Annotated in this window: 93 protein-coding genes, 2 tRNA genes and 1 riboswitch (2 of these 96 only partly in view); of the genes, 27 read left to right on the forward strand and 68 right to left on the reverse strand. The window is 53.8% G+C overall.

Features of this window, described 5'->3' with window-relative positions; translation table 11 throughout:
* Window positions 1-1,492, reverse strand: the 5' portion of a protein-coding gene (locus NST23_RS20590) for a sensor histidine kinase (RefSeq protein WP_122963880.1). Its footprint begins 236 nt before the window's first position; the window shows 1,492 of its 1,728 coding nt (coding positions 1-1,492); its start codon is at window positions 1,490-1,492; its stop codon lies beyond the left edge, outside the window.
* Between the two features lie 202 nt (window positions 1,493-1,694).
* On the reverse strand, window positions 1,695-2,786 hold the full coding sequence (gene hppD, locus NST23_RS20595) for a 4-hydroxyphenylpyruvate dioxygenase (RefSeq protein ID WP_122963879.1): 1,092 nt from the start codon (window positions 2,784-2,786) through the stop codon (window positions 1,695-1,697).
* A gap of 219 nt (window positions 2,787-3,005) precedes the next feature.
* Here hppD and NST23_RS20600 point away from each other — a divergent pair, with 219 nt between their 5' ends.
* Window positions 3,006-3,692: a class I SAM-dependent methyltransferase gene (locus tag NST23_RS20600; protein ID WP_280648717.1), complete on the forward strand. Its 687-nt coding sequence runs from the start codon at window positions 3,006-3,008 to the stop codon at window positions 3,690-3,692.
* Between the two features lie 62 nt (window positions 3,693-3,754).
* Here NST23_RS20600 and NST23_RS20605 read toward each other — a convergent pair whose 3' ends face one another.
* The 3 genes from NST23_RS20605 to NST23_RS20615 form a co-directional block, all read right to left on the reverse strand.
* Entirely contained in the window at window positions 3,755-5,176 is a 1,422-nt protein-coding gene (locus NST23_RS20605; protein ID WP_122963877.1) for a hypothetical protein, read from the reverse strand.
* Window positions 5,177-5,507: 331 nt separating this feature from the next.
* Window positions 5,508-6,461 (reverse strand): methyl-accepting chemotaxis protein, encoded by a 954-nt coding sequence (locus NST23_RS20610; RefSeq protein ID WP_122963876.1) that lies wholly within the window; start codon window positions 6,459-6,461, stop codon window positions 5,508-5,510.
* 24 nt (window positions 6,462-6,485) lie between these two features.
* Window positions 6,486-7,241 (reverse strand): hypothetical protein, encoded by a 756-nt coding sequence (locus NST23_RS20615; RefSeq protein WP_122963875.1) that lies wholly within the window; start codon window positions 7,239-7,241, stop codon window positions 6,486-6,488.
* A gap of 86 nt (window positions 7,242-7,327) precedes the next feature.
* Here NST23_RS20615 and NST23_RS20620 point away from each other — a divergent pair, with 86 nt between their 5' ends.
* Complete coding sequence (locus NST23_RS20620; RefSeq protein WP_328139832.1) at window positions 7,328-8,746, forward strand: RsmB/NOP family class I SAM-dependent RNA methyltransferase; 1,419 nt, start codon at window positions 7,328-7,330, stop codon at window positions 8,744-8,746.
* Window positions 8,747-8,989: 243 nt separating this feature from the next.
* Here NST23_RS20620 and NST23_RS20625 read toward each other — a convergent pair whose 3' ends face one another.
* From NST23_RS20625 to NST23_RS20700, 16 genes are all read right to left on the reverse strand, one after another.
* Complete coding sequence (locus NST23_RS20625; protein WP_242774845.1) at window positions 8,990-9,769, reverse strand: PD-(D/E)XK nuclease domain-containing protein; 780 nt, start codon at window positions 9,767-9,769, stop codon at window positions 8,990-8,992.
* 38 nt (window positions 9,770-9,807) lie between these two features.
* The gene (locus NST23_RS20630; RefSeq protein ID WP_242774844.1) at window positions 9,808-11,010 is read right to left on the reverse strand and encodes an ATP-binding protein; all 1,203 of its coding nucleotides are present in this window, start codon (window positions 11,008-11,010) and stop codon (window positions 9,808-9,810) included.
* 365 nt (window positions 11,011-11,375) lie between these two features.
* Window positions 11,376-11,624 (reverse strand): hypothetical protein, encoded by a 249-nt coding sequence (locus NST23_RS20635; protein WP_217365125.1) that lies wholly within the window; start codon window positions 11,622-11,624, stop codon window positions 11,376-11,378.
* A gap of 207 nt (window positions 11,625-11,831) precedes the next feature.
* On the reverse strand, window positions 11,832-13,478 hold the full coding sequence (locus tag NST23_RS20640; protein ID WP_173596821.1) for a peptide ABC transporter substrate-binding protein: 1,647 nt from the start codon (window positions 13,476-13,478) through the stop codon (window positions 11,832-11,834).
* A gap of 30 nt (window positions 13,479-13,508) precedes the next feature.
* Complete coding sequence (locus NST23_RS20645) at window positions 13,509-14,462, reverse strand: ABC transporter ATP-binding protein (RefSeq protein WP_173596820.1); 954 nt, start codon at window positions 14,460-14,462, stop codon at window positions 13,509-13,511.
* Window positions 14,455-15,477: an ABC transporter ATP-binding protein gene (locus NST23_RS20650; protein ID WP_122963870.1), complete on the reverse strand. Its 1,023-nt coding sequence runs from the start codon at window positions 15,475-15,477 to the stop codon at window positions 14,455-14,457. Before NST23_RS20650 ends, NST23_RS20645 begins: the two co-directional genes overlap by 8 nt.
* A 14-nt stretch (window positions 15,478-15,491) precedes the next feature.
* Window positions 15,492-16,442: an ABC transporter permease gene (locus NST23_RS20655; protein WP_217022349.1), complete on the reverse strand. Its 951-nt coding sequence runs from the start codon at window positions 16,440-16,442 to the stop codon at window positions 15,492-15,494.
* Between the two features lie 4 nt (window positions 16,443-16,446).
* Window positions 16,447-17,379, reverse strand: coding sequence for an ABC transporter permease (locus NST23_RS20660; RefSeq protein WP_122963868.1), 933 nt, complete (start codon window positions 17,377-17,379; stop codon window positions 16,447-16,449).
* Window positions 17,380-17,622: 243 nt separating this feature from the next.
* Window positions 17,623-19,101: a DEAD/DEAH box helicase gene (locus NST23_RS20665; protein WP_122963867.1), complete on the reverse strand. Its 1,479-nt coding sequence runs from the start codon at window positions 19,099-19,101 to the stop codon at window positions 17,623-17,625.
* A 206-nt stretch (window positions 19,102-19,307) separates the two neighbouring features.
* Complete coding sequence (locus NST23_RS20670; RefSeq protein WP_122963866.1) at window positions 19,308-20,381, reverse strand: M42 family metallopeptidase; 1,074 nt, start codon at window positions 20,379-20,381, stop codon at window positions 19,308-19,310.
* Window positions 20,382-20,479: 98 nt separating this feature from the next.
* Window positions 20,480-21,781, reverse strand: a complete 1,302-nt coding sequence (locus NST23_RS20675; RefSeq protein ID WP_274874175.1) for an MFS transporter — start codon at window positions 21,779-21,781, stop codon at window positions 20,480-20,482.
* A gap of 66 nt (window positions 21,782-21,847) precedes the next feature.
* Window positions 21,848-22,450 carry a TetR/AcrR family transcriptional regulator gene (locus NST23_RS20680; protein WP_217022351.1) on the reverse strand — a complete coding sequence of 201 codons (603 nt, stop codon included), beginning with the start codon at window positions 22,448-22,450 and terminating at the stop codon, window positions 21,848-21,850.
* Window positions 22,451-22,570: 120 nt separating this feature from the next.
* Window positions 22,571-24,007: a dipeptidase PepV gene (gene pepV / locus NST23_RS20685; RefSeq protein ID WP_122963863.1), complete on the reverse strand. Its 1,437-nt coding sequence runs from the start codon at window positions 24,005-24,007 to the stop codon at window positions 22,571-22,573.
* On the reverse strand, window positions 23,994-24,725 hold the full coding sequence (locus tag NST23_RS20690) for a GTP pyrophosphokinase (protein ID WP_122963862.1): 732 nt from the start codon (window positions 24,723-24,725) through the stop codon (window positions 23,994-23,996). Before NST23_RS20690 ends, pepV begins: the two co-directional genes overlap by 14 nt.
* Before the next feature lie 135 nt (window positions 24,726-24,860).
* A complete protein-coding gene (locus NST23_RS20695) occupies window positions 24,861-26,933 on the reverse strand; it encodes a methyl-accepting chemotaxis protein (RefSeq protein ID WP_122963861.1) in 2,073 nt (690 codons plus the stop codon).
* A 109-nt stretch (window positions 26,934-27,042) separates the two neighbouring features.
* Window positions 27,043-27,516, reverse strand: a complete 474-nt coding sequence (locus NST23_RS20700; RefSeq protein ID WP_340964497.1) for an N-acetyltransferase — start codon at window positions 27,514-27,516, stop codon at window positions 27,043-27,045.
* Window positions 27,517-27,713: 197 nt separating this feature from the next.
* On the opposite strand from NST23_RS20700, the gene NST23_RS20705 reads away from it, so the two are divergent.
* Window positions 27,714-28,307 carry a TetR/AcrR family transcriptional regulator gene (locus tag NST23_RS20705; protein WP_063227964.1) on the forward strand — a complete coding sequence of 198 codons (594 nt, stop codon included), beginning with the start codon at window positions 27,714-27,716 and terminating at the stop codon, window positions 28,305-28,307.
* Between the two features lie 38 nt (window positions 28,308-28,345).
* Here the strand turns inward: NST23_RS20705 and NST23_RS20710 are convergent, their stop codons facing one another.
* On the reverse strand, window positions 28,346-30,037 hold the full coding sequence (locus tag NST23_RS20710; RefSeq protein WP_370641081.1) for a peptide ABC transporter substrate-binding protein: 1,692 nt from the start codon (window positions 30,035-30,037) through the stop codon (window positions 28,346-28,348).
* 3 nt (window positions 30,038-30,040) lie between these two features.
* A complete protein-coding gene (locus tag NST23_RS20715) occupies window positions 30,041-30,214 on the reverse strand; it encodes a hypothetical protein (RefSeq protein ID WP_167470274.1) in 174 nt (57 codons plus the stop codon).
* Window positions 30,215-30,291: 77 nt separating this feature from the next.
* Between NST23_RS20715 and NST23_RS20720 the strand changes: the two genes are divergently transcribed.
* From NST23_RS20720 to NST23_RS20730, 3 genes are read left to right on the forward strand one after another with little or no spacing between them, the layout of a single operon-like run.
* Window positions 30,292-30,546 (forward strand): hypothetical protein, encoded by a 255-nt coding sequence (locus NST23_RS20720; protein WP_170205899.1) that lies wholly within the window; start codon window positions 30,292-30,294, stop codon window positions 30,544-30,546.
* The gene (locus NST23_RS20725) at window positions 30,531-33,023 is read left to right on the forward strand and encodes a U32 family peptidase (protein ID WP_173596813.1); all 2,493 of its coding nucleotides are present in this window, start codon (window positions 30,531-30,533) and stop codon (window positions 33,021-33,023) included. Before NST23_RS20720 ends, NST23_RS20725 begins: the two co-directional genes overlap by 16 nt.
* Before the next feature lie 31 nt (window positions 33,024-33,054).
* Window positions 33,055-33,285: a DUF1128 domain-containing protein gene (locus NST23_RS20730; protein ID WP_063227962.1), complete on the forward strand. Its 231-nt coding sequence runs from the start codon at window positions 33,055-33,057 to the stop codon at window positions 33,283-33,285.
* A gap of 105 nt (window positions 33,286-33,390) precedes the next feature.
* Here NST23_RS20730 and NST23_RS20735 read toward each other — a convergent pair whose 3' ends face one another.
* Both NST23_RS20735 and fabF read right to left on the reverse strand, forming a co-directional pair.
* A complete protein-coding gene (locus tag NST23_RS20735; RefSeq protein ID WP_122963857.1) occupies window positions 33,391-34,887 on the reverse strand; it encodes a DHA2 family efflux MFS transporter permease subunit in 1,497 nt (498 codons plus the stop codon).
* 883 nt (window positions 34,888-35,770) lie between these two features.
* Window positions 35,771-37,009 (reverse strand): beta-ketoacyl-ACP synthase II, encoded by a 1,239-nt coding sequence (gene fabF, locus NST23_RS20740; protein WP_173596812.1) that lies wholly within the window; start codon window positions 37,007-37,009, stop codon window positions 35,771-35,773.
* A 128-nt stretch (window positions 37,010-37,137) separates the two neighbouring features.
* Between fabF and NST23_RS20745 the strand changes: the two genes are divergently transcribed.
* Window positions 37,138-38,001, forward strand: a complete 864-nt coding sequence (locus NST23_RS20745) for a helix-turn-helix transcriptional regulator (protein ID WP_242774830.1) — start codon at window positions 37,138-37,140, stop codon at window positions 37,999-38,001.
* A gap of 182 nt (window positions 38,002-38,183) precedes the next feature.
* Here NST23_RS20745 and cimA read toward each other — a convergent pair whose 3' ends face one another.
* The 7 genes from cimA to NST23_RS20780 form a co-directional block, all read right to left on the reverse strand.
* Window positions 38,184-39,806 (reverse strand): citramalate synthase, encoded by a 1,623-nt coding sequence (gene cimA, locus NST23_RS20750; RefSeq protein WP_173596810.1) that lies wholly within the window; start codon window positions 39,804-39,806, stop codon window positions 38,184-38,186.
* A gap of 118 nt (window positions 39,807-39,924) precedes the next feature.
* Window positions 39,925-40,764: an alpha/beta hydrolase gene (locus NST23_RS20755; RefSeq protein ID WP_122963853.1), complete on the reverse strand. Its 840-nt coding sequence runs from the start codon at window positions 40,762-40,764 to the stop codon at window positions 39,925-39,927.
* A 132-nt stretch (window positions 40,765-40,896) separates the two neighbouring features.
* Window positions 40,897-42,009, reverse strand: coding sequence for a YheC/YheD family endospore coat-associated protein (locus NST23_RS20760; RefSeq protein WP_173596809.1), 1,113 nt, complete (start codon window positions 42,007-42,009; stop codon window positions 40,897-40,899).
* Window positions 42,010-42,150: 141 nt separating this feature from the next.
* Window positions 42,151-43,344: a M20 metallopeptidase family protein gene (locus NST23_RS20765; protein WP_122963851.1), complete on the reverse strand. Its 1,194-nt coding sequence runs from the start codon at window positions 43,342-43,344 to the stop codon at window positions 42,151-42,153.
* A gap of 81 nt (window positions 43,345-43,425) precedes the next feature.
* Window positions 43,426-44,424, reverse strand: coding sequence for a PHP domain-containing protein (locus tag NST23_RS20770; RefSeq protein ID WP_173596906.1), 999 nt, complete (start codon window positions 44,422-44,424; stop codon window positions 43,426-43,428).
* Between the two features lie 236 nt (window positions 44,425-44,660).
* The gene (locus NST23_RS20775) at window positions 44,661-45,137 is read right to left on the reverse strand and encodes a dihydrofolate reductase (RefSeq protein WP_122963850.1); all 477 of its coding nucleotides are present in this window, start codon (window positions 45,135-45,137) and stop codon (window positions 44,661-44,663) included.
* Window positions 45,134-45,928 carry a thymidylate synthase gene (locus tag NST23_RS20780; protein ID WP_281868110.1) on the reverse strand — a complete coding sequence of 265 codons (795 nt, stop codon included), beginning with the start codon at window positions 45,926-45,928 and terminating at the stop codon, window positions 45,134-45,136. Before NST23_RS20780 ends, NST23_RS20775 begins: the two co-directional genes overlap by 4 nt.
* Before the next feature lie 166 nt (window positions 45,929-46,094).
* Here NST23_RS20780 and pdxR (NST23_RS20785) point away from each other — a divergent pair, with 166 nt between their 5' ends.
* Window positions 46,095-47,528, forward strand: coding sequence for a MocR-like pyridoxine biosynthesis transcription factor PdxR (gene pdxR / locus NST23_RS20785; protein ID WP_122963848.1), 1,434 nt, complete (start codon window positions 46,095-46,097; stop codon window positions 47,526-47,528).
* Between the two features lie 88 nt (window positions 47,529-47,616).
* Window positions 47,617-47,814 (forward strand): hypothetical protein, encoded by a 198-nt coding sequence (locus NST23_RS20790; RefSeq protein ID WP_063227951.1) that lies wholly within the window; start codon window positions 47,617-47,619, stop codon window positions 47,812-47,814.
* Between the two features lie 147 nt (window positions 47,815-47,961).
* Here the strand turns inward: NST23_RS20790 and NST23_RS20795 are convergent, their stop codons facing one another.
* Window positions 47,962-48,165: a cold-shock protein gene (locus NST23_RS20795; protein WP_063227950.1), complete on the reverse strand. Its 204-nt coding sequence runs from the start codon at window positions 48,163-48,165 to the stop codon at window positions 47,962-47,964.
* 131 nt (window positions 48,166-48,296) lie between these two features.
* On the opposite strand from NST23_RS20795, the gene NST23_RS20800 reads away from it, so the two are divergent.
* Together NST23_RS20800 and putP are read left to right on the forward strand one after the other, a co-directional pair.
* Window positions 48,297-48,755, forward strand: a complete 459-nt coding sequence (locus tag NST23_RS20800) for a hypothetical protein (protein WP_122963847.1) — start codon at window positions 48,297-48,299, stop codon at window positions 48,753-48,755.
* 189 nt (window positions 48,756-48,944) lie between these two features.
* Window positions 48,945-50,408: a sodium/proline symporter PutP gene (gene putP, locus NST23_RS20805; protein WP_167470273.1), complete on the forward strand. Its 1,464-nt coding sequence runs from the start codon at window positions 48,945-48,947 to the stop codon at window positions 50,406-50,408.
* A 141-nt stretch (window positions 50,409-50,549) separates the two neighbouring features.
* On the opposite strand, the gene pdxR (NST23_RS20810) is transcribed toward putP, so the two are convergent.
* Window positions 50,550-51,971, reverse strand: coding sequence for a MocR-like pyridoxine biosynthesis transcription factor PdxR (pdxR, locus tag NST23_RS20810; protein WP_242774824.1), 1,422 nt, complete (start codon window positions 51,969-51,971; stop codon window positions 50,550-50,552).
* 114 nt (window positions 51,972-52,085) lie between these two features.
* On the opposite strand from pdxR (NST23_RS20810), the gene NST23_RS20815 reads away from it, so the two are divergent.
* The gene (locus tag NST23_RS20815; RefSeq protein WP_173596803.1) at window positions 52,086-52,664 is read left to right on the forward strand and encodes a GNAT family N-acetyltransferase; all 579 of its coding nucleotides are present in this window, start codon (window positions 52,086-52,088) and stop codon (window positions 52,662-52,664) included.
* A gap of 141 nt (window positions 52,665-52,805) precedes the next feature.
* Here the strand turns inward: NST23_RS20815 and NST23_RS20820 are convergent, their stop codons facing one another.
* Together NST23_RS20820 and NST23_RS20825 are read right to left on the reverse strand one after the other, a co-directional pair.
* Window positions 52,806-54,773, reverse strand: coding sequence for a dynamin family protein (locus NST23_RS20820; RefSeq protein WP_217022353.1), 1,968 nt, complete (start codon window positions 54,771-54,773; stop codon window positions 52,806-52,808).
* Window positions 54,770-56,419: a dynamin family protein gene (locus NST23_RS20825; RefSeq protein ID WP_445662494.1), complete on the reverse strand. Its 1,650-nt coding sequence runs from the start codon at window positions 56,417-56,419 to the stop codon at window positions 54,770-54,772. The genes NST23_RS20820 and NST23_RS20825 overlap by 4 nt, the downstream gene beginning before the upstream one ends.
* Window positions 56,420-56,616: 197 nt before the next feature.
* On the opposite strand from NST23_RS20825, the gene NST23_RS20830 reads away from it, so the two are divergent.
* From NST23_RS20830 to NST23_RS20845, 4 genes are read left to right on the forward strand one after another with little or no spacing between them, the layout of a single operon-like run.
* Window positions 56,617-58,191 carry a spore germination protein gene (locus NST23_RS20830; protein ID WP_122963841.1) on the forward strand — a complete coding sequence of 525 codons (1,575 nt, stop codon included), beginning with the start codon at window positions 56,617-56,619 and terminating at the stop codon, window positions 58,189-58,191.
* The gene (locus NST23_RS20835; RefSeq protein ID WP_173596801.1) at window positions 58,188-59,294 is read left to right on the forward strand and encodes a GerAB/ArcD/ProY family transporter; all 1,107 of its coding nucleotides are present in this window, start codon (window positions 58,188-58,190) and stop codon (window positions 59,292-59,294) included. The genes NST23_RS20830 and NST23_RS20835 overlap by 4 nt, the downstream gene beginning before the upstream one ends.
* Window positions 59,287-60,519 (forward strand): Ger(x)C family spore germination protein, encoded by a 1,233-nt coding sequence (locus tag NST23_RS20840; RefSeq protein ID WP_122963839.1) that lies wholly within the window; start codon window positions 59,287-59,289, stop codon window positions 60,517-60,519. The genes NST23_RS20835 and NST23_RS20840 overlap by 8 nt, the downstream gene beginning before the upstream one ends.
* 5 nt (window positions 60,520-60,524) lie before the next feature.
* The gene (locus NST23_RS20845) at window positions 60,525-60,677 is read left to right on the forward strand and encodes a hypothetical protein (protein WP_170205903.1); all 153 of its coding nucleotides are present in this window, start codon (window positions 60,525-60,527) and stop codon (window positions 60,675-60,677) included.
* A gap of 92 nt (window positions 60,678-60,769) precedes the next feature.
* Here NST23_RS20845 and NST23_RS20850 read toward each other — a convergent pair whose 3' ends face one another.
* From NST23_RS20850 to NST23_RS20870, 5 genes are all read right to left on the reverse strand, one after another.
* Window positions 60,770-61,291 carry a type 1 glutamine amidotransferase domain-containing protein gene (locus tag NST23_RS20850; protein ID WP_122963838.1) on the reverse strand — a complete coding sequence of 174 codons (522 nt, stop codon included), beginning with the start codon at window positions 61,289-61,291 and terminating at the stop codon, window positions 60,770-60,772.
* A gap of 337 nt (window positions 61,292-61,628) precedes the next feature.
* A tRNA-Leu gene (locus NST23_RS20855) sits at window positions 61,629-61,711 on the reverse strand.
* A 16-nt stretch (window positions 61,712-61,727) separates the two neighbouring features.
* A tRNA-Pro gene (locus NST23_RS20860) sits at window positions 61,728-61,804 on the reverse strand.
* An 88-nt stretch (window positions 61,805-61,892) separates the two neighbouring features.
* Window positions 61,893-62,246 (reverse strand): sigma factor, encoded by a 354-nt coding sequence (locus tag NST23_RS20865; protein WP_229049728.1) that lies wholly within the window; start codon window positions 62,244-62,246, stop codon window positions 61,893-61,895.
* A gap of 77 nt (window positions 62,247-62,323) precedes the next feature.
* Window positions 62,324-62,881 carry a hypothetical protein gene (locus NST23_RS20870; RefSeq protein WP_340964499.1) on the reverse strand — a complete coding sequence of 186 codons (558 nt, stop codon included), beginning with the start codon at window positions 62,879-62,881 and terminating at the stop codon, window positions 62,324-62,326.
* Between the two features lie 138 nt (window positions 62,882-63,019).
* On the opposite strand from NST23_RS20870, the gene NST23_RS20875 reads away from it, so the two are divergent.
* The 3 genes from NST23_RS20875 to NST23_RS20885 all read left to right on the forward strand — a co-directional run bounded on the left by NST23_RS20875 (window position 63,020) and on the right by NST23_RS20885 (window position 65,745).
* Window positions 63,020-63,244: a hypothetical protein gene (locus tag NST23_RS20875; RefSeq protein WP_063227938.1), complete on the forward strand. Its 225-nt coding sequence runs from the start codon at window positions 63,020-63,022 to the stop codon at window positions 63,242-63,244.
* 172 nt (window positions 63,245-63,416) lie between these two features.
* The gene (gene fosB, locus NST23_RS20880; RefSeq protein WP_173596905.1) at window positions 63,417-63,842 is read left to right on the forward strand and encodes a metallothiol transferase FosB; all 426 of its coding nucleotides are present in this window, start codon (window positions 63,417-63,419) and stop codon (window positions 63,840-63,842) included.
* A 169-nt stretch (window positions 63,843-64,011) separates the two neighbouring features.
* Window positions 64,012-65,745, forward strand: a complete 1,734-nt coding sequence (locus NST23_RS20885) for a protoglobin domain-containing protein (RefSeq protein WP_173599082.1) — start codon at window positions 64,012-64,014, stop codon at window positions 65,743-65,745.
* On the opposite strand, the gene NST23_RS20890 is transcribed toward NST23_RS20885, so the two are convergent.
* The 5 genes from NST23_RS20890 to NST23_RS20910 form a co-directional block, all read right to left on the reverse strand.
* Window positions 65,735-66,769 (reverse strand): hypothetical protein, encoded by a 1,035-nt coding sequence (locus tag NST23_RS20890; protein WP_173596798.1) that lies wholly within the window; start codon window positions 66,767-66,769, stop codon window positions 65,735-65,737. The two genes, NST23_RS20885 and NST23_RS20890, sit on opposite strands and share 11 nt — an antisense overlap.
* Window positions 66,770-66,956: 187 nt before the next feature.
* Window positions 66,957-68,264 (reverse strand): nucleobase:cation symporter-2 family protein, encoded by a 1,308-nt coding sequence (locus NST23_RS20895; RefSeq protein ID WP_122963835.1) that lies wholly within the window; start codon window positions 68,262-68,264, stop codon window positions 66,957-66,959.
* Window positions 68,265-68,297: 33 nt separating this feature from the next.
* Window positions 68,298-68,888 carry a xanthine phosphoribosyltransferase gene (locus NST23_RS20900; RefSeq protein ID WP_173596797.1) on the reverse strand — a complete coding sequence of 197 codons (591 nt, stop codon included), beginning with the start codon at window positions 68,886-68,888 and terminating at the stop codon, window positions 68,298-68,300.
* Between the two features lie 258 nt (window positions 68,889-69,146).
* Window positions 69,147-69,248: riboswitch (purine riboswitch) on the reverse strand.
* Window positions 69,249-69,387: 139 nt separating this feature from the next.
* Window positions 69,388-70,473, reverse strand: coding sequence for a ribosome small subunit-dependent GTPase A (gene rsgA, locus NST23_RS20905; RefSeq protein WP_173599913.1), 1,086 nt, complete (start codon window positions 70,471-70,473; stop codon window positions 69,388-69,390).
* Window positions 70,474-70,682: 209 nt separating this feature from the next.
* Window positions 70,683-70,829 (reverse strand): hypothetical protein, encoded by a 147-nt coding sequence (locus NST23_RS20910; RefSeq protein WP_281868108.1) that lies wholly within the window; start codon window positions 70,827-70,829, stop codon window positions 70,683-70,685.
* Window positions 70,830-71,525: 696 nt separating this feature from the next.
* Here NST23_RS20910 and NST23_RS28495 point away from each other — a divergent pair.
* Window positions 71,526-71,864 carry a golvesin C-terminal-like domain-containing protein gene (locus NST23_RS28495; protein ID WP_441299847.1) on the forward strand — a complete coding sequence of 113 codons (339 nt, stop codon included), beginning with the start codon at window positions 71,526-71,528 and terminating at the stop codon, window positions 71,862-71,864.
* A gap of 23 nt (window positions 71,865-71,887) precedes the next feature.
* Entirely contained in the window at window positions 71,888-72,673 is a 786-nt protein-coding gene (locus tag NST23_RS20915; RefSeq protein ID WP_122963831.1) for a hypothetical protein, read from the forward strand.
* A 453-nt stretch (window positions 72,674-73,126) separates the two neighbouring features.
* Here NST23_RS20915 and NST23_RS20920 read toward each other — a convergent pair whose 3' ends face one another.
* The 8 genes from NST23_RS20920 to NST23_RS20955 all read right to left on the reverse strand — a co-directional run bounded on the left by NST23_RS20920 (window position 73,127) and on the right by NST23_RS20955 (window position 81,741).
* Window positions 73,127-74,368 (reverse strand): MFS transporter, encoded by a 1,242-nt coding sequence (locus NST23_RS20920; RefSeq protein WP_217022355.1) that lies wholly within the window; start codon window positions 74,366-74,368, stop codon window positions 73,127-73,129.
* A 305-nt stretch (window positions 74,369-74,673) separates the two neighbouring features.
* Window positions 74,674-75,309 (reverse strand): YcnI family copper-binding membrane protein, encoded by a 636-nt coding sequence (locus NST23_RS20925; protein WP_340964501.1) that lies wholly within the window; start codon window positions 75,307-75,309, stop codon window positions 74,674-74,676.
* Window positions 75,306-76,781, reverse strand: coding sequence for a copper resistance CopC/CopD family protein (locus NST23_RS20930; RefSeq protein ID WP_340964503.1), 1,476 nt, complete (start codon window positions 76,779-76,781; stop codon window positions 75,306-75,308). Before NST23_RS20930 ends, NST23_RS20925 begins: the two co-directional genes overlap by 4 nt.
* Before the next feature lie 92 nt (window positions 76,782-76,873).
* Window positions 76,874-77,929 carry a polyamine ABC transporter substrate-binding protein gene (locus tag NST23_RS20935; RefSeq protein ID WP_173596794.1) on the reverse strand — a complete coding sequence of 352 codons (1,056 nt, stop codon included), beginning with the start codon at window positions 77,927-77,929 and terminating at the stop codon, window positions 76,874-76,876.
* Window positions 77,930-77,974: 45 nt separating this feature from the next.
* Window positions 77,975-78,772 carry an ABC transporter permease gene (locus NST23_RS20940; protein ID WP_122963827.1) on the reverse strand — a complete coding sequence of 266 codons (798 nt, stop codon included), beginning with the start codon at window positions 78,770-78,772 and terminating at the stop codon, window positions 77,975-77,977.
* The gene (locus NST23_RS20945) at window positions 78,769-79,572 is read right to left on the reverse strand and encodes an ABC transporter permease (RefSeq protein ID WP_063228172.1); all 804 of its coding nucleotides are present in this window, start codon (window positions 79,570-79,572) and stop codon (window positions 78,769-78,771) included. Before NST23_RS20945 ends, NST23_RS20940 begins: the two co-directional genes overlap by 4 nt.
* 44 nt (window positions 79,573-79,616) lie before the next feature.
* Window positions 79,617-80,603 carry an ABC transporter ATP-binding protein gene (locus NST23_RS20950; RefSeq protein WP_122963826.1) on the reverse strand — a complete coding sequence of 329 codons (987 nt, stop codon included), beginning with the start codon at window positions 80,601-80,603 and terminating at the stop codon, window positions 79,617-79,619.
* 190 nt (window positions 80,604-80,793) lie between these two features.
* Window positions 80,794-81,741, reverse strand: a complete 948-nt coding sequence (locus NST23_RS20955; protein ID WP_340964506.1) for a DMT family transporter — start codon at window positions 81,739-81,741, stop codon at window positions 80,794-80,796.
* A gap of 133 nt (window positions 81,742-81,874) precedes the next feature.
* Here NST23_RS20955 and NST23_RS20960 point away from each other — a divergent pair, with 133 nt between their 5' ends.
* The 3 genes from NST23_RS20960 (at window position 81,875) to NST23_RS20970 (ending at window position 84,381) form a co-directional block, all read left to right on the forward strand.
* Entirely contained in the window at window positions 81,875-83,224 is a 1,350-nt protein-coding gene (locus tag NST23_RS20960; protein ID WP_122963824.1) for an aminotransferase-like domain-containing protein, read from the forward strand.
* 153 nt (window positions 83,225-83,377) lie between these two features.
* The gene (locus NST23_RS20965; protein WP_122963823.1) at window positions 83,378-83,974 is read left to right on the forward strand and encodes a YqaA family protein; all 597 of its coding nucleotides are present in this window, start codon (window positions 83,378-83,380) and stop codon (window positions 83,972-83,974) included.
* A gap of 47 nt (window positions 83,975-84,021) precedes the next feature.
* On the forward strand, window positions 84,022-84,381 hold the full coding sequence (locus NST23_RS20970; protein ID WP_340964510.1) for an SH3 domain-containing protein: 360 nt from the start codon (window positions 84,022-84,024) through the stop codon (window positions 84,379-84,381).
* 93 nt (window positions 84,382-84,474) lie between these two features.
* Here NST23_RS20970 and NST23_RS20975 read toward each other — a convergent pair whose 3' ends face one another.
* Entirely contained in the window at window positions 84,475-86,619 is a 2,145-nt protein-coding gene (locus NST23_RS20975) for an ATP-dependent Clp protease ATP-binding subunit (RefSeq protein ID WP_340964513.1), read from the reverse strand.
* A 253-nt stretch (window positions 86,620-86,872) separates the two neighbouring features.
* Here NST23_RS20975 and NST23_RS20980 point away from each other — a divergent pair, with 253 nt between their 5' ends.
* On the forward strand, window positions 86,873-87,424 hold the full coding sequence (locus tag NST23_RS20980; protein WP_122963820.1) for a PadR family transcriptional regulator: 552 nt from the start codon (window positions 86,873-86,875) through the stop codon (window positions 87,422-87,424).
* A gap of 100 nt (window positions 87,425-87,524) precedes the next feature.
* Here the strand turns inward: NST23_RS20980 and rbsK are convergent, their stop codons facing one another.
* From rbsK to NST23_RS21015, 7 genes are all read right to left on the reverse strand, one after another.
* The gene (gene rbsK, locus NST23_RS20985) at window positions 87,525-88,427 is read right to left on the reverse strand and encodes a ribokinase (RefSeq protein WP_340964515.1); all 903 of its coding nucleotides are present in this window, start codon (window positions 88,425-88,427) and stop codon (window positions 87,525-87,527) included.
* 26 nt (window positions 88,428-88,453) lie between these two features.
* On the reverse strand, window positions 88,454-89,251 hold the full coding sequence (locus NST23_RS20990; RefSeq protein ID WP_242774801.1) for an energy-coupling factor ABC transporter ATP-binding protein: 798 nt from the start codon (window positions 89,249-89,251) through the stop codon (window positions 88,454-88,456).
* Window positions 89,248-90,114, reverse strand: a complete 867-nt coding sequence (locus tag NST23_RS20995) for an energy-coupling factor ABC transporter ATP-binding protein (RefSeq protein WP_122963817.1) — start codon at window positions 90,112-90,114, stop codon at window positions 89,248-89,250. Before NST23_RS20995 ends, NST23_RS20990 begins: the two co-directional genes overlap by 4 nt.
* Window positions 90,111-90,866, reverse strand: coding sequence for an energy-coupling factor transporter transmembrane component T (locus tag NST23_RS21000; protein ID WP_122963816.1), 756 nt, complete (start codon window positions 90,864-90,866; stop codon window positions 90,111-90,113). Before NST23_RS21000 ends, NST23_RS20995 begins: the two co-directional genes overlap by 4 nt.
* Before the next feature lie 91 nt (window positions 90,867-90,957).
* Entirely contained in the window at window positions 90,958-91,548 is a 591-nt protein-coding gene (locus NST23_RS21005) for an ECF transporter S component (RefSeq protein WP_122963815.1), read from the reverse strand.
* A gap of 29 nt (window positions 91,549-91,577) precedes the next feature.
* Window positions 91,578-92,525: a nucleoside hydrolase gene (locus tag NST23_RS21010; protein ID WP_122963814.1), complete on the reverse strand. Its 948-nt coding sequence runs from the start codon at window positions 92,523-92,525 to the stop codon at window positions 91,578-91,580.
* A 36-nt stretch (window positions 92,526-92,561) separates the two neighbouring features.
* The gene (locus NST23_RS21015; RefSeq protein ID WP_173596789.1) at window positions 92,562-93,566 is read right to left on the reverse strand and encodes a LacI family DNA-binding transcriptional regulator; all 1,005 of its coding nucleotides are present in this window, start codon (window positions 93,564-93,566) and stop codon (window positions 92,562-92,564) included.
* 244 nt (window positions 93,567-93,810) lie between these two features.
* Between NST23_RS21015 and NST23_RS21020 the strand changes: the two genes are divergently transcribed.
* Window positions 93,811-94,752: a DMT family transporter gene (locus tag NST23_RS21020; protein WP_173596788.1), complete on the forward strand. Its 942-nt coding sequence runs from the start codon at window positions 93,811-93,813 to the stop codon at window positions 94,750-94,752.
* A gap of 119 nt (window positions 94,753-94,871) precedes the next feature.
* Window positions 94,872-95,552 carry a deoxyribonuclease V gene (gene nfi, locus NST23_RS21025; protein WP_122963811.1) on the forward strand — a complete coding sequence of 227 codons (681 nt, stop codon included), beginning with the start codon at window positions 94,872-94,874 and terminating at the stop codon, window positions 95,550-95,552.
* Window positions 95,553-95,645: 93 nt separating this feature from the next.
* On the opposite strand, the gene NST23_RS21030 is transcribed toward nfi, so the two are convergent.
* The 6 genes from NST23_RS21030 to NST23_RS21055 all read right to left on the reverse strand — a co-directional run.
* Entirely contained in the window at window positions 95,646-96,299 is a 654-nt protein-coding gene (locus NST23_RS21030; RefSeq protein ID WP_173596787.1) for an immunity protein Imm33 domain-containing protein, read from the reverse strand.
* A gap of 284 nt (window positions 96,300-96,583) precedes the next feature.
* Window positions 96,584-102,103 carry a non-ribosomal peptide synthetase gene (locus NST23_RS21035; RefSeq protein WP_173596786.1) on the reverse strand — a complete coding sequence of 1,840 codons (5,520 nt, stop codon included), beginning with the start codon at window positions 102,101-102,103 and terminating at the stop codon, window positions 96,584-96,586.
* Between the two features lie 12 nt (window positions 102,104-102,115).
* Complete coding sequence (locus tag NST23_RS21040) at window positions 102,116-104,458, reverse strand: bifunctional Gfo/Idh/MocA family oxidoreductase/class I SAM-dependent methyltransferase (RefSeq protein WP_173596785.1); 2,343 nt, start codon at window positions 104,456-104,458, stop codon at window positions 102,116-102,118.
* The gene (locus NST23_RS21045; RefSeq protein ID WP_173596784.1) at window positions 104,455-105,585 is read right to left on the reverse strand and encodes a saccharopine dehydrogenase NADP-binding domain-containing protein; all 1,131 of its coding nucleotides are present in this window, start codon (window positions 105,583-105,585) and stop codon (window positions 104,455-104,457) included. Before NST23_RS21045 ends, NST23_RS21040 begins: the two co-directional genes overlap by 4 nt.
* A 151-nt stretch (window positions 105,586-105,736) precedes the next feature.
* Complete coding sequence (locus tag NST23_RS21050; RefSeq protein ID WP_173596783.1) at window positions 105,737-114,817, reverse strand: non-ribosomal peptide synthetase; 9,081 nt, start codon at window positions 114,815-114,817, stop codon at window positions 105,737-105,739.
* 31 nt (window positions 114,818-114,848) lie between these two features.
* Window positions 114,849-115,343: the 3' end of a salicylate synthase gene (locus NST23_RS21055; RefSeq protein WP_173596782.1), read on the reverse strand. It continues 2,502 nt past the right edge of the window; only the last 495 of its 2,997 coding nucleotides appear in the window; the start codon falls outside the window, past its right edge; its stop codon occupies window positions 114,849-114,851.

A 115,343-nucleotide genomic window follows, 5' to 3' on the forward strand; every position in this document is an offset into this window, starting at 1 on the left:
CCGTCAGTTCGAGCGTATCCGGCTGAATTTTTCGCGCCCGGATTTGAACGGTCCCGCCCTCGCGCTTGGGCAGCAGCCCGTGCTTAACCGCATTTTCCACCAGCGGCTGCAAAATCAGTCCGGGCACTGTATAGCGTTCCACCCCGTCCTCGATGTCGTATTCGACGTGCAGCTTTTCGCCAAAGCGCGCCCGTTCAATCGCCAAGTACGCTTCAATATGCTCCAGCTCCCCCGCAAGGCTGACATAGCCGCTGGAATCGTGCAGGTTGCGGCGAAAATACTCGCCGAGATGGATCAGCAGCTCGCGAGCCTGCTCGGGCCGGAAGCGGATAAACGAGACAATCGTGTTGAGCGCATTGAACAAAAAGTGCGGGTTGATTTGCGCGTGCAGCGCTTTGATCTCGGCGTCTGCCAGCAGCCGCGACTGCTTTTCCAGCTCGGCCAGCTCCAGCTGGGTAGAAATCAGGTTGCCCAGTCCGCGCACCAGCTCCAAATCGACTGCCGACAGCATGCGAGAGCGATCCTGATACAGCTTGAGCACGCCCGCAACCTCCTGTCTGCGCATCAACGGGACGATAATCGCATAGCGCAGCGAACAGTTCGACTCCTTGCAACCGATCTCTTCTTTTGTCCGGGCGATCATCAGCATTTTTCTTTCCAGCACTTCCTTGGTCGCCTTCGTCGTGATGCCTTCTCCCACCACATGATGCGACGAGCCTGCCCCTACATGGGCAAGCACGCAGCGTGTATCGGTGATCGCGACAGCGGCCACTCTCGTCGTGCGCAAAATTTCCTCTGCTACTTTTCGCGCGGATTCGTAGGTCAATCCTTCCCGCAAATAGGAAAGCGTCTTGTCCGCTACCCGCATCGTTCTTTGCGCTTGAAGCGCCCCGATCCGGTCTTCTTCTTTTTTCGCCAGGTCAATAATGATGATCAAAATGGCGATGCCGAACGAGTTGACCACAGACATCGGAACACTGATCGACTGCACGAGGGCAAGCGCATCCCCGTACGGCTTGGCGACGAGCAAAATGATGCCCATCTGCATCCACTCCGCCAAAAACCCGACGACGAGCGCCGTTGTCCAGCCGATCTCCTGATTGCGGTTGCGCCGAAACTGATAAATCCATCCGGCCATTACGCCTTCGCTGATCGTCGAAATCGTGCAGGCCAAATCCGTAAAGCCTCCCAGCGAGTAGCGGTGAATGCCGGCAACCAGCCCTGTCATCAGCCCTACCCCTGGCCCTGCCAGCAGTCCGGCTACCACCGTGCCGATCACGCGGGAATTGGCGATCGCGTCCTGATACCAGATCCCGTTGTACGTCCCGAGAATCGAGATCGCGGAAAAAATCACGACCATCACGGCTTTTTCCCGCCAGGTCGCCTGCTGGTTCAAAATGCTGCGGAAAGCCCGCACGCGCGTAAACAACAAAGCGACTACGATCAGAACTGCTGTACGCTCCGCCAGTGGAATCATCAAAAATACATCCATCTGCTCACCCTCTTCGCTCGCGTCAGGACGGGGCCACCTCCGGCTCGTCCGCCTTTGCTCCATTATCTACAGCGGGCAAAGATGCGGTCAAGACAATTGTCAGAGTAGGCTGATTAAGCAGAATAAAAGAACGAGACACAAACAAAGCCATCCATCGTGCTTTTGGGCACAACAGATGGCTTTTCTTGGGCGATGGAACGTATTACAGGTTGCCCCTGCGCTCTTGCTCGCGCTCCAATGCCTCGAACAGCGCCTTGAAGTTGCCGTTGCCGAAGCCGCGCGCTCCTTTGCGCTGAATCACTTCGATAAACAAAGTCGGGCGGTCGACGATTGGCTTGCTGAACAGTTGCAGCAGGTAGCCTTCATCGTCTCTGTCCACCAGGACGCCCAGTTTTTTCAGCGCCTCGATATCTTCGTCGATCTCGCCTACACGCTCCTTCAAATCCTCGTAGTACGTGTCTGGCACGGTGAGGAAGTCTACGCCATTATCGCGCAGCTTGGAGACGGTTTCGATGATATCGTTGGTCAACACGGCAATGTGCTGTACGCCTGGTCCTTGGTAGAACTCAAGAAATTCCTGGATTTGCGATTTGCGGCGTCCTTCTGCCGGCTCGTTAATCGGGAACTTGATTCGTCCCGTACCGCTTTGCATCACTTTGGACATCAAAGCCGAATACTCGGTGGAAATGTCGTCCTCGCTGAAATTTTGCACAGCGGTGAATCCCATGACCCGCTGATAATAGCCAACCCACTCGTCCATCACTTCCACGTTTCCGACGATGTGGTCGATTCCGATCAGCCCGGTGCTTTCTCCTGTGACCGGAGCCTGATAAGCGACATAGCCCGGCAGGAATGGACCGTTGTAATTTTTCCGTTCAATAAAAGAGTGCACGTTTTCGCCGTATGTTCCGATTACCGCTTTTTTCACCGTACCAAATTCATCGGTGTACTCGGTTGGCTCCATGATCGGGATCGCACCGCGCGAGACGGCTTCGCGGTAGGCTTGCTCACAGTCGTCCACCCGGAGGGCAACGTCTTTGACGCCGTCTCCATGCTTTTTCGCAAAATCGGCGATGGGGCTGTCAGGCGTCAGAGCGCCACTGATGACAAAAGTCATGTGCTTTTGCTTGAGTACATAGGAAACTTTTTCGCGCGAGCCTGTTTCCAGCCCGGCGTACGCTACTGCTTCAAAGCCGAACGCTTTTATAAAATAATGCATGGCCTGCTTAGCGTTCCCTACATAAAATTCCAAATAGTCCCAGTCCTGAATCGGGAAAAAATCGGTATTGCTCATTGCCTACCCCTCCGCTTTCCTTCTTTTTCAATAATTATTACTTTTTGGTTTATTGGGATTATTTTGTCGTTATATTGAGATTACATTGGAAGCGCTTCCTCGTGCAAGAACACGGAACAACGCGAAAACGCTCAAACGCTTTCACCAATTAAAGTACGCAATTGAGCGCCCGCTTGGTACAATAAAGCCAGTTCACACTTTCATTAGGAGGTGGAAGAGTTGTCAGGTCAATGGAGCAAAGAAGCTGCCAGACAATGGGATGAGTTTGCCGCCGACTGGCACAAAAGAAGCGAGCAGATGTGGGAAAAAGGAAGCCGCAGCACGATTCTCCCGTTTTTACAGCGACATGTGTCGGCAGAACAAGGGCCGATTCTGGATGCAGGCTGCGGAGATGGCTACGCAAGCTGCAAGCTGGCCGAGTACGGATATCAGGTCCAAGGGGTCGACATTGCCGGGGAAATGATTCGTCTCGCCCAAAGCAGGCAAACCGCTTTCCCGGAAAATGTCCGCTTCCAGACAGCAGATATCAGCAAGCTTCCCTTTGCAGACGGCACGTTTGCAGCAGTCATGTCCATCAATGTCGTCGAATTTGCGCCCGCTCCCTTGCAAGCTTTGCTGGAGCTGCATCGCGTCCTCGCTCCAGGCGGGATTCTCATCCTCGGTATTTTAGGCCCGACAGCAGGCCCGCGCGCCCATAGCTATCGGCGGCTGTACGAAGAAAATACGATTCAAAATACGATGATGCCGTGGGAAGCCAAGCAGCTTGCGGCCGAAAACGGCTTTGTGCTGCTTGCGGAGGAGCCTGTGTACAAGGAAGGCATTACTCCGGATATCGTCGGGCGCTTGAGCGTGGAGCTGCGAGAAGCTGTCAGTTTTCTGACTTTGTTTGCCCTTCAGAAGCAATAGGCAGGATTCCATAGCAAAAGGCTGCGGGAGCTAACTCTCCTACAGCCTTTTTTTGCCGTGTCTTACTGGGAATACGCGATGTTGTTTTTTTGCATCCATACTTGCTTGCTCGCGATCAGCTGAGCGATGGTTGGTTCCTCCATGCCATGAAGCTGTTGATACAAGCGCTGGGTTTCTACCAAGTCGTTGTAAGTCAAAGTCGGATAGTCCCTCCTTCCGAAAGTTCCGTTCGGGAAGTAGGCATAGTGCAAGTCGCCGTTGGGAAGAATCCATTTGCTTCCCAGGTTAATGACCCCTGTCAGCATGACATCAGCCAAATCTTTGTCTGTCGGATTGCCGAATTGCTGGTAGCTGCTGTACAAGTAATTGATTTCCGCCAGCTGATGGTTGAGCGACACATGTGTCTGAATGCCAGGCTTGGCCGGATGGGCATAATCGGCCACGAGCCAGCCTTCCGTTACGCCTGCTGCGGAATAATGATGTTCAGCCGCGTATTTATGGAAATACGCGCTATATTTTTGCGCCGCCTGGCAAAATTGTTCTTCGTTGTATTTCTGGCAGCCCCGCAGCATCAATTCGGCTGCCCCTGTGTTAAACCGCGTGTCAAAAAAGCCTTCGGGAATCCCGTAATCGTCGCTCAGCCATTGGGAAAGAGGCAGCGTCTTCCAATCTCCCTCCGGCTCCTGCTGCAGCATGCTCGCCTTCAACATGACGTATGCCATGTTTTCTCCCGCTCTGGCACCGCCCGTGTACAAAAAGGAGCGCAATACATAATTTTCTGGAATCCGCCAATAAGAAGTATCCGAAGTCGGTACATAGGTGGACGGACTTTTATAGTAATAGCCGTCCTGCAACCATTTCGCATTTTGCGAAACATCGAGTGCGAGCCAAATTTTGTCATAATGTTTCTCGCCCCACGGCACGAGCGGTTCCCTGGAGTCAAGCGCCCACATCTCGCTTGTATACCCCGCCCTGATCGGCAGCTTGATTTCCAGCTCGACCCCTTTTGCCTTCTGTTTGACTTCAACTGGCAGGGCAAGCTCGATATGTTCCTGTATCGTGCCCTGGCCTAAGTGGGCATATACTGTCGGCATTCCCAGCCAAATATACCGCCCTTCTGTTTCCACGAATCCGGCAGCCAATGGCAGCTCTTTTACCTGATCGAGCGAAACGGATTGCCAATATGGCTGTTTATCCTCCGTGTAGGCTCGATAGCGAAACAGCATGTTCTGGCTGTTGCCCTGGATCGGAACGGTAATCACGTGCGGCTGCTTATCTTGCTTGCCCGTGATCTGCTGGCTCCAATACACTTCGCCCTCGCCGAAGACAAACTCCCGCGTGGAAAGAGTACCGCCATTTACTTTGCTCGTTGTTGCTTTTTCAGCAGGCTTTTGCCAAAACTGCGCCGTAGCCGAACCGTAAAGAAACGAAGATACGGCAATCGTCACCATCAATAGAGTCAAGAAGCTCAATTTTTTAACCATCTCATCCTCCTGTTTGAAAAAAACTCCTCCATTTCATACTTGCGAATCAAACATTTCTTGTATCAGCTTGAAAATGATACCATCTAACGCGAAAGCACTCCCACGATGTCGCGTCGCACAGACTCAACAACAGCCGTCCTGAGCAACTCGATCAAGTTTCGACTGGCGCTTACCCCATTCCCGCAAGCCAGCGCCCAACCATATCCGCCTATCACGAATGGCTGCCAAGCTGGATCGGCTCGGCGTACACTGCCAGGTGTTTTTTTCCATAAAAAAAATCCCTCACCTTTAAAGACTGTGGTGAGGGACTTTTCGTTTCTAAAAAAATGAATTAGGACAATACTTTTTTGAGTTCCTTCAAACTTGCCTGCAAAAGATGATCGACCACACCCGCTTCTTTGACGTGCCCGATCAAATCGTCGTTCAAGCCGTCCAGCAAGTCCCGCGCTTCATTGACCTGGCCGGAAACCTCATCGGCAAAGCGTTTTTGCTGCTGGATGATCTGCATCACGCCTGCCACTTCGCCGTTGACTTCGTGGAAAGCACGCGCGATGCCCTCCATTTTCTCCGATGCTTCCTTGCTGATGGACAGTCCGCTTTTGATCGCGTTGCCGCTCTTCTCGCTGTTGGCGAGCGCTTCCTTCGTCTCTTCCTGGATTTTGCCAATCAAATCAGCGATCGTCTTGGTCGAATTGGCCGTCATTTCCGCCAGCTTGCGCACCTCGTCCGCTACTACGGCAAAGCCGCGGCCTTGTTCACCCGCACGCGCCGCCTCGATGGCTGCGTTGAGCGCGAGCAAATTCGTCTGGTTGGCGATGTCGCTAATCACTTTAACGATGCTGGTAATTTCCGAAGAACGTTCTTCGAGACGGCTCATGGAGCGGGATGTGTTCGTCGATTCCTTTTCCAGCTGGCTCATGACATCTACGACTTCTGTCATCGCCTTTTTGCCCGCATCGGAACGCTCTACGGACTCTTTGCAGATAGCCGTCAACCGCTCGCCACGAATGGAGAGCTGGTTGGCGGATTCATCGTCTTTTTCGTTGATGGCCTGAATTTTTTCTACGACGTTTTTCATTTGTGTCGCCAGACGGGCAAGCCCATCATGCTGAGCATTTACTTCATTGTGCTGCGAAATGATGGCGCCCATCTGCTCGTATAACCCGCGAAGTTCCTTTTTCCACGTGTCTGCCTGGTGTGCTGCGCTCTCTTTTGTCACGGTTGTCACTGCTGCCGCTGCTGCTGTTTCTTTTTCCGCAAGTCCTTTGTCCTTTTTCCAAAACATCCGCTTTCCCTCTCCTTTTTCGCTTTACATGTCTTTTCGCCGAGAGTACGCGCGGGATTCGGTGATCCCGGGGTGCTGCTTGGCGAGACTCAGCAAATTCTCCAAGAAATAGTAATGTCCCTCCAACAACTCCACGTCTTTGCGCTCAAATTGCTTGACCTGCAAATACTGTTGCATTTCCAGGGCATAGCGCTCCAATCTATCGTGAAAATCGTTGGCTCGAAGCATCTGATCCACTTCTGGATATTCTGTTTTTAACCGGCTGATTTCGCTGTACACTTTGCCGCCCTCCAAAATCATCTGGTAGGCCGTGCGCTCCAGCGAAGCAGCCGTAGCTGCCTCCTGCTCCTCACGCTCCTCGCGCAAAGCGGACAAGTACGTGATAAAATGGTAGACAGTCAAAAACAAAGGCCCTAAAAATAGAATGATCCCTGCCTTGTACACATGCTGATTGGACAAGTTGCTGATGAGCAGGAACAGGTGAAACAAGATCGCCCCCAACCATACATAGATGATGATCTGGTGATTGATCTTCCCTGCCTTTTGATGGCGGGAAAAGGCAAAGGTAAGCCCGAGCAGGTAAAAGGCGAGCAAAGTAAAGCTGGCCGAAAACAAAGCCATCTCCATATCCACAAGCCAATCTGCATCGGCGGGAATTTCGATGAAGAATTCAAAAGCGAGCACCAGCAGTGAGAAAAGCAACCCCATGATCCAAAACCGGCTGACTTCCGAGTCGTTCCTCCGCCGGGAGCGGTAGCGTTCTGCACGGGATCCCTTCATAAAAGCTCTCACCTCATTTTCTATGATTCGCCATGATTCTAGCTTTTCCTTTTACTTGCGGCCAAAATCTGACAACGGAGGCATTTATGACACAAAATCTACCCGGACTCTTCACAGAACGTATGAAAAGCCTGCTGAACCAGGAGTTCGCAGCGTTCCTCGCATCCTACGACCAACCTGTTACGCACGGATTGCGGGTCAATCCGCTCAAAGTCGCGCGCGAGCAGTTTCTGTCCCGCTCGCCTTTTGCTTTGGAGCCGGTATCCTGGTGTGTGAACGGGTTTCGCTACCAAGACCAGGAGCGTCCCGGAAAACATCCGTATCACGCCGCTGGGTTGTATTACTTGCAAGAGCCAAGCGCGATGTCTGCGGCCGAAGCGCTGGACGCCCAGCCAGGGGAGCGCATTCTCGACCTGTGCGCCGCTCCGGGAGGCAAGTCGACGCAGCTCGCTGCGGGCCTGAACGGTCAGGGCTTGCTCGTTGCCAACGAAATCCATCCGGTTCGCGTCAAGGCTTTGGCGGAAAACCTGGAGCGCTGCGGCGTCAAAAATGCGGTTGTGACCAACGAGACACCGGAAAAATTGCAAGAGCGCTTCCCGCAGTTTTTCGACAAGATTCTCGTGGACGCACCGTGCTCGGGCGAAGGCATGTTCCGCAAGCTGCCGGAAGCCATCGAAGACTGGTCGCCCGACAAAGTGACAGAATGCCACCTCATGCAGCAAGACATTCTCGACGCTGCCAGTGCCATGCTCAAGCCCGGGGGAACGCTGGTCTACTCGACGTGCACGTTCGCGCCGCTGGAAAATGAGCAGTCTCTCGTCGATTTCCTGACCCGTCACCCGGAATTTACGGTCGTGGAGCTGCCTGAGCCAGGATGGTTTGCACCGGGGCAACCCGACTGGGCCAATCCTCGCTGCGAGCCGCTCGGCAAGACAGCGCGCTTGTGGCCGCACCTTTTGCAAGGGGAAGGTCATTACCTCGCCAAGCTGCAAAAAAGCCGCGATGCCGACTCCAGCGAGCTACCAGAAAAGCGCAAGGACAAACGCGCGGCAAAAGCCAAAACCGCTCCCGCCGGACGCAAGGAAGCGCTCTTGGCCTGGCGCGCCTTTGCCGAGGAAGCGATGCCCGAGCTTCTCGCCGAGTTTGCGGACGAGTCCGCATTTCTTTTGTTTGGCGAACAGCTTTACTACTCGCCGCTGCCTGGCTTTGATTGGGACAAGCTGAAGGTCGCACGCGTCGGACTCCACCTCGGCACCGTGAAAAAAAATCGGCTGGAGCCAGCCCATGCGCTCGCGCTCGCCAGCACACCCGCACAGGCAGCCCGCGTAGCCTCCTACGCTTCGGACGATCCGCAAGTCGTGCGCTATTTGAAAGGCGAAGCCCTCGCAAGAGACGGAGCAAACGGCTGGACACTTGTCACCGTCGACGGCTTTTCGCTCGGCTGGGGCAAACAGTCCGAGGGGCAGTTGAAAAATCATTATCCGAAAGGACTGCGGTGGCTGTAGCCAGCACTGTCATCATTACACTGGCACAATCAAGTCTGAATCTTGATTACACAAAAAATGACCACCCTTATGCATGCAGAGCACGGGCAGTCATTTGCTGCAACCTATTGAACCGAACCTTTCGGAAACGACCGTCTTCATGTACTGAGGCCAAGCTGCGTGCACAGCTCTGGCCTCTTTTTAATTTGTCCACACACCGTCTTTGTACTGCGAAAGAGTGCGTAAACACGCTGGAGGATCTTTTTAAATAGTAATGGGCTGGATAACAACCGTTTCGATTTGCTTTTCGTGTGTATCCAGCGATTTCCTATATGTGTTGCAGAAAGCATCGACATTTGCTATTACTCCATGCTTATCGTAAATAAAGAAGTAAATGTACTTTTCTTGATAATGAAAAGCATCCGATCCGATTTGCTCGGTTAGCTCACGTTCTTGCATCGATGGCCGGGAGCATTTGACTTCGATAACCGTTTCGTATGCATCAAAAAAAATATCATAGCGATAACTTTTATATCCACCATCCCCGTAGATTTCAACTCTTGCATCAGGGAAAATCGGGCGGATTAATGAATAAAGCATACGTTGCACATCGTACTCATTCCCGAGAACAATCTTCTGTAAGTCCGCTTTTGTCAATGTCCCTCTGCCATGCACAGGCTTTTGATACATTTCCTGAATATGCTTATAAAAATTGGCAAGGATTCTCCGAATAATGATGTGAAAATGCTCCACGTCAATTTCATCTCGGGTTCCATTAGGTTCGAATAAACCTTTATTTATATCACGAATCAAGCTTTCAAGATAAGATACTCCAAGTAGATGGGAATCCCTCTTCATTGACCCAAAGACGCTTATTGCAAAAGACTGTCCGATTGTCTGATCAGAAAATAAGCGTTCTAAACCTCTGGCGGTGGTCGTTTTCCAAGAAGAAAATTGTTCCTCCAGAGTTAATTTCCGCCCTTCGTCTATCAGCTCTTGTATTGCTCTAATGGCATCAGCTTTACTTTGAATTAACTTAGTCAAGATGATCCCCCTCTTGAATAAACCTGTGCTTGCTACGTTCAGTTAAGCCTTCCCCAGCGCAAATAGAAAAGGAAAAGAGGCTCTAGTATATAAACCTCGTCGTCTTTATATTCAAATACTTGATACATTGGTTCACTGGTTTGCATGATTGACTGTACTTGACCAATTGTCGTTTTGATTTTTAATCGATCCGGTTTATCTGTATCACTTACCAATGCATCCATTCTTCTTTTCATTTCATCGATAAAAAAACTTACCTTCGGCGGATCAACACTTAATGCCTTTAAAAGCAATTCGTAAATATCAACTTGATTACCACTGTTAATGGTGTACGTTTTCCGCTTTTGTCCTCTCGGATTGGGGCCATTTTTGAGCTTTCTAGCAACTTCTCTGTAAGAAAGAAGGTTCAAAGAAGTCATCTCATATGCTTTTTTCAGCATGGATGAATCGAGTTTGGGGTTATCTTTGTTGTCTATATCAAGTAACAGGGAGAGATTTAGGCAAATGGATTGCATGAGCTGTGGTGAAGACAAACTTTCTTGCGCCATGTTATTCGCTAAAGCAGAATTTATATTTAGCCCAAGTTTACCAAATCCAGTTACGGCGATTTCTCGCAATTCCTTCGTATTCCAAGGTTCAATATTGATCAAATTCAATCTACCGCTCAAATCTGAGTTTTTTCTAATCGCGTCATCAGATCGATGGGGTAAGGAAATGACCACTGTCTTAAAATATTTGCGTATGGCGTCTTTTAGCTGATAAGCTATTTCCATTTGCATATTTGGGGAAGCGTAATGAAAATCATCTAAAACCAGCACCCAATCATTTTCGAGAAAATATTGAATGACTTTGTCTTTATTTGAATGATACTTTTCTGTTATTGAAGATGCTACACCCTCTCTAGTACCAGCGATCCCCTGTCCTTGTATCGTCCTTTGCTCAGTTTGGTCACTCTCAAGTGGCAATCCAACTCTTTTTGCAATTGTTACCCAAAAGTCTTCGGATTCCTTGAAATCACTTCCTGAAAAATCCTTCATTTTATCAATACCTATTACTTTTTCACACAATACGGTTTTACCCGTCTTCGAAGGACCGACAATTGAGGTAAGAAAGCCAACTGTGTTTAAAGATTGGTTTAATCGAAATTCATAGGAAATATCAAATTCGGACGATTGCCGAGAAATATACGTATATTTAGGGAAAGCACCCGGAATAAATACTTCATTTGCTTTTAATTTCATGTAATCACCCCTGAATTATCTAAAATATTCCATTATATGAGTGTAAATTATTCCCTCCTCCTAATTATAAACCTTAAACTTTGTTAATTAAACACAAATGACATCCTTTTCAAGCAAATACCCCTAAAAGTAACTAAAAGTCATCTTAAACCATATGAAATTATACCGTATGTAACCTGAGCAAAATAAAAAACAGCCCATTTCCGAGGGCATGTGGAGGCAAGCACGATTGACATTCATATGAGATACTTACTGGCATGCTCTTACAAGCTGCTGGACACCATTTGCTTTCAGCACAATAAAGCCCGCACGCTCACATGCTTTTACGCATGTTGCCGCGTGCGGGCTTTTCGCCCATCTCCGGTTCAGTCAAAACGCCGTCCTCTGCGCGACTGATTGTCCACGACGGTCAGGGAGCCATTTTTGATGTAGCGCAATATTTTTGAGACGGAGATGCCCGTCGCGTTGGCAATTTGCATCGCATTCGAATTGGGATAACTCCGCACGTAATTGCGAATCATCCGATAGTCTTCCATTTCGTTTTGACCACAGACGTGACAGCTATATTCGTTCGGATTCATTTTGCTTCCGCATTTGAAACACGTATCCATCATCACTCGTTCTCCTCACGCCCTCTACGATCCATTGCTTTCTCGCACACGGTTCTATCTACCTATATATTACCCTCATTCTACTAGGAGGAAAACACTATTTCACAACATTGCCTTATCTCTGCTTGTCTGTTCCATAGGAAAAAGGAGCCTCCCTGACTTGAGAGGCTCCCCTTGTTTTCTTGCGTGTCCCGGGCCAGCGGGCACGATTTATTCGGCTACCTTTTTCGCCTGGCGGAAATCCGGCTCCCGCGTTACGCTGTACTGGATTCCTTCGATTTTTTTGCTGTTCAAGTAGTTTTGTGTATAGAAGTAGACCGGAATGATCGGCAATTCTGCCATCAATACATCTTCTGCTTCATGCAAAAGCTTGTTGCGTTTTTCCTGATCCTGCTCCACTCTCGCCTGTTCGATCAGCTGGTCGTACTTCGCATTTTCCCATTTGGTGAAGTTGCTGGAGCTTTTGCTTGTGTACAGTTCCAGCACAGCCAGCGGGTCCAGATACGATCCGGTCCAGCCCATGCGCGCGATCTGGAAGTTCATTTGTTTGTACGTATCGATGTAGGTCTTCCACTCCTGATGCTCCAGCTTGATTTCTACGCCCAGGTTTTTGCGGAACATTTCTTGCAGAGCTTCTGCTACTTTTTTATGCGTCTCTCCTGTGCTGTATTTCAACGTAACGGCAGGGAGCGTCGACCAGCCTTGCTCCTTCATGCCTTCTTCCAGCAGCTTTTTCGCTTCGGCTGGATCGTTGCTGTAATAAGGCGCTACTTCATCGCGGAAGTCTTTGCCGGATGGCGTGGTCACGCCGTAAGCGACGTAGCCGTAGGCCGCTTTCTGATCGCCTTTGGTGATGTTATTGGTGATCGCCTCGCGGTCAATTGCCATTGTGAATGCCCGTCTGATTTTCGCGTTGTTGAACGGCTCTGCGGAAGTGTTGAACGTGTATGTATACACGCCAAAGTCAGCGACTGCCTTGTACTCATCCTTGCCTTTTTCCTGTTCGATCACATCGGTTGGCAACGTATCGATCAGATCAAGCTTGCCTGTCTTGTACATTTGATAAGCGGTCGTGGCATCGTTGACCATTTTAAAATGCACGGTTTCCATCGTCACGGCATCTTTTTCCCAATACTGGTCGTTTTTCGCCAGCGTCAGTTCGTTGTTGTGCTCCCAGGCGCCAACTTTGTATGCGCCGTTTGTCACGATGCTTTTCGCTTCTCCTGCCCAGTTTTTGTCCGCTTGCACGACTTTCGGGTTCACAGGCAAGTACGGGCGGCCAATCGCCACTTTCGGGAAGAAACTTGCCGGATTTTTCAGGCCGACGACGAGCGTATATTCATCCGGCGTCGAGATTTTCACCTTGTCCAGCGGGCCTTTTCCTGTGTTGTACTCCTCGGCGCCTTCGATGTAGTACAGGGCAGAAGGCTCATATGCCGCTGTTTGCGGGTCCAGTACCCGCTTCCAGGCAAATTCGAAATCTTTGGCGGTCAACGCATCGCCGTTGGACCATTTCAAGCCTTTGCGAATGTGAAAAGTGTACGTCTTTCCGTCCGGGGAAATCTCGATTTTTTCGGCTGCGCCTTCCACCAGTTCTCCCTTGTCGTTATAGCGATACAGCCCTTCGTACAGATGGTCGATCACCCAGTACGAAGTCGAGTCGGAAGCGAACGCCGGGTCGAGCGTGTACGGCTCTCCTTTGAGGTTGGCGGTCACTTCTTGCTTGATGGCGGCCGCTTGCGTAGTCGTTTGGCCTGTCTTTGTATCCGAAGCTGCTGGCGTGTCCTTACTGCACGCGGCCAACCCTGGAACAACCAGCATCAGCAAAGCAGCAGCGGTAAGTAGTTTCTTTTTCATGTCTCTCTCCTCCGTATGTTTCTCTCTCAATTACTCGTATAAAAAGCAGGCTACCCAGTGCTTGGCCTCCACCTCCCTCCAGGTTGGCGCGATTTGTTTGCAAATGCCCATAGCCTGCGGGCATCTCGTCTGAAACGGGCAGCCTGTTGGCGGATTGATCGGGCTTGGCGGTTCGCCGATGACAATGCGTTCGCGTTCTGCACGATGCTTCGGATGAGATACCGGCATCGTAGACAGCAGCACTTGCGTATACGGATGCAGCGGCTTGGCAAAAAGGTCATCGCTTTCAGCCAGCTCCATCATGCGGCCCAAATACATCACGCCGATCCGGTCGCTGATGTATTTGACCATAGCCAGATCGTGGGCGATGAACAAATACGTCAGTTGGCTTTCCGCTTGCAAATCGGCCAGCAAATTCACCACTTGCGCCTGAATCGAGACGTCCAGGGCGGAAATCGGCTCATCCGCCACGATGAAGCTGGGCTGCACAGCGAGCGCCCGGGCAATTCCGATCCGCTGCCGCTGTCCGCCGCTAAATTCGTGCGGATACCGCTTCGCATGGTCCGGGTGCAAGCCGACTTTTTCCAGCAACTGGTGCACCCGCTCCGCTTTCTCGCGGCCTTTTGCCAAGCCGTGGGCCTCGATTCCTTCCGCGATGATCTCGCCTACTCGCAAGCGCGGATTGAGCGAAGATTGCGGGTCTTGAAAAATGAGCTGCATCTGGCGATTGATCTCGCGCTTTTGCCTGCCGCGTGCCGTAGCCAGATCGGTTCCCGCAAAGCTGACCGAGCCGCTCGTCGGCGGGTACAGGCCGACTATGGTCCGGCCGAGCGTCGACTTGCCGCTGCCGCTCTCGCCGACCAGTCCGAGCGTCTCCCCTTTGCGGATCGAAAACGAGATGTCGTCTACGGACTTGACCTGTCTGCCGTTGCCGATCGAATAATATTTGCGCAGTTCGTTTACCTGTACCAATATGTCAGACATGCTGCTCCCTCCCTGCACTCACCAGTTCCTCCACGCGGTGCGCACGCCGATCGTGCAGCCAGCATTTGGCCTGATGCTGCGCTGAAAACGCCGTGCTTTTCGGCATGTACTGCGCGCACACTTCCATCGCGTGATCGCATCTGGCGGCAAACGGGCAGCCCGCAGGCGGCGCAAACAGATCGGGCGGTGCGCCCTGGATCGGAATGAGCCGTTCCTCGCTCGGCTGATCCAGGCGCGGCACCGATTGCAGCAGCCCTTTTGTGTACGGATGCTGCGGGTTGTCGAATATTTCCTCTACTGGCCCTTGCTCGACGATGATCCCGGCGTACATGACCGCCATCTGATCGGCCACTTCCGCCACTACGCCCAAGTCGTGCGTGATCATGATGATCGACGTGCCTTTTGTGCGTTGCAAATCATTCAATAGAGCCAAAATCTGCGCCTGGATCGTCACGTCCAGAGCGGTCGTCGGCTCATCCGCAATGATCAGCTCAGGGTCGCAGGCCAAGGCTATGGCGATCACGATCCGCTGTCTCATCCCCCCGCTGCATTCGTGAGGATACTGCTCGTACCGTCGGGCAGGCTCCGGGATGCCGACCGCCGCCAGCAGCTCGATCGCCTTTTCGCGCGCCTGCTTTTTGGCCAGCTTTTGATGCTTGATCAGCACTTCCGCGATTTGCGTCCCGATCTTCATCGTCGGATTCAGCGAAGTCATCGGGTCTTGAAAAATCATGCCAATTTGTGCTCCGCGCACTTGTTGCAACTCTTTTTTCCCGAGACAGGACAGCTCTCTGCCCTGCAAACGGACGCTCCCTTTCTTCACGCGGCCCCGCGGCGCTTTCACCATGCCCAAAATCGCCCGCGCCGTCACACTTTTGCCGCAGCCGCTCTCCCCGACAATCGCCAGTGTCTCGCCTGGCCGCACGGCGAAGCTCACGCCGCGAACCGCCTGGATTTCCCCGCCATAAGCTCGGAAGGAGACATGCAAATCTTCCACTTCCAGCACATTCGTCATCTGTCGTTCCTCCTTCAAGCTTTGCCGCCCCTCGGGTTGAAGGCGTCCTGCAATCCGTCTCCGATCGCGTTAAAAGCAAACATCGTCAAGGAAATCATGACCCCCGGAAAAAACAGCCTCCACCATTGCCCGCTCAAAATCACGGCTAACCCATCGTTTGCCATCGTGCCCCAGCTCGCGGTCGGAGCCTGCACGCCCAAGCCGAGAAAGCTGAGGAATGATTCGGCAAAAATGGCCTGCGGGATCGTAAAGGTCAAGTTGACGATAATAATCCCGGCGACGTTCGGAATCAGGTGCCGCCAAATGATTTTCGCGTGCGGCGTTCCCAGCTTTTCCGCCGCCAGCACGTACTCCTGGCCTTTTACCTGCAAAATTTGCCCGCGTACCAGCCGAGCCATCCCGACCCAGCCCGTGATCGACAACGCCGTAATAATCGTGGCCAGTCCAGGCTCCATAATGACCATCAGCAAAATCACGACCAACAGATACGGGATTCCGTACAAGATCTCGACCAGCCTCATCAGGAAATTGTCAATGCGATCGCCCCATTTGCCGCGACCCGCCATGTAACCCGACAACCCGCCGACCACTACGCCGATAACCAAGTCGATCAGGGCGGCAACGACTCCGATGAACAGGGAGATTCGCCCTCCCTCCCAGGTGCGCACCCACATGTCGCGGCCGAGGTCGTCCGTTCCAAACCAATGCTCGGCTGACAGCGGCAAATTGCCCGAGACGAGAGATTGCTCGCTGGCGGAGTAAGGAAGCATGCCCGGCCCAAAAGCGGACAAGATCACGATTGCCCCGAGCAAACAAAAGCCCAGAACCGCCAGCTTGTTGCGAAAAATTTTCCGGATGCTTTCCAGGCCGTAGCTCGCACTCGGCCGCATGGCGTTGTGACTGTCGAACCGGCTGCGATCAAGCGGGCGAAAAAGTTCATCTGGCACATGTGATACTTCTGCCATCGCGCTATTCCCCTCCATTGGCTAATTTGATTCGCGGATCGACGAATCGGTACAAAATATCGGTGACAAACAAGGTCAAAATCAGGACGGCACTGTAAAAGACAGAAGTTCCGAGAATAACCGGATAATCGCGATTGAAAATACTTTCCACGAAATATTTGCCGATGCCCGGGATCGCGAAAATCTTTTCGACGACAAATGTGCCCGTAATCAGGTTGGCAAACAGCGGGCCGATAAACGTAATGACCGGAAGAATCGCATTGCGGATACCGTGGCGGAACACGATGTGAAAAGTCGAAAGCCCTTTTGCCTCCGCCGTGCTCATGTAGTCCTGGTCAAACACCTCGATCATGCTGGTGCGGACAAAGCGGGCAATAATCGCCAGCGGCCCGATCGCCAGCGCAACGGAAGGGAGCACGGAGTATTCCCAGCCATCCCAGGACGCTACCGGAAGCAGCTCCCACTTCACCGCAAAATACTTGATGAGTAAAGGAGCCAGGATGAAGCTCGGAACCGAGATGCCGAGGATGGCAAAAAACATCGCCGCATAATCCATCAGGCGGTTGTGAAACAGAGCTGCAACGACTCCGAGCGCGATGCCCCCGGTCAGGGCGATCACCAGCGACTGCAAACCGAGTACGGCTGACGCTGGAAAGCCGCTTTGAATCAACGTCGTGACGTCCTGCGACTTTTGTTGAATCGAAGGGCCGAGATCGAGATGAATCAGTCCATTCATATACTGGACATACTGCTCAATCAGCGGTTTATCGAGGTGGTATCGCTCCCGCATGTTCTGCACCACCTCTTCCGGCAGCATGCGCGCTTCCGTCGCGAACGGATCACCGGGAATCAGGTGCATGATGACAAACGTCAATGTGGCGATGAGCCATAACGTTATGACCATCGACAGCGACCGCTTGAGCATGTATTTCCACATAATCGCTTCCTCCCCACTACAACTAATCAGATAAAAATAATATGATTTAAATTGCGAACTTAGGTTAGAGTCTAATCGATAAAAAGATTTTATTCAACATTATTCCGATATGTTTTATCAGAATTAATATTTTTGCACTTTTGTTTTATGGTTCAAATAATTCCAACAATAACTCGCCATCGGACACACGCGAAAAAGGCCCAGCTCGCACGAAGCGAATCTGGACCTTTTCTTATGCTTGCATTACCCTCTGGACTTGCCCGAATCTTGACGGAACGGTCTTGCCCCTTTGGCAGAGCGGTTTGCTCCGCCTTTTCCCGCTTTTTTGGCATCTGCCGGCTTTGCCGATTTCCCTGCTTTTCTGGCAGCAATCGCTTCTGCCTTTTTGCGGTTTTTCTCATACTGCGTCTGAAGCTCGCCCAGCTCGCGCGCCAGCTTTTTCTTGTAGCCTGGCTTTACTTTCGCTTTTTTCTTCAAAGCTTCGCGCACTGGAGCGAACTCTTTGTCTTTTTCCTTTTGCTGTTCTTTCGCCTGTTGGGCGCGCAGCTCGATGAAGTGGGCCTCACGCTCCTGCGCACGTTCGCGACGGCCTGCATCCAGATGGCGGCCTGGCTCCAGAATGCGCTCTTCAATCGACGCCTTCGTCGCTTTGGCAAAGCGGCCCATCAAGTTTTTCTGGCGCGGGGAAATGAGCGAGATCGCTTTTCCGCTCTGTCCCGCACGTCCTGTACGGCCTACGCGGTGAATGTAGCTGTCGACGTCGTTGGGCAAATCGTAGTTGATGACATGCGTGATGCCTTCGACGTCCAGCCCGCGCGCCGCGATATCGGTGGCAACCAGGTACTGGAAGCGCATCTCGCGGAACTGTCTCATCAGCTGCTCGCGCTTGCTTTGCGACAAATCTCCGTACAGCGCTTGCGCGGACAGTCCGTTTTCCTGCAAACGAGCCGTGAGTTGCTGCACGCGGACTTGCGTGTTCGCGAACACAATCGTCAAAAACGGCTGTTCCTGCTCCACGACATCGACGAGCGCATCTGTTTTGTCACTTTGGTTGACGACGTAGTAAAATTGCTCGATTTTCTCTACGGTCTTTTGCTTGCCCTCGATTTTAAGATGCGGCGGCTGCTTCATGAAGCGATGAGCGAGCCGCTTGACCAAATCGGGCATGGTTGCGGAGAAGAGCAGCACTTGACGCTGCGATGGCGTGTGGACGATCACTTGCTCGACATCCTCCAAAAAGCCCATCTCCATCATCTTGTCCGCTTCGTCCAAGACAAGCGTGGAAATCCGTCCGAAATGCAGCGAACCGCGCTTCATGTGATCGAGTACGCGGCCTGGCGTCCCGACGACCACATGTACCGTCGCTTTCAGCTTGCTCAGCTGTTTGTCAATATCCGCTCCGCCGTGCAAAGACAGTACATTCACATCGAGGTGCTTGCCCAGCTTCTCTACTTCTTTGGCGATCTGAATGGACAGCTCGCGCGTCGGGGTCAAAATCAGCGCTTGAATGTCGCGCTTTCCTTCCTCCAGACGGTTCAGGATCGGCAGCATGAACGCTGCTGTTTTTCCGGTTCCGGTCTGCGCTTGTCCAATCACATCTTTCCCTTCCAGAATCAGCGGAATCGCTTCCTCCTGGATCGGCGTCGGTTCTTTATAATACAGGTCTTGAATCCCTTGCATCAGCTCCGGTCGAAAGCCAAAAGACGCAAACGATTTTGCCATCATATCCACTTCCTTTCACATCACACGCGGTCCCGTTCTGTACACCCTTGGCTGCATGGACAGCGGGTGTGAATCATCCCAGGCAGGTTGTACCCTTGCGAAATCCTATCCTACCTATACTATAGGAGTCGCTTGAAAAATACAACCAAACCATTCGACACGCCTTCGCTTTTTGCCGTGGTCAGGAAGGTGATTTCTGCTGGAAATTAGTCGATCAATCGCGCTACCGTATCATGATCGAGCTTTTTGATCACCGCCGTCAACAGCTCGGCAGCCTGTTCAAAATCTTTTTTGGACATGATCGAATTATGGCTGTGGATGTACCTGGTGGCAAAACCGACGACCAAGGACGGGCAGCCGACACCGCTCGTATGGAACTTGTCGGCGTCCGTTCCCCCGCCTGCCATCGCATCGACTTGCACGTGGATTCCCAGCTCCTCCGCCGTATCCATGACGAGATCGCGCAGTCCGGTATGCGGAATCATCGTCGCGTCGTAGAGGAAAATCAGCGGGCCGTCGCCCATATTGCACGTGAACGGATGCGACTCGCTTCCCGGCGTATCGTAGGCGACCCCTACATCCAGGGCAAAGGCAATGTCTGGCTGCACCAAATGGGCGACCGTACCTGCTCCGCGAGAGCCGACCTCTTCCTGCACGGTTGCCCCGGCGTATACGACATTGGGGTGTTCCTCTGTTTGCAAACGCTTGAGAACCTCAATCGCGAGCGCGCACCCTGCCCGATTGTCCAGCGCTTTGGCTACCCACAACTCTCCGTCGCGCATCGTCGTAAACTCGCTTGCCGGAACAGCCCAATCGCCGGGGCGGACGCCCATCGCTTTCGCCTCTTCCTCGTTTTTAGCCCCGATGTCGATGTACAAATCTTTGAGCTTCATCACTTTTTCCCGCTCCTCTTTTTCCAGAGAGTGCGGCGGTTTCGAGCCGATGATCCCCACGTATTCGCCTTTTCGCGTCTTGACCTTCACTCGCTGCGAGAGCAAATTGTGCGGCCACCAGCCGCCAAGCTGCATGAAGCGCAAGTAGCCTTTTGGCGTAATCTGCGTAATCATGAAGCCGATTTCGTCGAGGTGTCCCGCCAGCAAAATTTTCGGGCCGCCCGCATCCCCCGTTTTCGCACCGAGAACTCCGCCCAGCCGATCTTTTACGAGCTGCTCGCTAAGCGGCGCCAAATGCTCCTCCATCTTTTTTCTCACTTCGCGCTCGTGTCCGGGAACGCCGTCCACCTCTGTCAGTTCCTTGATCAATTTGGTGATGTCATCCATCAGAAAAATTCCTCCTATTGGAAAATCAATTTTTTCTTTATTCTTTTTCGCGACAGCCCAGCTAATTCCCTTGAACGCTAGACAGAGAGAAAGCAAGCTCAGGCTCCGGTCTGGATCGGGGCGGCAGAAGTCTCGGGTTCTTGCGCAAGCCGTTTGGTGATAACTGCGAACATGCCCACGCTGACAGCTCCCATGCAGGCAAATCCGGCACTGAGAAGCAGCGGCGGCACCCAGGCGCTGATGAGAATAAACACGCCGGCGCTGCTGACTCCCACGATGTTGAGCAAGGAATAAACCGCCATGTACGTGCTTCGCGCATCATCTGGCACCATGTTCGCCAGCATCGTTTGCTTTGTAGGGATGTGCATCAACTCGCCGATCGTCGCTACGAGCATCGCAAACAGCAACAGCCATGGCGAGGCGCTGTAGCTGATCACGGTGTAGCCGCTGAAAAAAAGCACGAGACCCCACAGCAAGCTGGCGCGCTCCTTGACCTTTTTCATCAGCAGGGAGACGAGTCCGGTCAGGCATACAACCAGGAGCGTATTCTCCGATCTCAGTATCCCCAGCATGTTCATTCCGTCTACCTGAAAGGCGAGAAACGGCAGGAGCGCTTGCGGTTCCGCCAGCTCCTTCACCAGGCGAATCCCGATGGCGTTCGTCAATTGTTCTTCCACCGAGATGATCAGCAAGCTTGCCAGAGCGAACCTCATGAACCATTTTTGGCGAAAAACGCTCGCGTACGCCGTCAGCATCCGACTGAACTTCCGCCCTTCGCCGCCTCTTGTCTGCGCTTCCTTTTTGCCGGGCTGGCTTTGGCTTTTCGGCACATACGTCTCGCCAATGTACAAAATCGTGATGAGCAAAGAAATAGCCGTGCTGCAAGCGACTCCGGCAAACAGCCAAAAGTGATGCTCCTTGAACAAAAAAGCTCCGATCATGCCGCCAGCCGCACCCGCGAGATTGTTGAGCCAGTACAAAGCCGTAAAGATCGCGCGCCGATTGTCGGGACGGCTGACATCGATAATCAACGCCTGGTAAACAGGTCCCGCCGCGCCTGTGCACAGTTGAATGAACACAAACAAGCCAAACGTCACATACGGCAGCTGATACCCCGGCGCATTTACCCAGGCAACCGCACTAAAACCTGCAAAAATAACCGCTTCACATGTGACGATCACTTTTTTCCGGCCGATCCGGTCCGCTGCATATCCCCCGGCAAACGTCCCGAGAATGCTCGCCGCCATGACCCCGATGAACATCATTCCGGTGACGGCTGTGCCCAGTTGGCTGGAGAAAAAGACGATCAAGTACGGCACAACAGACATCACCGCCAGATTCGTCCAAAATTGCAGGACCATCCGAATGCGAATCGTTCGGTCAAACGCGAAAATGCCCACGCGCGATTCCTCCTTTTTACGATTGATCAATCAATCATTTATTGGTCATAAAAAGAGCGAACACGGTTAGTCGGTCTTCGCTCCAAAAAGCTGCATGGCAAACGGCACAAATTGTTCCCACATCTGGCTGTCTGGCGAGTCGATGAGATTCACCCGCAGGCCGATCAAAAAGCTGGTGTAGGCAGTCGCAGCGTACTTGGCATCCTGGATTTGCAGCTCGCCCCGCTCCTGGCCGTTTTTCACAAGCTCGCCGATTTTCGCCCGAAACGTATTGTGAAAAGCGTCCAGCTCGGCAAACGCTTCGGCAAAGCGGTTGTGATAGCCGATGACCTGCACGACCAGCCGCAAGTACGGGCCGAAGCTCGAAAAGATTTTGATATGCTTTGCCACCATGTTCCAAAGCTCTTGCGTCGGCTGCTTGGCGTTCGGATCAAAGTCGAGCAGCTTAGGTGCGTACACTTGCAACGGCTCCACGACTGCCGCGAAAAAGAGCTGGTCTTTGTTTTCAAAATACGTAAACACACTGCCAAAGCTGACGCCTGACGCCTTCGCTACTTTCGCAATCGTCGTATCGTTATAGCCGTGCTCGGCAAACATCAGAGTGGCTTGCTCCAATATCGTCTCGCGCTTCTGTTTCATTTTTTGGACTTGCGAATCGGACAGGGCCATGCAAACACGTCTCCTCATGGATGATTACTCAATCAATCGTACTTCCAAAGTATAAACCGCGCTCCCACAAATTGTAAAGGGGATGCAGCCAATCGCCGCATCCCCGGATTATCCTGTCGATTATTTTGCCAGCTCGTAAATCGCCTGAGCGTAGATCGCTGTCGCCTTGACCAGATCGTCGACCAAAATGTACTCATCGCGCTGATGGGCACTGTCCGGGCGTCCCGGGAACAGCGGGCCAAACGCTACGCCCACATCCAGGGAGCGGCCGTAAGTGGCACCTCCAATGGCGATAATGCCTGCCTCTTCCCCTGTCTGTTCCGTGTACACCTTTTGCAGGGTAGTGACCAGCGGGTGATTCGGGTCGACGCGGTGCGGAGTCAGGTGCTCCACGACTTGCAAGTCAAAAGCAGCCGCAGCGAATCGGTCTGCGAGAGTCGTCGACCACTTCTCGAACGAGATCGAGTGCGGATAGCGAATGTTCAAGCGGAACAGCGCGTCTCCTTCCGCTTCATACTCCAGCACGCCCGTGTTCAATGTGAGCGCGCCCATCTCCTCGTCGTCATGGGCGATGCCGATCGCTTGTCCGTCATGCTGCTTGTGCAAGTAGCAATCTGCTGCGGCAACGTACACAGCCGCACGCGCGTCCAATGTCAGTGTGTGCAGGAAGTGGAGCAGCTCGGTACCTGCGTTGACCCCTTTTTTCGGGTCCATGCCGTGGACAGAGACGCCTTCCATATGCAGCACGACCAAGCTGTCTTTTGCTTCCGCCTGCCCCTTCAAACCTGTTTGCTCCAAGTGCTTCTCGTAACGCTCCACAATCGCCTGACTGTCCAGTCCCTGTGGCGCCAGCTTCGCTGTTCCTTTGTCCGGCACCATGTTCATGCGCAGGCCGGATTGGAAGGACACGAGCTTGGCGTCTGCCTGCTCGACAGCCGAAGCGCCGAGCTTTTGGAACGCTTCATACGATTGGGACAGCGTCAAGTCAGTCAAACCTTTTTCGGCATAGATCAGCGGAAAATCGGCGTCAGGCGTGAAGCCCATCGTCGGCATTTCTTCCGTTTCAAAATACGTTTTCACGCATTGCCAGCTGGACTCTTCGTCCGTCCCGAAAATGAAGCGGACGCGCTTGGAAAGAGGCAGTCCCAGTCCGAGCACCACTTTGGCTGCAAAAATCGCCGCCATGGTCGGCCCCTTGTCGTCAATCGCTCCGCGCGCGACCAGCTTCCCGTCTACGATTTCGGCGGCGTATGGCGGAGTGCTCCAGCCATCCCCTTCCGGTACGACATCGACGTGGCTCAAAATGCCGACCAGCTCTTCCCCTTGCCCGAACTCGGCGTGAGCGGCATACCCGCGAACATCCTTGGTCGTCATTCCGGCTTGCTTGCATACGTCCAGGGCAAAATCCAGCGCTTCGCGAATGCCTTTGCCAAAAGGCGCTCCTTCGCCAGCCGTAGCAGGGTCGAGCACGCTTTTGATCCGCAAAAAGTCCTGCGTCGTCGCGATCAGCTCATCCTTGAGTTTATTCGTTTCTTCCAGCCAATTAATGGTCGTCATTTTCGTTTTCTTTCCTTTCGTGTGCGCTGCTTTCCATCATTCCAGCGTCAATGTCCAGGTCCAGCTCCACCAGCGAGAGCAGCGATTCCATCGGCACTTCCTTTTTCGTGAACTCGGCCTGTGCTTCCTTGATCTCGTCGCGGATGTTGTTCATCTCGCTGTCCAGCTTGTACGAAGCTTTGGCGGCCTCAAACAGCCGCTGGCGAATGTTCGACGGAATGATTCCTTCGTATTTGTAATTCAGCGAGTGTTCAATCGTCGCCCAAAAGTTCATTCCGAGTGTACGAATTTGGATTTCCACCGGGATCGTCACTTGTCCGCCCGCCATCATGATCGGGTATTCGACCGCCAGGTGATAGCCGCGATAACCGCTTTCTTTTGGCGTGGACACGTAGTCTTTTTCCAAATAGACGCGCATGTCGCCGCGCTTGCGGATCATCTCCACCACCGCGGGAATGTCGTCGATAAACTGACAGATGACGCGCACGCCCGCGATGTCCCTGATCTCCCAGCATATATTTTCATCAATCGGAAATTGCAGGCGGTTTGCTTTGTTGTAGATGCTCGGAATCGATTTGACCCGGCCCACGGCGAACTCGATAGGCGAATGCTCCTTGCGCTTGCGCAGCTCGTTGCGGATATTTTTAATTTTGACTTTGATCTCTTCTACAGCTTGCTCGAACGGCAGCAAATAAAGTTCCCAATCTAGTTTGTGCACGCTTACGTCCCTCCGGCCCGAAACTCTCCATCGTCCTTATCATTCAACATTTTGTGTGAGATATCCTTCCAAAATGCAAAAAGAGCCGGGAAAACGAACATTTCCCGGCAACGTTATGCGATTTTCCCCGCCTGGTTACTTGAGGACAAATGCGGCCAGCGAGCCGCGCAAATCGTCGGCCAGCTTCGCCAGCTGATCGGCAGATTGGGCGATCAGTTCCATCGCTGCGCTTTGCTCCTCCACCGCAGCAGAGATGCTTTGCACGCCTGCCGTAGCTTGTACGGAAGCAGCCGAAACTTCTTTGGCGACGACGACGACTTGCTGCGCATCCGGGGCCATCCGCGCGAAGGCGTCGCTGACCCGCCGGATTTCCTCCGACACGCGCAAAATGTTTTGCTCGATATGCTGGAACATTTCCCCCGACTGGCGGGCAGTTTTCATGCCGTGCGCCGTCGTCTCTGCTCCCTCGGCCATTTTTGCCACCGCGATCGCCGTGTCGTTTTGTACGTCATTGATCATGCGCACGATTTGCTGCGCAGCCTCGTTCGTGCCCTCGGACAGCTTGCGGACTTCTCCGGCGACGACTGCAAAGCCTTTGCCGTGCTCTCCGGCACGCGCTGCCTCGATCGCCGCATTCAAAGCCAGCAAGTTCGTCTGTCTGGCAATTTCCGTAATGACCGCAATGATCCGCGATATATCTTGCGAGCGCTGCTCCAGGACGTGGATCACAGAAGTGGCAGCTTCTACCGAGCGGTTGATTTCCTCCATGCTGAGAATGACCGCAGTCACTGCTTCCCTGCCTTCCTCTGCGTGCTGCTTCATCTCGGTCGAGGACAGCGTGACTTGCTGCACATTTTGCGTGACCCCCGCTACGTCATTCGTCAAGTCCACGGCCAGATTCAGCGTTTGCCCCATTTTCTCCATCTGGTTCTCACTCGAAGCTGCCACCTGATCGACCACCTGCACAATTTGCTGGCTCGATGCGGCAATCTCGTTCGTGTTCCCGTGAATTTCCCGCACGGCGTGTGCCACAGATGCTGCCGCTTGTCCGACTTGCAAAAGAATGCCTTGCAGTTGCTTCTGCATCGCCGACAGCGAACGGGCAAGCTCGCCCAGCTCGTCTTTGCGCTTCAAAAGTTTGCTTGGAAACGAGGTCGTGAAGTCGCCTTTTCCGATCCGTTCTGCGGCCAGGAGCATTCCGCTGAAAGAACGGCGCAGCCAGCCTGCCGTGTAGAGCGAAATCGCCACGATGAGCAAGAGCACCGCCCCGTTGAAAACGACCATCGCCGTTTGAATCCGGCTTGGCCCCGCCAAAATTTCCGTCATGTCCATCTCGGCGAGAATGACCCATGTATGCTTCGCTACTTTGATCTGGTCATAGGAAACGAGAACGGGCTGTCCGCGATAATCGACACTCTCCTGCGTCCCTGAAAACCCTTCGGACTGGAAAGCCTGCCCGATGATCGGCGTGTCTACGACCTGCTTGAGAATCGTCTCCTCGCCGCTTCCCAACTGCGAACGCATCAGCTTGTCCGGCCCGACGAGATAAATTTTTCCGGTTTCGCCCAAGCCCTCTCTCTGGTTCAAGAGGCGGGAGATGTAATCGAGCGGCACTTCGACCGCGAGCTGCCCCATCATATAGCCTTTTTCGTAAATCGGAGCCGCAATGTAGACACCTGGCACATTGCCTGACGGTTCATACCTGCCCAGATCAGACACCTCGGCGCTCTGTCCCTTCACGACCTGCTGAACAGTCTTGCCCAATACGGAGCTTGCATGCGGGCCTGTCAGCAAATTGGTGCCAAAATCCGCTTGCGGCTTTGTCTCGTACACGATCTCGCCTGTTTCACTGAGCAAAAAGGCGTTGGAAAACCCGTAGCGCGCGACTTCCATCTTCAACTCTTTGGCGTAGGACAGCTCTGCCTCTTTGTAGGCGGCAGACTCCCTGCCTCCTTGCCACAACTCGGAAAAGACAGAAACGGCAGAGATTACTGTTCCGGAGGCCGCCAGCGTATCGACGTTTTTCGTGCGCTCCCGCAAGTAATTCTCCACCTGCTCCTTGTTGCTGATTCGCAACGCTTCCAGCTTGGCTGCACTGCCATTCAGCAATTCCTGTTTCGTCTCTTGGTAAGCAAACACTCCTGCCGCGGTCAATGGTACGATACTCGCGACCAGGAGCACGATCAGTACGCGCGCGCCCAGCTTCATGGAAAGCCCCCCAATTCGAACATCTTTTCTGATTCAATATTCTCTATATTTTTATTATTGTTACGAATATAGTACCAGAAAAGAAAAAAGGAAGGCTATACCAAATGTATCAGGCAGTCTCGAAAATCATTGCGATTTCGTCGCACATGGGCAGCTTGGAACAGTTAATGCAGTCTTTCCACACTTTTTGCGGCAACGTTTCCTTCGCTACGATCCAAAATCCGCACTTTTCAAAGAACACTTTTTGATAGGTTAGCGCAAGCACACGGTTAATGCCCAGGTTGCGGCACTGGTCTACGAGATGAAGGACGAGATGCTTGCCCACGCCCATCCCTTTTGCTTTTTCCGATATCGCCAGGGAGCGGATTTCCGCCAGGTCCTCCCATAAAATATGCAGTCCGGCAACGCCAACCACTGTATCTCCATCATGAGCGACGATAAATGACTGCAAATTTTCACAGACAGAAAGTTTCGTTCGCGGCAACATCAATCCCTGTTGTGCATATTCATTAATGATTTTCAACATGGCATCGACGTCCTTCATCATTGCCTGACGTACTGTCAGCGCTTTTGCAACGCTCATTTTACTCTCCTCCACCCCATGCTCTAACAGCTCGGTATGATTAAATATTTATTCATTATAGTATATAAATATACATTCGACTCGCACAGAAGTCTATCCCTTTTTTTGCCCTTTTGCTCCTGAAATGTACGGAAAATTCTTTTGTAAGTAAGTGTTATGTTATAATCATACAAACGAGCAGAGGAGGTACTACCTTTTTGACGACGAGACGGGAGAGAAAAAAGCGGGAAACACGCGAAAAAATCTTCAACGCTGCCATCAAGCTGTTCAAGCAGCACGGCTTTGAAGCAACGACCATCGACATGATCTCGGAAGAAGCAGATGTCGCTCGCGGCACCATTTTTCTGCATTTCACGTCAAAGGAAGCAATCCTCGCCAACTGGGGATATGAACGGCTTCACGAAATCGAAGAACGCCGTGCGGAGTGGGACTACGGGGACGATTGCAAATCCAAGGTTCTGCGGATTTACAAAATCATGAACGAAGTGACGATCACCAATTTTGATTTCATCAAAGTCGTCGTGGAATCGTCGATGAAGCATCGCAAAGTGCTGGAGAACGAAAAGAACATGTACTTTGAGCTGCGCCAGCTTTTTGCAGACCTGATCGAAGAAGCGCAGGATCGGCAACAGCTGAAGGCCAAGTTCAATCCGCTCGTGGCGGCAAACATGTTGGAAAACATCTACTACAACGCGCTGTATGACTGGGTGCGCAGCGAAGGCGCCTGGGCGCTGGAAGAAATAATGGAAGAGAAGGTCTCGATTGTATTCGAAGGGCTGGTCGTGGATTAATCCAAGCGACCAGCCCTTCACATTTTTGTTAGGAACGATTATTCAAAATAGGCCCATTTGTACTGCGCATTGCCCAGCCCGGAAATGACGACATCTTTCAAGTTCGGATTTTTCGCGTAAACTGTGGATTTGAAGTAGAACGGAATTACTGGCATTTCATCCACCAGCAGCTTTTCTGCATCCTGCAAGATCGCCTTGCGTTTGGCAGCATCCTTTTCCTTGGAAGACTTGGCGAGCAGCTCGGCGTATGCCTTGCTTTCCCATCCGGTGTGGTTGTTGCCTTCTTTCGTGCGGAAAATTTCCAGGAAGTTGATCGGATCGTTGAAATCGCCTGTCCAACCCATGCGGGCTACCTGGAACTTGCCATTTTTCACGTTTTCGTAGTACACGTTCCACTCTTGGTTCTCCAGCTTCACTTGTACTCCGAGATTTTTTTGCCACATGTCTTGCACGGCTTGCGCGATTTTGGTCTGCGCTTCTTCTGTGTTGTAGGAGAGCGTGATTGGCGGCAGCTTGTCGGCGCTCGCGTATCCTTCTTCCTTCATGCCTTCTGCCAGAAGCTGTTTCGCTTTTTCCACATCGTTGTCCTTGAACAAGCCTTGCGTGTTTTCTGCAAACATGGTCGGAGGCACTACGGCTGTCGCAACCAGTTCGCCGCCTTGCGTCACGTTGTCGACGATGTCTTGGCGGCTGATCGCCAGTGCGAACGCTTGGCGAATTTTTTTGTTATTGAACGGTTTTTGTTGCGTATTGAACTCGTACCAGTACGTTCCTGCTTTCGGCGTAATCTCCAGAAGACCTTTTTCCTTCAGCGTCTGCATCGCGTCGAGCGGCAAGTTTCCGGTAGGCGCTCCTGCCCAGTCCAGATCGCCGTTCTCCAGCATGGACAACTCGGTATTGGCGTCATTGATGATGTTCATTTCGATTTTCGTCAGCTTGACTGTGCCAGCATCCCAGTAGTTCTCGTTTTTCTCCAGCACCAGCTTGTTTTTGTGATCCCAGGAAGTCAGCTTGAACGGTCCGTTCGAAGTGTAGTTCGGACCTGCGTCCTTCGCCCAATCCGGGTGCTCTTTCGCTACTTTTGTGTTAACCGGGAAGTAGCTGTAGAAAGCGGTCAGCTCCAGGAAAAACGGCGTCGGGTTTTCCAACTGGACGACCAGTGTCTTGTCATCCGTCGCTTTTACCCCGATCTCTTCCGGCTTTGCTTTTCCGCTGAATGCCGCTTCTGCATTTTTCACATAAAAGAGCTGGTAGGCGTATTCGGAACCGTTTTTCGCGTCCAATACCCATTTCCAGGCGTTCTCGAAGTCGTGTGCCGTTACCGGATCACCGTTTGACCATTTGGCATTGTCCCGCAGTGTAAAGGTATAGGTGAGCAGATCGTCGGACGCTTTGATTTCTTGGGCAATCGCCGGTTGTGGCACGCCGTCTTTGTCGATTCGTGTCAGTCCCTCAAACGTCTGGAAAATGACATTGGAAGACCATACATCTGTAATCATTCCCGGATGCAGAGAAAGCGGCTCCGTAAAGTTGTTCAGTCGGAGCACCTGCTCAGGCTGTTTGGTTTCCTTCGCTGGTGCCGGCTGAGTTGTCGCCTGTTGCGATGGCTGGGCTGGTTTTGCGGCTTCCGGTGCCTGTCCGCACGCCGCCAGAGATACGGTCAAGCCTGTCGCGAGTACCGCTTTGACCGTTTTATTCCACCAGTTGCTGTTCTTGTTTGCTGTCATCATCGTTTATTCCCCTTTTTTAGGGAGCCGTTGTTGTCCATTCTGCTGTTGCCATTCTTTCAGCTCGTCTTTGATTTGGTATAGTTCTGCCCGGGTTTCAAGCTTAAACGCTTTTAACTCGCTTTTGATGCAGGCAAGCTCATGAAACAGCTTGTCCCACATTTCCTGGTCCTGTGCCATGTTCGCCTCCTTTCTGCGCTGCTGTTGCCAGTTGTCATTCGGCTAGATCACGAGCCGAGCTATAAGCTGTGCAAACGATGGCTATAATGGTGGGGAAGCTTGTTGCTCAAAAAAATCCACGAATTTTGTCGATTTGGCTGATCATTCCATTGTGGAATCTTTTGATTTTTCTTACAGAATACCATCAAACTCACACTTACTGGAAGCGACAATTTTCAACATTTGGAGAAGTGGAGGTTTTTGTTGCGGGAGCAAGGACATTTCCCTATGATGAAGAAGAGCTTTTTTTAAAGACCTTGGAGGTAATGACATACACATGCGAAACAACATAAAGCGTGAAGATATTGAGCTGTTGGCCCCCGCAGGCAACTGGGACTGTTTGAAAGCCGCCGTCGCGAATGGTGCCAACGCCATCTTTTTCGGTGTAGAAAAGTTCAACGCACGCGCACGCGCGGAGAACTTTCAAATGGCTGAGCTGCCTGAGATTATGGCTTACTTGCATATGTACGGTGTAAAAGGTTTTCTTACCTTTAATATTCTCGTATTCGAAAACGAGCTGGAGGATGCCCGCGAGCTGATTGACGCCTGTATTCACGCCGGGGTGGACGCGGTTATCGTCCAGGACCTCGGTCTGGTGAAGCTGATTCGCGAAATCTCCCCTGACTTCCCGATCCACGGCTCCACGCAGATGACGATCACTTCCCCGGAAGCTGTCGAATTTACGAAACCATTCGACATGGAACGCGTCGTTTTGGGCCGGGAAAATTCCTTGAAGGAAATCAAGAAGATCGGCGAAAAAGCGAAGCTGCCGATGGAAGTTTTTGTCCACGGCGCTTTGTGCGTCTCCTACTCCGGTCAGTGTCTGACTTCGGAAATGTGGGGCGGCCGCTCTGCCAACCGCGGCGAGTGCGCCCAGGCTTGCCGACTGCCGTACGATTTGATCGTGGACGGCGTGCAAAAGGATATGGGCAACATCGCCTACGTCCTCTCGCCAAAAGATCTGGCTGCCGTCGACCTGGTTCCCGAGCTGATCGAGGCAGGCGTCACTTCTTTTAAAATCGAAGGGCGTCTGAAATCTCCGGAGTACGTAGCCAACGTGGTCAGCAAATACAACGCGGCAATCGAGCGCTATTTTGCCGGACAAGACACAGGCCCGTCGGAAATAGAAATTCGCGAGTTGCAGCAAAGCTTTTCCCGTGGTTTCACCCACGGATTTTTGGAAGGAACGAACAACAAGCAGCTCATAGATGGATCGTTCCCGAAAAGCCGCGGCGTCTTTTTAGGCACAGTGAAAAAATTGTTGGGCACAAGCGTGCTCGTGGAAATTGCTGCTCCTGTCAAACGCGGTGACGGCATCGTGTTCGACGCGGGCGACCCGACGCAAAAAGAAGAAGGCGGACGCGTCTACGATATTTTGTCCCGCGGCAAAAAGATCGAGGGCGAAGTGGAAAAAGGCGTGTACGAGATCGTGATGGGCCGAAACGACGTCAACCTGAAACGACTCCACGTAGGCGACCGCGTCTGGAAAACAAGCGATCCCGAGCTTGACCGCCGCCTGCGCAAAACGTTTGAAACGGAAAAGCCGTACCGCACGTTCCCACTGTCGGTGCATGTCAGCGGCAAGCTGGGCGATAAACTCTGCATCACCTGGGTGGACAAACAGGCGAACCACGCTGTCACCGTTCCGTCGGAGAAGCTGCTGGAATCTGCCGTGAAGCGACCGCTGACGCACGAGCTTTTGCATGATCAGCTCAGCCGTCTGGGCGGAACGGTTTACCATCTGGACGCTCACGATTTGACGGTTGACCTTGCCGGAGACTTGATCGTTCCGGTCAGCGAGCTGAACCGGATGCGCCGTGAAGCGGTAGAGCAGCTTGTGTACTTGCGTTCCAAGCCGCCTGTCTACCAGCATCGCGATGTGAATGTGTATGCGGACGTGCCTCGCTCGCAGCCGGTGGAAAAGCCGCTGTTGACAGCTTTGTGCCGCTCGCTGGAACAACTGGAAGCTGCGGCGCAAACGGACGTCGATTTCCTTTACGCGGACTTCGAATTTGTCAAACAGTATCCAGAAGGCGTCAAGCTGGCGCACAAATACGGCAAGAAAATCGGGATTGCCACGATGCGCATCCACATGCCGGATGAAAACGGCGTGCTCGCCCTGATTGCCAAAAGCAAGCCGGACGCGATTTTGGTGCGCAATACAGGGGCACTCTACTACTACCTGTCCCGCAAGGATGAGATCGACATCCCGCTGATCGGCGATTTCTCCCTGAACGTGGCCAACCATAAAGCGGTGGAGCTGTTCCTCGAAGCTGGCCTGACACGGGTCACACCTTCGTATGATCTGAACATCCAGCAAATGGTGGACTTGCTCAGCCGCTCCAACGCAGCAAACATGGAGCTGGTCATCCATCAGCATATGCCGATGTTCCATACCGAGCACTGCGTATACTGCACGTTCATGAGTGAGGGAACCGACCATACCAACTGCGGAACCCCATGCGAAACCTCTCGCATCTCGCTCAAGGATCGCGTCGGCTTCTCGCATCCGGTGCGGGTAGATACCGGCTGCCGCAACACGGTGTACAACGCCATCGACCAGTCTGGCGCGGAGTATTTGAAAGAGTTCCGCTCCCTGAATGTAGGCAGCTACCGCATCGAGTTTCTGGAAGAAGAACCGGAGCGCGTGCGTGAAGTCATCAGCCTGTATCGTAAGGCTCTGCGCGGAGAAGTTAGCGGCACACACGTATGGCGCACGCTGAAAGCGACCAACCAGCTCGGCGTCACGCGTGGACAGCTGACCAAATAACAAGCAGCGTTTTTGGAGAGGAGACCAAGCAATGGCAGATTTGAAAGAGGCAACCCAGGAAAATTTGGCGGTTCTGATCGAGGGCATCAAAGCCAAGCTCAACATGGCGAACACAGCGGTTATGCGCCCGGAAGATTTTGACCTCGCCCACTACGAAGACCTTTTGTACCTGTACAACATGGTGCAGAAAAAAACGGCGTTTGGCATCAATGAGATGACGGCGATCGTCGAAGAATTAGGGGCTATGAGAAAACAAGGCTAGTACGCAGCACGCGTCAAAAAGCGGCGCCTCCCTTTTGCGGAAGCGGCGCTTTTTTTTATGTTATGGTTTTTGGTTTTTTTATGGCTTTTGGCGGACTCCGCTTGCTTACGACGGCTGGGGTACTCTTTTTTGTGCGGCAGCCTCTTGTCTTCGCGGCGTTTTGTTGCCGAGGAACAGCGCCAAAACGAGCGCGATGACGGTAAACAGCGTGGCGATCATAAAGGCATCGTTTGTGCCCATGGCAATTCCTTGCTTCGTCGCCAGCTGCATCTGGGCGAGGTCAGCCGGGTTGAGGTGCTGGCTTCGGACGATATCCGCCGTGTGGGCTGCGCTTTTCGTCGTCATGATCGTGACGAACAACGCTGTGCCGAGCGCTCCCCCTATCGCGTTGATCGTGTTGGACATCGCCGTCCCGTGCGGATTGAGCTGCAATGGCAGGGCGTTCAAGCCTGACGTCATGACGGGCATCATCAGCATCGACAGTCCGAACATGCGCACGGTGTAAAGCGTCACCAAGTAGCTGTAGCTTGTCGAGAGGCTCAGCTTCGTGAAGCCGTAAGTCGTGACGATCGTGATAATGAGTCCGATCAGGGCGAGCCATTTTGCGCCAAACTTGTCAAACAGCTTGCCTGTGATCGGAGACATGATGCCCATGATGATGCTCCCCGGCAAAAGCAGCAAGCCTGATTGCACAGGTGTGAAGTGCAGGATGTTTTGCACGTAGACAGGCAGGAGAATCATCCCCGAGTAGAGCGACATGTTGACCATCAGGCTGATCAGGACGGCCAACGTGTAGGCCGGAGTTTGAAAGATGCGAAACTCCAGCATCGCATGGTCAATCGACAGCTGCCGCCAGACAAACGCCCCCAAGCTGATACAGCCCACGAGCAACATGCCGATGACTTCTGCACTCCTCCAACCCGCCGCGCCTGCGGAGCTGAAGCCGTAGAGCAGCCCGCCGAAGCCGATCGTCGACAAGACGACTCCCCATGAGTCCAGCTTCGGATTTTGCGTCTCGGTCACATTTTTCAGGACGAAAAAGGACGTGACCAGCACGATCAGCGCAATCGGCAGGACGACGAAAAACAGCAAGCGCCACGAGTAATGCTCGACAATCCACCCGGACAAGGTCGGCCCGATCGCCGGGGCAAAGACCATGGCAATCCCGACGATGCCCATCGCGGAACCGCGCCGATCAGCGGGGAACATGTTGAAAATGACATTGGTCATGAGCGGCATGAGAATCCCTGCCCCCGCTGCTTGCACCACGCGTCCGATCAACATGATCGAGAAGCTGGGGGCAATGCCGCAGATGAGCGTTCCTGCGGCAAAAAGGCTCATTGCGGAAATAAACAGCTGTCTGGTCGTATATTTTTCCATCAGAAAAGCCGTCGTCGGGATCAGGACGCCGTTGACCAGCATGTAAATGGTGATGACCCATTGGGCTGTGGAGGTAGTGATGTGGAATTGCTCCATCAGCTTGGGGAGGGCTACGTTGAGGAGTGTCTGGTTCAGCAGGGCCGCTATCGCTCCGGCAATAATGACGCCGAGAATCGGTGCCCGCTGGATGTTTGTTTCTGTCGCTCCCTGCTCGTTCGTCATGAATGATTCCCCTTTTTTGGTTCTGGTTTTTGTTAGTATGCTGCCTTTTTCCTAGGGGCATTCTTGGAGTTGGCGGGGGGTTCTAGGCGGAATGGTGAATGACTGAAAGATTGCTTGGGATCGTGCTTTGGAGTCTGCTTTATTTCGAAACTTCGGAGATCGCGAAGAAAAGGATGAAGGATTGAAAGATTGGTTTGGGGGGGCGCTTCGTAGTCTGCTTCGTCGGTACTTTTGGCGTGGCGAGGAAAGAGACGAATCGCTGTAGCTTCTTGGGATACCCCCTGTGGGCTTAGACTGCACGGCTCCGGGGAAAAAGCGAAACCGCGTCAAAAGCAGTTGCTCACTGAAGTCGAGGCACGTTGACGCTTAAAACCGTGTTTCGCTTTTTCCTCGGAACCTCGGTCGGTATCCCAAAGAGCTTTCGCCGATTTCGTCTCTTTCCTCGTCAGGGGCGGATGAGTTCGACGGAGGTTTTAAAGAAAGGATGAATGATTGAAAGCTTTGTTTGAGATGGCGCTTCGTAGTCTGCTTCGTCGGTACTTTAGGCGTGGCGAGGAAAGAGACGAATCGCTGTAGCTTCTTGGGATACCCCCTGTTGACTTCACTGCACGGCTCCGGGGAAAAGCGAAACCACGCCAAAAAAGAGATTTCTCATCCCTGATCAACTTTCAAAAAGCACTATCCAACCAAAGCTACACGTCGGCCGAGGAAACAGGGGAAACAAGCGAAAGGGCTTTGGGACTCTTACCGAGACGCAGGCGAAAAAGGAAAACACGCTTTCAGGCGGCAACGTGCGTCCGCTTCCCTGATCTCTAATCAAGCAAAAAAAAAGAGCCTCCCCAAACACCACGGAAGACTCCCTCACTCTAACTTTCTGACTTCCTTACCCCTCGTACTTCCGCAGCACAATCACCGCATTGTGACCACCAAAGCCAAAGGAATTGGACATCCCCACGTTCAGCGCCATGCGCCGGGCTGTATTTGGCACATAGTCCAGGTCACAGACAGGATCGCGCTCGTCCTGGTTGATCGTCGGCGGTACGACTCCCTCCTGAAGGCTCTTGATCAGCGCAATCGCCTCCGCGCCGCCTGCCGCCCCGAACATATGCCCTGTCATCGACTTGTTGGCCGTGATCGGGATGCGCCCGGCGTGGTCGCCCAACAGACGTTTGATCGCCAGCGTCTCCGAACGGTCACCGACTTCCGTACCTGTAGCGTGAGCGCTGATCACATCCAGCTCCGCAGGCTCGATTCCCGCTTCCTCCAGCGCCCATTTCATCGCCCGGTATGGGCCAAGCCCTTCCGGATGGGTAGCAACCATATGGTAGGCGTCGGAGCTTGCTCCGTAGCCGATTACTTCCGCGTAAATCCGAGCGTCACGCTTCCTTGCATGCGAGTAAGACTCCACAATCAGGATACCCGCTCCCTCCGCCATGACAAACCCGTCACGCTTGGCATCAAAAGGGCGGCTCGCCGCAGCCGGATCGTCGTTTCGCGTGGACAAGGCAGTCGCATTGCTGAAGCTCGCCAGCGATACCTCGTTAATCGCGGCTTCCGTTCCTCCGGCAATCACTACGTCAGCTTTGCCCGATTGGATCAGCCGATACGCTTCGCCGATCGAAGTATTGCCAATCGAGCAGGCCGTGACAGGCGACATCGTCGGGCCGTATATGCCGTATTTGATGCTGATCATTGCTGCTGCTATATTGGAGATCAGCATCGGCACCAGCGTAGGGCTGACCCGCTCCGGCCCGCGGCTTCTCAGCGTGTCGTACTGGTCCAATAACGTCTGCACGCCGCCAATTCCAGAGCCGACATAGACGCCTATCCGTTCGCGATCGCAATCGTCGAGCCGGAGTCCTGCATCTGCCAGCGCTTCGTCCGCCGCTGCAATCGCAAACTGGCAAAAGCGGTCCATTCTTCTCGCCTCTTTGCGCCCGAATCGCGCCTCCGGGTCAAAATCCCGGACAAGACCCGCGATTTTCGTTTTAAACCGGGATGTATCAAATATGTCAATGTGGGAGATGCCTGGCTTTCCTTCAACCAGGCTGCTCCAAAATTGCTCGACATTGCTTCCGATAGGGGAAATGACGCCCATCCCCGTAACCACTACTTTCTCCATCATTATCCTCCTTTACAAGCCCTTATGGAAACCATCTTGTCACATGATTTATCCTATTACAAGTTGTTGTTTATCCTAGTATAATAAGTAACAGTTTTACCCATTTTCGACTTGGAAAGGAAGTCCGCATGAACAATCAGACACGCCTGCAAGCACTCTCGTCCTTTTTAAAAGCGCAGCGAGCAAAAATTTTGCCTCAGTCCGTCGGGCTTGCTCCTGGCACAAGGCGGCGGACGCCTGGCCTGCGCCGGGAAGAAGTGGCACAATTGGCAGGGGTAAGCTCCACCTGGTACACGTGGCTGGAACAAGGCCGGGATATCAAAGTATCCCCCTCCGTTCTCGATGCCGTATCCAAAGCACTGCAACTGACTGTCGACGAGCGCAAGTATTTGTACGCGCTCGCCTTGGAAAGCGGCACAACTGTCGGCACCACGCTGCACAAAGACGAGTCGCCCCAGATCAGTCCAGCCCTGGAGCGAATTGTGAACGAGCTGCACTCCTGTCCTGCCATCATCTCGGACAGACGACTCCACATCGTCGGTTGGAACAAAGCGGCGGCGCACGTCTTTCTCGATTTCGAGCAAATACCAGTGGAAGAGCGCAATCTGATCCGACTGTTGTTCACGCGAAAAGAGCTGCGGCGGCTCGCCGTCAACTGGGAGCACTTCGTCAGTGGCTTTCTCGCGATTTTTCGCGCGTACTACGGACAGTACGTGGAAGACGAATGGTACGAGCACTTTTTGCGCGAAATGAGAGACGTCCACCCCGACTTTCATCGGCTGTGGGAACAGAGCGACGTCAGCACGGCTCCTGAGGTGCTGCTGGAGTTTCGCCATGCCAAAGCCGGAAAAATGCAGTTTCACCTCACCTCCCTGCAAGTACAGGGCAGCGCTGACTTGCGTTGCAGCATTTATACCCCGGACCCCCAATCGTCGACCGAAACAAAGCTGCGCCAGCTGATGGACCGCCCCGCTGCGGAGACGCCAGACTGAGCTGGCACGCGCAACGCAAAAAAGACCAGCCCACGCTCATTCGGACAGCCTCTCCTGTTCGCTCTGTCTCACAACAGGAGGGCCAATTCGCTGAACTGTAGCTGGTCATTTTTAAGCGTGCGTGTGTGCAAACATGCCACGCTTCCTTGCATTTTTGTTCCCTTTACATGGGGTGTTTCCAACTAATGATTGACGATTCCGACCCGCGCCTCTGCTGCGGACAAATGTCCCGCTTCCTCGCAGCCTTCCCGCCACAACAAGTAGCGAATACTGTCTGCGAGCGCCTCCCAGCTTGCTTCGATTACGTTGGTAGACACCCCGACCGTGCTCCACTTCTCCCCGTTGCTTGCCGACTCGATCAGCACACGGACTTTTGCCGCTGTCGCTCCGTTTTCATCCAGAACACGCACCTTGTAGTCGGCCAGATGCATGTTGGCGATACAGGGGTAGTAGCTCTCCAGCGCTTTGCGCATGGCGTTGTCCAGCGCGTTGACAGGGCCGTTGCCATCCGCGGCTGTATGTACGCTCTCCCCGTTTACCCGCAGCTTGACTGTCGCCTCGGACGTGATCGACTGAATGGCCGCCTTTTCCATCAAAATCTTGAAAGAATCGAGCGTGAACAAATTTTTCAGCTTGCCGGCAGCCTCAAGCAGCATGAGCGTGAGCGAAGCTTCCGCGCCCTCGTACTGGTAGCCCTGGAACTCGCGCTCTTTGATGCGCGTGATAATCTCGCGGGTCTTTTCCCGATCCAGCGACAGATCGATCTCCAGCTCTTCCATTTTGGCGAGCAGATTGCTCTGTCCGGCCAGCTCGGAGACGAGCACGCGGCGCTTGTTGCCGATGTTTTCCGGCTCGATGTGCTCGTACGTTTTCGGATCGCGCAATACGGCGCTGACGTGGATTCCGCCTTTGTGGGCAAAAGCGCTGTGTCCGACAAAAGGCTGGTTGTTCGGCAGCGTCATGTTGGCGATCTCCGCCACGTAGCGCGAAAGCTGCGTCAGCTCTTGCAACTGCTCGCTGCTCACGCACTCGTAGCCGAGCTTGAGCTGCAAATTGGGCACAACAGAAATAAGGTTGACGTTGCCGCAGCGCTCCCCGATCCCGTTGATCGTTCCTTGCACTTGCTTGGCTCCCGCCTGAATCGCGGCCAAAGCGTTCGCCACAGCTACGCCGCTGTCGTTGTGCGGATGAATCCCCAGCGGCGTACGAAGTTGTCCGGCAGCCGCCTTGACGATCTCGTATACTTCGTGTGGCAGACTTCCTCCGTTTGTATCGCAAAGGACAATCCAGTCGGCCCCCGCCTCTTCGGCAGCCGCAAGCACCCGCAGGGCATACAGCGGGTTTGCTTTGTAGCCATCGAAGAAATGCTCCGCCAAAAAGAGTGTCGTCAAACCGTTCTGTTTCAAAAAGGCCACCGAATCAGCGACCATGCGCACGTTTTCTTCCAAAGTCGTCTTCAAGGCGTCCGTCACGTGCAAGTCCCATGACTTCCCGAAAATCGCCGCAGCTTCGGCACCGCTGGCGATCAGCGCCAGCAAGTTGTCGTCTGCTGCTACTGCCACATTCGGACGACAGGTGCTGCCAAAAGCCGTCACTTTGGCGTGCTGTAGCGGAATCTCGCGGATGCGCTCAAAAAACGCCATATCCTTTGGATTGCTTCCAGGCCAACCGCCCTCGATAAAATCAATTCCGAACTGATCCAGCCGCAGTGCGATCTTTATCTTGTCTTCCACCGACAGGCTGATCCCCTCTCCCTGCGTACCATCTCGCAGGGTGGTATCGTACAGATACACCTTGCTGTTCATGTTTCTTCTCCACCTATCTCTGGTATTTTCTGAATAGTCACATCATTTGAATCTTTTGACGTTACCCAGTATACCATAGCCCAAATGGATTGAAAACGCAGGAAAATCCAGGCTTTTTCTATGTCCGCGGGGTACGGACAAAAGCCGCCGTTTGCTCAATGACCGCTTCCAGTTGCGGAGAAGTTCCTGCAAACGGATGACGCGTGTTCCACGTATGGTCGCCGCCTTCTATCCAGTGCAGTTCGCTGTGCTTCGCCGCCTGATGAATCCGTTTGGCACCCTCTACCAGACGGACAAAATCTTTTTCTCCGCTCAAGATGCACAAAGGTGTTTCCATCGAAGACACTTTCGCCAAAATGTCATACGCTTCCCGGTTTTGATCCACATCCTCGATCACCGTCCGCGTAATCGGCATATCTTGCCCAGTGCGCGCATTGGCGATATAGCCGACGCCCGTTTCCGCGATTTGCTTGCGCAGTCCCGCATCAAACAAATTGACATCGGCAATTCCATTCCAGGTCACGATTCCCGCCACGCGCGGATTGCCCGCTCCGAACAGGATGGCATCCCCGCCGCCTTTGCTGTGTCCAAGCACGTACAGTCTGGATTTGTCCACATAGTCTGGCCAGACAAACTCACCGGAATCGATCCATTCGACCAGCGCTTGCAGGTCGGCAAGCTCACGCGCGTACGTGTTGCGGCCGAACTTTTCCAGCTCGTCAAATTCGGTCAAGCTCTCGCCCACACCGTTGCAGCTAAAATTAAAGCGGATCGTCGTCACGCCTCGCTTCGCCAGCTCGTCTGCCACATAGGGGAAGCTGCCCCAATCCTTGAAGCCTTTGAACCCGTGGCAAAACAGCAACAGCGGCTGGTCGGCACCCGCTGCCTCGTCTGTATGTACATTCCCCCGAAGCGTCAAGCCTTCGCCCAACTCAATCGAAAAAGCTTCCTGTCTCATGCTCATCTCCTCCATTCCTTTGTTTGTGAACCTTGCACGCCGTCAAGGAGCACGCATCCACCTGGCTATTATTATGCCGCATGCCTTGCGCAAAAGAAATGAAAAAGACCCTCCAAGCTGTGGAGAGCCTTTTCACCCGAGTCCGAATCGCTGGTCTTTCATCCGCTCATTTTTTTCGATCAAATACAAGGCGTATTCCAACGGCCTGCGCACGGCCTGCCGATAGCGCCGATGCTCCCCGAGCTGCCGGAATATTTCCCTGCCAGGCTTCGGATTGATCTCGATAATCCACACATGGCCGTGCACATCGATGCCTAAGTCAAACCCGAACTCCATCATCTGCCCGAAGTGCTGCTCGATTCTGCCGATAGTCAGCATGACAAGCTCTTTGCATTCGAGCACGATTCTTTTGGCGGCTTCTTGCCCGAAGCGGCTCGCCAAAAAAGGAATGGCCGGCATCGCCGTCCCGCCGCCGTGCAAATTGGACGTCGAAGAGCGCGTCGAGCCGATGCGTATGCCCATGCCTGTCAGCCGCCAGATGCCTTCTCCGTCTTTTTGCGCAAGCACCCTGGCATCGACGGTTCGCCCAGGCACCAGAGCCAATTGCAAACCTTGCTGGAGAAAAAACTGCTCTTTTCCGTTCTTTTCTTTTTCCATCCACGCTTCGAGCCGCTCGCATACTTTGCTGATCGAGGACAGCTTTTCCCTGCTTTTCGCCTGCTGTTTGGTTCTGCCATGCAGCAAATAGCCCTCTTCTGTTTTTTCCACGCGCAAAATGCTTCGCCCGCCCGAGCCGTTTGTCGGCTTGAGATACACCTGGCGATGGCGTTTCAGCATCGAAACCAGCGTGCTTCTTGCGTAAGCGAACGTCTCGGGCAGCCATTTCGTCAAAAACGGGTCTTCCAGCAAAATTTGATGGAGATTGAATTTATTCGTAAAACGGCTGTTGGCATAGCGGAACAAGTTTTGCTTGCGAAACGGCGGATAGTGGCTATGCTTCGCCAACGGATAATACCGATAGCGGTCTATGACAATGTCCGGCCACTCAAACCATTCGCTCTTCCAGCCTTTTTCGGCAGGGATGAAGCCTTTGATTTTCCGCTCGGACACATGCACATCCTGCGGCCCGAAAACAAAGACGTCGGCGCCCAGCTCTCTCCCTTCCTTGACCAGACGGCGAAAAAATCCCGGTTCGATAAAGCCGGATTCTCCCCGGTAGGTCAGTATGCCGATCCGTTTTCTCACTGGAGGCAGCCCCCTCCTTTGCTCATCTGATTGCCGTGTGCGGTATGCGATGCCTCATTTCAACAGTTTATGGCAAGACGCCAAAAAAGCGCCATTGCCACTGCTAGGCAAAAGCGCATCTTTGCAAGGGAAAGGTTTATACTACCCCTCTTTTTTCTCCAGATAGAGCAAAGCTGTTCGTCCGAGCAGCTCTCCGGCGATGAGCATGGAGTCTTCGTCGATGTCAAAATGCGGGTGGTGGTGCGGATACTTCGCCAGCTTCTCCGGGTTGCCGGCCCCGACAAACAAATACGCCCCAGGCACCTTTTCCAAATAGTAAGAGAAGTCTTCTCCTCCCATGAGCGGCTTCATCGGTTCCACGCGCTCCGGACCAAAGGCAGCCAGCGCCGCTTCACGGGCGATTTGCGCTTCCGCTTCATGATTGATCACCGCAGGATAGCCGCGCTCGTACGACACTTTCGCCTCTGCGCCCATCATGGCAGCCGTGCCGACAGCGATTTCCGTGAGGCGAAGCTCAGCGCGATCACGCACGTCCGGCAGGAACGAACGCACCGTTCCCGTCAGGCGACAGCTGTCTGCGATGATGTTGTTGTTGTCACCGCCGTTGAACGTCCCGACCGTCACGACGACGCTTTCCAACGGACTGACGTTGCGGCTGGCGATCGTCTGCAAATTTCCTACGATTTGCGAGCCGACCACGATCGAATCGACTGTCTCCTCAGGAACAGCGCCATGACCGCCGCGGCCCTTGATTTCGATCACAAAGTCATCTGTATTCGCCATGATCGGGCCACCGCTGATGAACACTTTGCCTACTGGCAGCATGGACCAGAGATGGACGCCAAATACAGCGTCTACGCCGTCGACTGCGCCGTCCGCTGTCATCTGGATCGCTCCGCCTGGCGATTCTTCTTCCGCGTGCTGGAACAAAAAACGGATTTCCCCGGCAAACTGGTCGCGATGCGCCGCCAGCACACTCGCCAAGCCCAACAGTTCGGAGGTATGCGCATCGTGGCCGCAGGCGTGCATGACACCAGGAACCGTCGATTTGTACGGAACATCTTTTTGATCCTGAATCGGCAACGCGTCGAAATCAGCCCGCAAAGCGACGACTTTGCCCGGACGGCTGCCCTTGAGCACTCCGATGACCCCGCGGCCGCCCACTCCTGTTTTTACTTCGTCAAACTCCAGGCCACGCAAAATTTCCGCGATCATCGCCGGAGTTTTTTCCTCTTGAAAGGACAGTTCCGGATATTGGTGAAGATGGCGGCGCCACGCGATCATTTGCGGCTCCACCTCTTTGAGCAACGATTTCAAACGTTCCTGCAACGACATGCTGTGTTCTCCTCCCGCTGGATGCATATTTATACGCTTGTCTCTATCATAGCAAAAAAGCGCACCTAGCGGGGAAGTCTGCTATTCAATCTCCATCAGGCTCCTTTTTCTGTCAGCAAAAACGGCTAAGCTGGCATATCCTGCGCGCCTCAGCTGCATTCGCGCTTCTGCGAGATGCTGCCCGACCTGATCAGGAGCTGTCGCATGGGAGGACAGCGTAATCGGCACTTCATGCTGCGCCAATATTTGCAAAAAGCGATAGCTCGGCGAAAACTCCCGCTGCGTCTGTCCGCGCACGCACGCTGTGTTCAGTTCGGTTGCCGTATCCATCCGCCGCAATGCCCGGGCGATCCGCTGATAGTACGGCAACAGCGTCATTTCATCCGCTTTCGGGTCAAACGCCCTGACCCCGTCCAGATGCGTCAAAACATCGAACAGGCCACTGTCAATCGCCTGCTCCACCACATCAAAATAACGCACGAACCATCCGGGTGATGCATGCACTTCCAGCTGCTCCTGGAGATTGCGAACGAGATAGCCTTTTCCGCCAGGGAAATGGACGGCTCCCATGCATACGTCCCACGGATATTTTTCGATCACCTCGCGCAGCTCGCCTTCCCCGCCCGGAAAATAATCCAGCTCGATCCCGATGCGAAGCGCCACCCCATCTTCCGCCCACCGCTCGCGCTCCTCTGCAAGAAACGCCACATAAGCTGGCAAAGAGTCGTTCGCCATCTGTCCAAGCCACTGCCGCTGCGCTTTGCCTAAACGGTCGTGCCCCACGTGAATAAATTGCTCATAATAAGGACGAAAATCGGCAAAGCGATACAAATGCTCGACGACGCACACTTGCGAGATGCCAGCTTGTTTCGCCCGCGCCCGGTACAAATCCAGCCACTCCCTGGAGTAAGGCCCTCTTTGGAGCCTGTGGGCAAGCCCCTTGACCAGCTCGTGTGCCCAGCCCCTGCTTCCGCTCTCTTGCTTTTCGTCCAGAAGCGGCCGCAGTGCGCACGCTTGCCCGACCAACCAGTCCAGCGAATACGGTCCCTCTTCCAGATGCACATGAAAGTCGACTTTCATCCCATCCCCCCTGCGGTTTGTCCAACCGTTTTCTACTGTTTGTATGCGCGAAACCGCCGGGATATGTATGAAGGCTCTGTGTCGTTCCTCCCAGGCTGCGAGCCGCTTGTCCGGGACTTTTCGATCTGGATACAACAAGACGGTCACATCCAATTTCATGAAAAACGCCGAGACGTTTTGCACAAAAAAACCCCCTGATGTTCAGGAGGCAGTTTGCCCGGTTTCAACGGGAAGGGCTAACCATTTTTGCGTTCATACACGTAAAACGTATGCGGGTAGGCATTCTTTTCATCGACAACACCTTCGCGCTTGTCCACAAGCACAAACGCGTCTTTGTCCCACGCAGGGAAAAACGTGTCGCCCTCTGTTTCCAGCTCGATTTCGGTAATGTACATGCGATCTACCACGTCCAGGAACTGCCCGTAAATGTTGGCGCCGCCAAAAATGATGACGTCGCCCAGAGCGAGCACTTCTTCCTTCGTATGGACGACATCGACACCTTCCGGATGAAAGTCGCGGCTTCTCGTCAGCACGACATTTCGTCTGTTCGGCAGCGGTCTGCCGATCGATTCGAACGTCTTGCGGCCCATCACAATCGTGTTCCCTGTCGTGATTTCCTTGACGTTTTTCAAATCGGCGGGCAGGCTCCACGGCATGTCGCCATCTTTGCCGATCACCTGATTTTTCGCGTAGGCCACAATCAGACTGATCATACAGCCACCTCGCCTTTGATGTGCGGATGGGCCTCGTAATCGACGATTTCAATGTCGTCATACGTGAAGTCAAAAATGGACGTCACTTCTGGATTAAGCTTCAGCTTAGGCAACGGCTTCGGCTCGCGAGTGAGTTGCAGCTTCACTTGTTCGATATGGTTTGTATACAAGTGCGCGTCTCCCAGCGTGTGAACGAAGTCGCCCACCTCAAGTCCGGTCACATGGGCAACCATATGCGTCAAAAGCGCATAGGAAGCGATGTTGAACGGCACCCCCAAAAACGTGTCGGCACTGCGCTGGTACAACTGACACGACAGCTTGCCGTCTGCCACATAAAACTGGAACAGCAAATGACACGGCGGCAAGGCCATCTCCGCGAGATCAGCCGGATTCCACGCACTGACGATCAGGCGTCTTGAGTCGGGATTTTTTTTGATTTCGTCGATCACCCACTGGATTTGGTCGACCGTCTTGCCGTCGCGCCCGACAAAAGAACGCCACTGCTTTCCGTAGACGGGTCCCAAGTCGCCGTTTTCATCCGCCCACTCATTCCAAATCCGCACCCCATTTTCCTGCAGGTAGCGCACATTCGTGTCTCCGGCCAAAAACCACAGCAACTCGTGAATGATCGATTTCATATGTAGTTTTTTCGTCGTGACCAGCGGGAAGCCCTCGCTCAGGTCAAAACGCATCTGGTGTCCAAAAATGCTAATCGTTCCTGTGCCTGTCCGATCCTCTTTCGTCACGCCTTCTGTCAAAATGCGCTGGCACAAGTCTAAATATTGTTTCATCCCCACCACTCCTTCCGTTCTCTATACTAAACAAAGCTGGTCGAAAAGGAAAGCCTTCCATTGCGTGGTATAATAGGCTGGATGATTTTGGTTTTGGAACCGTTTTGGAACCGTTTTGAAACCTTTTGAAAACCGGAAACGACCACGTACAGAAAGCAGGATTGGCATGGATGACAAGACAGCAGGGCCAAAAAACAAGCCTTTATATAAACAAATTGCCGAACAGATCGAGCAGCGCATCAGCAGCGGCGAGTTCGGCCCGGGCAGCAGTCTGCCCTCGGAGCGCTCACTGGCAAAAGAACTCGGGGTCAACCGTTCGACGATCGTCGCCGTCTATGATGAATTGCAGGCCGCCGGGATCGTAGAGCGCAAGCAAGGGAGTGGAACACTCGTCAGTCAGGACATCTGGGGGCTGGCTCGCACGCGTGTGCCGAACTGGCGGCATTTGACGGAAACCGGGTCGTTCAGGCCCAATTTGCCGCTGATCCGCAAAATCCGCAGGGAGACGCAGGAAAATGAACTGATCGATCTGGCGAGCGGCGAGCTTTCGCCTGACCTCGTTCCCCGCCACACGCTGTCGCACTTGATCAGCCCGGACGATTTTCCCGATCACCTCGGCTATGAGCATCCGCAGGGCAACTGGTCGCTGCGCGAAACGCTCGGCAAACACATGAAAGAATGGCGAAACATCGAAGCGCCTGCCACGTCGATCATGATTACATCGGGAGCGCAGCAAGCCCTCCACCTCGTCGTGCAATGCCTGCTCAAGCCAGGTGACGCCGTGGCGATCGAGGCGCCATCGTATTGTCACTCCCTGCCGTTGTTTCATTCAGCAGGACTGCGCACCTTTTCGCTGCCCGTAGAGCAAAACGGCATCGATCCGAACCATTTGGCTGAACTGCATCGCAAGCACCGGATCAAAATGGTGTTTCTCAACCCGAACTTTCAAAATCCGACAGGCACTTTGCTGTCGCTGGCCCGGCGGCAACAGCTGCTCGCTTTTTCCGCCGAAAACGGCATCCCGATCATCGAGGACGATCCGTACAGCTTGACTTCGTTTTCCAAAGAGCCGATCCCTACCCTCAAATCGTTGGATAAACACGGCACGGTTTTGTATATCAGCTCGCTGACCAAAATCGTCGCTTCCGGCTTGCGCATCGGCTGGATCGTCGGGCCGCAGACGGTTATCGAGCGGCTGGCGGATGCGAAGCAGCAGTTTGATTTTGGACACAGCATTTTCCCGCAGTGGCTGGCGGACCGTTTTTTGGCTTCGCCTGACTTTGCCCAGCACGTCGATCGGTTGCGCACCCAACTGGCTTTGCGCCACGATCAGCTGCTGTTTTCCCTAGAGGACAAGTTCGGCGAGCAAGTCGCCATGGCAGGTGCACAAGGCGGCATTCATCTGTGGTGCCGCTTTGCCGGAACATGGAGTGAGCAGCAGCTTTTGACGGAAGCGGTCAAGCGCGGCGTGGTCTTCGTACCCGGCCACTTGTTCGGAGCAGAGCCGGGCCACGTACGCTTTACTTTTGGCAGAGCTTCCCTTGCGCAAATTCCTGCTGCTGTGGAACGGTTTGCGGAAGCTTTTGCCGCAAGTGGATGAGCAAAAAAACAGCCAAGTGGATGGCCCCTTTTTTTGACGGACGGTATATGATCAAAGCAGAGTGATACAGAAAGGACGATTGACCGTCATGAGTATTTATCCCTTTATTATTGCCGTCATCATCCTCGTGGTCATCGCTTTTGTCGCCACGTTCCTGATCGGCTTGAAACCGACGGAAGGCAAGCAACTGAGCTTCAAGCAACGTTCGCGCAACCTTTTGCTCATATACGGATGTATTACGTCGATGCTTGTCATTGCTTTGGCTGTATTTCTATACAATGTATAAGTCTGACAACGCCAATCTGTTGCGAATGGAATCGAATCGATGATCAACAAAGACGCCGTCTGCCCTGGCTGGGTATGACGGCGTCCAGAATGGAAAGATGACGGCTTAGGTCATCTGCTGTTTGTAAGTGACTGAAAAAGTTGTGCCCTAGCTTTTGCGCGCTACGTTGGCTGCTTGCAATCCTCGCTGCCCATTCACAATCTCGAAGACAACCTGCTCGCCTTCCTCCAAATTCCGGTAGCCTGTGCCGGTGATCGCTGAATAGTGCACGAACACGTCAGGTCCTCCATCCCGCTCAATGAAACCGTATCCTTTTTCCTTGCTGAACCATTTCACTTTCCCTTGAATCATTGCGTTTCCTCCCTGTAATCAGTGCAGCTCTTACGCTTACCTCATCATATGCGGATGCGCCGAAAGTGGATATACAGTAAAATAAATAAAGTACGCTATAAGAGCGCGTGAAAGGAGTGGAGCAACACTATATGAAAAAAGCATGGATCATTGGCTGCGCCCTGATGCTTACAGCATGCTCGGAAATTTCCGAAGGGGTGCAGACGGCACAGCAGGCAGTAGAGACAGGCAAGCAAGCGATTGAAGTCGGCAAACAAGCCGTGGAAGCAGGGAAGCAACTGGCAGAATCGGAAGTTGCCCAGCAATTGCAAACGTACCTCCAGCAAAAGTACGAATCGTCTGAGTCGCTGCGCAATGCGATGTTCAGCGGCGACGGTCAGTTGCTTGTCGACGAGTTGCAAAAGACCGAACTCGCTACCTTCAGCTTTTACAAATCCGACACGTTCGGAGTGGAATACACAGGCAAGCTTGCCGCAAACGGATCGTTTCAGGTGCTGAAGCACGACCTGAACAATCCAAGTGCAGAGCCTACCGTCGTGAAAGAGTTTAAAGTCAGTCTCGACAGCAATGGACAAATTCAAGTCCAATAAAAAAGTAAATAATTAGCAAACGAACCTGCGATAGCGATATCGCGGGTTTTTTAGTTCAATTAAAAACTTTTTATTGCTTCTCTACACAATTTTCTGTGTTTTGTTCTAGATTTTCATATCTGGGCATGATAATGTGTAAGACGTTACTATAATTTTTATAAATATACAACACAACAAGAGGTGCTATCCATGAATATGCTGCTCGCGTCCATTATTGTGTACATGCTAGGCATGCTGCTCATCGGCTACTATGCCTACAAGCGTACCTCCAATCTGACTGACTACATGCTCGGCGGTCGGTCACTCGGCCCAACCGTCACCGCCCTGAGCGCGGGAGCCTCCGACATGAGCGGCTGGCTGATGATGGGCTTGCCCGGTGCGATGTTCGCCTCTGGTTTAAGCGCATCGTGGATTGCCATCGGACTGACTCTCGGTGCGTATGCAAACTGGCTGTATGTAGCGCCGCGCCTGCGAACGTACACAGAGGTAGCCAACAACTCCATCACGATTCCGGCCTACCTGGAAAACCGCTTCGGGGATAGCTCCCGCATGCTGCGTCTCGTCTCTGCTCTCGTCATCATGGTCTTTTTTACGTTTTACGTCTCGTCCGGTCTCGTTTCTGGCGGCGTCCTGTTTGAAAATACGTTCCACATGGACTACCACACTGGTTTGTGGATTGTCGGCCTCGTTACCATCGCGTACACGCTGTTTGGCGGCTTCCTCGCCGTAAGCTGGACCGATGCCGTGCAAGGACTGATCATGGTCATCGCGCTCATCCTCGTTCCGCTGGTGACGATTTTGACCGTTGGCGGTGTGGGTGAAACTTTTACAACGATCCAGGCGGTGGACCCGTCCCTGCTTGATATTTTCAAAGGGACAAGCTTGCTCGGCATCATCTCCCTGTTCGCCTGGGGGCTTGGTTACTTCGGGCAGCCGCACATCATCGTCCGCTTTATGGCGATTACTTCTACAAAAGAAATCAAGAAAGCGCGTTCAATCGGAATGGGCTGGATGATCTTCTCGGTTGCCGGAGCCATGCTGACGGGTCTGATCGGTATCGCCCTGTACTCGAAACAAGGCTGGACGATTGCCGACCCTGAGACGATCTTCATTCAGCTCGGCACCGTGTTGTTCCACCCGATTATCACCGGATTCTTGCTCGCTGCGATTTTGGCTGCGATCATGAGTACGATTTCGTCCCAGTTGCTCGTGACGTCCAGCTCACTGACAGAAGACATTTTCAAGACGTTTCTCAAACGCTCTGCAAGCGACAAGGAGCTTGTGACCGTTGGCCGCCTCTCCGTCCTGCTCGTCGCTGTCATCGCCTTTTTGCTCGCATTGGACAAAAATGACACGATTCTCGATCTCGTCGGTTACGCTTGGGCCGGATTCGGCGCTTCGTTCGGCCCTGTAATCCTGCTCTCCCTGTACTGGAAACGGATGAACAAGTGGGGCGCACTCTCCGGCATGATCGCCGGCGCCTTGACCGTGATCATCTGGACGCGTTTCGATGTGCTGAAAGACTTCCTGTACGAAATGGTTCCAGGCTTTGCGATGAGCCTGCTTGCCATCGTGATCGTCAGCAAGCTGACCAGCTCTCCATCCAAAGCAGTAACGGATCAGTTCGATCAGTACAAAAAAGTAACGGAATAAGCTGGACGAGTGAATGAAAGAAACGCCCGAGCCTTGCCGATTGTGCAAGTGCTTGGGCGTTTTGCTGTCGCGAGCGCAGCCTGTGCTTGCTTTTCCTCTTCCCATCGTGATGATTCCTGATTCTCCGGGCACAATCGCCCGCTACGCGTCCGACCACGCTTTTGCCAGCAGGCGAATCCCTTCCCGTATATCGTCCTCCTCCATCCCGCCAAAGCCGACGATGATGCGCGGCAGCTCCATGTCCGGGGCCGTCATCCAGTTGCGCCCGCTCGAATACACGCGGATTCCCGCTTCCCAAGCCGCTGCGATCAGCTCTGCCTCGCACTGCTTCGTATGTACCGCAAGCAAAATGTGCAGCCCGGCAGAATGGCCGAGCACCGTGACGGTAGGTGGCATATAGTCGCGGATCGCTTGCAGCAGGATCGCATGCTTGCGCTGATAGATCGTGCGCATTTTCCGCACATGCTTCTCCCAGTGCCCTTTTTGCATGAACAGCTGCATCGTCCGTTGCAGGTGGCGCGACACCACAGCGGGATAGGCTTGAAACGATTGCAAATAGCGCTCAAGCAGTTCCGCTGGCAGCACCATATAGTCCATTCGCAGAGCCGGGGAGAACGCTTTGGAAAAATTGCCGACATAAACGACGCGCCCCTCCCGATCCAGTCCTTGCAAAGAGGGCGTCGGCTGCACATTATAGCGAAATTCTCCATCGTAGTCGTTTTCGATGATGATCCCGTTTGTGCGCTCCGCCCATTGCAACAGCCGCTGCCGCTGCGCAATCGGCATGACCATTCCGTACGGATACTGGTGCGAAGGTGTCGTATAGACAACCGTTGCCCCGCTCTGCGCAAGGCATTGGATAGATAGCCCGTCAGCGTCCAGCGGAATCGGAACCACTTCATACCCGTGCTGCGAAAACACAATCCGCGCATCGGCATAGCCGGGTTCTTCCACCGCGATCACGCGATGCCGATCCGCAAGCAACAGGCACAAGAAGCTGAGCGATTGCTGCAGTCCCGTTCCGATCCATATTTGCTCAGGCGTACAAGCGAGCGTGCGCGCCCTGCGCAAATAGCTCGCCAGCTGTTCCCGCAGCTCCCACTCCCCCTGATCGTCTCCGTAAAAAGCGAAATCGTCCGGATAGCGGTCCAGTGCTTCCAGCATGCACGACCGCCAGGCTGCATACGGAAAATGCTTCGTATCCACGACGGAGCCGTGAAAATTAAAGCGGCAGCTCAAATGATCGCCCTTTTTCTTTTTCAGGCTCCATGCTTTTTGCCGAATGTCCGCCCCTCCCTGCTCCGGCTCCCCCCACACCTCCACCTGTGCGGCAAAAAAACCGCTGCGCTCCCGGCTCGTCAAATAACCTTCGGCAAGCAGCTGCTGATAGGCGGCTTCTACCGTATTTTTCGCTACACCGCTCGCCTCTGCCATCTGGCGGATCGATGGCATCCGCGTGCCCGCCGCAATCTCGCCCGACACGATTTGCTTGCTGATTTGCCTGTACAACTGCCGATAGAGCGGCTCACTGGCATCGTTATGTAAAGTGGGCGTAAACTCCATGTGCTTCGCCTCCTTTTTGTCCCTATTAAAAACACGCACTCTGTCCCTATGTATGCAGAACATTTTCCCGTACAGTAATGGTAACAGATTGTTCAAGCAGAGAGGAGAAAAATCATGCACGTCCATTTGCAAGGAAAAAAAGTTTTGTTGCGCGACATCCGCCATGAGGATATCGATACGCTCTACTACTGGAACTACGAAGCGAAAGACCGGGAGCATCTCAACTGGAACGGCCCGTACAAGCCGCTCGATCCAATGACGCTGGACGAGTACCGCACCCTGCCTCGCCACGCGGAATCACTCGCGCTGGCCGGCACAGATGCTCCACGCACACAGCTGATCATCGAGATCGACGGAGAGCTGCGCGGCAGTGTCGGCCGATATTGGGTATCCCAGGAGACGAACTGGTTTGAAATCGGCATTGTCATTTACGATTCGCGCTACTGGTCAAATGGCTACGGGCAGGAAGCGTTCGCGATGTGGATGGATTACCTGTTCACCCATATGGATACGGTGCGGCTGGGAATCGGCACCTGGTCGGGCAATGAGCGCATGATCAAGCTCGCCGCTCGACTCGGCATGCAGGAAGAAGCCAGAGTGCGAAAAGCGCGGATCGTTCGCGGCGAATACTACGATGCGATCAAGATGGGCATTTTGCGCGAGGAATGGGAGCAGCTTGCGCGGAAACAATAGCCACATCGCCAAAAGAAAGCAGGCTGCGCCCCCCATGCTCAGGCACAGCCAACAACAAAAGGCAGTCACGCCCGTCATTTGCCTGACGAGAGCGCGAACTGCCTTTTGTCTTTTGCCTTATCCTTTTGACTTGATGAGATGTTAGGAAAGCTCTGCCGCTACGCGGTCTACTTTCGCTCCCAGCTCGTCCAGATCGACCGTCATATCCAGCGCGGCGAACAATCCTGTGAAGTATTCGTTGATTTGCTCGACTACCCGGTTGCGCTCCGTGGTGACAAGCTCGTTGAACAAAGCCGTAAACTGCTGATTCAGCTGTTCGCTTCCGGTCGCCACGTAAGCCGTTACAGGCTCCTGCATGCGCTTTTCCAGTTCTTCGCGCAGCTTCAGCTTGCCGTCCAGTTCGAAAAAGTCTTTCGTGTTTTTGAACAGTCCGAGCGCTGGCTGGAAAGCCCCTTCCGCTACAGGCAATTCCTCGGCAAAATTCAACGTCTCTACCTGGCGCTGCTGGTACGGCGCCAGTGTCAAGCCTGCCGCGAAAGCATGCACATCTTTTTGCCAAGCGGAAACGAGCGCTGTTCCCTGCTTGCTCAAAAACTTCTCCAGGCGCAGCGTGGTCGCACGCAGCTCCTGCGCCAGGTCGTAGCTGATCGAGCGCAACAGATCGGTCATGCAGCCTTGGAGGGCTTGCTTCATGTTGCGTCCGTCTTCTTTCAGGACAGCCGGGTTGAACGCCACATTGAACAACTCGTTAAAACGGAAGAACAGCCGTTGCTTGACGTAGTAGAGCAGCTCTTCCCGTTCTTTTGCCAAGTCGCGCTCGTACGAAGCAGTCGCCAGCGCGGAAACAGCAGCCAGTGCCCCGGATTGGGCCTTGCTCGCCGCTTCTTTGCGCGCGAGGCGCTCGTCTTCGCCAGATTGAGCCATGCGCATGAACTCGTTCAGCGTGTCGAAAGCGCGGCGAATTTCGCCTGTCGCTGCGTTCACGGCAATTTGCGTCAGTTCCTCGATAGTGAAACGCAAGAACTCTTTTTCAAACGAAGCCATGCCGGACAGCTTGAACGCTTCGTCTGCTGCCATGAGCGGCTCGCCTTCTGCTGTTTGCGTGCGTTGACGGTATACTTTTTCCGCCGAGGCAGCCAGCTTGCCTTTTTCGTGCATGCGCGCCAACAGCGCAGTCTGGCTGGATACCGGATAAATGCGCGGCAAACGGATGCCACAAGTGAGCAAGTTTTTCTCTACGTGCGTAATCACGCCCTGCAACTCTTCCTGGGAAGCGGCGAGATCGGCTGCATTGACGATGAAGAACATCTTGTCCATCTCGAAGGTGTCCTTGACCCGGCCCATTTGCAGCAAAAATTCGCGGTCTGCCTGGGAAAACGCATGGTTGTAATAAGTGACGAACAGAACAGCGTCCGCGTTTTTCATGTATTCAAACGCCACGCCCGTATGGCGGGCATTGATCGAATCCGCCCCAGGCGTATCGACCAGCACGATGCCCTGGTCAGTCAGCGGGCAGGAATAAAACAGCTCGATGTATTCGGCGAAGCAAGCTTTTTCTTCTTTGGCAACAAAGCCTTTGAACGCCTGCATGTCGACAATCAGCTCTCCGCCCAGGTGAGCATTCATCTCGCCCAGCCCTTTTGTGACGGCTTTCAGGAACGTATAGTGCGGCTTCGCTGTCGGCGGAATTTGCGCCACATCGATCTTGTCCAGCTCGGCCAAAGCGCTTTCCAGACTGGAAGCGTGGAATCCGAAAACAGCGAGCGAGCGCAGCACATCCTGCTCGATCGCTTCCCTGCTTTTCAGCACCACGCGGACTGTGCCGTGCGGATGCTCCTCACTCGGCGGCATGATTTTGTTGATCGCTGCCGTAGTCGGATTCGGGGATACAGGCAGGACGAGATCGCCCATCAAGGCATTGGCAAAAGAAGATTTACCCGCGCTGAACGCGCCGAACAGCGCAACAGTGAAGCGGTTCGCTGTCAGACGGTCTGCGCGATCCAGCATCGCCTGCGCCTGTGCTTGCATCCCTGGTACGGAAACGATTTCGTGACTCGCGCGCCGCAGACGTTCTGCTGCCGCAACTAATTTGTCTCGTAGCTGATTCATGATTCTTGTTCTCCTTCACGCATGATTGCCTGCAATCGCTCTCTTGTGTTTTCCTCGCTTGCAGTAAAGCTGGCCAACTGCCCGTGCACCGCGGCCATCTCGCGCAGCACGTCGAGACGCTCCTGCTGCGAAGCGCTCTCCGCCTGCATGTTGGTCGCAAGGCGCGCGGTGACTTCCTCGATGAACGCAAGGCCAGCGCGTCTGTACTCCAGTTTGATCGCGCTTGCGACATCTGTACAGTAGTTCATCACATATTCGCGGGAAGCCGCTCCATCCTTGATGTGCTTGGCAAGAAACTCGCCCGTAATCACAATCTCGGTCGCATGGACGCGTGCGTGGTAATCTTCGTCGCGCAGCTCGTACGCTTGCAATTGTTTGCTCATCAATTCCTTGAAATGGAAGTCGAGATTGCCCGCCACCTTTTCGCGGAACTCAGCCAGAAGTGCTTCCTCGCGGCGCTGACGCTCTTCCTCCGTCTTTTTCCCTGCGAACAAAAAGCCCATTTTGAAGCCTGGCTTGCGGCTTTCCAGGTAGCTTGCCGCTGCTTCGCTCGTGCTGTAGTAAGTCAAGCGGGCGTTGTCGAGCAAAACACCCAACTCTTTTTCCATCTGGGCACGCGCTTCTGCCGTACGGTTGCCAAGCGACTGCATGATCGCCTGCGCCTGTTCAAGCGCAGCGGCGACAGCATGTGCGTCGCGGCTGTCTACATCCGCCACATTCAGGCTGTCCAGCTTGTTCTCAAGCTCCTGGCGCGTTTGCGCATGGCTTGCCTTCACTGCCTGCACGTGCTCCTCGATCAGATGCTCGGCGGCACTGCGCACGCTTTTTGCTACCAGTTCTTCGCGTCCGGCAATCAGCGAGAGCAGCTTTTGCTTCAGCTCCACGTACTGATTTTCTGGGTGGTCAGGCTCAGCCAGGGACGTGTAAAAAATGCCGTCCGGATGAATGTTCCAGGTCGCAAACGCTTCCTCCACACTTTCCTTGTAGCTCTCGAAATCAAGCTCAAAGTCAATGTGCTTGTCGATCATGTTCACGACCAGATACACTGGTTTGCCGCGGTCTTTCAACGTTTTCGTAAAATTGAAGTTCTCTTCTGCCTGGACGTGGTTGTAATCCATCATGTAAATGACCACATCTGCAAGGTGCAGCGCGGATTCCGTAGCGATTTTGTGCGCGGCGTCCGTCGAGTCGATCCCCGGGGTATCGAGCAGGCTGGAGTGTTCGTCGAGCAGCGTTCCGGGATAGGAAACTTCCACCGATTCAACGGTATCCCCATCGACCGCAAACTGCTTGAGCTTCTCCATCTCCGTATCCGGATCAAACGTCACGACATCGCCGTTCATTGTATAGACGCGAGCGGCTTTTTCGCCCCCGCGGATCTTCACTACATTGGCGCTGGTCGGTATGGGATTGGACGGCAGCAGGCTGACGCCCAGAAGCGTATTGATCATCGTGGACTTTCCTGCGGAGAAGTGTCCGCAAAAAGCGATGTTCAACTCTGCTCTCCTTGTTTTTTCAGCCAGCTGTCTCAGTTTGGCAGGGGTTGTCGCATCTCCCTGCTCCCCCATCAACTGCGCAAGCTGCTCCCATGTAAGCGCGAGTCTTGAAAAGTCTGTATCCCGAACCAAAACTTGACTGTCAAGCACTACTATTCCACCCTTCTCCGTCATTCCTACTCTCTCTACTACTCTCTATTCTACCATGCCGAATGTATCATACCTCATAGGGTTGTTCAATTCTTTGTGCGAAAGTTTGTCGTGGAACTTTCATCCGCATAATTTCCCTCTGTTCTGGAAAAAATCGCACTAACATGCTATTCGCATTTTGAACGGGAGGGAATTCCATGATGCGAAAATTTTTCGCCCAGCGACGCAAAAAGAAAACCTCTCCCTTTTCCCAGCACATGCAACAGCGGCAAACGCCTGAATTAACGCTCTCTCCCAACCTTGCGGATAACTTGGAGCTGTTCCGTACTTTATTGGGCAACCCCCACGATTTGCTGATCCGCACGTTTCTCATCGGCAATACAAACCATACGTGCGCGGTCATTGCCCTTGACGGATTAGCGGATTCGGATATGCTGCATAACCAAGTCCTGGGGCACATCCAGTTGATGATCTCCACCTCGGAAAAATCGGTTCCCCCTGAACCTGACGAGATCATCCAGCTCCTTTTTGAAGAAGTATTGTCCGTTGTCGAGATCAAAAAAGAAACATCGCTTACCGCAGCCCTCGACTGTATTTTGTCCGGAGACACAGCCCTGTTTGTCGATGGTTCCAGCGAGCTGATCCTCATCGACAGCAAAGGCTGGAAAACCCGCGGCATCGAAGAGCCAGTCTCCGAGGGACTCGTTCGCGGCCCACGGGACGGCTTCACGGAAAGCATCCGCGATAATACCGTGCGCATCCGCAGACGGGTAAAAGACCCCAATCTGCGCTTTGAAAGTTCATGGGTAGGGACACGCAGCAAAACCGAGCTGATCATCGCCTATATAGATGACATCGTCGATCACGAAATGCTGGACGAGGTCAGACGGCGGATTGCCACGATTGACATTGACGAAGTCGAGGAATCCGGTTTTATCGAACAGTGGATCGAGGACGATTTTCTCTCGCCCTTCCCGCAGGCTCACAACACCGAACGGCCGGACAAGGTCAGCGCTTCGCTGTTTCAAGGACGCGTAGCGATCCTGCTCGACGGTACGCCGATGGTGTTGATCCTCCCTGTCACAATTGGCCTGCTTCTGCACTCGCCGGAGGATTACTACGAACGCTGGATCGTCGGTACACTGACACGGCTTTTACGCTATCTGGCCGCTTTTTTCGCGGTGTTTTCCCCATCGTTGTATATCGCACTTGTGACGTTTCACCCGGGCTTGATCCCGTCCGATCTCGCCTTCTCGATTGCCGCCACGCGAGACGGTGTTCCGTTTCCCGCCTTCATTGAATCGCTCATGATGATCACGACCATGGAGTTGCTTCAGGAAGCCGGGCTGCGCCTGCCCAAGCCGATCGGACAAACCGTCGGGATCGTCGGCGGTTTGGTCATCGGAGATGCAGCCGTATCCGCCGGGATTGTAAGCCCGGTCATGGTCATCGTCGTCGCGCTAACAGCCATCTCCTCTTTTGCGATCCCGTCCTTTCAGTTGGCGATCGCTTTTCGCATGATCCGGTTTTTCGCCATGTTTGGCGCGGCCATCTTCGGAATATACGGGGTCATTTTGAGCTTGATCGCCATCATGATCCACCTGTCGAATTTGACGAGCATCGGCTATCCGTACCTGGCTCCGCTTGCGCCGCAAATGCCCAGGGACTGGAAAGATTTGATCTTGCGCGCACCTGTGACCTTCTTGAAAGAGCGGCCGCAAGCCCTGCATCCAGAAGATGAAATTCGCATGAGAACAGGGGATTCCAAATGAGTGCACAAACCTTGTCGGAAAAAATGATTAGCAAAAATCATATGGGCATCAACATCGCCTCGGTTACAGTCGGGGTGGGCATCCTCACTTTTCCCCGCGCCCTGGCAAAAGCAACGAGCGGGTTCGACGGCTGGATTTCTGTCGTGATCAGCGGGCTTGTCGCTTTATTGATCGGGTGGTTGCTGGCGAAGCTGGCGGCACGCTTTCCCCGGCAAACGTTTTTTGACTACACCGCTATCATCGCGAGCAAACCTGTCGCCTATGCGCTGACCTTGCTCGTCTGTCTGTACACGATGCTGTTTGTGTCGTTTGAAATCCGCGCGATCGGAAATATCGCCAAGCAGTATTTGTTTTACAGTACGCCCGTCGAGATGATTACCCTCAGCTTTTTGTTGATCGTACAATACGCCGTGGCTGGATCGCGTATCGCCATGCTGCGGCTGAACCTGCTTTTTCTGCCCGTTGTCCTCGTCGTGATCTTTTTCGTTCTGGTGTTCACCACGCAACTGTTGGAAATCGAAAACATCCGGCCTTATTTTTCTTCAAGCTGGAAATCACTTCTGGAAGGCTCCAAAGCGGTCGGGCTTTCTTACTCCGGCTTTGAAATCATCCTGTTCTATACGATGTTGATGAGAAATCCAGAGGAAGGACCTAAAGCAATGCTTCTGGGGCTGTTCATCCCCGTCTCCCTTTACGTCACCATCTACATTTTTGTCATCGGGGTCTTTTCCGCCGAGGTCGCCAAAAATCTGACCTATCCGACCATTGACCTCGCGAAGGAAGTAGAAATTCCCGGCGGTTTTTTTGAACGGGTAGAGTCCATGTTTTTCACGATCTGGATCATGACCATTTTCAACACGTGCGTCATGTGGCTCGACATCACCATTCTCAATCTGACCTCCATGTTTCGCAAAGTGAAAAAGATGGTCTGGATTTTGGCCCTGTCGCCGATCATTTACTTCGTGGCGATGTTGCCGCAAAACCTGGTCGACTTCTTCGCTTTTGCGGACGCCATCACGTATTTCGGCATGATCATCGTCTATTTATGTCCGATCTGTCTGCTCCTGATCGCCATCATGCGCGGGGTGAAGGGGCATGAATAAGCGCTTTGCCTTGCCGACCATCCTCGTCATCGTCTCGGCTCTGCTCGCCGGGTGCTGGGATCAGGTGCAAATCGAGGAGCGCGGCTTTGTCGTCGGAATTGCGATTGATGCGCCCCGGACAAAAGAAGTGGAAAAACGGGCGGCCAAAGAGGCACCGCGAAAACCGAAAGTGAAGCAACGCTTTCTCGTCACCCATCAGCTCGTCATCCCCGGAGGATTGATCGCGGGTAGCCAGGGAGGCGGCGGCGGGCAAAACACGACGAACGAAGCGTTTTTGAACCTCACCTCAGAGGGTGACTCGCTCTTCGAAGTGTCCCGCGAGCTGGCTACGCGTACGAGCCGCGCTCCTTTTTACCAGCATCTGAAAGTGCTCGTCATCTCCGAAGAAGTGGCGCGTACTCCCAACGGCTTCGCCAACGCCATGGACTTTCTGCTGCGCGACCCGGATTCCAGACGGAGCGGCAAAGTGTTTATTGCCAACGGGTTAGCCAAAAGCATCATCGAGGTCAAGCCGAAAACAGAAAAGCTGCCCTCGCTCTACATCAATTCGATTGGCGAAAATATCGAAAAAAACGCGCGCATGCTCCCCGAGGTACGCATCGGCGATATTCATGAAGAATTGCTTAATCCGTTCAGCTTCGTCATCCCCCGAGTACGGGCGGAAAAAAATGAAATCAAGATGGCAGGAAGCGCCGTATTTTCCCTCTACAATCAGATGGTCGGCTTTCTCGGCGAGGAAGAGACGGAAGGCTTGAACTTTCTCACCGGGAGCATTGATGGAGGACTGTTGAAAGCCAAGGTAAAAGGCGATCTCGTCGTATTGAACATTCAAGGAACGAAGCATGAAATCGTGCAAGACTTGCGAGACAAGCAAAATTTCAAGTTCACCATCAAAATCGAATGCGAGGGCATTTTGGCGGAAGCCTACGCGCTCATGGATTTTCTCAGCAAAGAAGAGACGAAAAAGCTGGAACGCGCCTTCGCCAAGGAAATCGAGCGGATGTGTCTGGACACGCTGCAAAAGGTGCATAAGGAAATGAAAGTGGATGTCATCAAGCTGGGCAGCAATATCCGGCAAAAAGAATACTCGCTCTGGAAACAAATCCAGAAAGATTGGGAGAGCGGACAGCGCCTGTACGAAAAGAGCACGATCAAGGTCGAAGCAAAGGTGTATTTGCGCAATGTCGGCTCCATCAACCGTTCAGAGTTAGAGGAAGGAAGGTGACAGTTATGTTCAAATACTTCGGTTCTCTGCCTCCGTTTCTCACTTTCGGCGGAGCCTTGCTCGCTTTTTTGATTCCGTACCTGTTTTATGTCGCAAGCAACAAGCTGCACGAATGGGGCGATCCGCCCTGGAAAAAAGACAGAAAAACCAACTCGTGAAGAGCAAGCTGACGGACATAGAAAAGGCACACCCGCTTGATCGCTGCGGGTGTGCCTTTTCGTTCCACTCGTATATTCGGATTGCCTGCTTGCTACTGTGCGAGCAAATCGGCGAAAGCTTTGGCGTACGCTGGCAAATCTGGCGGACGACGGGAACCGACGATGTGTCCATCGACCACGACCTCTTCATCGATCCAAATCGCACCAGCGTTTTCCATGTCATCCTTGATGCCTGGCGTCGACGTTGTTTTCACTCCATGCAAAATTTTTGCCGAAGCGAGCACCCAACCTGCATGGCAGATGTGACCGATCGGCTTTTTCGCCTCGTGCATGGCACGGACAAACGCGAGCACCTCCGGATAACGCCGCAGCTTGTCCGGCGCCCAGCCGCCCGGAACGAGCACGCCGTCGTACTGCGAAGGATCAATCTCGCTCATCGCCTTGTCCGCTTCGCATGGCACACCGTATTTTCCGATGTAGACATGTCCCGCTTTCGGTCCAACCAGATGAACAGCCGCCCCTTCCTCGCGCAGCCGGAGCACCGGGTACCACAGTTCCAGATCTTCAAATTCGCTTTCCACAAAGCAGACTACTTGTTTTCCCGCAAGTCTCACGCGATCCGCCTCCTTTTCCTCTTTATTGTACGCTCTTTTCTAAGAAATTGTTGCTTTTAGAAAAGCCGTGAGTTGCTTGATATTTATAGTACCAAGCGAAGCGTGCATTCACGGTAAATGGAAATCCTATAGACTTCCTGATTTTCATTATAGAACACACGTTTCCACAACAGCAATAGCAACAAAATTTGCGAAAAGAGCCTTATTGTAAACAAACGAAAGAGCAATTGGAAAGGCTGCGAGCTGCAACGTCCCTTTTTCGGACAAAATGAAAAAGTGAGAAACAGGTCTACTCACTGTTTCCCACCTTATAACGAAAACCATATGTATAGATTGCTGGTGCCGGTAGAGGGACTTGAACCCCCACGGTTTCCCTCACGATTTTGAGTCGCGCGCGTCTGCCAATTCCGCCATACCGGCCTGTTCGTGTGTAAAATGGTCGGGAAGACAGGATTCGAACCTGCGACCCCTTGGTCCCAAGCCAAGTACTCTACCAAGCTGAGCTACTTCCCGATTTCCCACACGTTATTGCTCCTTCTATTCGACAAAATCCGATAGGAGTCGCAACACTTAGATATTTTACAGGCAAGTCGTCCCAAAATCAATACCGTTTTTTAAAATGATCTGCCTGCCCGCTCCTTGTCCGTTTTTTGGCGCTAGATCGCTTCCGGTTCATATAGGCGCAAGGACGTGCTGAACAAGCAGCGCAAGTTTTCCCGCCTGCTTTTTTCGGATGTTTTTTGCGCAGCCAGTCCATATACAAATGCCGCGCCGCTTTGCAGCCCCACGCCTGAGCCTGCCGGGCAGCTTGAATCGAGAGGGAGAGCATGGCACGGTGACAAGTCTCCTGCAATAACTCTTCGGCAATTTCGCGCAACCCGCACACCCGGTACAAATAACGATACAGTGGGTGCTGGTGCTCAGCGATCCATTCGCTCCATAATTGTGCCTTCATCTCCCACCTCCCTTTCATCCAAACGGAGTCAGTACGAAAATGTCACCACTTCTTTCCTGAAAATTTGCGATCGCTTCTCAGGCGCAGCATGCGCTCCTGCGTTTTGTTAGCGCCGCCCTCGCCCCAGGCCGCACCTTGCCCCTCACCCGCCGCCTGCATCCGCGCACACACGGCTTGCAGCAACCCGGCACGATTCTGAACAGTTGGTTTGGCAAATTGAATGGATAGTCCAAAGGATGACGCCCGACTACAATCCAGCGGCCGTCCGGCAGCTTTTTCAACTGATACACGCGAAAAAAGCGGTCGCTCGGGTCAAACTGAAACCAGACTGCGATGGTCACGCACCTCGCACTCTTTTTCAACACCTGCGATTTGACGATTGGAGTCGCTCCGATCCCGTCTCCAACCGGAACGGCAAGCTGGCCGTTGATCCTTCTCAGATCGAGATTGCCGATCACGCGGTTTGCGAGGCAAGGCGTCATGAATCTCGTCAAGAACCGGCGAATTTTGCTGACGGAATTAAAGCGTTTGGGCAAAATGACGCCTCGATTGCCTACACGCTTGTGTGCTGAAAACACGATCGTCCAAAAAGCCTGCTCCGCTTGCCGGACAACCCCAACCCACTTTTTCTTCATCTCGCATTCCTCCCCTCCTACAAGGGTATGCAACCACCAGCGCAAACGGTTGGGCACATCCCCCATACATAATTGCGGGCAAACAGGAGAAAGTAGTACGGTGTGCCACATCAACCATCTGTTCAAGGAGGAACAAACATGCCAAGCCAAATCAACACAGACTCTCTGAAAAAAGCCGAAGTGGCGACCACTCTCGCGAAAAATATGATTACGCAAGCCATCGAGCAATCCGCTGCCAACCCGCAACTGGCCGAGGAAGCATTGAAGCAAGCTTCCCAGGAGATTGCCCAGGCGCAAACGATGGTGTCGCAAGTCCAATCCACGCTGCAAACACAAGCCCAGTCGCAACAGAGCCAATCCTAGCCCTGGTGCTTGAACAGGCAAAACAGGCAGCCGCATGGTGCGGGATGCCTGTTTTTGCCGCTCGCTATTCGCCTGTCCTGTCCAGTTGTCCGATTGATCGTCGTTGGCACCCCGCTCCTTGTTACCGTAAAATAAAGGCAACTTGTGTGCAAAGGAGAAAGAGGCGATGGCTATGCAACCACTGGGCGGAATCAACCATTTTCTGTTTTCGGTAGCCGATTTGGAACGCTCCTTTTGCTTTTACCGTGACGTGCTCGGCGCCAAGCCGCTCGTCCGCGGCAGAAAGCTGGCTTATTTTGACTGGAACGGCTACTGGCTCGCTTTGAACGAAGAACCCGACATCCCCCGCAACGAGATTTCCTTGTCCTACACGCATCTGGCCTTTTCGCTTTCCGAAGCCGCTTTTGACGACTGGAAACGTCATCTGCAACAGCACGGCGTCCCCATTTTGCCGGGCCGGGAACGCGATGAACGGGACAAGCGCTCGCTTTATTTCACCGACCCCGACGGGCATAAGTTCGAGCTGCACACTGGAACGTTGCAGGATCGGCTCGCCTACTACCGCGAAGCTATGCCACACATGACTTTTTTCGATTGAAGCAGCCTGACTTACATAAACATTTCACAAATTCACAGTAGTTCCACAGTATCATTTCTTCCTCGAATGGTATAATCAGGTAGGTAGTGAGAACTATTTTGGATGACGGTGGCTGACCTATTCCGTGGCATGGATAGGTCAGTTTTTGATAAAAAAGCGGAGGGATTCTATGTTTGGCAAGCGTTGGGCGCGATCACAAACGGCCCCGATCCAGGAAAGCGATATCGCGATGACAGAGCAATTGCGGGCAAAAGTAAACTTTTTGCAGATGAACAATGACGATCTCAGGCGGCTCGCGCAAATCGAACCGCTCATAACCGAGCATATCGACACGATTACCGAGCGGCATTATCAGATGCTTGGCCACTATGCGAATTTGATGAATATCATTGAAGTCCATACTACTGTAGGACGCCTCTCCGGTTCCTTTCGCCACTATTTGCAATCGCTTTCCAACGCACAACTCAACGATGCCTACGTCGCGGGACGGGAAAAAATCGGGGAAGTCCACAGTAAAATCGGACTCGCCCCAGAGTGGTACACCGGCTCTTACATGCGGCTGTACGAATGCTTTATTCCCGCCATCGTCCATACTTACAGCAAAAAGCCGGACGAACTGTCTTCCATCTTGCTTGCCTTGATCAAGCTGCTCACGCTCGACTCCCAGATCGTGCTGGAAGCTTATCAAGAGGATCACGACTACAAAACGATCGACCGCCTGGGCAATGTCCTGGAGCTGGTCATGCAAATCGATAAAATCAAGCATGTACTCGATACCATCGACACGACAAGCGTGGAAACCGGCACGGTCAGACATGCAGCCGAGCAACTGTCCGAATCGGTGCAAAAGGTAGCCGCCTCCGCCGTGCACGTGGCGGAAAATGCTGCGACGACCATGGAGCAGGCCACAGCCGGGCAAAAAATCATCCAGATGTCATTGACAAGCTTCCTGTCCATGGCGGAAGAATTTAACGAGATGCAGGCCAAAATCTCGTCGCTGACGACTTCCATCGAAGCTGTCTCCCAAGTCGTGCAAGTGATCAAAAGCGTCGCGGATCAGACGAATTTGCTCGCCTTGAACGCCTCTATCGAAGCTGCCCGGGCGGGTGAGCATGGGCGCGGCTTTTCCATCGTCGCCGAGGAAGTGCGCAAGCTCGCGGAACAAACCAAACATTCCGTACAAAGCATCACCAGCACGATGGATACCGTCCGCCATGAAGCGAGCCTGGTCAAAGAAACGGCGGCTCTGCTTGGCACTCATTTCAACGACAATGCCACTCAGACACGCGAAGCGATCGAGTTGTTAGGCGAGATTGTGCAAAATATCGAACAAGTAGGCCATGCGACGGGACACATCGCTTCGTTGACAGAAGAACAGTCAGCTTCAACCGAAGATATTTCCATGCGAATTTCCCAGGTGGAGAACAATATGGAACAAATTTTCACCCACGTCTCCCACGCAGGCAAAAACGTCTACGAAATCGGGGCTGGCATCAACGCCCTGCACAAAAACAGCATCAGTCAAATTACACGCCTGAAAGCCAAACACAGCTTGCGCATCGTCAAAACCGACCATCTGCTCTGGAAATGGTGGGTGTACAACTTCTTGCTCGGTTATCATTCCATCACGGAAAAAGACCTCATCGATCACCACAATTGCCGTCTCGGGCTTTGGTATGACGAGGCGAAACAAAACCAGGCGATCAGCTCCCTCCCCGCTTTCAAACGGCTGGCAGAGCCGCACAGAGGGTTTCACGACGCGATTCGCCATATTTTCACGCTGGCTTCTACGGGCAAACAAAAAGAGGCCGAGATGGCATTTGCCATCCTGGAAGCACGCTCTGCGGAGGTGCTTGCCTGTCTGGACGATCTCGCTTCCGAAATGAACCAGATTACTTCCTAACCTTTTTCCTGCGGCGAACAGCGCGTTTTCTGGACGAAAGCGCGGAAGCAGGCTGGGCCACCCGCAAGCCAAGCGCGCGCATCGCCCGGTGAATCGGAAAAGCGATCGACAGCCTGCCGTCTGCTGAACCTGCGAAGTTGACGGCAGCGGCGTAATTGTTTGCGGTCAACCAGACAGAGCCGGAATCACCTGGCAGCGAAATCGGCGCTGCGCTGCGGATCACGGTCTGGTTGCGGAAGCGAATCGTTCCCAGTCCGCCGTAATCTCCGTAATCGACGTTAATATCGGTGTGAGTCGACTCTACGACTCCATGGACGAAGCCCGTGGTCCGGCCTACCTTTTTCAAACGGCTGCCGATCGCATAAGAGCGGACATATCCGGGAATCGTGCCGACTTTCGCATAGCGCGGAGCAAGCAGGTTATTGGAAGTCGGAATGCTGATCGCCACATCCATATCGTTGACGGCATTTTTTCGCAGCCGGACAAAACGGTACAGTTGTCCAATCCGGTCGCGTCCGGAACGCCCGCCATCCGATCCTCCCGGCTGGATCGTCTCCGTGTAGCCTCCGGTATTGTTGCGGTTCAAAACGTGGTTGTTGCTCAGCAAAAAGCGTTGTGCCCGTCTGAGCGCTCCGGTCACGATCAGGCCCGCCGTCCCGGACGCTCCCGGATATCCTACGCTGACGCCTGCTATCACCGGACGAATCCTCCGGCGATAGCTCGACGTTGCCCGCCATTTTTGATGGCTGCTGCATCTCCCCGATGTCACTGTTCGCACAGGGACAGCCACATGGGAAGTAATCTTTGGCCGCTTTCCGCCTTTTTTCCGTTTGACCGCCACGCAGCTCGGGCAGCCTTTTTTCACGGCGGCACTAGCGTCCAGCGTATACAGTACGACACAAGCGCCCTTTTGGTTGTTCCTGCCGTTTACATATCCGACGCCAATGCCCATGACACCGGGCATTCGCTTCCATTTTTTCACGAGATGGTTCTTCGCTTTCAGCGCCTCCCGAAAGGTAGCCATGCACTCATCTTTCCTTCCCTGTTGATTTCGTACATAGCCATCGTATGTCTGACTTGGCCAAGGCCATTAGACGCTTGCCAACCTCGGGAGAGCCTTTTTTATCGCCAAAAAAACCGCCATCCTCTGCACACAGCTAGAGAATGGCGGTTTTCATCTTTTTAATAGACTGACGATTGCCTGACAAGCCTCAGGAAGCTTCTGAGATCGTACTCGGCACAGGAGCCTGTTGCACTTTTTTATTCGTATGAACGAGCAAAATGTTCAAAATCACAGCAGTCAGCGAGCCTGTCACGATGCCGTTTTGCAGCATCATTTTCGCCAAAGTCGGCAGTTGGTCAAACATCGTTGGAACAGCCGCGGAGCCAAGACCGACTGCGATACTGCAAGCGGCAATCAGCAAGTTTTCGTTTTGGCGAAGATCCACCTGCGACAAAATGTTGATGCCGGACGCTACCACCATGCCGAACATCGCGATCATGGCGCCGCCCAGCACGGCATTCGGCACAACGGTCGTCAGGGCAGCCAGCTTCGGCAAAAGGCCGAGGACAACCAGCAGGCCGCCGGCTCCGATCATCACATCGCGCGTTTTGATGCCTGTCAAAGAAACCAGACCAACGTTTTGCGAAAAGGCTGTGTACGGGAAGGCATTGAAAACACCGCCCAAAACGATCGCGATTCCTTCCCCGCGCAAACCTTTGACTACGTCTTTGTCCGTAACCTTCGTATCGGTTACTTTTCCAAGCGCAAAATAAACGCCAGTCGACTCAGCCATACTGATAATGTTGACCAGAATCATCGTCACAATCGCCACGATGGAAAATTGCGGGGTGCCGAAGTAGAACGGCTCGACCACGCTGAACCAGGACGCCTCCGCCACATTGGCGAAGCTGACCATGCCCATCGTGTACGCCACGACCGTACCGATCACAAGGCCGAGCAGGACAGAAATCGCCCGAATAAATCCGGTAAAGAAACGGTTAATAACCAAAATGATAACCAATGTCCCCAAAGCGAGGAGCAAGTTTCGCGGGGAACCGAAGTCAGGCATGCCCTGGCCGCCAGCCGCGTTGTTCATCGCCACAGGAATGAGCGACAAGCCGATGATCGTCACGACGGAACCTTGCACCACCGTCGGGAAAAACCGCAGCAGCTTGCCAAACAGGGGAGCTGCCAATACTACAAACAAACCGGAAACGATAATGGCCCCGTAGGCCGTCGCCAAATTGCTCGTCGAGGCAATCGCAATAATCGGCCCTACCGCTGTAAACGTACAGCCGAGCACGACCGGAAGACGAATCCCGGTGTAACGCGTGCCGATCACCTGCAACAGGGTGGCGATCCCACACGTAAACAAGTCAGCGGCAATCAAATAGGCAATCTGGGCGGGAGTCAGGTTCAAAGCCCCGCCAATAATGAGCGGCACGACAACAGCACCGGCATACATCGCCAAAACGTGCTGCAAACCTAAAGTAACTATCTTTTGTTTGGATAGCATGAAGTAATCTTCTCTCCTCTTGATCGATCGGTTTTAGACGCGAACAGATTCCGGTTGAATAAAGTGAATGCCTTCTGGCGACATGGACTCGATACGGGCCAACGATTCAATGCGCACACCCGCTTGCTCCAGCAGTCCGCGACCTTCCTGGAAGCTTTTCTCGATCACGGCTCCGATGCCGACCAGATGAGCATTCGCATCTTTGATGATTTGGGTCAACCCAATCAAGGCTGCTCCTGTCGCAAGGAAGTCGTCGACGATCAGCACGCGGTCATCGGCAGACAGGTACTGCTTGGACACACTGATCTGATACGTTTCCTGGCGGGTAAACGAGTGCACAGGAGCCGAGTACACGTCTTCTGTCAGCGTCACGGCCTTTTTCTTTTTCGCGTATACAAAAGGCACACCGAGGGCAAACGACGTCGCCAGCGCAAAATGAATCCCGCTTGCCTCAATCGTCAATACTTTCGTAATCTTTTCACCTGCGAAAAGCTCGGCGAAGCGCTCCCCGATTTTCATCGTCAACTGCGGGTCTACCTGATGGTTCAAAAACGCATCCACCTTCAACACGGATGCGGACAACACTTTGCCGTCCTGGACAATGCGCTCTTGCAATTCTTTCATCTGTTCTTCCTCCTCCATCAACACTCGGACGTTGCCTGCCAACGCCACTCGCTCAAACCTGGTGAAAAAAATAAAAGCCCCGAACGGACAGTTCACAAGCAGGCTCAGGTAATAAAACCAACGCCAAGTGAAACTGTCCTTCGGGGCATTTTTCCCTTTAGGTGCAGCACGCCAACAAATGCGTGTCAGCATCGTTCGGATCGGGATAAAACCACTCCTTTTGTTGCGAAGAACAAAGGAACGGCAGCCGCGATGCCAAACAGACGCTATTTCACTCGTAGTCAGGCGATTTACGGTCACCCGGTAGAAACTGTTGGGCCTTATTCCCAAAATTATACGAGCACTTCTTCTGCCTATTACCCAGCCTGTTTGCTGGGTCTTGACCAAATCTATCACAACTGGCTTGCTGTGATCAAGGGTAAATTTCTGAAAGTCTACCAAGCTGTTTTTGCTTGCTGAAAAACGGAAAAAACCCCCGAAGCTTCGAGGGTCTTTTCGTTTATCGCTTAGGCTTTTTGCTGCGATGCTGCATCGTCATTTTCTTCCATTTGTCTTTCTCGGCCGCTGCCAGCCTGGCGTCTTCCTTGCGCGCCAGATGAGCCAGTTCCCGTTGCAGTTTCAAATAGCTGTCGAAGCGAGCCTGCTCCAATGTGCCATCCGCAATCGCTTCCCGGACGGCACAGCCCGGCTCCCGCCCGTGCTGGCAATCGCTGAATCGGCAGTCTTCCGCCAGCTTCTCGACATCGTCAAAAGCGCCACGGAATCCTTCATCGGCTTCCCACAGCTGCAATTCTCTCATTCCCGGCGTGTCGATCATGAGAGCGCCGCCTGGCAACTGGAACAGCTCACGGTGCGTCGTCGTATGCCGCCCGCGATCATCTCCGTCGCGAACGCCGCTTACTTTTTGACGCTCTGCTCCGCTCAGCTTGTTGATCAGCGTCGATTTGCCGACCCCCGACGAGCCCATGAGCGCCACCGTCTGTCCGCTGCCCAGGTAAGGTGCGAGCTGTTCCAGCCCTTCTCCCTGCTCTGCACTGACTACGTGCACGGGCACGCCGATCGCGACGGTTTCCACTTCAGCCATGCACTTTTCCAGATCGTCGCACAAATCAGCCTTGGACAGCACGATCACCGGATTGGCTCCGCTTTCCCAGGCGAGGATGAGATAACGCTCCATCCTGCGTATATTAAAGTCGTTGTTCAAGGCAGTCACCAAAAAGACCGTATCGACGTTGGCTGCCACGATTTGTTCTTCGACCGTTTCCCCGGCCACTTTTCGCGAAAACTTGCTCTTGCGCGGGAGCAGCGCATGAATCGAGGCTTTCTTTTCCTCGGGACGCGCCTTGATGACTACCCAGTCTCCTACCGCCGGATAATCCTCGCGACCCGTCGCCTCATAGCGCAGCTTGCCCGTGACTTCGCCCAAAAGCTCGCCATGCTCGCTCATCAGACGGTAAATGCGTTTATGTTCCAGCGAGATTCTTCCCACGCTGAAGCCTTCTTCGGCATAAGGGGCAAACAGATTGGCAAAATGCTCATTCCAGCCCAAAGATTGCAATGTTGATTGATTGGTTGCTTGATTCACTACGGATTCCCCCTGCAAATGGTTAATGATTGGCCGTACGCCAACACCAGTCGCAGTCGAATCCTCATTTTGTGAACGGTGTTATTTTCCGCTTGAAAGGAGGATTCCTGCGACGAAACTTCCTACACTCTGAGCGTTTTTCATGTTTGACATAAAACATCTCTCCTTTTCAAGACCGCACCATTTATGGTTTGGAATCATTTTCCCAATCATTGTAACATACAACGCGGCGTGGCAAAAGCGTCAGTCTCCACCGCCGCCTCCGCCGCTGTCTCCGCCTCCGCTATCACTGCCGCTGCTGCTGTAGTCACTGCCGCTGTCGCTGCTTCTCCAATCTCCATCTGTATCACGGTCACGATGGTGATGGCTGCTGTCGGCGTAGAAGGAGCTGCTGCTATCGGTAGAATTTGAGTACGAGCGTCTGCTTGTGCCAGTTTTGGCTTTGTTTGCAAAGACAATGACTAAGATTACAAATACGACGACGATGAGAATAAAAACTTCCATCTGTATCCACTCCCTCTCCATCCTACAAGAAAAAATGTTTATTACCTAAGTATACCACAAGCTTGCTCCCACTTTTGGAATCAGTTGGAACGGTCAGCCTGCCCACATGCGCATCAAAAAGGCATGCAGCCTATCGGACACATGCCAAAAGTTTCATTACCGAACATGGTAAAAGTATTACAATACGTTATTTTCAAAGCACAACACAGAATGACCTCCGATAGAGTTATTGAAGCCACTAACCATCCGGTGCGTAGGTTATAATGCTGAGATGTATTTTTAATGTCATCCTTATAACATTGAAATCATATAAAACACTAATTTTACAATAATAAGAGAAAAGTCCCTTTATTTACAAAAGAACATGATGTATTTATAAATATGTAAAATAATTACAAGTAAGGGGGATTCTTGTGAAACTTCGCAAGTCTTTAGTAGTTTTTACACTGCTACTTACGTTATCCGTATTGTCGTCAATTTCCGCTTTCGCCGCGACATCTTACGTCTATAATGGGGATATTTCCTCAGGGTGGTGGTCGTCAGGGGTAATGAATAGTACGAGTAGCTGCGGTTATGATGGTAAAAGCTACTGGTATTATGGTAGCAGTAGTCCAACTTCTACGGGAGAGTGGGCCAAAGAACTTAATGGACGTACTGAATACGCGGTTTACATTCCGAGTTGTAATTCTACTGGTTCCGTCAAATATCATGTTTGGTATGAAGATGGGCAAAGGGTAGATCTTAATGTAAATCAACTCAACTATTCTAATGAATGGGTTATTCTAGGAACATATTATGGAGATAGCTACTCATCAATAGGTATGTCAAATAATTTGGCTTCTTCGTCATCCAAAGTTGTTTGGGACGAAGTTCGATTTAAGAACTAAATTTGTCAGGGGGGAGCACTATCATGAGCAATTCAAAAAAGATCATAGGCAGTATTGTTGCAGGTGCCACTTTAGGAGTCGGTATATATGGATATATGCACCTTAGTAAACCGGAAATAACGGAGGCTAATTCGAAATCACAATACGTCAATTCAGTAGCAGAGTTAAAAGAAGAACCAATCATTGGTGCAAAAATGTTTAAAGCCAACGATAATTACGGTTCCCTTTCAGGGACTATCGTCAAAACGGGTGAAGTAGAAAATTCTATAACCGAGGTAGTTATAGCGCAGCCTGATCGTTATTACGTAAAGTTTATTCCTAATTCAAATGATAAGGACGTTTATTTTGAAGCAGTTAACGATGGAAAATCAGTACAAATCAAGGAAGACAAAGGTCAAATTGTTGAGTCTAATCCATTTCCAACACAAAGTATAAGGGAATCACAAAATTTAAAGGAAAATAAGAAAGATGATAACGAAGTTAAGCTTAACTTAAACGGTACTTTCCTTCCAATTGGGAACGTCAATGAGATGCTTCACCCCGAAATGTATGTACAAAGTGTTTTTAGAAGAGGCGACATGAATGTTCTTGGTGAGGAAAAATATTTGGAAAGAGATGTAACCGTGATTGAAATCTCGAATGCACAACTTAAAATTGGGGACAGGCAGAAATTCTGGATAGACAACAAAACTGGGATAGTTTTAAAAACAGTACTGTATGATGATGATGATGAAGTACAAAGTCAGTATTTTGAAAGCATCGAATTTAATAATAAGAAAAACACGGGAACGTTTAAGTTGTTTAAGTAAAGTAAAATATTAATATCAAATATAAAATGCAAAGAGAACCCCAACTAGCTGGTTCTCTTTGCATTTTTCCTTGTTATGAAAGAAAAGGGAAGTAGCTGCGTTTGTTCATTCAAGCTAAATCTTTGCGAGGGGATAGCAGAATCGGGAATGCAGGGTGTTATTATTTACTGGGATATAGCTGATCCCCTAGACGGCACTGAAGTGGCAGCGATGTGGCAACTACTGGCTACAAAGGACATTGATGAAGGTCTTGAAGTTGTAAGTGAAAGGATTTTATAAACAGTACTTAAAAACCGTATGAAAGAATTAACAGGGTCCGCGTTAAGTCGATGCCTACCTCTTCCTATTAAGTCAGGTGCGAGCAAAACGACGAGTATAGAATTACTCTATCGAAATTGGATCAGTTACTTTTCAAATCCGCGGAGATCGTTTCTTCCTTCATTTATGCACCGTCTAACGTTTACGCAGCACTCGACCGAACACAGCGAGAATCGGAATCAGCAGCAAGCCTGCCGTAATCAAGGAAGCGCGAATCGACAGCCGATGCCCGATCCAGCCGACTACAGGTCCCCCCATCGTCTGTCCAAGTGCGTTGGACTGGCTCATCATCGACAAAACCGTCGCCCGCACACTGCTCTCGATATTCAAATTCAGCCACGTCTCGTACAAGGGACTGGTGAGCGAATCGATCACGCCGATCATAAGCAAGGCAACCAGCGCCCAGCCAAAATCGGGGGCGGTAGCAAAAGCGATGACCGCAGCGATTTTCAAAGCCGTCAACACGAACATGCCGACGACGACGATCCGCTCGTTGTTGACATCCAGCCGCTTCTCGGCAAAGCTGACAGCGAACAGCCCAAGCAAGCTGGACAGCGCAGCGATGATTCCGAACCACATCGCCATGGAAATCCCGGCAACCTGCGGGAAGCCGATCTCGGAAATCAAATGCGCTTCATGCAAGCGGTCATACCCTTCGGAAGCTGCTCCTGTGAACAGCGTCACGAGCAAAATCAACAGCAAAATCGGCTCTTTGCGAATGACGCGCGCTCCCGACAGCCACGTCTCGCTCATCTCTTTCCACTGGGACGTGCCTTTTTCCCTCTCTCTTGGGGTAAAGCCCGTTTCCTTCATAAAGAAGATCAGAAAAACGCCCAGTGCCAGGTAGATCAACCCGCCAAACAAATACGGCAAGTTCGGGGCCAGCGTAGACAGCCACACACTCAGCCCGATTCCGAGCATATTCGCCAAAAGCGAGTAACGCTTCGCGCGCATAAAGATGCTGCCCAGCTTTTCCTCGCCCACTTCATCCACAATCCACGCTGTGTCGGCTCCACTGACGAACGTATCGCCCACGCCAAAAAACAGTTGGGCAATCAAGACCCAAACAAACGCAGAGACAAAAGGCAGCCAGCCATCGAGCACAGGAAGAATCCCTTGCAGCGCAAAGCCGATCCCCAACAGAAACATCCCGATGATGATGGACAGACGGCGGCTGTACGTATCGGCCACCACGCCTGTCACGCCCTCAAACAGCAGGACGGACAGCTCCAGCACCATACCGACCAGCAAAAGCTCGAACGGGTTCAGGCCCAATGTCGCGATGTAAAAGATCGCGTAAGTCGTAAACATCGTCGTGTTGGCGAGTGACGCCATAAAACGTTTGACCATATATACAGTCGTTGCATTCATAACCATGGAAGCAGTCTCCACCTATTCTGGCAGAGGACACGTTCCGTCATTTTTCAGCCGTGAACAGGCTACTTCAATCGTTCCTTATCGCGAAGAAAAACCGCACGTGCCGCACTGCCGATTGTATTGTTTTCCTACCTGTTTACTTGCTTGCTCCAATTTGATGACTGACATCATTTAACACCTCCGAAAGTAATTAGTCATAATTATAAGGAGATTCCGCCCAAAAAGGTAGGGGAAAATAAGAAACCGCGCAGCATGTTGCTCGCTGCACGGTTTTTCCCGCCGTGTTTCTTCTCCGCTACTCTCTCTTATGCTTTCTTTCTGAACAGCCCCACGATGGAGAGCAAGAGCGCCAGTCCGGAAAGCACCAGAGGCAACGTGTTGCTTGTGCCTGCGCTTGCTGCTGCTTGACCGGTCGCAGGAGCCGGAGTTGTCGCTTCTGCTGCACCATGGCCATGATCGTGTCCAGCCTCGCCAACACCTTCTTTGACAGTCGTCACGGACGCTGGAGTCTTGGCGTCCTTGTCGCCTGTCCACTCCACTACCTCGCCGTCCGCATACGTTTGGTACGCTTTCCACGCCAGCGTGCCTTCTTCTTTCGGATTCGCCCCGACAAAAGCGAACTCCATGAACTCGTGCGCTTTGATCCCGCCGTTTGTCGCTGTCCAGACAAGTGCTGTGTTCACGCCGTCCTTGTCTTTTTCAAATTCATAGCTCCAGCCAGGAACAGGCTGAACGGTGTTTACTTTTACGCCAGCCGGAAATTCCAGCTTTACCTTCACTGTGTTGACGTCTTTTTCTACAGGAACGCGAACGGTGTATTTTTCATACGATCCGGTAGTCGTTTCTTTCGGATAGACGTTGACGTGCGCCTGTGCTGCTGTCGCGAGCGTCAGGACAGCTCCTGCCACCAATACACTGCTCATCCATTTTTTCATGTTCATCGAGAAAACCCTCCTAGTTTGTCGCTGCTTGCATAAGCGGCTTGTGTGTTTGTCGTGTCTGTTTTGTTTGTCGCGTCGGTCGGGTAGTTGGTTTGACTCATCCACAGCCCTGCCAACACAGCGACGATGCCAAAAACGATTTCCCAGCGCAGCCACTTCCTCTGCAACTGGTTGCTTCCCCGCCAGCGCTTTGTCTGTCCGTAGGCGAGCGCCAGCATGATGACGACGCTGACGATTTTTCCGTACAGCAGGTAGTTCCAGGCAAGCGAGCTTGCGAGAATGCTCGTCACGTCCGTTTGTACGAGCAGCATGAATACTCCCGTCACAACAGCAAGCACAGCCGCTGTCGCAACCAGGCGCAAAAAGAACCGCTTGAACGGCTCATTGCCCCGCTCCGCCTCTTTGGACACCAAGAGCAGGTAGACGAGCGCCCCCAGCCAGAGTGCCACTGTGAGCACATGCAGCAGCCGCAGCACGATCGACAGCCAGACGGGAGCAATTCCCCAAGCATGACCGCCAAAAGCTTGCGCGCTGATCAACAACACCCATATGCCCGCATACCAGCCAGACACCATGCCCGGTATCGCCAAAAGCAGCAAGAGAATAAAGGAGACGATCAGCATGACGGCAAAGGGAGACTGCATCAGCAAGTTGCTGTCCACATGCAGCAAGGCGTCGGTCAAAGAAACAGCCTTCAGCGATTCGTCGTACAAGAACCAGAGAAAAATAAGTCCCACGATCGCAAGCGCCCAGCCGATCTGTCTGCCGATTCCGATCAGTGCCGCGAGCTTCGGCAAGCCGTAGCGCTGTCCCCACGCTGCGATCAAATACAGTCCGCCGCCCAGCAAAATGATCCCTTGGGCGAGGTAGCGATACACAATCAAGTAATTCGTGTCGGTCTTGTTTTCACCCGGCGGCACGACTACCGCGCTCTTTTGCCCGATCGAAAAGGTCAGGCGCTCCTCTACCGGATGGCCGTCCTCGGACACGACCGAGACGATGACGGAATACGTGCCTTCCGCCAAATCGGCCGGAAGCTGCGCATTGGCCTGCGAAGCGTCTCCCGGCTGAAGAGTCGGGCGTTGCATTTGTATTTCTTTCCCGTCCCAATCAAACAAACGTATGGTGACAAGGTCAGGCTCCAGTGTTTCGGTAAACCTCATGGAGATTTGCCCCGGATTCGTCTGTAGCAGCTCGCCGTCTTGCGGACTGCTGCCCATCATGCCGGCATGGGCGTAAGCCAAATTCGTTCCAATCGCAAGCACCAGAAAAAAGGCCAGCGAAAGCACGGTCCATAGTCGCTTTATGCTGTGCATCAGCATATCACCTACTTCCTTCGCCTTTTCGTCCTTAATCCTATCAAAATCGTCTACTTTTCTGTATGGCTCCATCGGGCTATCTGCTGTGACGATTTTTTGAAGCAAAAACTGGCGTTCCCGCCCTTCTTTCCCTGGTGCAGGTAATTTTTCCATAATCGTCCTGACCCCATCCGTGCCCAAAACAAAAACCGAGACAGGATGCTTCATTCATCCCATCTCGGTTCTTCTGCTTGTGGCAATTCGGTTTATCGGCCGCTCTTCATCTCAGTCCAGTAGCGGTCGTATTCTTGCAACGTATCTCCGACATCAACCAGCCACTCGGCGCGGGCGATGTCCGCTTTGTCCAGGAAGATCATTTTGTTCGCGCGATATTCTTCGCTGTGCAGTGGATATGCCTGTTCGTTCGGGTTGCTGTAGCCGATCGACTCGTAGTTTTTCACGCTGACTTCCGGCTCCATCAAGTAGTTGATGAATTTCTCCGCCAAATCTTTGTGCTTGGCTCCTTTTGGAATCGCCAGCGTGTCTGCCCAGATCGTCGCGCCCTCTTTTGGAATGACGTACTCCACATCCGGGTTTTGTCCGTTAATAATCGCAGCGTCGCCAGACCAGACCGTACCGATCCACGCTTCTTCCGCGATCATTTTTTGCTTGATGTTGTCCGTATCAAAAGCCATGACGCTCGGCAGCACTTTTTTCAGATCAGCGAACGACTTTGCCAGCTCGTCCTTGTTTGTTGTGCTGTTGGAGAAGCCGTTTTTGATCAGAGCCATCCCCATCACTTCGCGCGGGTCGTTCAGCATGATGACGCGACCTTTGTACGCTTCGTTCCACAGATCGTTCCAGCTTGTCGGCGTTTCTTTGACATACTTTTTGTTGTAGGCAATCCCGGTGATTCCCCACGTGTACACGAGCGAGTATTTGTTTTCCTTGTCAAAAGGAGGCGTCTTGAACGTAGACACGATGTTTTTCATGTTCGGAATGTTTTCTTTGTTCAACTCTTCGAGAAGGCCGAGCTGAATCATCGTTGCCACCATGTAATCGGACGGCTGAATCAAATCGTAGCCCGATGCACCAGCCTGGATTTTTGCCAGCATTTCCTCGTTGCTGCCGTACACGTCGTAGTTGACTTTGACATTGTACTTTTGCTCGAAATCTTTGATGACATCCAGGTCAAAATTGTCTGCCCAACTGTAGATGTTCAATACTTGCTGCTCGGGTTCGGACGACGAGGAGCAGCCGACAGCTGTCACTGCGAGTACGGCGCTCAAAGCGCCGATCATCATGGATTTGAAACGTTTCATTTTTTCTTCTCAACCTCCAAATCGGTATGGGATACGTCTGGTCAATTAAAAGTGAATCTGACCGTTTTTAGAATCTTTGCGGCGGAAAAGCTCGGCAATAATCACCAGCAGCACCGTGCTTGCGATCAACAGCGTCGAAAGCGCATTGACTTCCGGGGATACGCCGCGTTTTACCAGGCCGTAAATGTACAATGGCAGCGTGGTCGAATTAGGACCTGCCACGAAGAACGAAATAATGAAATCATCGAGCGACAAAGTAAACGACATCAAAAAGCCAGCGACGATTCCGGGCATGATCAATGGCAGCGTCACATGACGCAATGTTCCCCACGGGGTAGCGCCCAAATCTTGCGCCGCCTCCTCCAGCTCTTTGCCCATATCGGCCAGGCGGGCAGAGACGATCACCATCACATACGGCATGGAAAACGTCACGTGGGCCATGATGAGTGTCCACTTGCCCAGCTCCATGTGCACCTGGCTGAACAAGACGAGAAGGGCAAGTCCCATCATGATCTCGGGAATCACAATCGGCAAGTAGATCAGCCCGTTGACGACATTGCGCCAGCGCAAGGAGTAATGCTTGATGGCGAGCGATGCAGCCGTGCCCAAAACCGTTGCCAGCACGCTGCTGATCACCCCGATGGACAGGCTGTTCATGAGCGCCTGCATGACTTGTCTGTTGTCAAACAAGGAGACGTACCACTTCCATGTAAACCCGTTCCACGTCGCGTTGATCCGCGAGTCATTGAACGAATATAGAACGAGAATCGCAATCGGCAAGTACAAGAAGACCAGCATCAGCCAAGAGTAGCCGGAAAGCGTATGTCTGCGCCACGTTTTCATGCTGCCCCCTCCTTTGCCTCGCCCGCTTTGACAGCGCGGAAGTACAGAAGAATCAGGAGCATCGACAACAGCATCAACACGATCGACAATGCCGAGCCAAACGGCCAGTCACGCGCCGAAAGGAACTGGTTCTGAATCACGTTTCCGATCAGGGCCGATTTCGCCCCGCCCATCACGTCCGGCACGACGAACATCCCGATCGAGGAGACAAAGACGAGAATCGATCCGGTGACGACGCCTGTTTTGGTCATCGGCAGCGTAACGTGCCAGAAAGCTCTCCACGGAGTCGCTCCCAGATCGTACGCCGCTTCCAGCTTGCGGCGATCCATCTGCTCCAGGGACACGTAAATCGGCAGCACCATGAACGGCAGCAGCGTGTACACCATCCCCAAAAGCACCGAACCGGAATTGTACAAAAGCGGCAATGGCTCCGTAATAATCCCTAATGATTGCAAAATCGTATTGACGACCCCCTGGGAGCGCAGGATGATCACCCAGGCGTAGGAACGGACCAGAAAGTTGATCCAGAACGGAATCATCACAAGCAACAGCCAAATTTGCTGGGACGACTTTTCCAGGCGGGAAATGTAATACGCAAGCGGATAGCCGCACACGATCGACAACACCGTTGTCAAAATGGCAACTACCAGCGTGTCCGCAAAAATTTGCCCGTACAGCGGGTCCCAAATGCGCACGTAATTGTTCAGCGTAAATTCATAGACAACTTGCCCGTATGTGCCTCTTTTGAGGAAGGACATCAGCGCAATCATAAGCATGGGCAGGACGAAAAGCACACCCATCCACAAAAGGGCGGGTGCTGCGAGCAGTTTTACCGGCTTTTTGTTCAACAAGTCAGGATCACCTCGTCCGTCTGCGCCCAACCAATGGCTACCCGATCTCCCACCTTCCAGTCCAGACCGTCTCCTGCGTACTGATGGGCCATGACTGTCATGTCTTGACCGTCGAGGCGGATGAACACTTTGCGCAGGTTGCCGAGGAATACCGCGTCAGCAATCGTTCCCAGCTTTTTGTGCTTGTCCTTGTCTGCTTCTGGCTGGTACAGCTTGATCTTTTCCGGGCGGACAGCTGTATTCGTCCCATTGTCGCGGAAAATGTTGTTTTCCCCGATGAAAGTAGCGACGAACAGCGTCTGCGGATGGTTGTAAATCTCGGCAGGAGAAGCGATCTGTTCGATCCGTCCTTTGTTCATGACGGCGATCCGGTCCGACATGGCCATTGCTTCTTCCTGGTCATGGGTTACGTAAATAAACGTGATCCCGAGATTCTTTTGCAGATTTTTCAGTTCCAGCTGCAAGCTTTTGCGCAGTTGGTAGTCCAGTGCGCCAAGCGGCTCGTCCAGCAAAAGGACGCGCGGATTGTTGATGATCGCCCGGGCAATCGCCACACGCTGCTGCTGGCCGCCGGACAGTTGCTTTGGCGTACGTTTTCTCAGCTCGGTCAGCTGCACGTACTGCAAAACTTCCTCCAGGCGCTGTTTTTGCTCTGCTGCACTTACTTTTTTCATTTTCAAACCGAACAAAATGTTTTGTTCGACAGTCATATGCGGAAACAGGGCGTACTGCTGGAACACCATGTTCATATCCCGCTGATAAGGCGGCACATGGGTGAGCGGCTTCTCGTCGAGGAAAATATCCCCGGAAGTCGGCTCCTCAAACCCTGCAATCATCCGCAAAAGCGTCGTCTTGCCGCAGCCGCTGGGGCCGAGCAACGTCAAAAACTCCCCTTCTTCAATGGAGAGAGAAAAAGAGGGGACGACGACAGTACCGTGAAAGCTTTTTTCAATTGAATCCAGATGAATAATCGTTTTCATTCCGTCATCTCACCATATGTCATTATACTCATAGCAACAATCTAGGTAACTATATCGTGTATGTCGACTTTTGTAAACAGTTTCACCCGCATTGGTCCTGATTTTTTTGCGGCTGGTCCCTCCTGTCAGCGGACAAAAACAAACGGAGCAGCCCAACAGTCTCTGCTCCGTTTTTCCTGTGCGTTTGTTCTTACAAAGATTGCGATTTGAGCTTCTCGTTGGTGTCTACCGCGGTTCCTTTTTTCTTTCCCAGGAAATTCGTCCCGATGACACCGAGAATGATCATGAGCGCGCCAAGCAGATGGTAGTAGGCGATCTGCTCCCCGAGAAGCACCACACCCCCGGCAATCGTCACGAGCGTTGACAAGTTGTTGAAAACACTCATCTTCGACGCTTCCATTTTCGACAAGGCAAAATTCGTCATGAAAGATGTCACCAAAGAAGACAGCACACCCAAATAGAGCACCGAGATAATAAACGACGAATGCGTGAGCGGCAGGAAAAACTCCGACAGCGTGCCGTTTGCGCCATGCTGGATCAAGGCCAGCGCGTTGAAGGCCAAAAAGCCGATTACGGAAACCATATACGTGACGTCTATATAATGGAAGGCTTTCGTCATCTTCTTCGCCAACACGCTATACCCCGCGAGCGACAAGGCCGAGAGCAAGATCAAAATGGTGCCGAGGCTGCTGCCCATCCCTACCCCTGCGCCCTTCATCGCGAAAATGAACACGACACCTGCTACAGACAGCAGCGTACAAAACTTTTGCAGCCACGTAGATGTCTCGCCGAGAAAAAAAGCGGCCATGACCATCGTGAAAATCGGAACGGTGGCGACAATGATCCCGGCTTCCGACGCGGTCGTGTACACCAGTCCAAACGTTTGCAGCCCGAAAAACAGCGCCGGATAGAGCAAAGCCAATGGCAAAATGACCAAAATGTCGCGCGGCTTGATCGACAGCCGGACCCATCCGAACAAAACGGGAATCGTCGCGGCGACAAAAGCGATCGTAAAGCGGTGCGCCATCGCGTCCATCGGAGTGGCTGACGTCAGCGCCATTTTTACGAAAATAAACGACAAGCCGACGATCATGGCATTCAAAAGTGCGGCCCCTATAGCTTTATGTTGATCCTTCAAGCTGATCTCTCCCCAATCGTTGCCTATGCAGCAATTATTTCCTGCTTTCATAGTAATGGGGCGGCAATCATGCTACAATGCAAAAAAAGACGATCTGTACCGATACAAAGTCCATGCGCCAGGAAGGGATTTCATGCATAAATATTTGCAATTGCAGAACGAGTTGGAGACGCTGATCGAGGGCAACACCTACCAGGATGGCGACAAGCTGCCGTCCATCCGCGAGTTGGCAACCCAATATCAATGCAGCAACAGCACGGTGATCCAGGCGCTGAACGAGTTGGAGAAACGTCATCTGATCTACTCGGTAGACCGCAGCGGCTTTTACGTCGTCAAAAAGCAGCGAGACAGCGAGCCAAACAACTGTAACAGCATCGACTTCGCCACCTCTGCCCCTGATCCTGACGTGTTTCCGTACCTTGACTTTCAACACTGTATCAACAAAGCGATTGAGACATACCGCAACGACCTGTTCCTGTACGGCACCGCCAAAGGGCTGCCTACGCTAATCCCCGTGATCGCCAAGCATTTGGCCAACCATCAGGTTTTTGCCAAGCCAGCGAACATCTTCATCACATCCGGCGTTCAGCAGGCGCTGTCGCTTTTGTGTACGATTCCGTTCCCCAACGGGCGGGAAACCGTCCTGATCGAGCAGCCGAGCTACCATCTGTTTATCGATTACTTGCAGATGCACAACATTCCGGTGACTGGGATCATGCGAACGGCGCAAGGAATTGATCTGGACGAGCTGGAGCGCATTTTCCGGACAGAAAAGATCAAATTTTTTTACACGATGCCGCGCTTTCACAGCCCGCTCGGAACGTCGTATACGCGCAAGGAAAAACAGCGCATTGCCGAACTGGCCCACCGCTACAACGTTTACATCGTGGAAGACGACCATATGGCAGATTTGGAGCATGACAGCAAGGCAGACCCGCTGTTCTCCTACGATCGTTTCGAGCGGACGATTTACATGAAAAGCTATTCCAAAATCATTTTTCCCGGGCTGCGCCTCGGTGTCGCCGTCATTCCCGATGCGCTGTGCGAGTCGTTTTTGCAGTTCAAACGGCTGCGGGACATCGATAGCTCCATGCTGTCCCAAGCCGCGCTGGAAATTTATTTGAAAAGCGGCATGTTTGAACGGCACAGGCAAAAAATCCGCCAATCGTATCAGCTCCGATCGAAGCTTCTGACAGAAGCGCTGCTCGCCCATGCAGCCCGCGCTGACGCTCTGTTTGCGTTTCGCCCTCTGCCTTATCCGGGGATTCACACGCATCTTGTGCTGGACCCGCGAGTTGACGCATCCCGTCTGATCCAGCTGGCTAAAAAACGCTCGATCTTGTTGGAAGCGGCAGACAGGCATTATTTGCCCCTGTTTCCCCGGGAAAATATTTTGAAGCTGAATGTATCCAACGCCAAGGCCGAATCGGTGGAAAAAGGAATTGACGAGTTGATGGCAGTATTGCATGCGATGCGGTTATAATGAAAGAAAAAAGTTTTTGCAAAAGCAGCAACCGTAACCATATTTCGGGAATATCCGTCTTAATTTGTATACAACATCGTTACGCCACACGACTCTACCCATTTTTATCCGTCGCAGCAGGCGGATCGCATGAGATGGACAAAGGAGAATGAAATGGTTCAGAACGTTTTAGATTTTTTGATGGAATACGGCATTTGGGGAGTCGTCATCCATTCTTTCGCAGACGCCGTCATCTTCCCCATTCCTGTATTCTTTCTGCAAGTTTCATTAAGCCTGATTGATCCATCCGCTGCTTTATGGATTGCAACCGCAGGATATATCGCGTGTCTGGTTGGTACACCCGTGGGCTACTTTCTCGGCAAACTGCTCGGCCACTCTGTCCTGTACAAACTGCTCAAAAAAGAGTGGATTGACTCGGCAACCGAGATGTTTCAAAAAAGAGGCGAAGTCGCCATTTTTGTCGGCTCCTTCACCCCGATTCCGTTCAAAGTATTCACGATCTTGTCCGGATGTCTGAATTATCCGCTCTGGAAGCTGATCGGTTATGCCGCAATCGGCAGAGCTGTGAAATTTTACCTCGTCGGTTTCCTGTTTTACTTTTACGGGCGGATGGCGGAAAATATGGTCGGTCACGCCTCCCTGTACGTGTTCTTGCTGATGATCCCGATTTTGCTGATCGGACTTTTGGTGCGAAAAATGCGGGCCAAAAAACAGCTGATGCAAACTGCCAACAAGCAAGCAGGGGAATGATCAGCTTGTAGCCTGGCTTGAATCATTATTCAGAAAGGAGCTGCAATATGAGCCAAACATATAAAGTCATGATTCAGCACCGAATAAACTACCCTACCCCCATTGAATTGACTCAAGGTCAAACCGTCATACTCGGTCGAGTCGACGATGATCCCGACGGTTGGAGGAACTGGAGGTACTGCTATACGCTTGACCATAGCATGGAAGGCTGGGTGCCTGAACAGATTATTCAAGCAAAGGACAAGGACGGCATCATTACGGAAAATTACTCCGCAAAAGAGCTAGATGTAAATGAAGGAGATACGGTTGAGTTGCTCCAAGAGCTGAATGGCTGGGGATGGTGTATGTCCACCAACCGGGAATACGGATGGGTTCCGATGCGAAATCTTCAGCTTGCAAGCCAATAGCAATCTCTTTTTGTGCAAACGCTCGCTTCTATCTCTATATAGGAAAGAAAGAGTCCCTGTCTAGCCGACAGGGACTCTTTTTGGGACAAACCCTTATGCTTTTTTCACGCGAATCGCTTCTTCCTCAACTTCCACTACGATCTTGCGCACATCCGCTTCCTCCATCAACAGATCGGCGATGCCATCTTCGACCTGCTGGGCGATCACGCGACGCAGCGGGCGTGCCCCGAAAGCGGGATTGTAGCCCAGCTCAGCCAACATTTCTTTGGCAGCGTCTGTCACTTCAAGCTCGATTCCTTGCTCGCCGAGATTCAGCACGACTTCCTGGAGCAGCAGCTCCACGATTTGCACCAAGTCTTGCTTTTCCAGATGAGCGAAAGAAATAATCGAGTCGAAGCGGTTCAAAAATTCCGGTTTGAAGTACGCTCCCAGCGAATCAAGCACAGTGCCAGGCTGCTGTTCCTCGGCGCCGAAGCCTAACGCTTTTTTGCGCTCAGCCACTCCGGCATTGCTCGTTGCGATAATGACCGTTTCCTTGAAGCTCACGGTGCGGCCCTGGCTGTCTGTCAGGCGGCCATCCTCCAAAATTTGCAGGAACATGTGCATGACGTCCGGGTGCGCTTTTTCGATCTCATCCAGCAAAATGATGCTGTACGGATTGCGGCGCACTCGCTCGGTCAACTGTCCCGCTTCCTCGTGGCCTACATAGCCTGGAGGCGAACCGATCAGCTTGGAGACGGAATGCTTCTCCATGTATTCGCTCATGTCGAGGCGAATCATCGAATCTCTCGTGCCGAACAGCTCCTCGGCGAGCGCTTTGGACAGCTCTGTCTTCCCTACGCCAGTCGGTCCGACGAACAGGAAGGAGGCAATTGGCCGATTTTTCGGCTTCAACCCGGCGCGGCTGCGGCGAATCGCCTTGGCGACCTGTGCGACAGCTTCCGATTGCCCGATGACTTTGGCTTCCAGGTGCGCAGCCAAATTTCTCATCCGCTCCTGCTCGTCGCTTTGCAGCTTGCGGACAGGGATGCCTGTTTTTTGCTCGATCATCTCCTGAATATCTGATACTTCCACTTTCGTGCGATTAGCGGCCCCATCAAGCTGATCCAGCTTGCCGAGAATTTCCGCTTCTTCATCGCGCAGGCGGGCAGCTTGCTCGTAATTTTCTTGCTCGGTCGCTGCTTTTTTCTCCTGGTTAATTTGCGCCAGGCGCTCATGCAGTTCGCTCGTATCTGCCGCAGAAGAGCGGAGATTCAGCCGCGATCCGGCTTCATCCATCAGGTCGATCGCCTTGTCAGGCAGGAAGCGATCCTGGATGTAACGATGCGAGTATTCGACGCAGGCGCGGAGCACGTCATCGGAGTAAGCGACCTGGTGGAAAGCTTCGTATTTCGGACGCAGTCCTTGCAAAATCTCGATAGCGGCCTCCACTGTCGGCTCTTTGACCATCACAGGCTGCAAGCGGCGCTCCAGCGCGGCATCCTTTTCAATGACGCGGTACTCTTTTAAGGTAGTGGCCCCAACCAGTTGCAGCTCGCCGCGCGCCAGGGCAGGCTTGAGAATGTTTCCGGCGTCCATCGAGCCTTCCGCAGAGCCTGCTCCCACCAGCAAATGAATTTCATCCACGAACAGGATGACGTTTTTGCGCGATTGCAGCTCGGCAATCACTTGCTTCATCTTTTCCTCGAATTGTCCGCGAATCCCCGTGCCTGCGACCAGAGAAGCCACGTCCAGCACGTACACTTGCTTGTTTTTCAGCTTGGCAGGCACTTGACCTTCCGTAATGCGCAAGGCCAGACCTTCGGCAATTGCCGTCTTCCCTACACCCGGCTCCCCGATGAGCACCGGGTTGTTTTTGTTGCGGCGGTTCAAAATCTCGATCACACGCTCGATTTCCTGGTCGCGTCCGATGACCGGATCAATCAGCCCTGCGCGGGCCGCATCGTTCAGATTGCGCCCCAGTTCGTCCAGAAGGCCGCCTCGGTCCGCAGTTGTCGCCTGTCCCTTCATGTTCGGCTGTTGACCGCCTTTTGCATGGGCCTGCGCTTGTGCGAAGCCTTGCAGGAAGTCGTCCAGACCGGAGAAGGAAGAGAACGGGCTGAAGCCCATCCCTACTCCCATTTTGCTGCCGAGCTTGGCATTGCACTCCCGGCACAGGTTGTAGGCTTGCTGCTTGTCTTGCACGCGTATATGGACGGACACAGTTGCTTGTCGTTGTTTGCAGATTTCACATTGCATGTTTCATACCCCCAAAATCATGCTTTTGGATTTTTTCTTATTTGTGTGTTCGACAGGTCAATGGTTGTTTGACCATTTCTGACCTTCGATGACTTTATTATAGTTTGACCTTCTTTGACTTTCAAGAGGGTAACTTTGGATTTTCTGCTTTCGCTTGGGAGAAGCTATACAGGACGCAGGTTCTCTCTTGCTTCGCCAGAAAACCCTTCCTATAATGAGGTTGATATTCGCTAAAGTCAGGGGGCTTTTCACTTTGAACACACTCGCGTATGGACTCCTCGGGCTGGTTGCCCGCACACCAAGCTCCGGCTATGATTTGATGCTCCAGCTGCAACCATTTTGGCAGGCCAAGCACAGCCAAATTTACCCGCTGCTGGCGAAGCTGGAACAGGAGGGCTATCTGGAGTTCACTCGCATCCACCAGACGGATCGTCCTGATAAAAAAGTGTATTCCATTACAGAAAAAGGACAGATTGCACTAAAAGTCTGGCTTAGCGAGCCGGCAGCAGAGCCTGTTTTGCGTGACGAGCTGGTGCTGAAAACGTACTGCCTCGGATTGGCGGACGAAAAAGCGGCCTCTACGATGTTTGTCGAGCGCATCCAGCAATGTCGCGAGCATTTGGACATGTACGAGCACTACTTAAAGGAGTACGAGAGTGATTCTGCCGAACATTCGTATCCGCCCGACCATCCGAACCATCCGGAATTTGGGGATTATTTGCTGCTTTCATGGGGATCACGGCGCATGAAAGAAGATATCGCCTGGTGCGAGTGGGTGTTGGAGCTGTTGCAGAAGCGTTCCTAAAAACAAAAAGCAAACGCGTCTTTGGAACATTGCGCTCCAAAACACGTTTGCTTTTTCTTTCGTTTTCGTCCATGACATGACAGGAGGGTACAGACGCTCGCTAAAAGGAGTGCGCCTCTACTTCTGCCAGCGTGGGCAGCGATGGCTGCGCCCCGCGTCTGGTCACGACGATCGCAGCCACTTTGCTGGCAAATCCGGCTGCTTCCACATCCGACATCCCTTTTGCCATGCCCACGGCAAAAGCTGCGGTAAACGAATCGCCTGCCGCAGTCGTATCCACTGGCTCGACCCGACAAGCAGGCACATGCACGGTTTTCTCCTCCGTGACCAAAAGCGCGCCTTTTTCGCCCAGGGTGACAATGATCCGTCTCGGACCGCTTGCCAAAAGCTTTCTCGCCGCTTCCCCGGCTTCTTCCGGCGTCGTGACGGGCAGACCGCTCAAAATGGCCAGCTCTGTTTCATTCGGCGTCAAGGTGTGCACATGCTGTAACAGTTCCTGCGAGAGTGCCCTTGCCGGAGCCGGATTCAAAATGACCAGCTTGCCGAGCACAGTTGCCTTTTTCACGACGTATTCCACGACGTGGAGCGGGGTTTCCAGCTGCAACAGCACGACGTCGCTCTGCTCGATAATCGACAGGTTCTCATCGATGTGCTCTATGCTCACTTGTGCATTGGCTCCGGGAACCAGCACAATGTTGTTTTCCCCGTCATCGCTGACATTGATGAAGGCCATGCCAGTCGTACCCTCGCGCTTGATTCCTTCGACATGAACCTGCGCCTCTGTCATGCCCGCAAGCATGATGGTGCCATTTTCATCCTCGCCCACCATTCCGATCATGGATACGTGCGCGCCCAGACGTGCGGCAGCAACTGCCTGATTCGCCCCTTTTCCGCCTGGAATCAGCATAAAGTCATGGCTTGCAATCGTTTCTCCTGCCTTGGGCAGATGGTGGACGTGGGAGACGAGATCCATATTGATGCTTCCTACTACTGCGATTTTCACAACGTGCTACCTCCCCCAGCCGCTTTTTACAGCATGGTCTCTACAAATTCTTCGATCGTCAAAATTTGCTTTGGCAAGCCGAGCGTATGGCTCAATCTGCTAATGTGCGGCTGCTTCAGCATGCTTTCTTCCAAAATCGCGTGATTCCAGAAAATGTCCCGCTTGTTCGTATCCGCTACTACATTTTTGTGGGCCATGACGATGACACGCTCAAAATTTTGCACGACAAACTCCATGTCATGCGTGATCGTAATGACGGTTTTGCCTTCGCTTTTCAAGGCGGCGATCAGGGAAGAGATGCGTTGCATCCCTTGCATGTCTTGGCCTGCGGTCGGCTCATCGAGAATGATCACATCGCAATCCATCGCCACTACTGCCGCCATGGTCACGAACTTGCGCATGGAATACGGCAAATTGTACGGGTTTTCCTGCAAGTACGGCTCGATCCCAGCCAGCTTCGCCGCTTTCATGACATTTTCCTTCGTTTGCTCTACAGACAAGCCGAGGTTTTTTGGCCCGAACTCGACTTCGCTGTAGACATCGCTATGGAAGATCTGGTCATCCGGATTTTGGAACACGTAGCCTACCTTGCGCGAAATTTGCGCGGTCGTATGCTCTTTTGTATTCCAATCATCAATAATAACATCGCCTTTGGTCGGCTTCAACAAGCCATTCATCAGCTTTACCGCCGTCGTTTTGCCCGCGCCATTTTGGCCGACGATGGCGACCGTCTCGCCTTTGCCAATCTCCATGGAGACGTTTTCTACCGCTGTATGTCCGTTCGGATAAGCGAAAGTGATATTTTTCAAGGAAATGAAGCTCATATGCGAACTCCCCTTTCTGCCATCCACCAGTTCATTTCTTCGACGGCCTGCTCTTCGGTAATCGGGATTTTGCGCAGCGGCACTCCGCGTTTTTTCAGCTCCAGTCCCAGCATGGCGTACTGCGGAAGCATGACATCGTAGGAGAGCGCCTTTTCATCGGAGAGGACGTCTTGCGTTGTGCCCTCCATGACGATTTCGCCATCGTGCAGCAAAATGACGCGATCCGCAAATTCGGCAATCAGTTCGATTTTGTGCTCGACCAGAATGATCGTCTTGCCTTTTTCCTTCATGATCTGGATGATCTCGAAAACTTCTTCCGTACCTTGCGGGTCTAGCTGCGAGGTCGGTTCGTCGATGACCAAAATGTCCGGCTCCATCACGATGATCGAGGCCAAAGCGACGCGCTGGCGCTGACCGCCGGACAGTTCAAACGGATTTTTGTCACGCAGATGCTCGATCTTGACCAGCTTCAAAATCGCTTCTACTCGCGTTCGAATCTCGTCAGGATGCACCCCGAGGTTTTCCAGTCCGTAGGCGACTTCCTCGAACACCGTTTCTTTGACGCCACTGATTTGAATGAACGGATTTTGGAAGACAAAGCCGACAGACAACGACAACTCGCCCAATGTGCTCTCGACGATGTTTTTCCCGTTGACGAGCACTTCGCCGCGCAAGTCCCCCCGATAAAAATGCGGAATGAACCCGCGCAGGACGTTGCAAAACGTGGTTTTCCCTCCGCCGTTGGGGCCAACCACAGCGTACAGCAGTCCTTTTTCGATCTCGATGTTGATGTTTTTCAGGACGTCGACCTTGCCCGTCGGGTATTTGTAGCTCATGTTGGATATTTTGATTACGCTGTTCATAACAAAATCCTCCCCGCAATCAGAATCAGCAAGGCAACGAGCATTCCGATCCGCACGACCGTGTCATGCTTGGTTTTATATATTTCGTACAGGTGTGTTTTCTTGACTGGCGCAGAAAAAGCGCGCGATTCCAATGTAATCGCTCTTTCCTCCGTGCTTGCCAGCGAAGAGAGGATCAGCGGACTGATTGTCGGGAGAAACGCTTTTGCCCGCACCATCATCGTCCCTTCCGTTTCCACACCTCTCGTTTTTTGCGCATCCATAATGACACTCGTCTGCTTTTTCATTTCCGGAATGATTTGCAGTGTCGCCAGTACGACATAAGCCCCTTTTGGAGGCAGACCCAGCTTTTCAAGCGAATACACGAAGTCTTTGACAGAAGTAATGCGGAAAAACAGGATGAACGCCGAACCGATCGCCAAAATCCGCGAAGTCATATTCAAGCCGTACAAAATGCCTTCCTGGGTGATTTTCAAAATGCCTGCTTGCCACAAAATTTGCGCGCCCGGATAGAAAAAGGCTTGCATCAGGAAGATAAACACGAGCAGAATCAACAGCCCGTTGCGAACGAGTGTGATAAATTCCTTGCCCTGCCCCGCCGCAATGGCGATGATCAGGCACACTGGCAGCATCGCATAAGCGTACCAGTAGGTTGGGACGATGAAGACGGAGAGCGCGATGAACAAAGTAAACAACAGCTTCGTTGTGGGATACAAGTTAAGGATGTAGTTGGTCTTGGCAGCTTGCGACATAATCCTTACCTCCTCTTCCATGGGGTAAAATGAATCGCTGCCTGGCCTCCTCGAACAGATGCCCAAAGAACCAGACAGCGATGAATCACGTTTAGTCTTTCATGTAAATTTGTCCGTAGTTAAGCTTGGACAAATAGCGGTCAGACATGTTGCGAACGATCAGGAAGCAAATGAATGCCGACAGCAGCTTGTCGCCGATTTCCTGAATGAACTGTGTGGAGAACACAGCCGTCCAGATTTGTTGGCCGGATGCCAGCAAGACAGCGGTAATCGCTCCGCCAGTCGAACCGGTAACGCCGCCAAACAAAATGACAGTGATCGGAGCCGCAATAATAGTAGAGACGAATGCCAGGATAATGCCCGCGATAATTACTTTCCAAACCTTCTTGAACATCCCTTTCATGGAAAGGAAGCCTGCTGCCAAGCCTACTGCCATGGAAACGAGGGAGAAGGGAAGATAAACCGGGTTGAAGATCGAGTTGATCAGGTTGGTAATCAAGCCTGCCACGAGCGCTACCCACGGACCTGCTACCATGGCGATGACCAGCGTGCCGATGCTGTCCAAGAAGATAGGCAGACGAAGCAGTTGAGCAATTTGGAAGCCGACCATGTTGATGGCGACGCAAACAGGAATCAGCAGGATTGCCATGAGAGTGAAGTCATTCTTGATGCCGGTTTTCATACCAGAATCCTCCTTTTGCTGAAAAATTTTTATACAAACTGCTTGATGGCAGCGTGTAGCATATCTGCAAAACGTGCTCTGTCAATCTCGAACAGCACTTTGGCGTTCGCCGGTTTGCCCGTCACGCGGTTGTAGTCCACGACGGTGCAGCCTGTGGTCAAACGGCCGGATGTTTCAATCTCGACGTAGCAATCCAGTCCGCGGAACAGCGTCGGGTCAAGCAAGTACGCGACTGCGCAAGGATCGTGCATGTGCAAGCCCTCCACATGTCCCGGCTCTGCCAGAAAATGCGGCGTGTTGGAAAGATTGAAAAAGTCGAGCAAGCCTGCCATGACTTGGCCTGTCTTGTTGCCGATGTGGCGAATGCGGTCGATATCTTCCTGGAACAGCTGCGCTTTCAGCGTCACATCAAGGCCGCTCATGATGATCGGAACTCCGGAGCGGAAGACGATATCGGCTGCCTCCGGGTCAACGTAAATGTTAAACTCGGCTGCTGGCGTGATGTTACCGCCAAAGCAGGCCCCGCCCATCAGCGAGATGCACTCGATCTTTTCTTTCACTTCCGGGTAGGCGTTCAACAGGATCGCCACGTTGGTCAGCGGCCCGGTCGCCACAATGGTAACGCTTTCTTTTGTATTCAATAAAACATCACGCATCGCATCCAACGCGCTTCTGTTGCTCGCGGCAAACTTCGCCTCGCCCAAGTCCGCGCCGTCAATGCCTGTCTCTCCGTGAATATCTTCGGCAATAATCAGGTCGCGTACCAACGGCTTGGGAGCGCCTCCTGCCACTTCGATATCGGTTACCCCGATAAAGCTGAGCAGCTTCAACGTGTTGTTCAACGTTTTGTCCGGCGTCTGATTGCCGGCACTTGTCGTAATGAGCTTCACATCCAGCTTGTCCGATGCGAGCGCCAGCAAGATTGCCAGCGCGTCATCATGTCCGGGATCGCAGTCCATGATAATCGGTCTTTTCATCGCTTCCCTCTCCCTTTTTTGGTGGCTTGGTGACGATTACAGTTTGGTTGTGCTCTGGCGGATCATCAGCTCCGGCTCCCAATACACGACCTTTTGCTTGATCCCCTTTTTCTTGATGCTTTGAATCAAGATTTTCGCCGCTTCCTTGCCCATCTGGTAGGCGGGCTGGCGAATCGTTGTGAGCTTGGGCATCAGGGTGGAAATCAGCCGGATGTCGTCAAACCCTACGACCGATACATCGCGCGGAATGCTTTTGCCAAGCTCCTGCGCGGCTTCGTAGACGCCGATTGCCATCAAGTCGTTGCAGGCGAAAATCGCTGTGACCTCTCCGTCAGCCAGCATTTTTTTCGCGACCTCATAGCCGCCGTCGATCCGATAGCCGCCAGAGACGATCCATGATTCCTGAACGGAAATCCCTGCTTCGGCCAACGCTCGCTTGTAGCCTTCGACACGATCCTGGGAGTTCTGCACGCTTGGCGGCCCGCTGATGCAGCCGATCCGCGTGTGGTTTTGCTCCAGCAAATGCTTCGTCGCCATGTAAGCGCCTTCTTCATTTTTCATGTAAACACCGCTGTAAGCGTCTCCGGATTCTCCCCGGTCAATCAGGACGACTGGAATGTCGGCCGCGATCAGCTCGTCATACAAATCCTTGGAATACTTCGCCGTGCTGGAGAAGATGATGCCGTCCACTTTTTTCTCTGTCATCAACTGGACGTATTTCTTTTCTTTTTTCGCATTGTCATCAGAATTGCCTAGGAATACGCTGTAGCCTGCCTTGTTTGCGGCATCCTCAATCCCGCGCACCAAATCCGGAAAAAACGGGTTGGTGATATCGGGAAGAATCAGCCCGATCGTGCTTGTCTTGCGTGTGATCAACCCGCGAGCCAATGCATTTGGCTGATAATTCAGCTCCTTGATGATCGACTGGATGTACTCCCGCGTCTGCGGCGAGATGCCTTCCGATTTGTTGTTGATCACCCGTGAAACCGTTGCGGTTGATACGTTTGCTCTCTTGGCAATGTCCTTAATCGTAATCGCCATGCCCTCACCCTTTTTAGGTAAACGTTTACGTAATCGTTTACTTAACAAAATAGTCCTTTTCACACAGGTTGTCAACGTATTGTTTTTGCAGTTTTCCGAAAAAAAATACTCCTTGCTTCACCCTAGTCCCCGATTTATGATGGGACTACTATGGAGCTTTTCTTGGACAAACCTCCTTGCTAAGTGCCTCACCCTCACCCTTTTTCTGGTGCAGGACTTTCTTGACAGGAGAGGGGAAAACTCCATGAATACCGCACACTCCAGCTTCAAGCCCGTCTTGGCTGGCATCGTCTCGTCACTCATTTTCGGCTTTTCGTTTCTGTTTTCCAAAGTGGCTTTGGATGAACTGCAAAACAATACGATCCAGATGATCGCCTATCGCTTCGGCATCGCTGCGGTTGTGCTCGGCCTGTTGAAGCTTGCTGGCGTCATCAAAATATCGTATCGGAACAAGAGCATTGCCCCGTTGCTTTGGCTCTCGTTTTTTTATCCGTTTCTGTACTTTATTTTTGAAGCGCAAGGCATCCGCTACACCTCTTCCTCCGAAGCGGGTACGATGATCGCGCTGATTCCGATTGCCGTCACCATCATGGCGACGATCTTCCTCAAGGAAAAAACGACGCTTTTGCAATGGCTGTTTATTGTATTGTCCGTCGGCGGCGTGCTGTTTATCAATTTGATGAAATTCGAGGCGCAATCCAGCCTGACAGGCATCTTGTACCTGTTGGCGGCCATTGTCACTTCCGGCGTCTACAACATTTTGTCGCGCAAGTCCTCAGCGCAATTCAGTCCGCTGGAAATCACCTACGTCATGATGTGGACAGGCGCGCTTATTTTTAATGCGATCGCGCTCGGGCAGCATGCCGTGAATGGCACGGTCGACCAGTATGTCGCACCGCTCGCCAATCCGGCTCTCTTGCAGGCGATTTTGTACCTCGGCGTTCTCTCGTCTGTGGTCGCCTTCTTTTTGATGAATTACATGCTGGCCAAGCTGGAAGCCTCCAAGGCAGCCTCCTACTGGAATCTCAGTACGGGTGTCTCCATCATCGGCGGCGTGCTGATCTTGCACGAATCGTTTTACTGGTACCAGGCGGCAGGGATTGTCTTCATTCTCATCGGCGTATGGGGTGCGAACCGTTTTGGACAAAAGCAAAAACCGCAGCCAAGCCAGGCCAAAGCTCATTAACGGCAATTGACATCCAAAAAAGCCAGCCCTCCGAGTGCGGGGCTGGCTTGATTTATCGTTGGGCTGTAAACTACTGGTAGTTCTTTTTTGCGAGATCACTTCAGTCAGGAGGTCACAAAATGCAACCCGTCATCCATCATCCGTGGACTCTCACGGAGCAGGAAGCCATTTCTCTGCAAAAGCAACTGGCCCTGCAAGTCAAAACAGAAGATCAAGTAAAAGAAGTGCAGCATATCGCCGGAGTCGATGTCGCCTACCATGTAGCGGAAGATGTGCTCGTCGCCGGAATCGTCGTTCTGGATGCGGCAAGTTTGCAAGTCGTGGAATCTGTCGTCGTTTCGGATTCGGTAGCTTTTCCGTATATTCCGGGTCTGTTCTCGTTCCGGGAGCTTCCCCCGCTGATGAAAGCATTCGAAAAGCTGCAAACCGTGCCGCAACTGATCGTTTGCGATGGGCAAGGCATCGCTCACCCGCGCAGATTCGGACTTGCCAGCCACGTCGGACTTTTGTACGACATTCCTGCTATCGGCTGCGGCAAAACGCGTCTGCTTGGCGAATACGCACAGCCCGATTCACACAGAGGAGCCTGCTCTCCCTTGCTGGACGAGGGCGAGATCGTCGGCGCTGTTTTGCGCACGCAAGCGGACACAAAGCCTGTATTCGTCTCCGTCGGGCATGGCATTTCCTTGCCGACTGCCTGCGAGTGGATCACGCGGCTTGCTCCCAAGTACCGTCTGCCGGAGACGACAAGACAAGTCGATCAGTTGGTGAACAAAGCATTGGCTGGCTTGGGCAACTAAGCGCTTTGCTCTGTTTTTTTGCTTTGCCGCGCTGCGCGGACAGCTTTTGCCTGGACCGGACAAGGACAAGTCAAACCCTCGCAGCGACGTGCTTTAATGCAAGGTCGGCCAGACGTTTTCGTCATGCTCGTCAAGCACCGCTTCCAGTTGCTCGCCATCGAAAACAGCGAGATAACCGGGCGGCAGCGCCAGCACCTGCAAGACAGACGGGCGGTGTTTCAACAGTTGGAAAATGTAGTACGATTGCAAATCATCGCTGTCCACTTCCCCTTCCACTGGCCCGAGATACCAGCCTGAATCGCCGTCGCCTGCATGGTCGCCACGCTGCAAATAAATCCGTTTTTGCTCCAAGGCGCCTTTGGCGACGACGATCTTGTCCTGGAACAAGGCGGCTTCACCCGCGATCTGCAACGTTTGCAGGCAATGGTTTTGCGCCAGCTGCACATAGAGCGACACGGACAAGTCCGGATTGGTGTCCGTGAACGGATTGGTATCGTAGTCTGGTGCCACGACTTCCATCTGCCCATCGCGTTCGTTCACGATGAAAATAGTCCAGCCCACTTGAATCTTCGCGCCATTTTGAATCGGCCCGCTCTCGTTTTCCACATCCGCCAGCAATTCGAGCAAAAAGTCGGCCTGCTTCGCGAAAAACTCCCGGCAAGTCACCACGAAGGTCCTGTTGCCGATTTGCCGGGAGCGTTGACAGAAAGCAGACGACTGATTGTCGGGAAACGGTTTGTTGCTCATCGTTACCATCCTTTCTCCATCGGTATATCGATATGTATGTTTGTACGAAAATAGTTCACTCACAGGCAAAACATGCACGTTCATTGTCAATAGGGTAACACGATTCCAACAGCAGCGCAGCATTTTCCCGTTGAAATGGCGACGCGCGAAAAGACGCGTTTGGACGGGTAAACCGTCGCTGGGTCGCTAGGTCGTTGCTTCGTTCGTGCAAAAGAAGCAGGAAGAGGGATGCCCCCTTTCGCTCTGCCCGAGGCAGGTTCACGGAGCGATCCCTCCCTTGTTCTTTATTTTTGTGTGAACGGCGCTTCCAGCAATTGCGCCAGCCTGCTTACATTCGGCTCCATCATGCAACTGAAATGGTTGCCCTCAATCGTAATGACGTCCAACTCGCCAAGGCATACATCCTGCCAGAAGGACAGCGTCGTGTCATCTGTGCGCGGCAGGAACAAGAACGGTTCGCTCGCCAAAAGGAAGCGGATGTCGCCCATGTACGGCAACGGCGTGTAGCGGGCGGCTTTGAAGCTTTGGCGGAACACCTGGCACAAGCCCTCAGCCATCTCGATCGGCATTTGTTCTCCGGTTGTTCTGGACTTCGCTTCGACATAAGCCTGGAAGCGCTCCGCTTTGCTGACCGCAGCCATTTGGCCAAACAGCTCTCCTACCTGATCCAGCCCGGCATCTCCGCCAATCGTCACGGCAGCGCCTTGCGGAATGCACTCTCCGTGCCGCTCCACGAGCTGCATGACGCCACGAGCCAAATCTTGCTCATCCACCTTGCCAAAGCCTGCCTGCTCCAGCGAAACATTCAGGTTCGGGATAAAGAGTGTTTCGACGAGCAAATCGTCATCCACTTCGGTGAAGATCGGCGGAATGTCGATCAATACAAGATCCGCGACCTGCACGCCCCGCTCCATCAACCGCCTTGCCACTTCGACGGCGATCAGGCCGCCCAGGGAATACCCGATCAGTTGCAGTTCGCTGTGCCCTGTTGCCATCAGGCATTCGGCGTAATCGTCTGCAACTGTCTCGATCAGTTCTGCCGGGTCAAGCGAGCAGTAGCGTTCCATGTCAGCAATCGCCACACCTACAATGCTGCCGATCCCTTGCGCTTTGAGGTGCTCAAGCAGCGGACGGAAAATGTCCATCGTCCCGAGCACAGCGTGGAACACGACGCGCAGCGGCCCTTCCTGCGCCGTTCCATACGGAATCAGCACAGCGTTGCTTGCACTGTTTTGCTGGTGGATCGTCCATGCTTCCTCGGTATGCGGCTGCTCCTCTTGTTCACGGGAGCGAATAAACTCAGCCAAGTCGGCTACCGTTGGATAGTTCAGCATTTGCCGCAGCAGAGCGTCGAACGGGATGGCTGGTTGCACCGGGTCTTCCGCCAGCTTGTCGCGCAGTCTTCCCGCCACCTGCGCCATGATGAGCGAATCCGCGCCATGCTCGTAAAAGCTTTGCGACCGACCGATGGAAGCCAGCCCGAGCGATTCCGCCCACAGCTTAGCCAGTATGCTTTCCAGCTCATCCAGCTTCTCCTCGCTCGCAGCGACCATCTCTTGTGTTCCGTTTGCAGCGGGACGCCATTTTGCCAACGTGCGCCGATCGACCTTGCCATTTCCGGTCAGCGGCAGTGCATCGACTACTTGCACATGTTGCGGCAGCATGTACGCAGGCACATGACCTTTCAAAAATGCTTCCAGTTCTTGCGGACGAACCGCCAGTCGCTCCTGCTTCATCCGTTTGGCGAACAAATGGAACCCGAGGGCAGTCAGCTTGTCGTCTTCTTGCGGCAGCAGCAAAATCGGCTCGCCTTCCTCTTCTTGCAGCTGGGCAAGCCAGTCATGGCGATCCAGATAGGACGACTCCAGGCGCAATTCGTCTCCTGGCTCCATCATCATGAATGCTTGCGAAGCCAAAATCCACAAATGCTCAATCGTCGGCTCCGTGAAAACAAGCCAGCCGTCCGGGCGAATCAGCTCCCGCAGCCTGCTCATGCTGGCTGGTATGTCACGGGCATTTTCCAGTACCCCTGCCGCCAGCACGACGTCGAAGCTGTTCGGAGACAACCCTTGTGCCCGGTAGTCTTGGTCAACATCGAACACGCCGAAGCTCACGTGCGGATACTTGGCGAAGCGCTGCTTGGCTCCGGGAATGAAAAACGGCGCGACATCGGTAAAGACGTACTCGATCGGATAGCCTTCCAGCGCTTGCAAAACGTTCCCCGTCGTCGCTCCTGTTCCGGCCCCGACCTCCAAAATGCGCAGCGGCTTGCCTTCGTGTCTTTGGGCGATTTGCTGCAAAAGCAGGCACATGCAACGGTTGAGATAACTCGCCATGATATGCTCAATATACAGCGTATGGACGTGATCCCATTTCCCCTCGGGGAACAGCAACGCGACCGGGTCCTCTTCGCCAGTCAAAAGCTCTGCCAGCTTTTCTGCGTTTTTGCGAACGTAAGCGGTAAAGCCGTCCGTTCCCAACATTTTCGTCCAAATGCCCTCCGCGGACGCCCAGCACTCGCCGACGAGCTGCTCACTGACAGTCTGTTCGCTGCGATACTGCTCAGCAGAAAGCGCGGTCAGCAGCCCTGCCTGCTCCAGCCTTGCAACCCAGCGGCGTACCAGCCAGTGATATTTCGGCAAAATTTTCTCTGGATGCAAAACCGCTGCCAACGGCTCGACCTGATTCGCTGCAAAAAACCCGAGCTTTTGCAACGCATGAAGCATGGAATAGAGCACAGCCTGATCCAGGCTGGTCATCGCCGCTTCGATTTCCTGCACGCTGATGTGCGCCGCGATCTCCCCTGCCGTATCCCCGATGCCGCTGACTATTTGGGCAAATTCGGCCGCTTCCGCGCTGCGGTCGCGTTCCGGTTTGCGAGCTGGCTCCACGATTGCAAGCAGCGTCGGCTCGTCGCTCGCTTCATCCAGGACCACTCCGGCGGCGGCGACAGCAGGATGCTTGAGCAGAGCAGATTCGATTTCTCCCAGCTCGATGCGATGCCCGCGAATTTTCACTTGGTTATCTTCACGGCCAAGGAACTCAATCTCGCCGCCCGGCCGATAACGTCCCAAATCTCCGGTGCGATAAAGTCGCTGCCCATCTTCGGGGTGCAGGAAGAAGCGTTCCTGGGAAAGTCGCTCGTCACCCGCGTAGCCTTGGGCCAGGCCATCTCCGGTAATGTACAGCTCGCCTGTGACCCACACCGGGCAATCGCGCATGTGCGCATCGAGCACCCGGAAGCCCTGGTTAGCGAGCGGCTGTCCGTACGGAATGCTGCGCCAGTCGAGCAACAGTCCTTTGTACACATGATAAATCGACCAAATCGCCGCTTCCGTGGCTCCCCCCAGGCTGACTGTCTGCGCGAACGGCAGGCGCTTCGTCATCTGATCCGGCAGCGACAGGGGAATCCAATCGCCTGAGAGCATAGCCAGCCGCAGCTTGGACAAGCATACTTCCGGCGTGCCTTCCAAATAGGTGACGAGCATCTGCATCATGGCGGGAACAGAATCCCACACGGTGACTTCGTGCGCAAGAATCAGCTCTACCCAATGCGACGGGTCTGTTTGCCTGTCCGGTTGCGGCAGGACGAGCGCGCCCCCTACCGACAACGGGCCAAATATGTCGTAGACGGACAAGTCAAAATTGAGCTGAGCCAGTCCGAGCACCTTGTCATTCTCGTTGACCGCAAAGCGGCGATTGATGTCGACAATCGTGTTCGCCGCAGCGCGGTGGCTGACGACGACGCCTTTTGGCTGCCCGGTAGAGCCTGACGTGTAAATGATGTAAGCTGGCAAGTCAGGATTCGTGTCAGGCAAAATGAGCGGCGTCTGCTGCTCCGCCACCTGGTCGACGTCCACGCGTTGAAGCGCCTGCGGCCACTCTGCATCTGATTCGGAGGCAGTCAGCACAAAACGAATGTCGGCTTGTTCGGTCATCGCCTGCCTTCGCAACAGCGGTTGCTTGGCATCAATCGGCACGTACACGCCCCCGGCAAACAGCGTGCCCAGCACGGCGGCTACCTGATCGACGCCTTTTTCCAGCGCAATCGCCACGCGGTCCTGCTCGCGGCAACCAAGCTCTTTCAGCTTTCCGGCGATCGCCGCAGCACGTCTGACCAGCTCTGCATAAGTCAGTTGACCATTTGCGTCAATCACCGCCGGGCGGTCCGGCGTCGCCATCGCTTGCGCCACGATCGGCTGGTGCAGCGCGTAGTCAGGCAGCGGAGCCTGTGTGGCGTTGATCTTTTGCCGCTCTGCTTGCTGCCATTGCGGCAGGGCAAGCTCGCCGCCCTCCTCCCAGCGCTGTTCCGATTCAACCAACGCTTGCAGCAAATCGGCGAATGCCGCAAACATGTCGTCTACCATCTTTTCCGGAAACACGCCTTCCCGCACGTCCCAGTTGACTTGCAACCCTTCGGCGCTGTCCATCGCCTGGCAGTCGATGAACACTTGTGGCGTCTGGCTGATGCCGTATTCGCCGATTTTGCCGGAAAGCCGCTCTCCCTCCGCGATTCCGACAAGTCCGATCGCGCTGGTGAAGACAATCGGCATCAACGCTGCTTCGCGCCCGCGTCTGCGCGCCACCTCGCGCATGACCTCGACGCCGGAATAGAGACGATGATCCAAATCCTCGAACAATTGCTTCTGAATCGCTTTTGCCCGTCCCTGGAAGGAACGCTCCGCTCCCCAGTCTACGGCCAGCAAACTGACCGAAGTGAAATCCCCGACGATATCTTGCACGCGATCATGCAGCGGCTGGCGGTTCAACAGCGTCAAGTTCAGGCTGAACGCCCGATTTCGGCTCCAGCGCTCGATGACGGCGGCATAGGCAGTCATCACAGCGGCAGTCGGAGTCAGTCCCCGCTTTTGCGCCCGCTGCTTGAATACGTCCCATTTGGCCGCATCCAGGCGAATGAACTCCCGGCGAAAACGCGCCTTGCCCGCCTCAACTTCTCCCTTGGCAAGCGGCAAATCCGGGGTCTGCGGCAAATCATCGATGCGCGACAGCCAGTACGCTTTGTCCCGCGAATAAGCTACTGTCTCCCGCAACGTGCGTTCCGTCAGCACGTAATCGCGGAACGTGATCGGCAGCTCGGGCAGCCTTTTTCCCGGCTCCTTGTAGAGCGTCTCAAATTCAGACAGCAACAGCCAAATACTCGCCCAGTCGGCAATGAGAAACTCCATGGAAACATGCAGCACGGCGCGATCTGCCGTTTTGGTCACGGCGATGCCATAGAGCGGCCACTTGTCCGTGTCATAGACGCGATGCCCCATGTTCTCGCGGATCGCTTCCAGTGCACTCTCGGCTTTGGCTTTGTCCAACATGCTTGTGTCTGTATAAGGCACCTTGAAGCGCGGCACTTCTGCCATGACCCGCTGTTGTCCGTCGGAGTCAATCGTCGCACGTAGCATATCGTGACGCGCAATCAGTTGATTCCATACTTCCTCGACCCGTACCGGATCAAGCTGTTCGTAATCAAGCTCCAAATAAATGTGGCACGCCACGCCGCCGTAGCCGAACAGCTCATACCGTCCCAGCAAGTAAGCTGATTGCACATCTGTCAGGGGAAAAGGCGTAAAGCGGGCAGCCGGATCAGGCACAACCTCGACTGGCTGCGCCTCTTTTTGCAAAAGAGCCACGATTTCTGCTTTTTGTTCGCGAAGCATCTGCAAATCTTCGGGGGCCAGGCTGCCTTTTGGCGCCTTGTAACGCAGGTTCCCCGCTTCTTCCCAGATAGACACACCTTCCTCGCGAAGCCGCGTCAAAAGCTCGATACTACTGATCTGGATGTTTTGGGACATTTGCACACACTCCTATTTGGTCAGCTTGGCCATATCGTTGCAGTTGTCGGTGAAAACCAGTTCCCGCTCCGTTTTTTCTGCCTCTTGGCCTTTTTGGATGACAAACAGCTTCTGGCCGAGCAAAGCCAGCGGATGATCCTCGCCGGGCAGCACCGCAAGCTCGCCCACACCAGCGCCATGAAACACATCGCGCCACTGCTGAACAGTCATGAAGGTCGATTGCGTCTGTTTCCGATCATCGACAGGAGGCGTCATCATGAACGCCTGGGAGATCAGCATTTCCGTAAATTCTCTGGTCGGCTCGGTAATGAGCATCCACCCGCCAGGCACCAGACTCTCCATCAAACTGCGAATGATTTGATCCGTGTCGCGGGCATTGTTCAGCATGCCAGCCGCCACGACGATATCTACACTCCCTGGCTCCACACCTTGTTCAAACAAATTTTTGTCAATATCGACCACCGCAAAGCTCATCCACGGGCAATCCTTGAACCGCTGGCGGGCAGCCGCAAGGAAAAAGTGGGACACGTCCGTGTACATGTAGTCGACACGCAAACCTTTGGCAACTAGCGGTCGCAAGCGCGCGACGACGCCGTCCGTCGTGGCTCCTGTCCCTGCGCCTACTTCCAAGATGCGCAGCGAACGTTTGCCGGAAGCGATGCGGCTCGCCGCCTCTGCAACCGATTTGTTCAAATACTTGGCGACGAACGTATCGCGGTAGAGCGCGTTGGCGACATCCATCCGGCCTTCCGGGAAAAGCAGCAAAGCTGCTTGCTGAGTGTCATTCATCAGCGCGGGAAGCTGATCGGCGTTGCTTTTCAGGTAGTCGATGACAAGTGGCGAACCAAGCTTGCCACTCCACGCTTCCTTCGCCATCATCCAGCGGCGTTCCACCTCTTCCCGGCTCATCCGCTGTCCGCACCGAAAAGCATCTTCACGGGCATCTATGTAGTTTTTGTCTTGCAAAACGTGCAGCCAGCGCCAGATGACAGGTTCGTGACGCGGTGCCACTTGAGCGAGCGAAAAAATGTCGGAACTGCTGTATCGCCTATCGGGCTCAGCTAACGCCCCTTGCGATTGCAATGCCAACAGCATGGACGCCAGGGCAGCTTGCTCCAGGCGCTCTACGCCCTCCTTCACCACTTCCGCATCCACGCCTGCCAGTTCGCTTTCCGCCACCGTCGAGCACGTAAACACATCGCGGTTTGCCTCTCCCCCCTGAACTGTCGACTCTTCCGGTTCAGGCAGGTCATCGGAAATCTGCAAAGCCGCTTGCCGCAGCACGTCCAGCGAAATCGGCTGATGCTTCCCGTTTGCGCGCAGCACCGGATAGCCCAATGCCTGCGTCCAGTCCTGCCAGCCGCGAGAGCAAAGCAACTCCTGCTGCGCCCGCATGTCGATCGCCGCCCGATCCACGTTGCCCAAAATCATCTCCCGCATCGCCAGCAAGTCACGCCCGATCGCTTGCGGCCATTGCTTGGTCAAAATATCGCGATAGCTTGCCGTCTCGCACGTCCCGAGCACCTCTGTGCTGCTTTCGAGCATATGGGCAGGCGGAGCGGCCACCAACGTTCCGTGAATATCCGGCAAATCAGGCACATGCAGGCGCGGCTGCCAGACGACCGGACCGTGTGTATCCGTGAGCGACAAGCTCCCTCCTGCTGTACCGATCGTAATTTTGTGCAACAAATGCAAATGATTGTCAGGATCATCAGGGTCGACTTCATTGTGGGCCAAAAGCGTCACCGGAATTTTGCCGAGCTGTCCGATCAGCACCTGAAAAGGCCCTTCGTCTTTGATCACATGGTTGATCTTCCACGGGCGGATCGTCGGCAGCGCCTCTTGCAAAATGTGCATCAGCGGGTACGAAACTTGCGTGGCGCAAGCAGCCTCGATGTACAAGGCAGGCTGTTTGGCGAGCAGTTCTTTGGCGCAAGCGATAAATCGCCGGACCGCAGGAAGATGCACATACAAGTCACCCGTCATGAAATAAACGCCGGATTGCCGCGCTTGCTTCAGGCACGCCGCCAAATCTTTTTGATGAATCGGCTGCTCGGACAGGACGTGAATGCCGCGCTCCAAAAGTTCCAGCGCCAGATTCGTGCCCTGTCCGCCCATCACGGTCGAGCGGAGAACGACGCACGCGAGATCGAGATTGGCCGGAAGCTGTCCCACTTCTGTAAACAAGGGAACACCCAGACGCTCGGCGCACTGTCGCGAACGCTCGCTGCCTTTTGCCAGCAAGCCGACCAGTTCATACTGCTCAGGCAGCGCCCGCACTGCTTCCAGGTAAAACTGTCCAAAACGAGTGCCGCATACGACGACACGCAGCTTGCGATTTGCTTTTTGAGTCATCGGGCACCTCCCGCTGTTCTTTCGCTTCGTTCAAGCGCAAGCTCCACGCCTTGGCGGCAAAGCGCCTGAGTCAAAGCTGCCTGTGATACGCCTTCGGATACGTAGTAGCAGCCCGCTTTTTTGTCCGCTTCTTCCGTCACGAGCTGGGCAACCGTCGCCGCCACGATGCCCGACAAACGGTTCCAGTCACCGCGGTACAATAGCGTCGCTGTCAGCCGAACGGGAGCGCCGTCGCGAAGTCCGTCTGCATGCAGATGGAACATCGTGTAATCGTCTACGTTCGGCTTTTTGGCTGCGAACTGCTGCAACAAAAGCTTGGCAGAGTGCTGCTTTTGCTCCTCGGTTTTGTACTGCTGAAGAGCCTTGATCATGACAAACTGATTCAAGATGCCGCTATGTTGATAGCTGTTGTAAAAGTAAGCCGCCTTGATCTCATGGGCATGGGCCATCCGGCAAAATTCTTCGGTCAGGACGGGATACGTGTCCCGTTTGCCCGCTGGCTGGGGAAGCATGCAGCTTTTATGAAAAGGCCCGTCGATTTTGCGCACCTCTCCGTCACGGCAATAGCTCATCCCGTAGCCCGTGTCTTCCTCGATGCTGCACACGATGTCATAGGCAGCGTTCAGGGAAAAATCGCCTTGACCCGCAAAAAACAGTTCCAGCTGCTCGGTGCTGTCCAGCTCTTCCTCTGCTATGTATGAAGGGAATATCTCTGACAAGCCAGGGTACACTCCCGCTGAGATGACGAAGCGCAGTCCTTTTGCCTCGATCTCCGCTTTTCTCGTCAACAGCAGCCGATACAAATGCTCGTCGCCGGATACATCGACGTAGTGAACCCCTTTTTCCAGGCACGCCACAGCCACTTTATCGAGCACTTGCTTGGCAGGGCCAGCGCAGTTGATCACGATATCGCAGCGGCTGCAAAAATCAGCCAGTCTGGAAGCGTCGAACACGTCCACTTCCCAAAAATCGCCTCTGTCCTCGCATCCCGCCAGCAGTCCCCGAAGCTTCTCGGGATTCCGTCCTCCTAGCAAGACCCGATGCCCGGCAGCTGTGAGAATTGTCGCCAAAGCTGCGCCGCCAACCACTCCGGTCGCGCCGAGAATGCCGATTGTTTTTTTCTCCACGTGTTCTCTCCCTCTCTCGCCTGCTCGCTGCATCGATTCCGGCAAAAAAGCCGGGCTGCGCCCTTTTGCGCCCATGTGCGCAGCCCGTGTTGCCTTTTTTGCTGGTTGAGCTATCCTTCGCTCAATTTGATGCTTGGCAGGCTTTCTTTTCCTAAATGGTTCCCTCGTCGTAGTTCATATCCGGCTGCTCGGCATCGGTTGCATTCGCCTCGATGAACGCGGCAAGCTGTCCGAGCGTCGGTGCTTCAAACAAATGCTGCAAGGACAATTCCACCTGATGCCGTTCCTTCAACAAGTTCAGGCACTGGATGGCGCGCAAGGAGTCGCCGCCGCGCATGAAAAAGTTGTCGTGGATGCCGATATCGGAGCAACCAAGCACTTCTCCCCAGATGTTGGCGATCATTTTCTGCGTGTCGCTTTCCAGGGCAGCAGGCGCTTTGCCTGGCGAACTCGTCTTCTTCTTGCCGAGCTGCGCCAGCGCTTTGCGGTCCACTTTTCCATTGGCGGAAAGCGGCAGCTGGTCAAGCTGTACGAACTCTGCCGGAACCATGTAGTCCGGCAAGTTTTGCCGCACGGCATCCGCCAGTTTCTCCGGCTGGAACAGCTTCACGGCAAGCGGGGCCTGCGCCACGAGCAGATGTCGCTCGAATGTCTCCGCCGTCTGTCCGGCCTGCGGGAACGCTTCGACGCTCGTAAAGCCGTGTTTGTCCAGCAGCTTCTGCCATTGCCCGACGGCGAGCAGCGGGAGCTTGCTTGCTTTTCGCTCATCCTCCAGATGGGAGAAGCCATCTTCGAAAAATCCGACAGTGGTGAGCAGCAAACGGCTGTTGCGGGTGGCCTCGACGAGCAGCAGGATGCCTCCTGGCGCCAGGAGCGCTTTGAGATAGTCCAGTGTCGCGTCGAGGTTGCGGGAACGGTGCAGCGTGTTATCCGCCACGATCACGTCAAAGGAATGCAGCTCATAGCCTTGGGCAAGCGGTGCCTGATTCATGTCAAACTGACCGTATTGAAGCGGTTCCGCCTCGCCAAAAGCTTGCTTCGCCCTGTCTGTAAAGAAGGTCGACTCGTCTGCGTACAAATACTTGCTTCGCTCGGCTGGCAACACCGATACGAGCGCTTGAGTCATGCTGCCAGCCCGCGTGCCGATCTCCATGATGCGCAGCTCGCGCTCTGCGGGGTGGCTGTCTGCGATAGTTCCGAGCACCTGTGCAGCCAGGCCGTGGTAGTAGTCGCGCGTCAAATCAAATTGGCTCAGGCCGGCAGGGGTGAGAAACGCCTCTTCGGCCAGGAACAGCTCCAGCGGGTCAAGCTCTCCGGTCAACAGTCCGATAAAGAGCGGATAATCCCGGCGATAAACGGCTTCCAGCGCCTGGGCAGCCTCGGTGCGGAACGAAATGTCGAGCATCGCGTCACTCAAGGAGCGGACGCAACGATAGACGCCGTCCTCCGTTTTTTCCAGCAGCCCTTCTGTGCGCAGCGCCTCCAGCCAATGTTGCAGCAAGCTTTCGAAACGCGGGTGAATTTGCAAGTGTCGCATCAGCTCAGCCGTAGAGTAGCTCTCCTGCTCGCGGGTGAACACACCCATATGCTCCAATGTTCGGCACATGTACATGGTGCTCACCGCTTCCGCTTCGCCGAGGAACGTCTGCACAATTTCCGCATCCAAGGCAGACGGGATACGGGCGGCCTGCTTTTTCCCCGACTCGCTGATTTCCTGCAAGCGAAGCGAGCACGCAGCCGGATCGGCTTTGGCTGTCACCAGCAGCTCGGTTTCCTGTTGGCCATCGAGGACGACGTAGCCGACGAGACGCTTTTCTTCCCCTGATTCATCCGGTACGGCTGCGATCGCTTCCTTCACGCCGTTCTGGCGCTTGAGAACTGCTTCGATCTCGCCCAGCTCGATCCGGTGCCCTCTGATTTTGACCTGGAAGTCCTCCCGGCCGAGAAACTCCAGATTGCCATCTGGCAAATACCGTCCCAAATCGCCTGTGCGATAGAGGCGCTCGCCTGTCCGCGGGTGGCGGATGAACTTGTCATTCGTTTTTTCTTCATCCCGCCAGTAGCCTTTGGCAAGGCCAATCCCGGCAATGTACAGCTGCCCCGGCACCCAAACCGGGCAGTCGCCCATCCATTCGTTCAGCACGTGGAAGCGCTGGTTGAGCATGGGGCGTCCGTACGGGATGCTCTTCCATTCCGGTTCGACCTGCTCGATCGGGTAAAAGTTCGACCAGATCGACGCTTCTGTCGCTCCGCCAAGCCCGATCACTTGCGCATGCGGGAAGTAGGCTTTGATTTTGTCCGGCAAATCGAGCGGAATCCAGTCTCCGCTCAACAAGACGAGACGCAGGCTTGGCGCTACGCTTGCCTTTTGGCCGGAAGCGTACTCGATCAGCATCTGCATCAGCGCCGGAACCGTGTTCCAGACGGTCACCTGCTCTTTTTCCAGCCACTCGATCCAATGCGCAGGGTCTTTTGCTTTGGCGGCATCCGGCAATACAATCGTGCCGCCTGCGGCAAGCAAGCCGAACACGTCGTACACAGACAAGTCGAAGTTCAGGTTGGACAGGGCCAACACTTTATCGGTTGTGCTTACGGCAAACCGTTCGTTTATGTCGAGGATCGTGTTGACCGCGCCGCGATGGTCGATCATGACTCCTTTTGGCGCTCCCGTCGAGCCGGATGTGTAAATGACGTACGCCAAATCTTCCGGTCGTTCAGGGAATGACAGCAAGCTGGAGGCGCTGCCTTCGACCCGATCCACAGCCAGGCACTGGACATCGGCAGGCCAGCCCAATCGCTCCGCAAGCCATGATTGCGTCAGCACGAAGCGGACTTGCCCGTCACGCAACAGCTGGGCGCGTCGCTCTTCCGGATGAGCCGGATCAATCGGCAAGTACGCAGCACCCGCTGCCATAATGCCCAAGGTGGCGGCCACCTGCTCCCAGCCTTTTTCCATCACGATCCCGACCAGCGTGCCAGGCTCTGTTCCATGCTGCTTCAACCATTTGCCGATCACGCTCGCCAGTTGGGACAGCTCCGCATACGTCAGCGTCCGTTCCGCCGAAATGACGGCTGGCTGGTTCGCTTTGGCCGCGACTTGCTTGGCAAACAGTCCGCCAAGCGTCTCGTCAGTGAGCGGCGCGTCGGTGGCATTGGCCGCCCGTCTTGCTTCCAGTCGCGGAATGGCGATCAGGCTTGGCGCTGTCTCTTGCCATGCGGCCTGTTCTTCCGTCAAGCGGTGCAAAAGCTGGCAATAAGCGGCAAACATGTCAGACAGCATGCCTGCGGGGAACAGCCCTTCCACGGCATCCCAAATGAGCAAAAGCTCGCCGTCCTGCTCGACGACTTGATGATCCAGCCAAATTTGCGGGGTCTGGGTAATGTTGTAGACGAGCTTGCCCAGCCATTTTCCGTCCGTCCCGCTGCCGCTCCACTCATCTACGCCAAGCGCGCTCGTAAAGACGACTGGCATGGAAACGCCGTGATGCTCGCCGCTTCGTCTCGCCAGCTCCCGCTGCACGGTCACCCCACCCACGAGCGGATGATCCAGGTCGCGCCATAGCTGCTGCTGCAAATTGCGGCCCCGTTCCAGCAGAGTCGCCCCTTTGGACAGCTCCACAGCCAAAAGCGTCAAGGTGGTGAAGTCTCCGACGAGCGCATGCACCTGCGGATGCAGCGGAAGACGGTTGAACTGCGTCAAGTTGATCGTAAAACGCGAACTTCTGCTCCACGCTCCGAGCGTCTCGGCATACGCCGTCAGCAAAATGCCCGATGGGGTCAGCCCAAACTCGGCTGCGCGCTCCTTCAACTTCCGCCATTTGTGGCGATCCAGCTTCGCTTCCAACCGCTCAAACCGCTGTGCGGTCATCGTGTCGGGATTTTGCGCGAGCGGCAACTGCGGAGCTTGCGGCAAGTCATCCAAGCGCGCTGTCCAGTAGTCCAAGTCGCGTTGGTACAGCGCTGACGACTTCAACTCCTCCAGTGCGAGAACGTAATCGCGGAAGGACAGATCGAGCTTCGCGAGCGGCGCGTCCGGCTCATGGTACAGCCGCGTCCATTCGCTCAGGAGGTGGAACATGCTCCAGCCATCGAAAATCAGGTTGTCGAAGCTGATATGCAAGCGAACCCGCCCGTCATGCAAGCGGGATGCCCGCACGTCAAACAGCGGCCAGACGTCAGGCGCAAGCACCTGGTGCGACATTTCCTCGCGAATCGCCAGCAGTTCTTCCTCCATGATCTCCGTTGGCTGCTCGCGCAAGTCCGTGATCGCAATCTGATAGCGCGGCACCTGCGGCAAAATTTGCTGCTGCAAGCCGTTTGGCAAAACGACTGCCCGCATCATTTCATGGTGGTCGATCAAGCGCTGCCAAGCTGCGTTGATCCGCTCCAGGTCGAGATTTTGCCCGTCGATCTCGAAATAGCAATGCGTCGACACATTCCCCAGAGCGTAAACGCCGCTGCGGCCCAGCCAGTACGCCTGCTGGATGTCCGTCAGCGCAAACGGCTGCTCTCTCTGCTCAGGGGCAGGCACAATTTGCGGCCAGACAGCGGTTGTCTGCGCCTGTTGCCCGTTTTCTTCGAGCACCGCCTGAACGTGCGCCGCCAGTTCGGCAATCGTCGGCTTGTCAAAAATTTTGCCCAGCGAAAGTTCCACGCCGATGCGGCTGCGCACCAACGCAGCAAGCCGCGTCGCCAGAAGCGAATCCCCGCCCAGCTCGAAGTAGTTGTCGGTCATGCCCACTCGCTCGACGCCAAAAAGCTGGCACCAAATCGCGGCCATCTCTGTTTCCAGCGGCGTTTGCGGTGCGGCGAACGCTTTCTCCGCTTTCGTCCGCGTCAAACTGTCCGGCGCAGGCAATGCCTGGCGATCCACTTTTCCGTTTGCCGACAGCGGCAACGCATCCAGCAGGAGGAACGCGGTCGGCACCATGTAATCAGGCAGTTTGTGCTTCAGGAAGTCAGCCAGCCGCAGCGGATTGAAGCGCTGTCCATGCCCGGGGGCTTGCGCCACTATTACGTGCTGTCCAAACACATTCGCCGCGTCGCGCTCGTTCGGAAACGCCGCTACTTGTGCAAACGACTGCTTCAACACGCGCTGCCACGCAGCTTGTGCCAAAAGCGGCTTCTGGTCATGGCGACGCTCGTCTTGCAACCCGGTGAAGCCGTCCTCCAAAAATGCCGTACTGACCTGCTGCAAACGGCTGTCGCGCGTCAGCTCCAGCATGAGCAGCACGCCGCCCGGTGCCAAAAGCGACTGCGCGTGGCTGAGCGCCACTCCGATATCCCGCGCCCGATGCAACGAATCGGCAGCGATGATGACATCGTATTGATGGGCCTCGTACCCTTGAACAAGCGGGTCTTTTTCCATGTCGAGCAACTGGCATTGCACATGAGGCAGCTTGCCGAATCTGCTCTTCGCCTCCTGCATGAAGAAGGTCGACTGGTCTGTGCACGTATACGCGACTACCTCTTCAGGCAGGACCGCCAGGAAAGCCTCGGTCAAATCCGCGCTTCTCGCCCCGATCTCCAAGATGCGCAGCGGCTTTCCGCTGTCGGCAAACGGCGCAGCCAACTGTTTCAGCATCAGCTGCGCCAGGCAATCTCTTTCTTGGGCAAAAGGAAGCGTCTGCAACAGCTCTCGCGGAGCAAGACCTGGCTCCGTGGTGAAGAAATGGGTCAGCGGGTCCACCGCTCCGGTCAACAGTCCGGCATGGGCGCCGTCCAGCTTTTGCAAATACGCAAGCAGTGCTTGTGCGTACGTCTCCCATCCAGCCGGCGCTTCACTCGCCACAGGCGGCTCGAACCATTCTGCGCGAATCTCGCCGACCATGACGTATGTATCCGCTTCGCCTTTTTGGACAAGTCCCTCTTCCGCAAGCGAGTTCAGCCATTGCTGGACAAGGGCGCGATACCGTTCCAAAATGCCGCATTGCTGCATCAGTTCATCGAGGGTAAAGCTGCTGCCAGGAGCAAGCTTTGCGCCTGCTTGCTTCAATGCTTTGCACATATACCGGACAGCCAGTTGTTCCAGATACGCCCAAAAAGCTGCGAAAGCTTCCGGGATCTGGATGTCCGGATCGCCTTGCCACTGCTCGGCCTGATCTTTTGCCGAGTCGAGCAGACTCGTCCACACCGCTTCCTGGAAGGCTGGCTCCGCTTCCATCCGCTCAAACAGCCCGGCATCGGCTGCCCGATCGGCAACGAGATAGCCTACCAGATGACGATTGCCACGCGGATCGCCTACAGCGGAAACGACCGCATCCCGCACGCCCGGATGCTGCTTCAACGCTGTCTCGATTTCGCCCAGCTCGATCCGGTGACCCCTGATTTTCACCTGGAAGTCTTTGCGTCCGAGAAACTCAATCGTTCCGTCCGGCCAGTACCGTCCCAAGTCGCCTGTGCGGTACCAGCGGCCGCCCTGCCCATTTACGAAGCGCTCTGCTGTCAGCTCGGCATCGCCGCGATAGCCGAGCGCCACGCCCGCTCCGCCAATCCACAACTCGCCAGCCACCCAGTCCGGGCAATCCCGGCCTTTTGTGTCCACCACGCGATAAGACTGGCGCGCCAATGGACGTCCATACGGAATCGAGGTCCACTGAGCAGGGAGCGGCAGCTTGACGTCGTGCGCATTCGACCAGATCGACGCTTCTGTCGCACCGCCCATCGCCACCAGCTCGCTCGCTGGCGCTGCTTCTTTCAGCCGCCCTGGCAAATCGAGTCCGATCCAATCGCCTGACAGCATCGCCAGTCGAATCGGCAACGGCCCATGTCCCGCACTTTTCGCTGCAATCAGCAGCATATCGAGTAGCACAGGCACCGAGTTCCAGAGCGTAATCTGGTGCTCTTGGACAAGCTGCGCCCACTTGCTCGCATCCCGTCTGGATTCCTCGTCGATCAAGACGATGGAACCGCCTGCCGCCAAAAGTCCGAACACATCGTAAACAGACAAATCGAAATCGAGCGAAGACACGGCCAGTACACGGTCAGAAGACGTGACCTGATAGCGCCTGTTAATCTCGCAAATCGTATTCCACGCCCCGGCGTGACTGATCTCCACTCCCTTTGGCTCGCCTGTGGAACCGGACGTGAAGATGATGTACGCCAGACTGTCGACCGCTGCCGTTACAGGCTCAGCCAGCGCTTCGGCTTTTTGCGCATCCGCCACCGTCAAGACTTGCGCCCCGGTCGGCCACTCCAGCTTGGCAGCGTGTTCGGCATCGGTCAGGGCGAAGCGAATGCCTGCTTTGGCAAAAATCCGCTCGCGTCTGCTCGCTGGCTGCCCGATCCCTACCGGAACGTAGCATGCGCCAGCCGCCATAATGCCGAGCACGGCCACGATTTGCTCAAACCCGCGCGGCAAGCTGACCGCCACTGGCTCGCCGTTCGCAATGCCCTGCCCGCTCAGAAAAGCCGCGACCTGCAAGGCTCTTTTTGCCAGTTCGCCATACGTCAGGGGCGTTGCGCCGTTCCCGTCAATAAGCGCCGTGCTCTGCGGGTGTTGTCTCGCATTGCGGAAAAAGGCTTCGTGCAAACATTGCGGCGCAAACGGCGCAGCGTGCTCGTCCGCTGGCTCCTGCCTCTGCTTGGCGAGATCAGGCAAACATTGCGGCGCTGCCTGCCAGTCGTTTTCCGGGGCAACCAGCCAATCCATCAGCTTGCCAAAAGCGGCAAACATCTGGTCGATCATGCCAGCAGGGAACAACTCTTCGACCGCGTCCCACGCCAGCAGCAATCCCCCGTTCATTTCGTACGACTGGAAATCGAGCCATACTTGCGGCGTCTGCGAGATCATGTAGGAAAGCTCGCCCAACGTATCGCGGCATTCCTCGTTGATCAGCGGCGTCCCCAAATTGCACGCGAACACTACCGGAGCGAAATCGCGCTCTCCCTGGCGAACGCGGGCAAGCTCACGCTGCAACTGCACGCCTGAATAAGCTGCGTGGGCCACATCCTCGTGGAAGCGCGACTGGATGGCATGCACCCGCTGCAAAAACGACTCCGGCTGCTTCATGTCGACCGCAAGCAGCAGCAAATTGGTGAAGTCAGCGACGACTTCCTCAATCCCCGGCTCACTGGCTTGGCGATCAAACAGCGGAATGTTGATCAAAAATTCCGAGTGCGTGCTCCAGCGATCGAGCACTTCCGCATAGGCTGTCAGCAAAACCATCGCAGGCGTGACTTTGTGCGATTGCGCCCGCTTTTGCAGGCGCATCCAGTCCGTTTCATCCAGTCGATGCGTTCTTCGCACGAAAACAGGCGACTTGACCATTTCCGGCTTCACGGCAAGCGGCAGGCCAGGCGCTCCCGGCAACGTCAGCAGCCTGTCGTGCCAGTAACGGGCAGCCTGTTCCACATCAGCCGCTCTTCGCTCTGACTCTTGCTGCAAATAGCGGGCAAAGCTCCACTCGGCAGGCGCCGCAGGATCAAGCTCGCGCCCGTAGGCCGCTGCCAAATCGCGCAGGATGATGTGCAAGCTTTGGACGTCAGCGACGAGCAGATCGAGGTCAAAGTGCAGACGAGTCCGGTCACCCGTGAGCAGGCTCAGCTCCAATCCGGCCACTTCGCCAAGCTCGACCGCCAGCTTGCGGTGGGAAATCCGCTCGCGAATGCGCATAAGCTCCTGTTCTTGCTCGTGCTCTGCAAGGGCACGCAAATCGTGGACAGGGATTGCCTTTTCGTAAGGCGCATCCAGCACCTCTTGCCGCCCATCTGCCAGAAACCTGGCGCGCAGCATCGGATGGCCGCGCAGCACTTTTTGCCACGCTGCCAAAAGCCGCCCATGCTCTACGCCAGTTCCGTCGATCTCCAGATAGGCGTGGCAGCCCACTCCGCCAAGCGGCTGATCATCCTGGCGGCCAATCCAGTACGCGTACTGCACGTCTGTCAAGGCAAACGGCGCCTTCCCTGCTTCTGCGGTCTGCGGCTTTGCCTGACTCGCTTTGGCATTCGCTGGCTCCGTCGCTCTCTGGCTGCTTTTTTGCAAAAGCGCCCACCAATCTCCCAGGCGCGGGGAGGCGATCAGTTCGGCAAACGTCACCTTCGCCCCTTCCTTGCGCCATTTGTTGACCATCCTCATCATCTGCAAGGAGTTCAGTCCAAGCTCAATCAGGTTTTGTTCGTCAGCAAACTCGACCGCCCCGGGCAGCATGGATTGAATCTGGCGGCGCACCGCGTCATAGCCCAGAGAAGCCGCCACTCCCGCGGAATTGCTGTCATCAAGCACTTGCTTCATCACGGTTTCCTCCTTTCTGTCAAAAGTGCCCCTATTGTTGCTTCACTGCCTCCAGCTCGCGGCTCGCCATGACGAGCTGACGGGAAAAACTGCTCAGCTTCTCGCGCGTCTCTTCCAGTTCGCGCTCAGGCAGCGACATTTCGACTACGCCAGCCCCGGCATGTAGCCACGCTTGGCCGTCTTTTTGGTAGATCGTCCGCAGCACGAGCGCCGCGTCCATCGCTCCGCTCTCGTCATACGTCATGACGCATCCGCTGTACAAATTGCGCGGTACGCTCTCCAGTCTGCCGATCGCTTCGATCGACTCCCGTTTCGGAATCCCTGACGCCGTCACAGCCGGGAACAGCGCCCGGAACGCATGCCAAGAATTGCGGCCTTCCATGAGTTTTCCTTTCAGCCTGGAAGCGATATGCTGCACCGTTCCTCTGCTCGCCACGGTCATGAAATCAGTCAACAAGATCGTCGAAGCGTCGCAGACGCTCCTCATCTCTTCAAAAGCCAGCTTGACCGAAACGGCGTGCTCGGC

It is taken from the genome of Brevibacillus sp. FSL K6-0770 (genome assembly GCF_038000275.1).
Taxonomy (GTDB): Bacteria; Bacillota; Bacilli; order Brevibacillales; family Brevibacillaceae; genus Brevibacillus; species Brevibacillus parabrevis.

Excerpts from the sequence above, each read along its gene's own strand:
- NST23_RS20775 (WP_122963850.1), bottom strand. The coding sequence starts at position 45,137 with ATGATCAGTCTGATTGTGGCCTACGCGAAAAATCAGGTGATCGGCAAA.
- NST23_RS20610 (WP_122963876.1), bottom strand. The coding sequence starts at position 6,461 with ATGTTTTGGAAAAAGGACAAAGGACTTGCGGAAAAAGAAACAGCAGCA.
- pdxR (WP_122963848.1), top strand. The coding sequence starts at position 46,095 with ATGGATGACAAGACAGCAGGGCCAAAAAACAAGCCTTTATATAAACAA.
- NST23_RS20990 (WP_242774801.1), bottom strand. The coding sequence starts at position 89,251 with ATGAGCTTCATTTCCTTGAAAAATATCACTTTCGCTTATCCGAACGGA.
- NST23_RS20780 (WP_281868110.1), bottom strand. The coding sequence starts at position 45,928 with ATGAAACAATATTTAGACTTGTGCCAGCGCATTTTGACAGAAGGCGTG.
- nfi (WP_122963811.1), top strand. The coding sequence starts at position 94,872 with ATGCAACCCGTCATCCATCATCCGTGGACTCTCACGGAGCAGGAAGCC.
- NST23_RS21000 (WP_122963816.1), bottom strand. The coding sequence starts at position 90,866 with ATGTCGCAAGCTGCCAAGACCAACTACATCCTTAACTTGTATCCCACA.
- NST23_RS20965 (WP_122963823.1), top strand. The coding sequence starts at position 83,378 with ATGGTTCAGAACGTTTTAGATTTTTTGATGGAATACGGCATTTGGGGA.
- NST23_RS20875 (WP_063227938.1), top strand. The coding sequence starts at position 63,020 with ATGCCAAGCCAAATCAACACAGACTCTCTGAAAAAAGCCGAAGTGGCG.
- NST23_RS20940 (WP_122963827.1), bottom strand. The coding sequence starts at position 78,772 with ATGAAAACGTGGCGCAGACATACGCTTTCCGGCTACTCTTGGCTGATG.
- NST23_RS20630 (WP_242774844.1), bottom strand. The coding sequence starts at position 11,010 with ATGAAATTAAAAGCAAATGAAGTATTTATTCCGGGTGCTTTCCCTAAA.
- NST23_RS21020 (WP_173596788.1), top strand. The coding sequence starts at position 93,811 with ATGAATACCGCACACTCCAGCTTCAAGCCCGTCTTGGCTGGCATCGTC.
- NST23_RS20930 (WP_340964503.1), bottom strand. The coding sequence starts at position 76,781 with ATGGAAAAATTACCTGCACCAGGGAAAGAAGGGCGGGAACGCCAGTTT.
- NST23_RS20840 (WP_122963839.1), top strand. The coding sequence starts at position 59,287 with ATGAATAAGCGCTTTGCCTTGCCGACCATCCTCGTCATCGTCTCGGCT.
- NST23_RS20885 (WP_173599082.1), top strand. The coding sequence starts at position 64,012 with ATGTTTGGCAAGCGTTGGGCGCGATCACAAACGGCCCCGATCCAGGAA.
- NST23_RS20665 (WP_122963867.1), bottom strand. The coding sequence starts at position 19,101 with ATGGCAAAATCGTTTGCGTCTTTTGGCTTTCGACCGGAGCTGATGCAA.
- NST23_RS21010 (WP_122963814.1), bottom strand. The coding sequence starts at position 92,525 with ATGAAAAGACCGATTATCATGGACTGCGATCCCGGACATGATGACGCG.
- NST23_RS20920 (WP_217022355.1), bottom strand. The coding sequence starts at position 74,368 with ATGGTTATGAATGCAACGACTGTATATATGGTCAAACGTTTTATGGCG.
- fosB (WP_173596905.1), top strand. The coding sequence starts at position 63,417 with ATGCAACCACTGGGCGGAATCAACCATTTTCTGTTTTCGGTAGCCGAT.
- NST23_RS20695 (WP_122963861.1), bottom strand. The coding sequence starts at position 26,933 with ATGAAGCTGGGCGCGCGCGTACTGATCGTGCTCCTGGTCGCGAGTATC.
- NST23_RS20755 (WP_122963853.1), bottom strand. The coding sequence starts at position 40,764 with ATGAGACAGGAAGCTTTTTCGATTGAGTTGGGCGAAGGCTTGACGCTT.
- NST23_RS20720 (WP_170205899.1), top strand. The coding sequence starts at position 30,292 with ATGGCTATAATGGTGGGGAAGCTTGTTGCTCAAAAAAATCCACGAATT.
- NST23_RS20895 (WP_122963835.1), bottom strand. The coding sequence starts at position 68,264 with ATGCTATCCAAACAAAAGATAGTTACTTTAGGTTTGCAGCACGTTTTG.
- NST23_RS20635 (WP_217365125.1), bottom strand. The coding sequence starts at position 11,624 with ATGATGGATACGTGTTTCAAATGCGGAAGCAAAATGAATCCGAACGAA.
- NST23_RS28495 (WP_441299847.1), top strand. The coding sequence starts at position 71,526 with ATGAATAGTACGAGTAGCTGCGGTTATGATGGTAAAAGCTACTGGTAT.
- NST23_RS20960 (WP_122963824.1), top strand. The coding sequence starts at position 81,875 with ATGCATAAATATTTGCAATTGCAGAACGAGTTGGAGACGCTGATCGAG.
- NST23_RS20745 (WP_242774830.1), top strand. The coding sequence starts at position 37,138 with ATGAACAATCAGACACGCCTGCAAGCACTCTCGTCCTTTTTAAAAGCG.
- cimA (WP_173596810.1), bottom strand. The coding sequence starts at position 39,806 with ATGAACAGCAAGGTGTATCTGTACGATACCACCCTGCGAGATGGTACG.
- NST23_RS20650 (WP_122963870.1), bottom strand. The coding sequence starts at position 15,477 with ATGACGAATGTGCTGGAAGTGGAAGATTTGCATGTCTCCTTCCGAGCT.
- NST23_RS21040 (WP_173596785.1), bottom strand. The coding sequence starts at position 104,458 with ATGACTCAAAAAGCAAATCGCAAGCTGCGTGTCGTCGTATGCGGCACT.
- NST23_RS20950 (WP_122963826.1), bottom strand. The coding sequence starts at position 80,603 with ATGAAAACGATTATTCATCTGGATTCAATTGAAAAAAGCTTTCACGGT.
- NST23_RS20925 (WP_340964501.1), bottom strand. The coding sequence starts at position 75,309 with ATGAACATGAAAAAATGGATGAGCAGTGTATTGGTGGCAGGAGCTGTC.
- NST23_RS20830 (WP_122963841.1), top strand. The coding sequence starts at position 56,617 with ATGATGCGAAAATTTTTCGCCCAGCGACGCAAAAAGAAAACCTCTCCC.
- NST23_RS20765 (WP_122963851.1), bottom strand. The coding sequence starts at position 43,344 with ATGTCGTTGCAGGAACGTTTGAAATCGTTGCTCAAAGAGGTGGAGCCG.
- NST23_RS20820 (WP_217022353.1), bottom strand. The coding sequence starts at position 54,773 with ATGAATCAGCTACGAGACAAATTAGTTGCGGCAGCAGAACGTCTGCGG.
- NST23_RS20900 (WP_173596797.1), bottom strand. The coding sequence starts at position 68,888 with ATGAAAGAATTGCAAGAGCGCATTGTCCAGGACGGCAAAGTGTTGTCC.
- putP (WP_167470273.1), top strand. The coding sequence starts at position 48,945 with ATGAATATGCTGCTCGCGTCCATTATTGTGTACATGCTAGGCATGCTG.
- NST23_RS20835 (WP_173596801.1), top strand. The coding sequence starts at position 58,188 with ATGAGTGCACAAACCTTGTCGGAAAAAATGATTAGCAAAAATCATATG.
- NST23_RS20670 (WP_122963866.1), bottom strand. The coding sequence starts at position 20,381 with ATGGATGACATCACCAAATTGATCAAGGAACTGACAGAGGTGGACGGC.
- NST23_RS20795 (WP_063227950.1), bottom strand. The coding sequence starts at position 48,165 with ATGATTCAAGGGAAAGTGAAATGGTTCAGCAAGGAAAAAGGATACGGT.
- NST23_RS21050 (WP_173596783.1), bottom strand. The coding sequence starts at position 114,817 with ATGAAGCAAGTGCTTGATGACAGCAATTCCGCGGGAGTGGCGGCTTCT.
- NST23_RS21015 (WP_173596789.1), bottom strand. The coding sequence starts at position 93,566 with ATGGCGATTACGATTAAGGACATTGCCAAGAGAGCAAACGTATCAACC.
- NST23_RS20800 (WP_122963847.1), top strand. The coding sequence starts at position 48,297 with ATGAAAAAAGCATGGATCATTGGCTGCGCCCTGATGCTTACAGCATGC.
- NST23_RS20735 (WP_122963857.1), bottom strand. The coding sequence starts at position 34,887 with ATGACGAACGAGCAGGGAGCGACAGAAACAAACATCCAGCGGGCACCG.
- NST23_RS20935 (WP_173596794.1), bottom strand. The coding sequence starts at position 77,929 with ATGAAACGTTTCAAATCCATGATGATCGGCGCTTTGAGCGCCGTACTC.
- NST23_RS20845 (WP_170205903.1), top strand. The coding sequence starts at position 60,525 with ATGTTCAAATACTTCGGTTCTCTGCCTCCGTTTCTCACTTTCGGCGGA.
- NST23_RS20700 (WP_340964497.1), bottom strand. The coding sequence starts at position 27,516 with ATGAGCGTTGCAAAAGCGCTGACAGTACGTCAGGCAATGATGAAGGAC.
- NST23_RS20995 (WP_122963817.1), bottom strand. The coding sequence starts at position 90,114 with ATGAACAGCGTAATCAAAATATCCAACATGAGCTACAAATACCCGACG.
- NST23_RS20655 (WP_217022349.1), bottom strand. The coding sequence starts at position 16,442 with ATGGCAGAAGTATCACATGTGCCAGATGAACTTTTTCGCCCGCTTGAT.
- NST23_RS20640 (WP_173596821.1), bottom strand. The coding sequence starts at position 13,478 with ATGAAAAAGAAACTACTTACCGCTGCTGCTTTGCTGATGCTGGTTGTT.
- NST23_RS20815 (WP_173596803.1), top strand. The coding sequence starts at position 52,086 with ATGCACGTCCATTTGCAAGGAAAAAAAGTTTTGTTGCGCGACATCCGC.
- NST23_RS20605 (WP_122963877.1), bottom strand. The coding sequence starts at position 5,176 with ATGGTTAAAAAATTGAGCTTCTTGACTCTATTGATGGTGACGATTGCC.
- NST23_RS20975 (WP_340964513.1), bottom strand. The coding sequence starts at position 86,619 with ATGCAATGTGAAATCTGCAAACAACGACAAGCAACTGTGTCCGTCCAT.
- NST23_RS20970 (WP_340964510.1), top strand. The coding sequence starts at position 84,022 with ATGAGCCAAACATATAAAGTCATGATTCAGCACCGAATAAACTACCCT.
- NST23_RS20790 (WP_063227951.1), top strand. The coding sequence starts at position 47,617 with ATGAGTATTTATCCCTTTATTATTGCCGTCATCATCCTCGTGGTCATC.
- NST23_RS20715 (WP_167470274.1), bottom strand. The coding sequence starts at position 30,214 with ATGGCACAGGACCAGGAAATGTGGGACAAGCTGTTTCATGAGCTTGCC.
- NST23_RS20680 (WP_217022351.1), bottom strand. The coding sequence starts at position 22,450 with ATGGCCCTGTCCGATTCGCAAGTCCAAAAAATGAAACAGAAGCGCGAG.
- NST23_RS20645 (WP_173596820.1), bottom strand. The coding sequence starts at position 14,462 with ATGTCTGACATATTGGTACAGGTAAACGAACTGCGCAAATATTATTCG.
- NST23_RS20865 (WP_229049728.1), bottom strand. The coding sequence starts at position 62,246 with ATGAAGGCACAATTATGGAGCGAATGGATCGCTGAGCACCAGCACCCA.
- NST23_RS20710 (WP_370641081.1), bottom strand. The coding sequence starts at position 30,037 with ATGATGACAGCAAACAAGAACAGCAACTGGTGGAATAAAACGGTCAAA.
- NST23_RS20890 (WP_173596798.1), bottom strand. The coding sequence starts at position 66,769 with ATGGCTACCTTTCGGGAGGCGCTGAAAGCGAAGAACCATCTCGTGAAA.
- fabF (WP_173596812.1), bottom strand. The coding sequence starts at position 37,009 with ATGGAGAAAGTAGTGGTTACGGGGATGGGCGTCATTTCCCCTATCGGA.
- NST23_RS21005 (WP_122963815.1), bottom strand. The coding sequence starts at position 91,548 with ATGAAAACCGGCATCAAGAATGACTTCACTCTCATGGCAATCCTGCTG.
- NST23_RS20770 (WP_173596906.1), bottom strand. The coding sequence starts at position 44,424 with ATGAAAGTCGACTTTCATGTGCATCTGGAAGAGGGACCGTATTCGCTG.
- NST23_RS20725 (WP_173596813.1), top strand. The coding sequence starts at position 30,531 with ATGCGAAACAACATAAAGCGTGAAGATATTGAGCTGTTGGCCCCCGCA.
- NST23_RS21035 (WP_173596786.1), bottom strand. The coding sequence starts at position 102,103 with ATGTCCCAAAACATCCAGATCAGTAGTATCGAGCTTTTGACGCGGCTT.
- hppD (WP_122963879.1), bottom strand. The coding sequence starts at position 2,786 with ATGAGCAATACCGATTTTTTCCCGATTCAGGACTGGGACTATTTGGAA.
- pdxR (WP_242774824.1), bottom strand. The coding sequence starts at position 51,971 with ATGGAGTTTACGCCCACTTTACATAACGATGCCAGTGAGCCGCTCTAT.
- NST23_RS20730 (WP_063227962.1), top strand. The coding sequence starts at position 33,055 with ATGGCAGATTTGAAAGAGGCAACCCAGGAAAATTTGGCGGTTCTGATC.
- NST23_RS20915 (WP_122963831.1), top strand. The coding sequence starts at position 71,888 with ATGAGCAATTCAAAAAAGATCATAGGCAGTATTGTTGCAGGTGCCACT.
- NST23_RS20620 (WP_328139832.1), top strand. The coding sequence starts at position 7,328 with ATGACACAAAATCTACCCGGACTCTTCACAGAACGTATGAAAAGCCTG.
- pepV (WP_122963863.1), bottom strand. The coding sequence starts at position 24,007 with ATGACGACCATTAATTGGCTGGAAGAAACGAATAAACTCAAGGATGAG.
- NST23_RS20945 (WP_063228172.1), bottom strand. The coding sequence starts at position 79,572 with ATGGGTGTGCTTTTCGTCCTGCCCATGCTTATGATTGCGCTGATGTCC.
- NST23_RS20660 (WP_122963868.1), bottom strand. The coding sequence starts at position 17,379 with ATGTGGAAATACATGCTCAAGCGGTCGCTGTCGATGGTCATAACGTTA.
- NST23_RS21030 (WP_173596787.1), bottom strand. The coding sequence starts at position 96,299 with ATGAGCAACAAACCGTTTCCCGACAATCAGTCGTCTGCTTTCTGTCAA.
- NST23_RS20870 (WP_340964499.1), bottom strand. The coding sequence starts at position 62,881 with ATGAAGAAAAAGTGGGTTGGGGTTGTCCGGCAAGCGGAGCAGGCTTTT.
- NST23_RS20615 (WP_122963875.1), bottom strand. The coding sequence starts at position 7,241 with ATGAAGGGATCCCGTGCAGAACGCTACCGCTCCCGGCGGAGGAACGAC.